Annotated in this window: 104 protein-coding genes, 1 tRNA gene, 1 other RNA gene and 2 pseudogenes (2 of these 108 cut by a window edge); 47 read left to right on the forward strand and 61 right to left on the reverse strand. The window is 66.7% G+C overall.

The features are described from left to right. The 3 genes in view from ACEN9G_RS02875 to ACEN9G_RS02885 are tightly spaced (at most 10 nt apart) and all read right to left on the reverse strand, a layout consistent with a single transcriptional unit that may run on beyond the window. Positions 1-57, reverse strand: partial view of a DUF4865 family protein gene (locus tag ACEN9G_RS02875; protein WP_413338604.1) — the 5' portion only. The gene continues 480 nt to the left of window position 1, outside the view; only the first 57 of its 537 coding nucleotides appear in the window; the start codon lies at positions 55-57; its stop codon lies beyond the left edge, outside the window. Beyond that, positions 54-449: a tautomerase family protein gene (locus ACEN9G_RS02880; RefSeq protein ID WP_413338606.1), complete on the reverse strand. Its 396-nt coding sequence runs from the start codon at positions 447-449 to the stop codon at positions 54-56. The genes ACEN9G_RS02875 and ACEN9G_RS02880 overlap by 4 nt, the downstream gene beginning before the upstream one ends. Positions 450-459: 10 nt before the next feature. Continuing rightward, on the reverse strand, positions 460-771 hold the full coding sequence (locus ACEN9G_RS02885) for a carboxymuconolactone decarboxylase family protein (RefSeq protein WP_413338608.1): 312 nt from the start codon (positions 769-771) through the stop codon (positions 460-462). Between the two features lie 102 nt (positions 772-873). Here ACEN9G_RS02885 and ACEN9G_RS02890 point away from each other — a divergent pair, with 102 nt between their 5' ends. Together ACEN9G_RS02890 and ACEN9G_RS02895 are read left to right on the forward strand one after the other, a co-directional pair. Next, a complete protein-coding gene (locus ACEN9G_RS02890; RefSeq protein ID WP_413338610.1) occupies positions 874-1,731 on the forward strand; it encodes a LysR substrate-binding domain-containing protein in 858 nt (285 codons plus the stop codon). 156 nt (positions 1,732-1,887) lie between these two features. Beyond that, positions 1,888-2,781 (forward strand): 2OG-Fe(II) oxygenase, encoded by an 894-nt coding sequence (locus ACEN9G_RS02895; protein WP_413338612.1) that lies wholly within the window; start codon positions 1,888-1,890, stop codon positions 2,779-2,781. 11 nt (positions 2,782-2,792) lie between these two features. Here ACEN9G_RS02895 and ACEN9G_RS02900 read toward each other — a convergent pair whose 3' ends face one another. The 4 genes from ACEN9G_RS02900 to ACEN9G_RS02915 all read right to left on the reverse strand — a co-directional run bounded on the left by ACEN9G_RS02900 (position 2,793) and on the right by ACEN9G_RS02915 (position 9,176). Further along, a complete protein-coding gene (locus ACEN9G_RS02900) occupies positions 2,793-4,856 on the reverse strand; it encodes a hybrid sensor histidine kinase/response regulator (protein ID WP_495605522.1) in 2,064 nt (687 codons plus the stop codon). Between the two features lie 147 nt (positions 4,857-5,003). After that, a complete protein-coding gene (locus ACEN9G_RS02905) occupies positions 5,004-6,722 on the reverse strand; it encodes a hybrid sensor histidine kinase/response regulator (RefSeq protein ID WP_413338616.1) in 1,719 nt (572 codons plus the stop codon). A gap of 7 nt (positions 6,723-6,729) precedes the next feature. Continuing rightward, positions 6,730-7,902: an FIST signal transduction protein gene (locus ACEN9G_RS02910; protein WP_413338618.1), complete on the reverse strand. Its 1,173-nt coding sequence runs from the start codon at positions 7,900-7,902 to the stop codon at positions 6,730-6,732. A 152-nt stretch (positions 7,903-8,054) separates the two neighbouring features. Next, positions 8,055-9,176: a type IV pilus twitching motility protein PilT gene (locus tag ACEN9G_RS02915; protein WP_413338620.1), complete on the reverse strand. Its 1,122-nt coding sequence runs from the start codon at positions 9,174-9,176 to the stop codon at positions 8,055-8,057. A gap of 195 nt (positions 9,177-9,371) precedes the next feature. Between ACEN9G_RS02915 and ACEN9G_RS02920 the strand changes: the two genes are divergently transcribed. Both ACEN9G_RS02920 and ACEN9G_RS02925 read left to right on the forward strand, forming a co-directional pair. Further along, positions 9,372-11,969: a glycoside hydrolase family 3 protein gene (locus ACEN9G_RS02920; protein WP_413338622.1), complete on the forward strand. Its 2,598-nt coding sequence runs from the start codon at positions 9,372-9,374 to the stop codon at positions 11,967-11,969. A 230-nt stretch (positions 11,970-12,199) separates the two neighbouring features. Beyond that, a complete protein-coding gene (locus tag ACEN9G_RS02925) occupies positions 12,200-12,970 on the forward strand; it encodes a head GIN domain-containing protein (protein WP_413338624.1) in 771 nt (256 codons plus the stop codon). Here ACEN9G_RS02925 and ACEN9G_RS02930 read toward each other — a convergent pair whose 3' ends face one another. The 6 genes from ACEN9G_RS02930 to purU all read right to left on the reverse strand — a co-directional run bounded on the left by ACEN9G_RS02930 (position 12,971) and on the right by purU (position 18,065). Continuing rightward, positions 12,971-15,241 (reverse strand): TonB-dependent receptor, encoded by a 2,271-nt coding sequence (locus ACEN9G_RS02930; RefSeq protein WP_413338626.1) that lies wholly within the window; start codon positions 15,239-15,241, stop codon positions 12,971-12,973. Between the two features lie 7 nt (positions 15,242-15,248). Then, on the reverse strand, positions 15,249-15,689 hold the full coding sequence (locus ACEN9G_RS02935) for a YcnI family copper-binding membrane protein (RefSeq protein WP_413338628.1): 441 nt from the start codon (positions 15,687-15,689) through the stop codon (positions 15,249-15,251). Positions 15,690-15,699: 10 nt separating this feature from the next. Next, complete coding sequence (locus tag ACEN9G_RS02940; RefSeq protein ID WP_413338630.1) at positions 15,700-16,143, reverse strand: copper chaperone PCu(A)C; 444 nt, start codon at positions 16,141-16,143, stop codon at positions 15,700-15,702. 37 nt (positions 16,144-16,180) lie between these two features. Next, positions 16,181-16,567 (reverse strand): DUF2946 domain-containing protein, encoded by a 387-nt coding sequence (locus ACEN9G_RS02945; protein ID WP_483127666.1) that lies wholly within the window; start codon positions 16,565-16,567, stop codon positions 16,181-16,183. A 67-nt stretch (positions 16,568-16,634) separates the two neighbouring features. After that, entirely contained in the window at positions 16,635-17,177 is a 543-nt protein-coding gene (locus ACEN9G_RS02950) for a YaeQ family protein (protein WP_371766214.1), read from the reverse strand. Positions 17,178-17,198: 21 nt separating this feature from the next. Beyond that, complete coding sequence (gene purU / locus ACEN9G_RS02955; protein ID WP_056127582.1) at positions 17,199-18,065, reverse strand: formyltetrahydrofolate deformylase; 867 nt, start codon at positions 18,063-18,065, stop codon at positions 17,199-17,201. Positions 18,066-18,190: 125 nt separating this feature from the next. Between purU and ACEN9G_RS02960 the strand changes: the two genes are divergently transcribed. From ACEN9G_RS02960 to ACEN9G_RS02990, 7 genes are all read left to right on the forward strand, one after another. Beyond that, entirely contained in the window at positions 18,191-19,216 is a 1,026-nt protein-coding gene (locus tag ACEN9G_RS02960) for an NADP-dependent oxidoreductase (protein ID WP_413343738.1), read from the forward strand. Between the two features lie 100 nt (positions 19,217-19,316). After that, a complete protein-coding gene (locus ACEN9G_RS02965) occupies positions 19,317-19,679 on the forward strand; it encodes a KGG domain-containing protein (protein ID WP_056127576.1) in 363 nt (120 codons plus the stop codon). A gap of 124 nt (positions 19,680-19,803) precedes the next feature. After that, positions 19,804-20,322, forward strand: a complete 519-nt coding sequence (locus ACEN9G_RS02970) for a M48 metallopeptidase family protein (RefSeq protein ID WP_413343735.1) — start codon at positions 19,804-19,806, stop codon at positions 20,320-20,322. A 234-nt stretch (positions 20,323-20,556) separates the two neighbouring features. Next, positions 20,557-21,795 carry a porin gene (locus ACEN9G_RS02975; protein ID WP_483127667.1) on the forward strand — a complete coding sequence of 413 codons (1,239 nt, stop codon included), beginning with the start codon at positions 20,557-20,559 and terminating at the stop codon, positions 21,793-21,795. A 1-nt stretch (position 21,796) separates the two neighbouring features. Next, positions 21,797-22,237 (forward strand): type 2 periplasmic-binding domain-containing protein, encoded by a 441-nt coding sequence (locus ACEN9G_RS02980; RefSeq protein ID WP_413343305.1) that lies wholly within the window; start codon positions 21,797-21,799, stop codon positions 22,235-22,237. Beyond that, positions 22,237-24,981, forward strand: a complete 2,745-nt coding sequence (locus ACEN9G_RS02985; protein ID WP_413343303.1) for a bifunctional diguanylate cyclase/phosphodiesterase — start codon at positions 22,237-22,239, stop codon at positions 24,979-24,981. The genes ACEN9G_RS02980 and ACEN9G_RS02985 overlap by 1 nt, the downstream gene beginning before the upstream one ends. Before the next feature lie 2 nt (positions 24,982-24,983). Then, positions 24,984-26,078, forward strand: a complete 1,095-nt coding sequence (locus tag ACEN9G_RS02990) for a GGDEF domain-containing protein (protein WP_413343307.1) — start codon at positions 24,984-24,986, stop codon at positions 26,076-26,078. Between the two features lie 5 nt (positions 26,079-26,083). Here ACEN9G_RS02990 and ACEN9G_RS02995 read toward each other — a convergent pair whose 3' ends face one another. Genes ACEN9G_RS02995 through ACEN9G_RS03005 form a run of 3 tightly spaced genes read right to left on the reverse strand, consistent with a single transcriptional unit; the run spans position 26,084 to position 32,234 of the window. Continuing rightward, positions 26,084-27,685 carry a glycoside hydrolase family 43 protein gene (locus ACEN9G_RS02995; RefSeq protein ID WP_483127668.1) on the reverse strand — a complete coding sequence of 534 codons (1,602 nt, stop codon included), beginning with the start codon at positions 27,683-27,685 and terminating at the stop codon, positions 26,084-26,086. Continuing rightward, positions 27,682-29,160: a glycoside hydrolase family 28 protein gene (locus ACEN9G_RS03000; RefSeq protein ID WP_483127669.1), complete on the reverse strand. Its 1,479-nt coding sequence runs from the start codon at positions 29,158-29,160 to the stop codon at positions 27,682-27,684. The genes ACEN9G_RS02995 and ACEN9G_RS03000 overlap by 4 nt, the downstream gene beginning before the upstream one ends. A gap of 14 nt (positions 29,161-29,174) precedes the next feature. Next, positions 29,175-32,234, reverse strand: coding sequence for a TonB-dependent receptor domain-containing protein (locus ACEN9G_RS03005; protein ID WP_413343994.1), 3,060 nt, complete (start codon positions 32,232-32,234; stop codon positions 29,175-29,177). Positions 32,235-32,405: 171 nt separating this feature from the next. Between ACEN9G_RS03005 and ACEN9G_RS03010 the strand changes: the two genes are divergently transcribed. Then, a complete protein-coding gene (locus ACEN9G_RS03010) occupies positions 32,406-34,520 on the forward strand; it encodes a hypothetical protein (protein WP_483127670.1) in 2,115 nt (704 codons plus the stop codon). Here the strand turns inward: ACEN9G_RS03010 and ACEN9G_RS03015 are convergent. From ACEN9G_RS03015 to ACEN9G_RS03045, 7 genes are all read right to left on the reverse strand, one after another. Further along, positions 34,517-35,371, reverse strand: coding sequence for a DeoR/GlpR family DNA-binding transcription regulator (locus ACEN9G_RS03015; RefSeq protein WP_056127552.1), 855 nt, complete (start codon positions 35,369-35,371; stop codon positions 34,517-34,519). The two genes, ACEN9G_RS03010 and ACEN9G_RS03015, sit on opposite strands and share 4 nt — an antisense overlap. 251 nt (positions 35,372-35,622) lie before the next feature. Beyond that, positions 35,623-36,162, reverse strand: coding sequence for an LOG family protein (locus tag ACEN9G_RS03020; RefSeq protein ID WP_413343227.1), 540 nt, complete (start codon positions 36,160-36,162; stop codon positions 35,623-35,625). After that, complete coding sequence (locus ACEN9G_RS03025; RefSeq protein ID WP_413343225.1) at positions 36,159-36,836, reverse strand: TetR/AcrR family transcriptional regulator; 678 nt, start codon at positions 36,834-36,836, stop codon at positions 36,159-36,161. Before ACEN9G_RS03025 ends, ACEN9G_RS03020 begins: the two co-directional genes overlap by 4 nt. Before the next feature lie 50 nt (positions 36,837-36,886). Further along, entirely contained in the window at positions 36,887-37,810 is a 924-nt protein-coding gene (locus tag ACEN9G_RS03030) for a lipase family alpha/beta hydrolase (protein ID WP_413343223.1), read from the reverse strand. A gap of 3 nt (positions 37,811-37,813) precedes the next feature. Then, on the reverse strand, positions 37,814-39,445 hold the full coding sequence (locus ACEN9G_RS03035) for a GMC family oxidoreductase (RefSeq protein WP_483127671.1): 1,632 nt from the start codon (positions 39,443-39,445) through the stop codon (positions 37,814-37,816). Then, a complete protein-coding gene (locus ACEN9G_RS03040) occupies positions 39,442-39,963 on the reverse strand; it encodes a twin-arginine translocation signal domain-containing protein (RefSeq protein WP_413387554.1) in 522 nt (173 codons plus the stop codon). Before ACEN9G_RS03040 ends, ACEN9G_RS03035 begins: the two co-directional genes overlap by 4 nt. Positions 39,964-40,041: 78 nt before the next feature. Next, the gene (locus tag ACEN9G_RS03045) at positions 40,042-40,806 is read right to left on the reverse strand and encodes an RNA methyltransferase (protein WP_413345180.1); all 765 of its coding nucleotides are present in this window, start codon (positions 40,804-40,806) and stop codon (positions 40,042-40,044) included. Between the two features lie 170 nt (positions 40,807-40,976). On the opposite strand from ACEN9G_RS03045, the gene ACEN9G_RS03050 reads away from it, so the two are divergent. The 8 genes from ACEN9G_RS03050 (at position 40,977) to ACEN9G_RS03085 (ending at position 48,443) form a co-directional block, all read left to right on the forward strand. Next, complete coding sequence (locus ACEN9G_RS03050; RefSeq protein WP_413345182.1) at positions 40,977-41,756, forward strand: inositol monophosphatase family protein; 780 nt, start codon at positions 40,977-40,979, stop codon at positions 41,754-41,756. A gap of 354 nt (positions 41,757-42,110) precedes the next feature. Beyond that, the gene (locus tag ACEN9G_RS03055; RefSeq protein WP_483127672.1) at positions 42,111-43,544 is read left to right on the forward strand and encodes a DEAD/DEAH box helicase; all 1,434 of its coding nucleotides are present in this window, start codon (positions 42,111-42,113) and stop codon (positions 43,542-43,544) included. A 333-nt stretch (positions 43,545-43,877) separates the two neighbouring features. Further along, positions 43,878-44,312, forward strand: coding sequence for a MarR family winged helix-turn-helix transcriptional regulator (locus ACEN9G_RS03060; RefSeq protein WP_413343188.1), 435 nt, complete (start codon positions 43,878-43,880; stop codon positions 44,310-44,312). Between the two features lie 75 nt (positions 44,313-44,387). Further along, on the forward strand, positions 44,388-45,665 hold the full coding sequence (locus ACEN9G_RS03065) for an MFS transporter (protein WP_413343186.1): 1,278 nt from the start codon (positions 44,388-44,390) through the stop codon (positions 45,663-45,665). Positions 45,666-45,700: 35 nt separating this feature from the next. After that, positions 45,701-46,477: a 2-oxo-tetronate isomerase gene (gene otnI, locus ACEN9G_RS03070; protein ID WP_413343184.1), complete on the forward strand. Its 777-nt coding sequence runs from the start codon at positions 45,701-45,703 to the stop codon at positions 46,475-46,477. Positions 46,478-46,556: 79 nt separating this feature from the next. Then, positions 46,557-47,408 carry a hypothetical protein gene (locus tag ACEN9G_RS03075; protein WP_413343182.1) on the forward strand — a complete coding sequence of 284 codons (852 nt, stop codon included), beginning with the start codon at positions 46,557-46,559 and terminating at the stop codon, positions 47,406-47,408. A gap of 17 nt (positions 47,409-47,425) precedes the next feature. Then, on the forward strand, positions 47,426-47,935 hold the full coding sequence (locus ACEN9G_RS03080; protein WP_413343180.1) for a hypothetical protein: 510 nt from the start codon (positions 47,426-47,428) through the stop codon (positions 47,933-47,935). A 151-nt stretch (positions 47,936-48,086) separates the two neighbouring features. Further along, a complete protein-coding gene (locus tag ACEN9G_RS03085; RefSeq protein WP_413343177.1) occupies positions 48,087-48,443 on the forward strand; it encodes a TraR/DksA family transcriptional regulator in 357 nt (118 codons plus the stop codon). A 1-nt stretch (position 48,444) separates the two neighbouring features. Here the strand turns inward: ACEN9G_RS03085 and phbB are convergent, their stop codons facing one another. The 5 genes from phbB to ACEN9G_RS03110 form a co-directional block, all read right to left on the reverse strand. Continuing rightward, entirely contained in the window at positions 48,445-49,191 is a 747-nt protein-coding gene (gene phbB, locus ACEN9G_RS03090; RefSeq protein ID WP_371762986.1) for an acetoacetyl-CoA reductase, read from the reverse strand. A gap of 118 nt (positions 49,192-49,309) precedes the next feature. Next, positions 49,310-49,864, reverse strand: coding sequence for a hypothetical protein (locus ACEN9G_RS03095; RefSeq protein ID WP_483127673.1), 555 nt, complete (start codon positions 49,862-49,864; stop codon positions 49,310-49,312). Positions 49,865-49,948: 84 nt separating this feature from the next. Continuing rightward, positions 49,949-50,815, reverse strand: coding sequence for a M90 family metallopeptidase (locus ACEN9G_RS03100; RefSeq protein ID WP_413344633.1), 867 nt, complete (start codon positions 50,813-50,815; stop codon positions 49,949-49,951). 21 nt (positions 50,816-50,836) lie between these two features. Further along, entirely contained in the window at positions 50,837-51,595 is a 759-nt protein-coding gene (locus tag ACEN9G_RS03105; RefSeq protein ID WP_413344631.1) for a glutathione peroxidase, read from the reverse strand. Positions 51,596-51,762: 167 nt separating this feature from the next. Then, positions 51,763-52,377 carry a winged helix-turn-helix domain-containing protein gene (locus ACEN9G_RS03110; protein WP_198119214.1) on the reverse strand — a complete coding sequence of 205 codons (615 nt, stop codon included), beginning with the start codon at positions 52,375-52,377 and terminating at the stop codon, positions 51,763-51,765. 549 nt (positions 52,378-52,926) lie between these two features. Here ACEN9G_RS03110 and ACEN9G_RS03115 point away from each other — a divergent pair. Continuing rightward, the gene (locus ACEN9G_RS03115; RefSeq protein ID WP_483127674.1) at positions 52,927-53,976 is read left to right on the forward strand and encodes an OmpA family protein; all 1,050 of its coding nucleotides are present in this window, start codon (positions 52,927-52,929) and stop codon (positions 53,974-53,976) included. A gap of 91 nt (positions 53,977-54,067) precedes the next feature. Beyond that, a complete protein-coding gene (locus tag ACEN9G_RS03120) occupies positions 54,068-54,988 on the forward strand; it encodes a YihY/virulence factor BrkB family protein (RefSeq protein ID WP_413344241.1) in 921 nt (306 codons plus the stop codon). A 37-nt stretch (positions 54,989-55,025) separates the two neighbouring features. Here the strand turns inward: ACEN9G_RS03120 and ACEN9G_RS03125 are convergent, their stop codons facing one another. The 3 genes from ACEN9G_RS03125 to ACEN9G_RS03135 form a co-directional block, all read right to left on the reverse strand. Then, positions 55,026-56,303, reverse strand: coding sequence for an AI-2E family transporter (locus ACEN9G_RS03125; protein ID WP_413344243.1), 1,278 nt, complete (start codon positions 56,301-56,303; stop codon positions 55,026-55,028). A 128-nt stretch (positions 56,304-56,431) separates the two neighbouring features. Beyond that, positions 56,432-56,746: a BON domain-containing protein gene (locus tag ACEN9G_RS03130; RefSeq protein WP_056127494.1), complete on the reverse strand. Its 315-nt coding sequence runs from the start codon at positions 56,744-56,746 to the stop codon at positions 56,432-56,434. Positions 56,747-56,813: 67 nt separating this feature from the next. Beyond that, positions 56,814-57,362, reverse strand: coding sequence for a hypothetical protein (locus tag ACEN9G_RS03135; protein ID WP_413344246.1), 549 nt, complete (start codon positions 57,360-57,362; stop codon positions 56,814-56,816). Between the two features lie 205 nt (positions 57,363-57,567). On the opposite strand from ACEN9G_RS03135, the gene ACEN9G_RS03140 reads away from it, so the two are divergent. After that, positions 57,568-58,044, forward strand: a complete 477-nt coding sequence (locus ACEN9G_RS03140; RefSeq protein WP_483127675.1) for an outer membrane lipoprotein — start codon at positions 57,568-57,570, stop codon at positions 58,042-58,044. A 164-nt stretch (positions 58,045-58,208) separates the two neighbouring features. Here the strand turns inward: ACEN9G_RS03140 and ACEN9G_RS03145 are convergent, their stop codons facing one another. From ACEN9G_RS03145 to ACEN9G_RS03170, 6 genes are read right to left on the reverse strand one after another with little or no spacing between them, the layout of a single operon-like run. Then, the gene (locus tag ACEN9G_RS03145) at positions 58,209-58,574 is read right to left on the reverse strand and encodes a hypothetical protein (RefSeq protein WP_413345249.1); all 366 of its coding nucleotides are present in this window, start codon (positions 58,572-58,574) and stop codon (positions 58,209-58,211) included. Between the two features lie 15 nt (positions 58,575-58,589). Beyond that, positions 58,590-58,976: a phage holin family protein gene (locus tag ACEN9G_RS03150; RefSeq protein WP_056127481.1), complete on the reverse strand. Its 387-nt coding sequence runs from the start codon at positions 58,974-58,976 to the stop codon at positions 58,590-58,592. Between the two features lie 18 nt (positions 58,977-58,994). Next, a complete protein-coding gene (locus ACEN9G_RS03155) occupies positions 58,995-59,333 on the reverse strand; it encodes an ElaB/YgaM/YqjD family protein (RefSeq protein ID WP_413345247.1) in 339 nt (112 codons plus the stop codon). Between the two features lie 37 nt (positions 59,334-59,370). Next, positions 59,371-59,907: a ferritin-like domain-containing protein gene (locus ACEN9G_RS03160; protein WP_413345245.1), complete on the reverse strand. Its 537-nt coding sequence runs from the start codon at positions 59,905-59,907 to the stop codon at positions 59,371-59,373. Between the two features lie 31 nt (positions 59,908-59,938). Continuing rightward, a complete protein-coding gene (locus ACEN9G_RS03165; protein WP_483127676.1) occupies positions 59,939-60,862 on the reverse strand; it encodes an OmpA family protein in 924 nt (307 codons plus the stop codon). A gap of 34 nt (positions 60,863-60,896) precedes the next feature. Beyond that, a complete protein-coding gene (locus tag ACEN9G_RS03170; protein WP_413344991.1) occupies positions 60,897-61,292 on the reverse strand; it encodes a DUF4398 domain-containing protein in 396 nt (131 codons plus the stop codon). A 186-nt stretch (positions 61,293-61,478) separates the two neighbouring features. On the opposite strand from ACEN9G_RS03170, the gene ACEN9G_RS03175 reads away from it, so the two are divergent. From ACEN9G_RS03175 to ACEN9G_RS03185, 3 genes are all read left to right on the forward strand, one after another. Further along, positions 61,479-63,539, forward strand: coding sequence for an AsmA family protein (locus ACEN9G_RS03175; protein WP_483127677.1), 2,061 nt, complete (start codon positions 61,479-61,481; stop codon positions 63,537-63,539). 176 nt (positions 63,540-63,715) lie between these two features. Continuing rightward, entirely contained in the window at positions 63,716-63,997 is a 282-nt protein-coding gene (locus ACEN9G_RS03180) for a BON domain-containing protein (protein ID WP_413345746.1), read from the forward strand. Positions 63,998-64,025: 28 nt separating this feature from the next. After that, entirely contained in the window at positions 64,026-64,247 is a 222-nt protein-coding gene (locus ACEN9G_RS03185) for a YMGG-like glycine zipper-containing protein (protein WP_036237051.1), read from the forward strand. A 63-nt stretch (positions 64,248-64,310) separates the two neighbouring features. Here the strand turns inward: ACEN9G_RS03185 and ACEN9G_RS03190 are convergent, their stop codons facing one another. Next, a complete protein-coding gene (locus ACEN9G_RS03190; protein WP_413345744.1) occupies positions 64,311-65,042 on the reverse strand; it encodes a Crp/Fnr family transcriptional regulator in 732 nt (243 codons plus the stop codon). Between the two features lie 225 nt (positions 65,043-65,267). Between ACEN9G_RS03190 and ACEN9G_RS03195 the strand changes: the two genes are divergently transcribed. From ACEN9G_RS03195 to ACEN9G_RS03220, 6 genes are all read left to right on the forward strand, one after another. After that, positions 65,268-66,101 (forward strand): glycine zipper 2TM domain-containing protein, encoded by an 834-nt coding sequence (locus ACEN9G_RS03195; protein WP_483127678.1) that lies wholly within the window; start codon positions 65,268-65,270, stop codon positions 66,099-66,101. Between the two features lie 216 nt (positions 66,102-66,317). Then, entirely contained in the window at positions 66,318-66,548 is a 231-nt protein-coding gene (locus ACEN9G_RS03200) for a hypothetical protein (RefSeq protein WP_413341589.1), read from the forward strand. 87 nt (positions 66,549-66,635) lie between these two features. Next, the gene (locus ACEN9G_RS03205) at positions 66,636-66,782 is read left to right on the forward strand and encodes a lmo0937 family membrane protein (protein ID WP_105378160.1); all 147 of its coding nucleotides are present in this window, start codon (positions 66,636-66,638) and stop codon (positions 66,780-66,782) included. Between the two features lie 131 nt (positions 66,783-66,913). After that, positions 66,914-67,585 carry a YiaD family glycine zipper/OmpA-like lipoprotein gene (locus ACEN9G_RS03210; RefSeq protein WP_483127679.1) on the forward strand — a complete coding sequence of 224 codons (672 nt, stop codon included), beginning with the start codon at positions 66,914-66,916 and terminating at the stop codon, positions 67,583-67,585. A gap of 72 nt (positions 67,586-67,657) precedes the next feature. Next, on the forward strand, positions 67,658-68,254 hold the full coding sequence (locus tag ACEN9G_RS03215; protein ID WP_413341585.1) for an NUDIX domain-containing protein: 597 nt from the start codon (positions 67,658-67,660) through the stop codon (positions 68,252-68,254). 32 nt (positions 68,255-68,286) lie between these two features. Beyond that, a complete protein-coding gene (locus tag ACEN9G_RS03220) occupies positions 68,287-68,847 on the forward strand; it encodes a DUF3617 domain-containing protein (protein WP_413341584.1) in 561 nt (186 codons plus the stop codon). 330 nt (positions 68,848-69,177) lie between these two features. On the opposite strand, the gene ACEN9G_RS03225 is transcribed toward ACEN9G_RS03220, so the two are convergent. Continuing rightward, positions 69,178-70,014, reverse strand: coding sequence for a branched-chain amino acid aminotransferase (locus ACEN9G_RS03225; protein WP_413341582.1), 837 nt, complete (start codon positions 70,012-70,014; stop codon positions 69,178-69,180). Between the two features lie 124 nt (positions 70,015-70,138). Here ACEN9G_RS03225 and ACEN9G_RS03230 point away from each other — a divergent pair, with 124 nt between their 5' ends. Together ACEN9G_RS03230 and cls are read left to right on the forward strand one after the other, a co-directional pair. Then, entirely contained in the window at positions 70,139-72,259 is a 2,121-nt protein-coding gene (locus ACEN9G_RS03230) for a site-specific recombinase (protein ID WP_413341580.1), read from the forward strand. After that, positions 72,256-73,659, forward strand: a complete 1,404-nt coding sequence (gene cls, locus ACEN9G_RS03235) for a cardiolipin synthase (protein ID WP_413341578.1) — start codon at positions 72,256-72,258, stop codon at positions 73,657-73,659. Before ACEN9G_RS03230 ends, cls begins: the two co-directional genes overlap by 4 nt. A 102-nt stretch (positions 73,660-73,761) precedes the next feature. Here the strand turns inward: cls and ACEN9G_RS03240 are convergent, their stop codons facing one another. From ACEN9G_RS03240 to ACEN9G_RS03250, 3 genes are read right to left on the reverse strand one after another with little or no spacing between them, the layout of a single operon-like run. Beyond that, positions 73,762-74,598, reverse strand: a complete 837-nt coding sequence (locus tag ACEN9G_RS03240; RefSeq protein ID WP_413341576.1) for a metallophosphoesterase family protein — start codon at positions 74,596-74,598, stop codon at positions 73,762-73,764. A gap of 16 nt (positions 74,599-74,614) precedes the next feature. After that, positions 74,615-75,529, reverse strand: coding sequence for a diacylglycerol/lipid kinase family protein (locus tag ACEN9G_RS03245; protein WP_483127680.1), 915 nt, complete (start codon positions 75,527-75,529; stop codon positions 74,615-74,617). Then, on the reverse strand, positions 75,526-76,290 hold the full coding sequence (locus ACEN9G_RS03250) for a phosphatase PAP2 family protein (RefSeq protein WP_413340167.1): 765 nt from the start codon (positions 76,288-76,290) through the stop codon (positions 75,526-75,528). Before ACEN9G_RS03250 ends, ACEN9G_RS03245 begins: the two co-directional genes overlap by 4 nt. Before the next feature lie 164 nt (positions 76,291-76,454). On the opposite strand from ACEN9G_RS03250, the gene ACEN9G_RS03255 reads away from it, so the two are divergent. From ACEN9G_RS03255 to ACEN9G_RS03265, 3 genes and pseudogenes are all read left to right on the forward strand, one after another. Then, positions 76,455-76,667, forward strand: coding sequence for a hypothetical protein (locus tag ACEN9G_RS03255; protein WP_160408475.1), 213 nt, complete (start codon positions 76,455-76,457; stop codon positions 76,665-76,667). A 111-nt stretch (positions 76,668-76,778) separates the two neighbouring features. Continuing rightward, the gene (locus tag ACEN9G_RS03260; RefSeq protein WP_413340165.1) at positions 76,779-77,831 is read left to right on the forward strand and encodes an RNA-guided endonuclease InsQ/TnpB family protein; all 1,053 of its coding nucleotides are present in this window, start codon (positions 76,779-76,781) and stop codon (positions 77,829-77,831) included. A gap of 150 nt (positions 77,832-77,981) precedes the next feature. Then, positions 77,982-78,270 (forward strand): annotated as a pseudogene (locus tag ACEN9G_RS03265) (sulfate transporter subunit); the annotation flags it as partial. 123 nt (positions 78,271-78,393) lie between these two features. Here the strand turns inward: ACEN9G_RS03265 and ACEN9G_RS03270 are convergent. Both ACEN9G_RS03270 and ACEN9G_RS03275 read right to left on the reverse strand, forming a co-directional pair. Further along, positions 78,394-79,521, reverse strand: coding sequence for an oxidoreductase (locus ACEN9G_RS03270; protein WP_413340163.1), 1,128 nt, complete (start codon positions 79,519-79,521; stop codon positions 78,394-78,396). Then, a complete protein-coding gene (locus ACEN9G_RS03275; RefSeq protein WP_413340161.1) occupies positions 79,511-79,915 on the reverse strand; it encodes a RidA family protein in 405 nt (134 codons plus the stop codon). The genes ACEN9G_RS03270 and ACEN9G_RS03275 overlap by 11 nt, the downstream gene beginning before the upstream one ends. Positions 79,916-80,024: 109 nt before the next feature. Here ACEN9G_RS03275 and ACEN9G_RS03280 point away from each other — a divergent pair, with 109 nt between their 5' ends. The 3 genes from ACEN9G_RS03280 to ACEN9G_RS03290 all read left to right on the forward strand — a co-directional run bounded on the left by ACEN9G_RS03280 (position 80,025) and on the right by ACEN9G_RS03290 (position 83,199). Further along, positions 80,025-80,948: a LysR substrate-binding domain-containing protein gene (locus ACEN9G_RS03280; RefSeq protein WP_413340159.1), complete on the forward strand. Its 924-nt coding sequence runs from the start codon at positions 80,025-80,027 to the stop codon at positions 80,946-80,948. Positions 80,949-81,096: 148 nt separating this feature from the next. Then, the gene (locus ACEN9G_RS03285; protein ID WP_413340157.1) at positions 81,097-82,155 is read left to right on the forward strand and encodes an SDR family oxidoreductase; all 1,059 of its coding nucleotides are present in this window, start codon (positions 81,097-81,099) and stop codon (positions 82,153-82,155) included. Positions 82,156-82,164: 9 nt separating this feature from the next. Beyond that, a complete protein-coding gene (locus tag ACEN9G_RS03290; protein WP_413340156.1) occupies positions 82,165-83,199 on the forward strand; it encodes an SDR family oxidoreductase in 1,035 nt (344 codons plus the stop codon). Between the two features lie 82 nt (positions 83,200-83,281). Here ACEN9G_RS03290 and ACEN9G_RS03295 read toward each other — a convergent pair whose 3' ends face one another. Continuing rightward, on the reverse strand, positions 83,282-83,719 hold the full coding sequence (locus ACEN9G_RS03295; RefSeq protein ID WP_413340154.1) for a hypothetical protein: 438 nt from the start codon (positions 83,717-83,719) through the stop codon (positions 83,282-83,284). A gap of 90 nt (positions 83,720-83,809) precedes the next feature. Further along, complete coding sequence (locus ACEN9G_RS03300; protein ID WP_413340152.1) at positions 83,810-84,817, reverse strand: porin; 1,008 nt, start codon at positions 84,815-84,817, stop codon at positions 83,810-83,812. A 289-nt stretch (positions 84,818-85,106) separates the two neighbouring features. On the opposite strand from ACEN9G_RS03300, the gene ACEN9G_RS03305 reads away from it, so the two are divergent. Continuing rightward, positions 85,107-86,336, forward strand: a complete 1,230-nt coding sequence (locus tag ACEN9G_RS03305) for an alpha-amylase family glycosyl hydrolase (protein WP_413340150.1) — start codon at positions 85,107-85,109, stop codon at positions 86,334-86,336. Between the two features lie 8 nt (positions 86,337-86,344). Here the strand turns inward: ACEN9G_RS03305 and ACEN9G_RS03310 are convergent, their stop codons facing one another. Next, positions 86,345-87,076, reverse strand: a complete 732-nt coding sequence (locus ACEN9G_RS03310; RefSeq protein ID WP_371762958.1) for a helix-turn-helix domain-containing protein — start codon at positions 87,074-87,076, stop codon at positions 86,345-86,347. A gap of 131 nt (positions 87,077-87,207) precedes the next feature. Here ACEN9G_RS03310 and ACEN9G_RS03315 point away from each other — a divergent pair, with 131 nt between their 5' ends. Continuing rightward, positions 87,208-88,557, forward strand: a complete 1,350-nt coding sequence (locus ACEN9G_RS03315; RefSeq protein WP_483127681.1) for an amidase — start codon at positions 87,208-87,210, stop codon at positions 88,555-88,557. 504 nt (positions 88,558-89,061) lie between these two features. On the opposite strand, the gene ACEN9G_RS03320 is transcribed toward ACEN9G_RS03315, so the two are convergent. From ACEN9G_RS03320 to ACEN9G_RS03340, 5 genes are all read right to left on the reverse strand, one after another. Further along, a tRNA-Ser gene (locus ACEN9G_RS03320) sits at positions 89,062-89,151 on the reverse strand. 24 nt (positions 89,152-89,175) lie between these two features. Then, on the reverse strand, positions 89,176-91,251 hold the full coding sequence (locus ACEN9G_RS03325) for a putative bifunctional diguanylate cyclase/phosphodiesterase (RefSeq protein WP_413344099.1): 2,076 nt from the start codon (positions 91,249-91,251) through the stop codon (positions 89,176-89,178). Between the two features lies 1 nt (position 91,252). Next, the gene (locus tag ACEN9G_RS03330) at positions 91,253-92,413 is read right to left on the reverse strand and encodes an EAL and HDOD domain-containing protein (protein ID WP_483127682.1); all 1,161 of its coding nucleotides are present in this window, start codon (positions 92,411-92,413) and stop codon (positions 91,253-91,255) included. Between the two features lie 99 nt (positions 92,414-92,512). Next, positions 92,513-93,151, reverse strand: coding sequence for a response regulator (locus tag ACEN9G_RS03335; RefSeq protein WP_413343755.1), 639 nt, complete (start codon positions 93,149-93,151; stop codon positions 92,513-92,515). Continuing rightward, positions 93,152-94,510, reverse strand: a complete 1,359-nt coding sequence (locus ACEN9G_RS03340) for a cache domain-containing protein (RefSeq protein WP_413343757.1) — start codon at positions 94,508-94,510, stop codon at positions 93,152-93,154. Between the two features lie 212 nt (positions 94,511-94,722). Here ACEN9G_RS03340 and ACEN9G_RS03345 point away from each other — a divergent pair, with 212 nt between their 5' ends. The 5 genes from ACEN9G_RS03345 (at position 94,723) to ACEN9G_RS03365 (ending at position 102,193) form a co-directional block, all read left to right on the forward strand. Continuing rightward, positions 94,723-96,798, forward strand: coding sequence for a carbon starvation CstA family protein (locus ACEN9G_RS03345; RefSeq protein ID WP_413343759.1), 2,076 nt, complete (start codon positions 94,723-94,725; stop codon positions 96,796-96,798). Continuing rightward, positions 96,798-96,995: a YbdD/YjiX family protein gene (locus tag ACEN9G_RS03350; RefSeq protein ID WP_413343761.1), complete on the forward strand. Its 198-nt coding sequence runs from the start codon at positions 96,798-96,800 to the stop codon at positions 96,993-96,995. The genes ACEN9G_RS03345 and ACEN9G_RS03350 overlap by 1 nt, the downstream gene beginning before the upstream one ends. Before the next feature lie 221 nt (positions 96,996-97,216). Beyond that, on the forward strand, positions 97,217-99,400 hold the full coding sequence (locus tag ACEN9G_RS03355) for an ATP-binding protein (protein WP_495605523.1): 2,184 nt from the start codon (positions 97,217-97,219) through the stop codon (positions 99,398-99,400). Beyond that, positions 99,307-100,053 (forward strand): response regulator, encoded by a 747-nt coding sequence (locus ACEN9G_RS03360; RefSeq protein ID WP_495605524.1) that lies wholly within the window; start codon positions 99,307-99,309, stop codon positions 100,051-100,053. Before ACEN9G_RS03355 ends, ACEN9G_RS03360 begins: the two co-directional genes overlap by 94 nt. Before the next feature lies 1 nt (position 100,054). Then, positions 100,055-102,193 carry a putative bifunctional diguanylate cyclase/phosphodiesterase gene (locus tag ACEN9G_RS03365; protein WP_413344871.1) on the forward strand — a complete coding sequence of 713 codons (2,139 nt, stop codon included), beginning with the start codon at positions 100,055-100,057 and terminating at the stop codon, positions 102,191-102,193. A 4-nt stretch (positions 102,194-102,197) separates the two neighbouring features. Here ACEN9G_RS03365 and ACEN9G_RS03370 read toward each other — a convergent pair whose 3' ends face one another. The 9 genes and pseudogenes from ACEN9G_RS03370 to ubiD all read right to left on the reverse strand — a co-directional run. Further along, positions 102,198-104,603, reverse strand: coding sequence for a penicillin acylase family protein (locus tag ACEN9G_RS03370; RefSeq protein ID WP_483127684.1), 2,406 nt, complete (start codon positions 104,601-104,603; stop codon positions 102,198-102,200). Positions 104,604-104,956: 353 nt separating this feature from the next. Continuing rightward, a complete protein-coding gene (locus ACEN9G_RS03375; RefSeq protein ID WP_483127685.1) occupies positions 104,957-106,237 on the reverse strand; it encodes a DUF2334 domain-containing protein in 1,281 nt (426 codons plus the stop codon). Next, the gene (locus ACEN9G_RS03380; RefSeq protein WP_413344736.1) at positions 106,224-107,387 is read right to left on the reverse strand and encodes a glycosyltransferase family 4 protein; all 1,164 of its coding nucleotides are present in this window, start codon (positions 107,385-107,387) and stop codon (positions 106,224-106,226) included. Before ACEN9G_RS03380 ends, ACEN9G_RS03375 begins: the two co-directional genes overlap by 14 nt. A 184-nt stretch (positions 107,388-107,571) precedes the next feature. Then, on the reverse strand, positions 107,572-108,162 hold the full coding sequence (gene recR / locus ACEN9G_RS03385) for a recombination mediator RecR (RefSeq protein WP_413344738.1): 591 nt from the start codon (positions 108,160-108,162) through the stop codon (positions 107,572-107,574). 43 nt (positions 108,163-108,205) lie between these two features. Continuing rightward, positions 108,206-108,496, reverse strand: coding sequence for a YciI family protein (locus ACEN9G_RS03390; RefSeq protein WP_413344739.1), 291 nt, complete (start codon positions 108,494-108,496; stop codon positions 108,206-108,208). Continuing rightward, positions 108,496-108,822, reverse strand: a complete 327-nt coding sequence (locus tag ACEN9G_RS03395; RefSeq protein WP_413344741.1) for a YbaB/EbfC family nucleoid-associated protein — start codon at positions 108,820-108,822, stop codon at positions 108,496-108,498. Before ACEN9G_RS03395 ends, ACEN9G_RS03390 begins: the two co-directional genes overlap by 1 nt. 72 nt (positions 108,823-108,894) lie before the next feature. Continuing rightward, positions 108,895-111,058, reverse strand: a pseudogene (locus tag ACEN9G_RS03400) (DNA polymerase III subunit gamma/tau). Between the two features lie 226 nt (positions 111,059-111,284). Continuing rightward, positions 111,285-111,383: signal recognition particle sRNA small type (gene ffs, locus ACEN9G_RS03405), an RNA gene on the reverse strand. Between the two features lie 93 nt (positions 111,384-111,476). Further along, a protein-coding gene (gene ubiD, locus ACEN9G_RS03410; protein ID WP_413339125.1) for a 4-hydroxy-3-polyprenylbenzoate decarboxylase crosses the window boundary here: on the reverse strand, positions 111,477-112,356 show its 3' portion. It continues 620 nt past the right edge of the window; 880 of the gene's 1,500 nt are visible here — the last part of the coding sequence; its start codon lies off the right edge, out of view; the stop codon is at positions 111,477-111,479.

The raw sequence follows: 112,356 nt of genomic DNA on the forward strand, positions 1-112,356 counted from the left end.
GATGATCGCCATGTCGTAGTCGGCCGGCAGCGCAAAGCGGTACTGCATGGCGATCATGGTTTCTGCTCCGCCAGCGGCGCCGCGATGCCGTTGCTGAACGACCAGTCGGCGTAGTCCGTCGTCTGGACGATGACCATCAGGTCCTCCGGCTGCAGCCCGGGAGATTCGGCCAGCAGGTCGGCAAGGCGCTTGTAAAACGCCTGCTTGGTCTCCGCGTCGCGCGGCTTGCCGCCGGTAACGCAGACGAGGATGAAATCGTCGCTGCGCGGGCCGCCGAGGTAATCGCGGTCGAAAACCAGTTCCTCGGGGTCGTGCTGGTGGATGGCCTGGAAGCGGTCCGCGACGGGGATGCGGAAGGCGTCGACCAGGGCCCGGTGCACGGCGTCGGACACGGCACGCAGGTACTCGCGCGGCTTGCCGCGGCGCAGGGAGATGCGGACGAATGGCATGGCGGTCTCCTCACTTCGGATCGCCGAGCAGGCGCGCGGCGGTGGCGGCCGCGGGCCAGCCGGCGTAGAAGGCCAGGTGCGTCACGACTTCTTCCAGCTCCTGCCGGGTGACGCCGTTGTCGAGCGCGGTCTGCAGGTGGAACGGCAGCTGGCCGTCGCGGCACAGCGCGACCAGGCAGGCGACCGTCACGAGACTGCGGTCCCGTTTGCTCAGTGCGTCCCGCTCCCACACTTCGCCGAACAGCACGCGGTCCGAAAGATCGGCCAGCGGCGGCACATTGCCGAGGGCACGCTGGCCCTGGCCTTTCAACGTGGTCGTCATCGTCTTGGCTCCTTGAATGGTTGACACGGCCATCGTAACGCCGTCAAACTATTCTGAAAATCGAATATATTTGAATCAACCATTCAATGAAACGGGACAATCATGCGGCGAACGAATTTCGACATGGACGCGCTGCGCAGCTTTTGCGAAGGCGTCGACCTCGGCAGTTTCGCGAAGGCGGCCGACAGGCTCGGACGGTCGACGTCGGCCATCAGCATGCAGATGAAGAAGCTGGAAGGACAGGCCGGCACGGACCTGCTGCGCAAATCCGGGCGCGGCCTGGAGCTGACCCCGGCCGGCGAAACGCTGCTCGGTTACGCGCGCCGCATCCTCGACCTGAACGACGAGGCACGCACGGCACTGGCCGGCCTGGAGCTCGCAGGCACCGTCAGGCTGGGCCTGCAGGAAGATTTCGGAGAACGCCTGCTGCCCAACGTGCTCGGCCGCTTCATGCGCAGCCATCCGGACTTGCAGATCGAAGCCGTCATCGCCCGCAACAGCGAACTCGTCGCGCAACTGCAGGCCGGGAAGATCGATCTCGCCCTCGCGTGGCACACGGGCCTCGACTTGCCGTACGCGGACTTGCTGGGCGAGTATCCGATGCGCTGGGTGGGCGCCGCCGCGCACGAGCCCGTCGTCGAACCGGTGCGGCTCGTCGTGCTGCAGGCGCCCTGCCTCATGCGCAAGGCGGCGACGGACGCGCTCGACCGGGCCGGCATCCCCTGGCGCGTCGTCTACACGAGCCCCAGCCTGGCGGGGATCTGGGCCGCTGTCGCAGCCGGACTCGGCGTGACGGTGCGGACCAGCCTGGGGTTGCCCGGAGACGTACGCGTGCTCGATGGCTTGCCGGCGCTGCCCGGCATCCGGCTCGCGCTGTACAGCGGCGCGGCGACGCCGTCGCCAGCCTGCGCGCGCATGGGCGCGCTCATCAAGGAACACATCGTGAACGCGCCGTATTAATTGCGATCTGTTGTTTCTCGTCCATAACTGATGTTATCTGATTGACACCGTGCTAGCATGCCAAAGCCGAGCTTAACCGCCGGTCGATTCACATTTCTACCAAAAAGTTAAATTCCAAAACTAAATCGTTAAATCAATATCCTGAAGAGGTCAGTGATGAATCGAGCCGTAGAACCCGATACAACTTACCCGAGCGCCACGCTGCCGATCAGTACAGATGGGAAACTCTCCCTGGACCCGAAGAAAGCCCGGGAATTCGGGGAGGAACTGTCCGGCGTATATTGCTTCGCCGAACCCTTTCCGCACATCGTCATCGACGATTTTCTCCCGCGAGCCCTGATCGAAGAGATCTACGAGAAGTTCCCCAGAGAGAAGCTCGCAGACGATAAATATTACGAGAACAACTACGCGGGTCTGCACAAGCGTCAGGTATTGCCGGAAAGCTGTGAAGAACGCTTGCGCAACGTTTTTCATTTCTTTAATTCCGCGCCTGTCCTGCAGTTCCTGGAAGGCCTGACGACGATCGAGTCGCTGGTCGGCGATCCTTATTACTATGGCGGCGGATTCCACGAGATCTTCCGCAGTGGGAAACTCGGCATTCATGCGGATTTCCGGGTGCACTCGCAATTGCACCTGAATCGGCGCATCAACATGCTCATTTACCTGAACAAGGACTGGGACCCCGCATACGGCGGCAACCTGGAGCTCTGGGACAGGCAGATGACGGCGAACGTCGAAACCGTCGCGCCGCTGTTCAATCGTTGCGTAATTTTCAATACCGACGCGGATTCATACCACGGCCACCCGGACCCGCTGAATACGCCGGCCGGCATCACGCGCAAATCGATCGCCCTGTACTACTACACGGCGTCGAAAAAGGTCTATGAAGACACGCCGGCACACTCGACCATGTACGTCGCCCGTCCGAACGACGCCGGTTCGGACAAGCGGCAGGCCATCCGGCTGAGAATCGAAAACTACAAGAAGGACTGGCTGCCCCCGGTCGCGCTCAGGGCGCTCGCCAGGATCAAGCGCAAGAAGAAAGCCTGAGCCAGCGGCTGCTACGGCAGCCGCCACGACCGAAGTGTCGAGAGAACAGTCAACAGCTCGGCCGGTTCGACGGGTTTGGCGACGTGCATTTGAAAACCGCTCGTCAGCGCCCGCATGCGATCCTGGACGCGCGCGTAGGCGGTCAACGCCACGGCCGGTACGCCGGGCAGGTTGCGCTCCTTCTCGCGCCGCCTTACCTCCGCGATGAACGCATGGCCATCCATGCCGGGCATGCCGATATCGCTCACGATCAGGTCCGGGCGCATGCCCTCCCAGAGAATCAATGCCTCTTCCGCGTTCGATGCGGTCTCGACCACGGCATGCGCGCTCGACAGGACGGATGCGAGCATGTTGCGCGCATCGTGATCGTCCTCGACGAGGAGCACGACCACGCCCGATAGCCCGAACTCATCCGTATTCAATGGCACCCGGTCGGATTGGACCGAGAGCTCTTGTTCGGTGGCCGCCGAGCGCGTGGCCAGGGGTGCGATGGGCAGGCTCACGGTGAACGACGCCCCCTTGCCGAGGCCATCGCTATGGGCGCTTACCTGTCCCCCGTGCAGTTCGACCAGTTTCTTGACGATGGCCAGTCCGAGGCCCAGGCCGCCATGCTTGCGGCTCGACGACGAGTCCACCTGCGTGAAGCTGTCGAATACGCGCGGCAGGTATTCCGCCGGGATGCCTGCGCCGTTATCCGTCACGACGATGTGTACACTGGACTCGTGACGTTGCAGGGCGAGGTGCACGCGACCGTGCTTGGGCGTGAACTTGATCGCGTTGGAGACCAGGTTCCAGACGATCTGCTGCAGCCGCTCGGGATCGCCCGAGATCGGACCGGCCAGCGGATCGATCACCAACTGCAATGCCACCGACTTGGCCATCGCCGCCGGGCGCAGCGCTTCGATCGCCGCCTCCACGGAGGCCTGCGGCGAAAACAGCCGGACATTCAGGCGCAGCTTGCCGCTCACGATACGCGAGATGTCCAGCAAGTCCTCGACAATCTGGGCTTGCGCACGGGCATTACGTTCGATCGTCTCGATCGCACGCTGGGTCATCGCACTGTCGAGGCGGCCCGACGTCAGCATTTGCGACCACCCGAGAATGGAGGTGAGCGGCGTGCGCAATTCGTGCGATACCGTCGCGAGAAACTGGTCCTTTGCTTCATTGGCGCGCGAGGCCGCTTCGTAGAGGCCCTGCTTCTCCTGGGCTTCCTGCTGCGCCCGACGCTGGGCGAACACGGCCTCCTGGTAGAGCGACGCCTTGTTCAAGCCGATGGCCGCCTGGGCGGCGAGTGTTTCCACGATCCGCTCATGCTCTTCCTTGAAGACGCACGTCTCCCCATGCCCGAAGAACAGCCCGCCGATCACGACGCCGGTGCCGAGCTTGACGGGAACGGCCAGGTAGGAACGTACCGGAAGGTGCCCCGGCGGCATGCCATGATGGGGCGACATTTTGCCGTAACGGGGATCGAGGCGGATGTCGTCGCTGCGGATCGTACCTTCGCCGCGAAACGTCGGGCCGAAGACTGGGGTATTGCGGGGCAACGGGAATCTGGAGAAGCGTTCCTTGGGTACCCCGGAGATGGTGTACAGGGTGTAGGACTCCCCCTCTTCGTTCCGTACGTTGTAGAAGAACGCGCCGAACTGCGCACCGGTCAGCCTGGTCGCGGTATCGGTCACCGCCTGCACGATTTTCTCGTGGTCGAGTTCTTGCAGGATCAGCAGGCCGATCTGGTACAGCGCCTCGCGCTCGTTCTCCTGTTTGCGCGCGGCGCTGGCATCCTGGACTTCGATGACGGTACCCACCACCTCGCCCTCCCGCCGGATCGGGCTGGCGGTGAATTTTACGGCGTAATGATGCCCGTCCTTGTGAACGAAGGTTTCTTCGCCCTGCTCCTGCATATTTGCGGGCGCGGCGCGATCGATCGGGCACGCTTCCAGCGGATAAGGTGTTCCATCGGGTTTCGTGTGATGGACAAAGTCATGCAGAGGTGCCCCCTGGACCTCGGCAAGCGTATATCCCGTCAATCGTTCGGCCGCCGGATTCATGTAGACGCAATGCTGGCGGTTGTCCATGACGAACAGTGCAACCGTCGCGTTGTTACACAGATCTTCCAAGTCCACTAAGCGCTGGCTTTCCACTGGCTGCCGTACCCAAAAAAAATAATGCCGGGATTTTACTTGGCGTACAGATCCATTGGCGCGCGCGTCGGTACGCAGCCATTATTGCAACTTGAGGAGGCCTCGAGGACGGTCTCCGGCGCGTCCCGGCGCGCTGTCCGCCCCGTTCGCGAGCAGGCGCAACAACGCCGTGATATCGACTGGTTTGGTGAGGTGATGGTCGAAGCCCGCAGCGATCGAACGTTCGCGATCCGCCGCCTGGCCGTAGCCTGTCAACGCGATCAACGTGGCCTGTGCGGTCTGCGGCAATGCGCGAAACCGTTGCGCCAGCTGGTAGCCGTCGATATCGGGCAAGCCGATATCCAGCAGGAGCACGTCCGGTGCAGCCGCTTCCACCAGCGCCAGCCCGCGGCGTCCCTCGTAGGCGACATGCACCTGATGCCCGATCGAACCCAGGTACAAGGACAGCATGTCGGCCGCGTCGGCATTGTCGTCGACAATCAGGATGTTCAGCGGTCGGCCCGGCGCCGTATCGCCGTGCCGCGGCATGTCCGGGACGGATGTCGCCTGCGCCCGCGGCAGCCAAACGGTAAATTCGCTGCCGGCGCCTGGCCCTCTGCTCGTCGCGCCGATGCATCCCCCGTGCTGCTCGACCAGGCTTTTCACGAGTGCCAGCCCAATCCCCAATCCGCCCTGGGCGCGATCGAATGAACGTTCGCCCTGGACGAACAGATCGAAGACATGAGGCAGCAGCGCGGCATCGATACCGATGCCGTTATCCCGCACGACCAGTTGCACCGTGCCCGCATCCGCACTCAGTTCAAGCTCGATGCGGCCCCCCTGCGGTGTGTACCTGGCGGCGTTGTTGAGCAAATTCGTGACGATCTGCACCAGCCGGGTGCCGTCGCCGTGCACGTACGCGGCTGGCGTCGGCACCGACAGTGCCAGATGGTGACGGCGCGCGTCGATGAGAGGCCGCGCCTGTTCGACCGCATCGCGCACGATGGTCACGATGTCGTGCAGTCCCTCCGTCAGCACCACGAGGCCGCGCGTGACGCGCGAGACATCGAGCAGGTCGTCGAGCAGTTTGGTCATGTGCCCGATCTGGCGGTCGATGATCTCGCAGGTCTGCTTCACCCGATCGGGCGTGGCGTGCCCGAGCCTCAGGATCCTGGCCGCCATGCCGATCGGCGCGAGCGGATTGCGCAGCTCGTGCGCCAGCATCGCCAGGAACTCGTCCTTGCGGCGGTCCGCATCGCGCAGCTTTGTCTCCGCCTCGCGCCGGAACACCAGTTCGTCTTCGATGCGCTGGTAGGCCGACTGCAGTTCGCGCCGGCTGACGTCGAGGGCCGTATTGAGTTCGTTGGCACGGCGGTGGCTTTCACGTGCGGCGGCGGCGAGCCCCACGGCGGCGATTTCAGCCCGTTCGCCAGCCAGCTTCGCACCCAGCAGGGGCAGCAGGGCGACAATGGCAGCACGGGTCGGCGCGGCAGGCTCCGCCCCAAGGAACACGACGATGACGTTGCCGTCCGAATCGCACTGCCCCCATGCCGGCGCGTCCGTATCGGATCCGGCCCACGGCAGGGCCGCCTCCGCGCTGCCCATGTCCGCGCAACGGCGCAGGAACGCCTGCCAGCGTCCACCGGCACGCAACGTCTGGGGCAATCCGGGCGCAGGCAGGAATATCCCGACTTCCGCGTCCCTTCCAAACAGTAGAACCTGTGCGACGCCGGCATAACGTGCAAGGTTGGTCGTCCCGACAAGTCTCGTCCCGGCGTTCTGCAGCTCGATAAAGATGGACACCAGCTCGAACGGGATCATCGCATGCTCAGCGCGGGATCGCACATACGACGGCAGTACAGTTGTGGAATCCGCTAAATTGTCCGGTGCTCCGGGCGATCTGGCCATACGTGTTACAACCGGCGAAATTTTCCGACCCGAGCGCCTCGCCCACGGCTTTCAGTTCGTCGTCGAATCCACGCCCGAGGCGCAGCCGGGTGGCGGCGCAATCGAACAGCAGCGAACCGGCGTGTTCTCCCCCATCCAGACCCGCCAGCGCCGCCTGGGCCGCCTCGCGCGCGGCTTCGCAAGCAGAGGCGGCGTCCGCGACCATGATGTGCACGGTGGCCCCGACCGGCACCTCGGCGGCACAGGAAATCGAGCCGTCGTCATCGAGCGCAAGCGGTACGCGCAGCTTGTAGCCGTCGCCGGTGTCGATGCCGATCACGTTATGAAGGAAGAACGGGAGCGGATCGGCACGGTTGAACGTCTGGCCCGTGGCCTGGGCATGCTCTTCGAACGCTTCCACCGCAGACGTGGCGTTCAGGCTGACCAGCCGGGTGCCTTGCGCTTCGGTGACACGCAGCGGGGGGCTGCCCGGTCGCCAGCCATGACGAACGCCGAGACCGATGGGCTTCTTCGAAAGCATTTCAAGTACGACGATCGCATCGGTATGGGCTTCCGTCCCGATGAAAACATGCGTCTGCCTGAACCTGGCATCATCGGCCGCCCCGCCGCCGAACAGCTGGTAGGTGCCGCCGGTACGCAGCATCATCTCGTGGATGATCTCGTCGACATAGCCTGCCAGCGCATCGGTCAACACGAGCGCGCTGCGATACGGGAAATCGGGATGGTCGCTGCCGGTAAACACGGGCATGACCTGTTCGAGGGCGCCGCTGAAGTCTTGACGGAGTCCCGTGCCCAGTCCGGCTCGAAACAGGATCTCGTCCGTGCGGATGGCCATCACGGACACGGAACCTTCCCCCGTGGCGCAGCCGGAAAACTCGCCCGCCGACGAGCAGCCGACAAGCACGTGCGGCCGGCAGGCAGCCTCGAGTGCGGCCAGCAGCGGATGGTAATCGATTTCGGGAGATGCGAAGACGATCAGCACGTCGGGGCGGCCGCCGTCCAGTTTTTCAAGGAGAGAATCGGCCAGCACGCGGCTTGCCGTTTCCGGCGAGCATAGGAGAGTATGGCTGACCGCCACTTTGGTATATGCCATGGGTGATCGATACAGTGGGTAAACGCTGAGGAATGACTGGAGAGTTACCGAACAGCTCAACAGACTTTGGCTGTCTGCATACAATAGTGTAATCAGGAAAACCGTGCAAAGTTTGTCCGTGCGGCAACAATTCCAGCCGGCTCAGCGCCCCGTCACACCATCTCGGCAAACCCGATCCGGTCCGTGGTCGCCGCCCGCGCCTCGTCCACGCCGACCACGTGCGCGGCCAGCAGCGCTTCCAGCACGCTGTTCATCGTGTGGCACCCCGGCCCGCGCCCCGCGTTCATGTGCGCGCGGATGGCGCCCAGGTCGCCCTCTTCGATCATTGCCGCGACGGCCGGATTGATGGTCAGGCATTCCGTGGCCAGGTGGTAGCGGTTGCCCTGCTTCGACGGCAGCAGCGCCTGGCACAGCACGCCGCGCAGCGCGTGCGCGAGGGCCTGGCTTTGCGCTTCGGAATTGCCCAGCAGGCGCAGCATCTTCTGCAGGCCCAGTTCCGTCGAGCGCGCATGCAAGGTCGCCAGCACGAGCGGGCCGGATTCGGCCAGCGCCAGCGCTTCCTGCGCGGTCTGCGCATCGCGGATCTCGCCGATGACGATCACGTCCGGACGCTCGCGCAGCGCGTCCAGCGCACCGAGGTAATAGCTTTCGACGTCGCCATCGACGCCCACCTCGCGCTGCGTGATGATGCATTTGCGCTGCGGGATCAGCGTCTCGACCGGATCCTCGATGGTGATGATGTGGCCCGAGCGCTGCCTGTTGATCTCGTCGAGGATGGAAGCGATCGTCGTCGACTTGCCCTGGCACGTGTCGCCGATGATCAGCACGAGACCACTGGTCAGGCGCGCGAATTCGCGCTCGTCCGCGTGCAGGCCGAGCGTGTCCAGCGCCAGCGGCTCCTTCGGGAAGCGGCGGATCACGCAGCCCAGGCGCTTCTTGCCCTGGAAGCTGAAGCAGTTGGCGCGGATGCGGGCCGTGTGCAGGTCGATCGAGCGGTCGAAGGCACGGTCGGCGATGCGCTCGGCCCAGTTCGGCTCGATGACGTCGAAGAACTCTTCCAGCTCTTCCTTCGTGATGGGCGAGTCCGTCACCGCGACGAGGCCCTTCGGCTGCCGGAGCATCAACGGACTGTTCTGGTGGATGATGATGTCGGAAAACACCAGCTTCGAATTCAGCAGGTGCAATATCTGCTCGACCAAGGTGCCGAACACCGGATGGTCTTCGTTTTCGATATACGACAGGGTGGGAATCTGCGAGGACTGGTGGTATTCCATCATGTGTCGAATGGCAAACGGGCCCGGATGAGCGATCCATTCATTATAAAACCGGCATCCTGTCAAAATTCCAACTGGAAAGATATTTTTTCTGACACCAAGCTTCGACCGTGCCTTGGCCGCCACATCGTTTCGACTGTTAGCGCACGACATTTTCGTGTTAGCATCTTCGAAAACTTATAACAGGAGACTACGATGACTCGCCATCTTCCCTTCGCACTCGCACCAGTCGCATTGGCTGCCCTGCTCGCCACGGCACCCGCGGTGGCCCAGCAGGATCCGGCAGCCCGCGCGGCCAGCCTCGTCGCCCAGATGACGCTGGAGGAAAAAGCGGCGCAGCTGGGCAACGACGCCCCCGCGATCCCGCGTTTGAAAATCCCGAAATACAACTGGTGGAACGAAGGCCTGCACGGCGTCGCGCGCGCCGGCTACGCGACCGTGTTCCCGCAGGCCGTCGGCATGGCCGCGACCTGGGACGAGCCGCTGATGCACGACGTGGGCGACGTCATCGCGACGGAATTCCGCGCGAAGTACCTCGCCACGCGCGCCCCCGACGGCGGTACGGACTGGTACCGCGGCCTGACCGTGTGGTCGCCCAACATCAACATCTTCCGCGACCCGCGCTGGGGCCGCGGCCAGGAAACCTATGGCGAAGACCCGTACCTGACGTCGCGCATCGCCATCAACTTCATCCACGGCCTTCAGGGCGACGACGCGCAATCGTTCAAGACGATCGCCACCGCCAAGCACTTCGCCGTGCACAGCGGGCCGGAATCGAACCGCCACCGCGAAGACGTCCACCCGTCGCCGCACGACCTCGAGGACACGTATTTGCCGGCGTTCCGCGCCACCGTCACGGAAGGTAAAGTGGCCTCCGTCATGTGCGCGTACAACGCCGTCAACGGCATCCCTGCGTGCGCCAGCGACGACCTGATGGAGCAGCACCTGCGCCGCGCCTGGGGCTTCAAGGGCTTCGTCGTGTCGGACTGCGGCGCGGCCGCCAACATCTACCGCGACGACAGCCTGCACTACACGAAGACGCCCGAGCAGGCCGTGGCCGCCGCGTTCAGCGCGGGCATGGACCTGATCTGCGGCGACTACCGCAACAAGATGACGACGGAGGCCGGCCCCATCGTCAACGCCGTGCGCCAGGGCGAATTGAAGGAGGCCGTCGTCGACCGCGCGCTCGTGCGCCTGTTCGAATACCGGATCCGCCTGGGCTTGCTCGATGCGAACCCGCCGCAGGCGTACGCCGGCATCAAGCCGACCGACAACGACACCCCGGCCCACCGCGCCGTCGCGCTGAAGACGGCGCAAGAGGCGATGGTGCTGCTGAAGAACGACGGCCTGCTGCCGTTGAAAAAGACGCCGAAGACGATCGCCGTCATCGGCCCGAACGCGGACAGCGAGGATGCGCTGGTCGGCAACTACAACGGCCAGCCGTCGCATCCGGTGACGGTGCTGGCCGGCATCCGCGCCCGCTTCCCCGATGCGAAGGTGGTGTATGCGCCGGGCACGGGCCTCGTCGGACCGGCCGAACCGCCCGTGCCCGACGCGAACCTGTGCGTCGACGCCGCGTGCCGCACGCCGGGCCTGAAGGCCGAGCATTTCGAGGGCCCGGACCTGGCGGGCACCGCGCGGGGTGCCGTCGAAAAGAATGCCCGCGCCGCGTGGCAGGAAGGCGGCCACAATGCGTCCGCGCGCTGGACCGGCTACCTGAAGGCGCCGCGCACGGGCGATTACAGCCTGCGCTACCTGAGCAATGCCGGCTACCGCATCTGGGTCGACGGCAAGCAGATCGTGGATGCGTGGGACGTGACGGATTCGCCGTCGATCGAAGCGGGCAAGGCGAAGCTGCAGGCGGGTAAAACCTATCCGATCCGGATCGAGGCCGTGCAGCGCGGTGCGCGCGGCGACCAGAAACTGGTGTGGAGCACGCCCATCGACGGCGGCAAGGAAGCCGTCGACCTGGCCCGCCGCGCCGACCTCGTCGTGTTCGTGGCCGGCCTGTCCGCCAACCTGGAAGGCGAGGAACTGAAGCTGCAGGTGCCCGGTTTCGCGGGCGGCGACCGCACGAGCCTCGACCTGCCGGCGCCGCAGGAACGCCTGCTGGAAAAGGTCGTCGGCACCGGCAAGCCGACGGTGCTCGTGCTGATGAGCGGCAGCGCGCTGTCCGTCAACTGGGCCGACAAGCACGTGCCGGCGATCGTCCAGGCCTGGTATCCGGGCGGCGAAGGCGGCCATGCCGTGGCCGGCCTGATCGCGGGCGACTACAGCCCGGCGGGCCGCCTGCCCGTCACGTTCTACCGCGGCGTGGACGGCCTGCCGGCCTTCACCGACTACCGCATGGACGGCCGCACCTACCGCTATTTCAAGGGCGACGTGCTGTACCCGTTCGGCCACGGCCTGTCGTACACGACGTTCCGCTACGGGACGCCGGCGCTGTCGGCGCCGTCCGTCGCGGCGGGCAGCCCCGTCAACGTGGACGTCGAGGTGGCCAACACGGGCAAGCGTGACGGCGACGAAGTCGTCCAGCTGTACGTGGCCAAGCCGGGCGATGCCGCCAATCCGACCCTCGCGGGCTTCCGCCGCATCCACCTGAAGGCCGGGGAACGCCAGCGCGTCTCGCTGGCGCTGGATGCGCGCGCCCTGTCGCAGGTCGACGCGGGCGGCGCGCGCAAGGTCGTGCCGGGGGCGTACACCGTGTACCTGGGCGGCGGGCAGCCGGGGCATGCGCAGACGGTCAAGGCGGCGCTGACGGTGACGGGGGCGGCGTCCGAATTGCCGAAATAACTCTCAGCGCCGTTCCCGCGAAGGAGGGAACCCAAGTGCTGCATGCGTTTCGATAGCTCGTGCAAAATTGGGTCCCCGCCTCCGCGGGGACGACGTATTTATTGCGCGTTTCACCCCGCCTGCGTGCATTCCGGTCCGGTTTTCATGCGTTTTGTCGCAAACCGGTACCCCGCCCGCCGGCTCCCGCATACGATGTGCACATCGACACCATGCACATCAGGGAGACCACCATGACCCACCATACAACCCGCCGTTTCCTCCTCGCCGCCTGCGCCCTTGCCTGCATCGCCCTCGCGCCGCAGGCCGAAGCGGGCGATTGGCCCTGGAGCAGGAGCGAACAGGTGCAGGGCAGCGGCCGCGTGCAAAGCCAGGCACGCGAAGTCGCCCACTTCAGCGGTCTCGCGATGTCCCTGCCGGGCAACGTCGAGATCAGGAGCGGCAGCGGCCGCGAAGGCGTGACCGTCGAGGCGGACGACAACCTGCTGCCGCTGATCGAAACCGTCGTCGAAGACGGCACCCTGAAGATCCGCGCCAAGCGCAACACGAACCTGCGCACCCGCAACCTGAAAGTCGTCGTGCAGGCGCGCGACATCGACCGCCTCGCGCTGGGCGGCTCCGGCAATATCGATGCGGACGTCGTACGCGGCAGCCGCGTGCGCTTCGACGTGGGCGGCTCCGGTTCCATCAAGGTCCGCAAGCTGGAAGGCGAATCCGTCAACGTCGCCCTGGGCGGCAGCGGTAACCTGCAGGCGCTGGACGGCACGGCGCGCAGCACGTCGATCTCGATCGGCGGTTCGGGCACCGTCGACATGGGCCATGTGCGCACCGAGAACGCCAGCGTCACCGTGGCCGGCTCCGGCGACGCGACCTTGTGGGTGCGCGACAGCCTGAGCCTGACCGTGGCCGGTTCCGGCGACGTCAATTACTACGGCGATCCGCAGGTCACCCGCTCGGTGGTCGGCTCGGGCAACGTGAAGCGCCTGGGCGCCTCTCCCCGTTGATCACAGATCCCACCGCACCTCGGCCACGACGGTCCGCTGCGTGTACGGGTGAAACGCCCAGTAGGTACGGTCGTTGAGGTTGTCCACCCCGACCGCCGCGCTCCAGTGGCGGTCGAACCGGTAGCGTACCCGCGCATCGAACACGAGATAGTCCGACACCCCCATGTACGCATCGCCGTTCGGGTCGCTGTTGTCCAGCGTCCCGTACTGGCGGCCGCTGTAGCGACCTCCCAAGGTCGCGGTCCAGTGGTCGTTCGCCTTCCACGTCGCCAGCATCGTCGCGCGCCAGCGCGGCACGCGGGGCTGCCACTTGCCCACGCTTCCCGGGAAGCCCGCGTTCTCCGTGATGATGGAGTCGGCAAACGTGAGGCTCCCCGTCAGGTCGATCCCTTTTACCCCGACGTCGTCCGCCTGCGCCGATACCTCCAGGCCGTTCGTCCGGATGCGGCCCACGTTCTGCACCGTATTCACGGTCGTGCCGGCAGACACGAGCAGCGGCTGCGAATACAGTGCGTCGCGCGTGGTTTCGCGGAACAGCGTGACGCGCAGCGAACCCTTGTCGTTCAGCGTCTCGGCCGACAGCTCGCTCGTCCACGACTTCTCGGCCTTGAGGTTCGGATTGCTGTTGACGATGGCATTGTCGACGATGGAACCCTGGAACAGCTCGGCCGCCGTCGGGTTGCGTACGGCGCGGCCCGTCGAGGCCTTCAAGGTCCAGTCGGGACTGGCGCGCCATGACAGCGCGGCCTTCGGCGACCATGCCGTCTCGCTGCGCGACGGAAAGCCCAGCGGCGGCGCCAGCACGGCGTTCGACAACTCGCCGCCGTACGCGCGCCACCGTTCGAAGCGGGCACCGACCGTCGCACGCCATGCGTCGCCGATGCGCCAGTTGTCCTGCACATACAGGCTTTCCAGCCACGTGTTCCCGTTGAAGACGGAGACCTGGCGGCCGTCGCCCGCGTGCAGCCAGTCGCCCGCGCTGCCGAACACGCGCGTGCGCAGTTTCGCGTGGTCCGACTGCAGGCCGAATTCGACCGTGTGGTCCTCCGGCCGCCAGATGCCTTTCAGCGCCAGCGTGTTCCAGCCGCTGCCGTGCATGTCCGTGACCTGGCCCGCGCCGTTCGTGTCGGCGTCCGGCACGAGCACGGTCGGCGTGCGCACGAGGTCGCGCGCATAGTCGTACACGCTGGCGGCGATCTCCCAGTCGAACGTGTCGCGGCTGTGCTTCTTCAGCGACAGCCCGTGCATCGCGTGTTCCAGCGTGCCGCGGCTGGGTGCGAAATCGGAGGCGCGGATGTCGTACGCGCGGCCGTCGATGTTCACCCGCGTCGCCGTGGTGACGGGGTTGCCGGCCGCGTCGCGCAGATACGAATCGGCCACGCGTTTCGCCTCGTTGCGCCACCAGCCGAACGTGTAGCTGGCGCGCAGCTGCGGCGTGATGTCCCACGCGAGCTTGAATTTCGCGTGGTCCTGCACGGTGTGCGTCTGGCTCGTCGCGCCGATCAGCCACCAGTCCCTGTTCGACGGATTGCGCCCGGCGACGGCGCCCGTCACCGGGATGCCGCCACCGCCCGGCACGCCGGCCGACAGCAGTTTATTGGCGAACCCGATGGGCTGCGCATCGCTGTCCAGGCGCGACACGTCGATCCAGTACGACCACGCGCCGCTGCGGTCGCCCAGCGATGCGCTGCCCTGCCAGCCGTCGTAGCGGTCATCCGTGCGGTACAGCTTGAACCCCTGCGAATGGCCGGACAGCTTGACGTGGGCTTCGCGCTTCGTCGGCATGCGGGTCTGGAAGTCGACGACGGCACCTACCGAATTGCCCGGGTACGCGGCCGCGAACGGGCCATAGAGCACGTCGACGCGCTCGATCTCTTCCGGCGTGACGAGGCCCCAGCGCGGCGTGTACGTGGCGCCGTTGCCGAGCAGGTTGGACAGCAGGATGCCGTCCGCGTACACGAGCGAGCGCGCGCTGTTGCCCGTGCCTGACGCGCGGCTCGCGAGCACGGCGTGGTCGTAGTCGCCCGTGTAGCGCTTGCGCACGTTCAGGCTGGGCAGGTATTTCAGCGCGTCTTCGCTGTCGACCGCGTTGATCCGGTCCTCGACCTGGGCACCCGTGATGCCTTCGATCGTCGTCGGGATCTGCGCGGGCAGCGACGTCGGGCGGCCCCCGGTGATGACCACGGTTTCCAGGTGCGTGTCGTCCGCATGGACGTGCGCAGTCAAGCACGCCAGCGCGGCGAGCGCGAGGCGATGATGTTGGAGTCGCATGGGCACCTCAGTGATGGTGCATCGGCATCGCGGCGGGTAGCACTTCCAGCACCGGCGCGGGCGTCTTCGATTCGGGGGCGACGTCGGCCCAGTCCATGCGGCCCTTCTCGCATTGCTGGCCGACCTTGAACACCAGGCGGCCCGGCGCCTCGGGGAGCCTGGCCTGCAGCGTGAACTCGTCGTAGTACGCGTCCGGCAGCGGGCCGCCGCGCCAGTTGATCTCGCGCGGGGCCAGCGTGATGGTCCAGCCCGGCTTGGGCATCGGCTTCGCGGTGACGCCTTCCGGCAGCTGCACCGTGATGCCGGTCGTGGCGCTGCCGGCGCAGCCGTGGCCGACCTTGAACACGAGGGTTTGATGGGCGCCGGCCGGGGCGGTGGCCGGGGCGACGGTGATATGGGCGTGCGCCAGCGGCGCCGCGAGCAAGGCAGCGATCCAGAGAGCTTTCATGTGGCCTCCGTCAGTGAGCAGCGGTGTAAGTCAGCGGTTTGACCGGCACCTGCACGGTGACGTTCTCGCGCTTCTTGTCGGAACCGACGAAGGTCAAGGTCAGCGGCACCTGCTGGCCTTCCTTGAGCTGCTGCTTCAGGTCGAACAGCATGACGTGGTAGCCGCCGGACGACAGGTTGACGGGCTGGTTGGCCGGCAGGTCGATGCCGTCGACCTTTTGCATGCGCATCGTCTGGCCTTCCATGGCCATCTGGTGGACTTCGGCGCGGCCCGCGACGGGGCTTTGCACGTCGACGAGGCGCGTGGCCTTGGGCGAACGCAGCTGCATGAAGGCCCCGGCCGTCTTCTGGGCCGGCACGGTGGCCCGGATCCACGGGTCGCCGACGGTCACCTGGGCGAACGCGGCGGTCGTAACGAGGCTGGCCGCGGCCAGCACGATAAATTTGTTGTACATGACTTTACCTGACAAGAATGAATAAGCGGAATGAAGGTCAGGCAAAGACAGGCGGGCCGCGTGGCACGGCCGCCAGCCAGACGGCCAGCGGACGGGGGGCGTGATGGAACAGGAAGGGACGGGCTTCCGCGCCGTCCATGAGCGCGAGCGGCGCGTGCACGGGGGGCGGCAGGCCGTGGCTGCCCGCGTGGGCGAGGCAGTAGCCGCAATCGTCGAGGACGCGCATGCCGGCATGCTCGTCCTGCACGAGCAGCGCGGCGGCGGCGGCGAACGCGGCGCCGCCGTCGACGCTGCAGACGTCCAGCGGAATCGTCGGGCGGCTGGCGGCCAGCGCATGCGAAACCGTCGGCGCGAGCGCGTTCAGCAGCACGGCGAACAGTGCCAGCCACACGAAACGCAGGCGTCTTGTCGAACGAATCAGCATGATCCGATTATAGCCGCGTATGCACGGTGTGGCGCACGCGGCCCCTGTGACATTTTGTCCAGTGCGATCAGCGCTCGGCCATCAGGACTTCGCGCTCGACCTGCACGGTGCGCTCGCCGTCCGTCAGCCACACCTGGCCGTCCTGGATCGTGCATTGCAGCTGCATCGAACGCTGGGCCATCTGCTCCAGCTGAGCGCTCGTTTCCGCCGGAATGTTGATGATGGAAATTTTCTTGGTACGTTCGAGCTTGCTGGCCAGGCCCTTGAACCAGATATTGCTGGTGGCGCTGTAGCAGTACACGACCACGTGTTCGGCACGGCCGGCCGCCTTCATGAGTCGGCGTTCGTCGGGCTGGCCGACCTCGATCCAGAGGTCGATCGCACCGGTGAGGTCCTTGAGCCACAGGGCGGGCTCCTCGACGTCGAACAGGTCCTTGCCGTACGCGAGCGCCGGGTCGGCGTGCAAGGCGAAGGCGAGCAGGCGGATCATCACGCGCTCGTCGGTTTCCGAAGGATGCCGCGCGATCGTGAGCGCGTGCTCCTGGTAATAGTTGCGGTCCATGTCCGCAATGTTCAGGTCTGCCTTGTAAATCGTTGCTTTCAGGGCCATTCAGGTGCCTATTTCTATGGTTCAGCTGAACACGACAGTCTTGTCGCCATTCAGCAGGATACGGTGTTCCACGAACCACTTGACCGCACGGGCCAGCACGACGCTCTCGACGTCGCGGCCGATGGCCGTCAACTGCTCCACGCTCATGGCGTGGTCGACGCGCTCGACGTCCTGCTCGATGATCGGGCCTTCGTCCAGGTCGCCCGTGACGAAGTGGGCCGTCGCACCGATCAGCTTGACGCCGCGGCGATGCGCCTGCGCATACGGACGCGCGCCCTTGAAGCTGGGCAGGAACGAGTGGTGGATATTGATCGCCCTGCCCTTCAAGGCATCGCACAGCCCCGGCGACAGGATCTGCATGTAGCGCGCCAGCACGACCAGGTCGATGCGGTGGGTATCCAGCAAGTCGATGATGCGCGCCTCCTGGGCGAGCTTGGCCGATTCGCTGGCACCCGCCTCGAGCGGCAAGTGGTGGAACGGGATATTGTAACTGGCCGCGAGCTGGTAGAAGTCCATGTGGTTCGACACGATGGCAGGAATCTCCACCGGCAGCAGGCCGCTGCGGTAGCGGAACAGCAGGTCGTTGAGGCAATGGCCGATCTTCGACACCATGATCAGCACGCGCGGCTTGGCGCCGGCGTCGTGCAATGCGCCGTCCGCGCCCAGGTCCCCGCACAGCGAGCCGAAACCGGCGCGCAGCAATTCGTCCGAGATGGCGTCGTCTTCCAGCGCGAAGTGGATGCGCATGAAGAACAGCTTCGATTCCGGATCGCCGAACTGGGCCGAGTCGATGATGTTGCAGCCGTGTTCGGCCAGAAAACCCGAGACGCGCAGCACGATGCCGCGGTGGTCCAGGCAGGACAAGGTCAGGATATATTCTGGATACATTGCTAAAAACTTCAGAATGGTTGAGGTTGACTGAGCCCGACCATTGTCGCATAACCGGGGTCAGAGCCCGATTTAAAGAAATTGCCCAAAACCGGGCTCTGACCCCGGTTCAACAGGAGACGCAAATGACAACGAATCGGCAATTCCGCCTCGCCGCCCGTCCCGTCGGCATGCCCAGGCCCACCGACTGGCAACAAACCGAGGAACCCCTCGCCCCGCTGCAGGACGGCGAGGTGCGCGTGAAAGTGCTGTACCTGTCGCTCGATCCGGCCATGCGCGGCTGGATGAACGAAGGCAAGTCGTACATCCGTCCCGTCGCGATCGGCGAAGTGATGCGCGCGGGCGGGATCGGCGTCGTCGAGGCGTCGAACTCGCCGCATGTGGCCGTCGGCGACACCCTGACCGGCAGCTTCGGCGTGCAGCAGTACTGGACGGGCCCCGTCGACGCGAAGGCGGCCGCGGCCATGAAGATCGATCCCGCCCTCGCCCCGCTGCCGGCCTGGCTGAACGTGCTGGGCATGCCCGGCATGACCGCCTACTTCGGCCTCACGGACATCGGCCAGCCGAAGGCGGGAGAAACCGTCGTCGTGTCGGCGGCGGCGGGCGCCGTCGGTGCGACCGTCGGCCAGGTGGCGAAGCAGCTGGGTTGCCGCGTCGTCGGCATCGCCGGGGGGCCGGACAAATGCCGCTACGTCGTCGAGGAACTCGGGTTCGACGCGTGCATCGACTACAAGGCGGGGCCGGTACCGGCGGGGCTCAGGGAACATTGCCCGCAGGGCGTGGACGTCTATTTCGACAACGTGGGCGGCGACATCCTCGACGCCGTGCTGGCCCGCATCAACCTGAAGGCGCGCATCGTGATCTGCGGCGCGATCTCCCAGTACAACAACACGACGCCGGTGCGCGGCCCGGCCAATTACCTGTCGCTGCTCGTGAACCGGGCGCGCATGGAAGGCATGGTGGTATTCGACTATGCGGCGCGCTATCCGGAAGCCGTACAACGGCTCGGCGCGTGGCTGCGGGCAGGGGCGATCAAGAGCCGCGAGCACGTGGTCGAAGGCCTCGATCACTTCCCGGACGCCCTCACGATGCTGTTCGAAGGGAAGAACTTCGGGAAGCTGGTGCTGAAGGTCACAGACGACGCACATTGAACCAACCGCACGCCGCCGGAACCATTTGATCCCCTGCCTCTCTAACCGCACGAGCGCATCCATGAACGCTCGTTGATAGTTCAGGCACAAGGAGATCGATATGGCGACAAGCAAGGAAGGCGGCCACAAGAGCGCGGCCGACGCCGGCGGCAACGAGCAGAAAAGCCAGCCGGCCAAGCGCGGTTTCGCTGCGATGGACCAGAACCAGCAGCGTCAAATCGCCAGCAAGGGCGGCCAGGCCGCCCACCAGAAGGGGACGGCGCACGAATTCGATTCGGAAGAAGCGCGCCGGGCGGGCCAGAAAGGCGGGGAAGTGGTCAGCCGCAACCGCGCCCACATGGCCGACATCGGCCGCAAGGGCGGGGAAAGCCGGCAATCGGCCAACCGCGCCGCCGCCGCCGCGAAATCGGGCAACCAGGCGGGCACTCAGGCGGGCAACCGCCAGGGCAGCAAGGAGTCTTGAACTTTGGGGCGGTTCCCCTCACCACAGCGCGCAAGCGCCGACCGCGCCGCCGTGCCGGGCGCGGTTGCTCATCGCATTGCCGGGAGATGCGCCTGGAACATGGACGTGCTACAGTTCCACGCTTATGTCCACCGCTTCCCACCTCAAATACCTGGCCGCGTATCCCGCGCACATCCTGTCCCAGGTCGAGCGCCTGATCGCCGACAACCGCCTGGCCGACCACCTGCGCCAGCGCTATCCCGACGCGCACGACGTCCGCACCGACAAGGCCTTGTACGGCTACGTGCAGGATATGAAAGATGAATACCTGCGCAACGCCGAGCCCGTTTCGAAAGTGGCGTACGACAGCAAGATCGGCATCGTCCAGCAGGCCCTCGGCCTGCACACCGCGATCTCGCGCGTGCAGGGCGGCCGTTTGAAAGCCAAGCACGAGATCCGCATCGGCACCGTGTTCCGCGACGCGCCGCCAGCCTTCCTGCGCATGATTGCCGTGCACGAACTGGCGCACCTGAAGGAAAAGGACCACGACAAGGCCTTTTATAAACTGTGCTGCTGGATGGAGCCCGACTACCACCAGTTCGAATTCGACGTGCGCCTCTATCTCACCCAGCTGGAGCTGGGCGGCGAACGGTTGTGGGCGTGATCGCTCCCGAGCGGTCCACGGAAATTGCAATATGCACCATGGATGGCCGAAATGACCATCATCCCTCGTTGCTGTAGCACAACAAGTTATTGAACATCAGCCGCCGCGGGCCAAAAGCTGTCGACTTCCGCATGCGCACCGATTACAGTCGAGATCCGCGCTTCCTGCGCCCAGTGCCTGCCATCCGCGCAGGCTGAATGAACTCCGGCCGGTCGGCCGATCCCGACGAGACCCATGCAGCGACAACGCCTCGCCCAATTCCTGTTTCTTTCGCTGTCCGGACTTGCCGTCGCCAGCGCCGCCCGCGCCCAGGACAAGCCGGACTGGCGCATTTCCGGCTTCGGCACGCTGGGCGTCGTGCACACCGGCGAACGCGAGGCCGATTACACGTCGTCCGTCTTCAAGGCCAACGGTGCCGGCGCCACGCGCCGCTGGAGCACCGACGTCGACAGCCGCCTCGGCGTGCAACTCGACGCCACGCTCGCGCGCCACTGGTCGGCCGTGCTGCAGGTGGTCAGCGAACAAGGCCTCGACAACACTTACCGGCCGCGCGTCGAATGGGCCAACATCAAGTACCAGGCGACGCCCGAACTGGCGCTGCGCATCGGCCGCATCGCGCTCCCCGTCTTCCTGACGGCCGACTACCGCAAGGTCGGCTATGCGTATCCGTGGGTGCGCCCGCCCGTCGAAGGCTATAACGTGTTGCCCGTGACGAGCAGCGACGGCATCGACGCTACCCTGCGCTGGAGCGTGGGGCGGGTCCGCAATGCATCGCAGGTGTTCTACGGCCACAATTCCGTTTCGCTGATCGAACCGCTGCACGTGTACGGTCGCCGCAGCATCGGCATCTCGAACACGAGCGACTGGGGCGCGCTCAGCGTGCGCGCCAACGTGGCCAGCGCCGAGATCTCCAGCGACATCGGCGCCGAATTGTTCCGCGCGTTCGACGCCTTCGGCCCAATCGGCCAGGACCTGACCCGGCGCTACGCGCTGGACCACAAGCGCATGATGCTCGCGAATATCGGCGTGAACTACGACCCGGGCGCGTGGTTCGTGATGGCCGAAGCGGGCCGCACGGTCAGCCCTTCCTTCCTGGGCTCGACGCGCAGCGCCTACGTCAGCGCGGGCTGGCGCTGGCGGGCGTTCACGCCGTACGCGACGTATGCGCGCGTGCGCGCCACCAACGCGACGACGGATTCCGGCCTGCCGGTCGCCGCCCTGCCCCCGGCGCTGGCGCCGACGGCGGCCGCGCTGAACGCCGGCCTGAACACCCTGCTGTGGACGATCCCGCAACAGACGTCGCAGGCGGCGGGCGTGCGCTGGGACCTGCGCACGAACATGGCCCTCAAGCTGCAATACGACCGCGTGACGCCGCAGGAAGGCTCGCGCGGCACGTTCATCAACCCGACGATGCGCTTCGTGCCAGGCCACCCGGTCCACGTGGCCAGCGTCGCACTCGACTTCGTGTACTAGCATGGCGACGCTCAAGTATTCCCGCCTGCTGGGCACGTCCCTGCTGTTCGGCATCCTGGCCGGCGCGCCGGCGACGGCGGCCGATCTCGTCGTGATCGTCTCCGCGCGCAATCCCGTCGCCACCTTGCGCGCCGACCAGGTGGCCGCGATCTTCCTCGGCCAATCCGTGCGCTTCCCGGACGGCACGGAAGCGGTGCCGTTCGACCTGCGCCTCGGCGCGCCGACGCGCGACGAATTCTATGCGCGCGTGACGAACAAGACGCCCGCGCTGCTGAAGGCGCACTGGTCGAAGATTGTCTTCACGGGCCGCGGCCAGCCGCCCTCGGAGCTGGCGGACAGCGCGGCCGTGCGGCGCAAGGTGGCCGGCGATCCGGAAGCGATCGGCTACATCGAACGCAGCGCGCTCGACGCGAGCGTGCACCCGGTCCTCATGGTGCAGTGATGACGCCGTCCGCCGACTCCGACCGCCGCCGTCCCCGTTGGCTCGCGCGCGCCCTCGAGACGCACATCGCGCTGCCGCTGTTCGCCCTGCTGCCGCTGGTGGCCATCTGGGCCGCCTGTTTCCACTTCGTCGAAACGGAGCGGCGCGCGGCCGTCGACGCGGCGCGCGATGCCGTGCGCGAGCAGCTCGAGACGTACGAGGCGCAGGTCGCGCGCAACCTGAACGCCATCGACCAGACGCTGAAGGTGATCAAGTATTCGGTCGAACTGAACGGCCCCCACGCCGCGCTGCCCACGCTGCGCGCCGAGGAACTGCTGCCGCCCGGCCTCGTGTTCCAGGTCAGCGTGGCGGACCGCGACGGCACCATCGTCGACAGCAATCCCTCCATGCCGGCGCATGATGTGTCGCGCGCGCCGTATTTCACCGTGCACGCGAACGGCGGCGGCCACGGGGTATTCGTCAGCCAGACCGTCGGCGACACCGCCCGGTCCGAGCCGCACCTGCACTTCACGCGCCGCATCGAGGACGGCCACGGGCGCTTCGCCGGCGTCGCCATCGTCGAAGTCGATCCGGCGTATTTCACCAGCTCGTACGAACGCTCGCGCGGGGGCGAACTGGGCCTGCTGGCGCTCGTCGGCAGCGACGGCGTCGCGCGCGCCGTGCGCATCGGCGACAAGGTGTCGTGGGGCCAGCCGATCGCGCTCGACGGCATCGGGGAGGAAGCGGTCGCCCCGCATCCGACGGCACCGGACGGCATCGAGCGCTATGCGGGCGCGCGCCGCCTGTCGGGCTTCCCGCTCACGGCCGTCGTGGGCCTGGCCGACAGCGAACAGATGGCGCAGTACGAGCAGCACTACGGCACCTACCTCGTCGGCGCGACGGCCGCGAGTTCGCTGCTCGTCGCCGTCGTCGCGATGATCAGCGCGTGGTCGTGGCAGGTGGCGAAGGCGCGCCGGCGCGAGCGCCAGGCGCAGCAGACTTATGCGGCCGCGTCGGAAGCGAGCCCGGACGCGTTCTTCGTGCTGCGCAGCGTGACGGACATGAACGGCACCATCGTCGACTTCCTCGTCGAGGACTCCAACAGCCGCTCCGAACTCTTCACCGGCATCGCCAGCGAGGCGCTGCGCGGCCAGCTGCTGGATGATGCGCTGCCGTTTTACCGCACGAACGGCATGTGGGAACACCTCGTGCAGGTGGTGCTCGAACAGCGCGTCATCGAGGCCGAGTGGCAGGCGACCGCTGGTCCGACGGCCGGGCGCTGGCTGCAGCGCCAGATCGTGCCCGTCGAAGGCGGCGCCGTCGCGATGGTGCGCGACATCACGGAGCGCAAGCTGGCCGAGGAACGCATCCGCCACATGGCCCACCACGACGAGCTGACCGGCCTCCCGAACCGCAGCCTGATCCGCGACCGCCTGGACCAGGCCGTGCGCAACGCCCAGCGCAACGGCGGCCATCTCGCCCTCGCCTTCGTCGACCTGGACGGTTTCAAGCTCGTCAACGACGGCCTCGGTCACAATGCCGGCGACGAATTGCTGAAGGTCGTGGGCGGCCGCATGCAGGCCTGCCTGCGCCGCACGGACACCCTCGGCCGCCTGGGCGGCGACGAGTTCGTGATCCTGTTGCCGGAGGCCGGCGAAAGTCCGCTCGCGCTCACGCCCGTTCTGGAAAAGATCCGGCAAGCCGTGACCGAACCCGTGCAGATCGGCGACCAGGCGGTGCGCGTGAGCTGCAGCATGGGGGTCGTCGTGTACCCGCGCGACGGCGAGGATCCGAAGACCCTCATGATGAACGCCGACGCCGCGATGTACCGCGCCAAGGACCTGGGCAGCAACAACTTCCAGTTCTACACGCGCGAGATGAATGCCAGCGTCGAGGCAAAGCTCGTGATGCTGGAAGACATGCGCAGGGCGCTGGACGCCACGCTGGCGGACGACACGCACGACGCCACCGATGGCCAGGCGCCCGCGTTGCAAGCCCCCGCGGGGCGCTTCCACCTGCTGTACCAGCCGAAGGTCGACCTGCGCACGGGCCGTTTGTTCGGCGTGGAAGCGCTGATCCGCTGGCGCCATCCGGAACACGGCATCGTGCCGCCGATGCGCTTCATCGGGCTCGCGGAGGAGTCGGGCCTGATCGTCGGCCTGGGCGAATGGGTCGTGCGCACCGCATGCCGCCAGGCCCAGTTGTGGCGCGCGGCGGGGCTGGATCCGCTGACGGTGTCGGTGAACGTGTCGGCCCGCCAGTTCGAGGAAAAGCGCCTCGTCGAACGCATCGCCGGCGCCCTGCGCGACACCGGCCTGCCGCCCTGCGCGCTGGACCTGGAAGTGACGGAAAGCCTGCTGATGCGCGACCTGAACCAGGCCATCGAACGCATGCGCGAACTGAAGGAGATGGGCGTCACGCTGTCGATCGACGATTTCGGCACCGGCTATTCGAGCCTGTCCGCGTTGAAATCGTTCCCGATCTCGACGCTCAAGATCGACAAGTCATTCGTGCGCGACCTGGCCTCCAACTCGGACGACCAGGCGATCGCCCTGGCCGTGATCTCGCTGGGCCACCGCCTGCACCTGCGCGTGATCGCCGAGGGCGTGGAGACGGTCGAACAGCGCGACTTCCTGGTGGCGAACGACTGCGACGAGATGCAGGGCTATCTGTTCAGCCCTCCGGTGCCGGCCGAGCGCATCACGGAGATGCTGCAGGCCCAGCAACGCCAGCCGCGCGACGTCACGCAATTGGCGAGGGCGTGAGCATGATCACCCGCCACCAGACCGCGCGCATGCTGTTCGGCGCGGACCGCAAGCTGCACCGCATGCTGCAATACTGGGCCGGCACGGCCATCATGTACACGATCGTCATCGGCATGTTGTTCGGCCCCGCGGCGCTCGCGGGACAGCCGCAGGCCCGTGCCATCTGCCTCTACGTCACCGCGGGCGTGGCCGTGTTCTACCCGCTGGTGCGCATCGGCGCCCGCATCGGGCTCGCGCCGACCATCCTGGCGGGCCTGCAGGGCATCTTCAGCATCAGCTGCCACGTCTGGGGCTATTCGATCGCCGGGCCGCTGCGCGGCGCGACCCTGGTGGGGTTGCCGGTCATCGTCGTGTTCTGCGTCTTCGCCCTGCGTCCGCGCCAGACCCTGATGCTGACCGCCTTCAACCTGTCCGTCATGGGCGCCACGATGTGGTGGCACGCAGCGCATGATCCGCTGCATTTTCCGCCTGAGGCCGAGGCCGTGAACTTCGTGTTCGTGACGGTCGCCTCGCTTGCGGTCACCCTGCTGACCGGCGAAATGAGCAAGCTGCGCGCACGCCTGAAGACCCAGAAGGACGAGCTGCTGACGGCGCTCGACACGATCCGCACGCTGGCCACCATCGACGAGCTGACCAAGCTGGCCAACCGCCGCCACATGAACGAGCTGCTGGCGCAGGAAGAGCGCCGGCGCGACGCCGCGCGCGGGCCGACCTGCATCGCCGTGCTCGACATCGACTTCTTCAAGCGGATCAACGACAGCTTCGGCCATGCGGCGGGCGACACCGTGCTGCGCGACTTCGCGCAGGCCACGCGCGCCGAACTGCGCGAAGGCGACGCGCTGGCGCGCTGGGGCGGCGAGGAATTCCTGCTGATGCTGCCGAACACGACGCCCGCCAACGCACGCGCCGTGCTGGAGCGCATGCGCGCGCGCGTGGCCGCACTGAAGCCCTGCGATAGCGCCGCAGGGCACGTCAGCTTCTCGGCCGGCCTGAGCATCTGGCATCCCGACGAGCCCATCGTCGAGACCGTGAACCGCGCCGACAAGGCCCTGTACGCGGCCAAGGTGGCGGGACGCAACCGGGTGATCGAGGCCTGACGCCGTCAGCGTCCGGACCGGGTCACGCGGAACCAGTCGACGTCGACGTAATCGCGCACGATCGGCCGCGGGCCGCCGCCCTCGCGCGGCGCGTCGGTGTCGCCCTTGATCCACGTGAACACGGCGGGCCGGCTGCCTTTCCACCACGAGAACGGCGCGAGCTTCACCGGCATACCGGCCGCGTGGAATTCGTCGGAGTCGTCGCGCGCATACGAGAAGCGTACGGTCTGGTCTTCCGCCACGGCCGCGCGCAGGACGATGGCCTTGCCGTCGACCTTGCCCACCCGGGTCTCCACGCCGCCGTTCGCCACCGTCACATAATCCTTGCCCTCCTCGTGCACGACGCCCACCCAGGGCACGCCCACGCCGAACAGCACGAGACCCGCGCGCTGGCGCTCGCCCAGCCCCTTCAGTTCCAGCCGCGTCGTGATCTCGGACGCGGGGCCCTGCAGGATCTGCGTGAGGACGTTGCGCGCGCCGACGAGGTACTTCGCCTCGTTGGCCTGCAGGCGCAGATAGCCGGGCCGCTGCGTGAGGCTCCAGTGCGCATCGTCCGGATTGTGGTTCCACGACCATTGCAGGCCCAGCGCCGGCGCGGCGAATTCGTCCGAGTCCTGCAGCCGGTCCGCGGGCGTGCTGCGGCCCGTGTCCGGGACCGGTCCCTCGAGCACGGGCAGGCCGGCTTGTCCCATCTCCGGCCAGTCGTCCTTCCACACGACCGGCTGCAGGTGCGCGACGCGCCCGAACGCGCCCGTGCTGTTGAAGTGGATGAACCAGCCCTGCCCCGACGGCGTCTCGACCCAGCCGCCCTGGTGCGGCCCCTCGATGCCGTTCCCCGGCACCAGCACCTTGCGCGCCTCGTACGGCCCGTCGATGCGGCGCGCGCGCAGCACGGCCTGCGGTCCGTGCCCCACGCCGCCGATGGGCGCGAAGATGTAGTAATAGCCGTTGCGCTTGTAGACCTTGGGGCCTTCCAGCGTGGGCAGGTTGACCTTGTCCTCGACGATCGTCCTGCCTGCGTCGAGCACGCGGGTACCGTCCGCGCTCATCGCATGCAGGATCAACGGCCCGGCGCCGACCTTCGAGTGGACGAGGTAGGCCTTGCCGTCGTCGTCCCAGAACGGGCACGGGTCTTCGTAGCCGGGACCGGCGATGACGGCGACGGGCGCGCTCCACGGCCCGGCCGGGTCATTCGCCGTGCTCATGAAGATGCCCTCGTCCGGCGTCGCCCAGTACACGTAGAATTTGCCGGCGTGCTCGCGCAGCGACGGCGCCCACACGCCGCGGGCGTAGCGCTGGCCCGTGACGGGTTTCGACGTGGCGTCCGTCAGCGTGTACGGCGGGACCATGTCATAGGCCGGGTCGAACGGGAGCCGCGGCAGCACGTGGCCGGCGATGGTCCAGTGCACGAGATCCTTCGAGCGCAGCACGGGCAGGCCCGGCGAAAAGTGGAAGCTCGACGCGACGAGCCAGTAATCGTCGCCGGACCGGATCACGTCCGGATCGGAGTAGTCGGCGTACAGGATCGGGTTGCGGTAGGTGCGCACGGGTTCCGCCGCGTGCGCGGTGCCCAGCAGGACGGCCAGCAGGAAGACGAGTCGTTTCATGGTGTACAGGGAGAGTCGGCGTCGGGGCCCGCCAGCAGCATCGGGCGCGGGTCGGGGTCGGTGGTGGTGAAGCGCACGCGCTGCAAGGTCAGGCGGCGCACGTGGCGGGTCCACAGGCCGTAGGCGGGCATCACGGTCGAGAACATGTGCGGATCGGGATACGCCGCGGGTGCTTCCGGGATGTCCTGCTGCCGCACGGCGGGTTCGGTCGTCGCGGTCATGGGCAGGTCGACGTCGCGCAGCAGCACGTCCTCGATCGCGTGGCCCGGCACGCCCGTGAAGAACGAGCCGCGCCTGCCGTTGTCGCTGCCCGTGATGCGGTCGAACACGATGCGGCGCAGGCGGCCCGGCTGCGGGCGCGCCTGCTCCGGCCGCACGCGCCCGCGGTCGCCCAGGCGCAGGAACAGCGGGCTCTCGGCGCGCACGATGTGCGCATCGTGCACGAGCACCCGTTCGACCGTAGCGCCGTCGACGGATTCCCACGAGATGCCGCCGTCGGCCTTGCGGCGCTTCATGGCCCGCATGTCGGCCGCCGGCCCGCCCACCTCCACGTGGCGCACGAGCACGTTGCGGAAATCGCCCTGCGAATCCGTGCCGAACTTCAGCGCATTGCACGTGCTGTACAGGCGGCAGTGCTCGACGAGCACCTGGTCGATCGGCCGCTGGCTAGCACCCTTGAAGCACAGGGCATCGTCCTCGGCGCTGATGAAGCAGTTGCGCACGATGACGCGGCGGCAGCCGTCGATGTCGATGCCGTCGTTGTTGTGGTTCGCCTGGTTCTCGACGTGGATGCCGTCCACGATCAGGTCCTCGCAGTTCAGGTAGTTCTGCATCCAGCACGGCGAATCCTTCAACCGGACATCCGCGATGACGACCCGGCTGCAATCGAGCATGCGGATGAGGAACGGCCGGCCCGGCGTGGCGCCGGTCGTTTCCTCGCCCGGGAAGTTGGCCGGCGTGCCGCGCCCGTCGATGAGCCCTTTGCCGCGGACGCCGACGCGCGTGCAGCGCTCGGCGAAGATCAGCGACTGGTTCATCCCCATATTGCTGTCCTGGACCGTGGGCCGGCGCGCGCGCCGCTCCGGATAGTCCTTCAGGTCCGTGCTGGCCAGCAGGCGCGCACCTTCGGCCACTTCCAGCATCACGCCGGAGCGCAGGTCGATGGTGCCGCTGACGTAGTCGCCCTGCGCCAACCGGACCACGCCGCCGCCGGCCGCCGCGCAGGCGTCGACCGCGCGCCGGATCGCGGCCGTCGCGGGTTCTCCGGGCCGCAGTCCGTAAGCCTCGGGCACGAACACCTTGTCCGGCACGGGCCACGGGTGCAGCGTGCGCGTCAGCTCGTCCGCCATCGCATCCAGGTCGCGCCGCAGCGCGTCCGCCCAGCCGGGCGTCGCGCACGCCGCGCCCCGCGCGACGGCGGGCAGCAGCCACGGCGCCAGCAGCGCCGCCTGCAGCAGGGTACGTCGTTCCATCATCGTGCGGGCCTCCTTCACAGCTTCACGTTCAGGGTCACGAACAGCTGGCGTCCGAGCGTGTCGTACGTGGCCGGGATCGTGTTATTCGCCGGCAGCTGCGCGGAACCGAGGATCGGCGGATCCTTGTCCAGCACATTGCGCACGCCGCCGGTCAGGTTGACCATGCGGCTGAATTCCCAGCCGGCGGTCAAATCCAGCCAAGTATAGGACTTGATCTTCGGATTCGTCAGCGATTCCAGCGCGGGCGGGTTCGCGGCCAGCGCGTACGAGTCCACCGTCACCGGGCCGGTATAGCGTGCGCGGGCCGAGAGCAGCAGCGGTCCCCGCTTCATGCTGACGCGCGTCGTACCCTTCCAGCGCGGCACCGGCTGGCCGCACGTGGCGCCCCACGTGCCCACGCAGCGGTTCTTCAGCTCGGGCAGGTCCTGGATCGGCGTGAACGTCAGCTCGTTCACGTACGTCCAGTTGGAATCGAGCGTCCACTGGATGCCGTCCCTCGTAAAATTGTAGTGGCCGGCGAGGTCCACGCCGCGCGTCGCGATGCCGCCGATGTTGGCGTTCGTCGTCATCACATAGGTCGGCGCCGCGATCTGGCCCGTGATCGGGTCCCGGTTGATCGCGCGGCAGTACACACTGGCCGCGTTGCGGATCGTGTTGTAGCACAGGTCCAGCACGGACTGGATGCCGCCGCCGCCCAGCGTCGAGATGGCGTCGTCGACGGTGATGCGGTACCAGTCCACGCTCAGCTGCAGGCCTTTCACCGATGGCGGCATGAACACGGCGCCGACGGTGACGGTGTGCGACTTCTCGGCCGACAGGTCCGGGTTGCCGCCGACGACCTGCGTGATGAACGGCGACGGTTGCACGGCCGGGTCGAACACGAGGTTGGCGGGCACGCCCGTCGCTTCGCACAGCACGCGCACGGCCTGGGTCTGCTGCGCCAGCGGGGCGCGGCTCGAGCACGGGTCCGTGGCCATCGGGCCGTTCGTGCCCTGCCCGCCGAACAATTCGCCCACGTTCGGCGCGCGGATCGATTTCTGCTTCTGCGCGCGGAACGTCAGTGCGCGCGTGGGCGCCCATTCCGAGCCGATGGAACTGGTCCAGACCTTGCCGACCGACGCGACGTCGTAATCGGACCGGCGGAACGCGCCCGATACCGACAGGCTTTTCGCGAACGGCTTGTCCGCCAGCAGCGGCACGCGCACCTCGCCGTACAGCTCCTTCACCGTGGTCGAACCCTTCGTCGCACGGGCCGCGTTCCAGCCGGAGACGTCGCCCGACGACAGGAACACGTCCGGGCTGTAGGCGCTGTACGCGTAGCGGCGCTCGAAGCCGGTCGAGAAGTCGATGGCGCCGGCCGGCACGTCCATCAGCGAGCCCGCCACGTTACCGGCGAGGACGTTCTGCTCCGCCGTGATCTTCGATTTCGACGCCACCGAGATCGCATTGGCCGACGCTTCCGTCAGGTTCTGGCCGAACGGGTTCAGCACGGGCGCCGCGCCGTTCTGCGCCAGGATCGCGTTCTGGAAGCGGCTCAGCGAGATGGAGCCCGCCTGGTCCTGCGTCTCCGTCGTGCGCGCCTTCGTGTAGTACACGTCGTACTTCAGGTCGCGCAGCCAGCGGTCCGACACGTCCGGCAGGCTGCCGCGCAGGCCCAGCGCGATGCGGTAGACCTGGTGGTCCGTGTCCGCCACGCGTCCGCCCAGGTCGGAGAAGCGGCGGTTGTAGTTCAACACGGCGAGGCCGTCGCCCGGCGTCGTGGTCAGGCTCGACGTGCCGTTCGTGACGCGCGTCGTGCCCGTCTCGCGCAGGTCGAGCTGGCGCAGCACCTCCTGCATCTGCGGACTCAGATACGGGTTGTTGGTATTGAAGAGGAAGTTGCCGCTGGCGCTCGTCGGGCCGATCTGCACGCTCGCGGAATTACTGCTGAAGTGCGCCTCCATGTAGCCCGTGGCGCGCTCGCTGAAATCGTAGTGGGCGAACGCATTGCTCATCCAGCGCTTCTGCGGCGTGACCATGTACGACAGCGGGCCGAGGTCGTACGCGTCGCCCGGCGCCGCGTATGGCCGGACACTCCTGCCGGCCGGGTCGAAGATGGCGCCGAGGGTCGACATGTTCTGCAGCCCGGCCCCGATGAGCGCCGCGTTCAGGGCCGGATTCGACGCGGCGGAACCGACGACGGGCAGGTTGCCGATGCGTCCCGTCGGCACGTTCGACGAGCCGCTGAAGATCAGGCCCGGACGCCCGCCCGCCGACACACAGGTCTGCCCCGCCGGCACCGCGAGCGGCGTGCCGGGACGCGTGGACGACCAGGACGCCGCCGTCACGCAGCCATCGCCCAGCGACGGCAGCGCCCAGCCGCCACGCTCGCCGCGGGTAAAACCGTCGCGGTCCATGTAGTTGACGGAGACGACGACATTGCCCTTGCCGCCGCCGAAATTGCCGCCCACGGTCAGGTCGAGCGAATCGTTCGGCGTGCGCGTGAGCTGGTCGATACTCCGCTGCGCGTTGATCTCCACGCCTTCGAAGTTATCGCGCAGGATGAAGTTGACGACGCCGGAGATGGCGTCCGAGCCGTACACGGCGGACGAACCGCCCGTCACCGTCTCCACGCGTTTCACGAGCGCCGCGGGGATCGTGTTGACGTCGGTGGTGAAGTCCGGACCCGTGATGGCGAAGCGGCGGCCGTTCACGAGCACCAGGTTGCGGGTCGGTCCCAGGTTGCGCAGGTTCAGCGTGGACGTGCCGGACGGCTGGCCCGGCTGCACCGTGTTCGCCGTCGGGCTGCTGAGCTGGTTCGCGGTGAACTGCGGCGTATCCGACAGCATCACCTCGAGGTTCTGCGTGCCGGTCAATTTCAGTTCCTGCGCGTCGACCGTCGTCACGGGCGTCGGGGCGAGGAAGCCGCGGCTGACCAGGCGGGAGCCGGTCACGACGACTTTGTTCTCCTCGGGTTTCGATACGTCGGCTTCCTGCGCGTTCGCGTGGCAACCGAGATTTGCCGCGATCAGTAACGCGGACATCGTTGTGGTGTGGTGGGCGCGGGCCCGCTTGTGCTTGCGTCTCGTCTTCATGCCGTTTTTCCTTATGGATTATCGATGGGCGTAAAGATGGTAGACAGCCGCCGCGAACAGGGTCAATCGGCGACCGCTCAGTGGACTGACCGAAAGGAAATCTGGTCAAAAACGTGATCGCAATTGCGAAAACCGGCGGTTATCATCGGCTGTCGCATCCCTGGAGACGCCATGCCCGCCTTTGCCTTCGCCGCCCTGCTCCTGCTCGTGACGGTCCTGCCCGCGCACGCGGCCGACCGCATCGACCGCCAGGCCCTCGTCACGCGTCATTCACCGCACCTGGCGGCGCCCGACCCGTGGGCGCCGCTCAGCGTCGGCAATGGCCGCTTCTGTTTCACCGCCGACGTGACGGGCCTGCAGACCTTCGCCGACCATTACCGCGCCAATGGCATCGGCCTCGAAACGCAGGCACGGTGGGCGTGGCACGAAGATCCGAATCCGCACGGGTACCAGCTCGCCGATGCGAACAAGGCTTACACGGCGCACGGCAAGACCGTGGACTATCCGACGCGGATGGACGTGCCGGCCGCCGCCTGGCTTCGCGAGAATCCGCACCCGCAGCCGCTCGCACAACTCGCCATCGCCTACACGCACCGCGACGGCAAACCGCTCGCGCTGGCGGACGTGGGCGCGATCGACCAGCGCCTCGACCTGTGGCGCGGCGTGCTCACGAGCGCGTACACCATCGACGGCGAACGGGTCGTCGTGACGACGGCCGTCGACCCGGACCGCGACACGCTCGCCGTGCGCATCGAATCGACGCTGCTCGCGCGCGGCCTGGCCGTACGGCTCGCGCTCCCGCGCGGCTACGTCGGCGGCATCAAGCAGAATCCGCCGCTGGACTGGTCGCAGCCGGCGTCGCACACGACGACGATCGTGACGCGCACGGCCGACACCCTCGTGCTCGCGCATGCGCGCGACGGCTATCGCTACGGCGCGGCGCTGCGCGCCTCAACGCCCTTGACCATCGCGACACCGGCGCCGCACACGTTCGAGCTGCGGCCGAAGTCCGGGCGGGTGCTCGCCTTCACGCTCGCGTATGCGCCGGATAAGCCGGCGCCGGATACCGGTGACGTCTTCGCGCGCAGCGCCGCGCACTGGCCGGCGTTCTGGCGCAGCGGCGGCGCCGTCGATTTCAGCGGCAGCACGGACCCGCGCGCGGCCGAGCTGGAACGGCGCGTCGTGCTGTCGCAATACCTGACGGCGATCCAGGCGGGCGGCGATGTTCCGCCGCAGGAAAGCGGGCTGACGACGTCCACCTGGTACGGCAAGCACCACACGGAGATGATCTGGTGGCACACGGCGCACTTCGCGCTGTGGGGCCGTCCGGCGTACCTGCAGCGGGCGCTGGACTGGTTCCGCGCCACGCTGCCCGCCGCGCGCGCCGTCGCGGCCTCGCGCGGGCTGCAGGGTGCGCGCTGGCCCAAGATGACGAGTCCGCAGGGGCGCGAAAGCCCTGGCGGCAATCCGCTGATCGTGTGGAACCAGCCGCATCCGATCCACCTCGCCGAACTGCTGTACCGCGACGATCCCTCGCCCGCGACACTCCAGCGTTACCGCGACCTCGTGTTCGCGACGGCCGATGCGATGGCGTCGATGCTCGCGTGGGACGACGGGAACAAGCGCTGGGTCCTGGGCCCGCCGCTGTGGATCGCGCAGGAGATCCACGATCCGGCCGCCAGCATGAATCCGGCGTACGAACTGTCGTACTGGTCGACGGCGCTGGAGATCGCGCAGGCCTGGCGCACGCGCCTCGGCCTGCCGCGCAGCAGCGACTGGGACGAGAAGCGCCGGCACCTGTCCGCCCTCCCGGTCAAGGACGGCAAATACGTCGCGCTCGAATCGATCCCGGACACGTGGGACGACGTCGCCAGCCGCCAGGACCACCCGTCGTTCCTGATGGCGCTGGGCCAGCTGCCGGGCGCGGGCGTCGACCGCGCCGTCATGGACCGCACCCTGGACGCCGTGCTCGCCCAATGGGACTGGAAGGCGAAGATCTGGGGCTGGGACTATCCGATGATCGCGATGACGGCGGCGCGCCTGGGCCGTCCGGAGACGGCCGTCGACGTCCTGATGAAGACGGGCGTGCCGAACAACGGCTACACGGCGGCCGGGCACAATCCGAACACGGACTTGCCCGTCTACCTGCCCGGCAACGGCGCGCTGCTGGCCGCCGTCGCGATGATGGCGGGCGGCTGGGATGGCGCGCCGGCCGGGGCGGCGCCCGGGTTTCCACACGATGGGACCTGGGTCGTGCGGGCGGAAGGGTTGAAGCCGCTGCCCTAGGCCAGCATCGCGCACATGGTCCCGTGCAGCCCTAACTGCGCCCCATCCAACGCAATGCAATCCTGCGCCGGCGGCGTCTCCGGCTCGACAACGATCACCTTCACGCCCGCCTGCTCCAGCCATTGCACGGACAGGTCGGCGACGCCGCTGTCCGTGATCACCGTGTGCACCTGCTTCAGGTTGCACAGGATCAGGCCCGCGCGGCGCGCGAACTTGGAGCTGTCCACCAGCACGACGAGCTTTTCGGCCTGGCCGATCAGGCGCCGTTCGGCGCGGATCAGCAGCGGGTCGGTCTCGACGAGGCCCAGCATCGACAGCCCGGACACGCTCATGAACATCTTCGACGCGTACTGGTCGCCCGTCGCATCGTTGTCGAACGGGGACAGGATCACGTTCTCGTCGCGGTAGACGGTCCCGCCCGGGATCAGCACTTCGTTCTGGCTCGTCGCAAGCAGCCGGTCGGCCATCAGGAACGAGTTGGTCATGATCTTGAGGCTGCGGTCGGCCAGGAAGTCGGCCATCATGAACGTCGTCGTGCCGCCGTTGATGATGATCGTTTCGCCATCCTCGCACAGCGCGGCGGCGTGGCGGGCGATGGCGTACTTGCGCGCGGCGTTGGCGCGCAGGTTGTCGGCGAAGGTGTCGTTGGCGAGGCCGCCGAGGCGCTTCTTCCGCGGGGTCGTCTCGGCCCCGCCGCGCGTGCGGTGGATGAGGTTGCGGGCGGCGAGCCAGCTGATGTCGCGGCGGATCGTGGACGGCGACGCGTCCAGCGATTCGACCAGCTCGTGCACGGTGGCCGCCTTGCGCTCGTCGAGCAGCTTGAGCAGGCGGTTGCGACGCTTGTTGATCATGGTGTCTCCTTCTCGATATCGAAATCGATCCGGCGTGCGGCGGCCCCGTTTTAGTGGTGGATGGGGATCGACGCGTATCGCGTTCATCGTGCACATGCCGAATCGCCTTGTGCTACCGAATTATGATAGCGCACAACAATGATGTTAGGGATACGCGATCGATATCATTTCAAGGCACGGGGAGACACCAGGATTCGCTCGTGTAACGATCAGGAAGCGCTCAATGTTTCCGCAAACATCGAGCGATTGGATCAGGCTTGACGCAGGCGACGGATCAGCGTGTCGGGGTCGGCGTCGCGCACCAGCAACTCCGCGTGCGCGGGCCGCACGAAGCCGGTGCCGACGAGGTGGTCGATGAAGGACGCGAGGCCGTCGTAGAAGCCGTCCACGTTGAGGAGGCCGATGGGCTTGGCGTGGATGCCCAGCTGGGCCCACGTGACCATCTCGAACAGTTCTTCCAGCGTGCCCATCCCGCCCGGCATGGCGATGAAGCCTTCGGCCAGGTCGGACATCATCGCCTTCCGTTCGTGCATGTCCTTCACGACGAACAGCCGCGTGAGGCCGGCGTGGCCCACTTCGCGCTCGACGAGGTGCTTCGGGATCACGCCCGTCGCGTCGCCGCCGAGGCGCAGTACTTCGTCGGCGATCACGCCCATCAGGCCCACCTTGCCGCCGCCGTAGACGAGGCCGATGTTGTGCTCGACGAGGGCGCGCGCCAGGCCGCGGGCGGCGTCGGCATAGACAGGATCGGCGCCCAGCGAGGCGCCGCAGTAGACGGCGATGGATTTCATGGCGCTTCCGGTGGCAGTTTGGCGAGGAAGTCGTCGGACAGGCGCTGGAACAGCGCGAGCGTGTCGCCGCGCAGGTAAGGCCCCAGCATCGACAGCACCTGGTAGCAGCCGCGCGCGAGCGCATCCGCGATGGCCTGCTGCTCGCTGTACTTGCGCGGATTGCGCACGTATTCGTACGACAGCCAGTACGTGGCGACGACGACCATGTTCGTGGCCATGGCGCCGATCTGCGCGTCGCCCGCTTCGAGCGAGCCTTCGCTGCGCAGGTCTTCGCACAGCTGGCGCGCGACCTTGATCTTGTGGGCGAGGATCGCCTTGAAGTGCAGTTCCAGCTTGCGGTTGCGCGACAGGAGGTCGTTCAGGTCGCGGTAGAAGAACCGGTACTTCCAGATCAACTCGAACATGAGGTGCAGGTACAGCCACACGTCTTCCATGTTCGAGCGGCGGCCGGCCGGGACGGTCAGCATGCGCTCGATCTCCGCCTCGAACTGGACGAAGATCGAATTCACGATGTCGTCCTTGTTGCGGAAGTGGTAGTACAGGTTCCCCGGCGAGATGTTCATCTCGTCGGCGATCACGGTCGTGGTGATGTTCGGTTCGCCGAATTCGTTGAACAGCCGCAGCGACAGCTCGAGGATGCGTTCGCGGGTTCGGCGCGGGGCTTTCTGTTGCATGGAAACAAGTATGGGTGGACTCACGTGCAAGGATATCATCGACCGGACCCTCAGGCCATGGCCGGCTGCAGTTCTGTCAGAACGCGCAACACCTCGGCCAGCACGCCGGGGTTGCTGCCCAGCGCCACGTGCCCCACGCCGCCGAATGCGACGTTGCGCGCGCCCGGCAGGATGCTCGAATCCTGCGGCGCGATGATGTTGTCGTGGTGGGTATAGATGGAGACGATGCGTGCACGGACGTCCGGGGTCTCGCCCGCTGCGAGGTCGCGCAGCCACGCGCTGTCGCGGCGCATCTGCGCGGCGTTCTCGCCCAGGCCGAGGTTCGCCAGCACCGTGCCGTGGTGCGGCGTGCCGAGCGTGATCAACTTCGCCACGTTGGCACTCCCGTACGAGCGCATCCACGCCCGCGCGGCCAGCCCGCCCATGCTGTGGGCGACGATGGCGATGCGCGCGGCGCCCGTTGCGGCGCACAACTCCCGCACGCGCGCCTCGATCAGCGGCGCGTAATCGTCGATGCGTCCCGCGACCGGCTCCAGGTCGATGGTGGCGTGGCTGATGCGCTCGCGGTCCAGCAACGGTTCCAGGTGCGCCCAGAAGCCGCTGTTGCAGCCGTAGCCGTGCACGAGCAGCACCGGCACGCGGCCACTCTCTCGATGGAGGGACATGCGCGCGCAGCCGCGCGGCACGTGCCAGGACGTGACCAGCATGCTGGCCCGGAATTCCTCGGCCAGCATGCGCAGGCGTGCCGCGGGTCCGAGACGGAACTCGGGCGGCGTGTGGCTCGCCGCGCGCGCCGCCATGACAAAATTGTTCATGTTGATCAGGAGACGCACCAGCACGACGGCGCCGCCGCCCGCCAGCAGCGCGCCCCACACCGGCACGCCCCGGTGCTGCAGCGCCCACGCGATCAGCAGCGCCGCGGCCAGCTGCACGAGCAGGACGAGGCGCAGCAGGGTGCGGGCGCTGGCCGGCATGTCTTACGCCTGCGGCCGCGCGGCCGGCCGGCCCGTGAGGGAGTGCGCCAGGTCGCTGGCGAGGCGTGCCGTGATGCCGTAGATCGACAGCTGCGGATTGGCGCCGATCGACGTCGGGAACAGCGAGCCGTCGTGCACGGACACGTTGGCCAGGCCGCGGTAACGGCCATCCGGCCCCGTCACCCCGCGATGTTGGTCTCCGTCCGCCATCGCGCAGCCGCCCATCACGTGCGCCGACACGACACGCGTGAGGTGGCGCTCGAACGGCAGCGCGGCGATGCCTGCCTTCGCCTCGGCCCAGCTGGCGTAGCGCGGCGCCCGTTCGTGCGCGACCTGCACGCCGCTGGCACCGGCCGCGAACTGGATCTCGGCCATCGTCAGCAGGGCGCGCCGGGCGCCGTCCCACAGCGGATCGTTCAGCGGGTAGTCGAGGACAGGCGAGCCGTCCCCGTTCAGGCCCACGGTGCCGCCCTGCGACTCGGCATGAAAACCGTCGCGCAGCAGCGCCAGCATCCCCTGCAGGTGCGGGAAGTGGCGCATCATCTCCGCGTGCTCGCGGCCGAAGCCCTGCATCGTCGTCGCCAGCAGCACGGGGTGCAGCGGCGGCGCTTCCAGCTTGAAGCCGAGCGGGCCGTCGATCGCCTGCGTGTGCAGGAAGTGGTCCGAATAGACCGTCTGCGGCGCGCCCGCGTAGCCGTCGACGCGCTGCGGGAACAGCGCCGCCGACACGAGCGTCGGATGCAGGAACGTGCGCTTGCCCAGCTTCCCGCTGGGGTCGGGCGCCTTCGACCGGAGCAGCAGCGCCGGCGTGTTGATGGCGCCGCCCGCGAGCACGTAGTGGCGGGCGCGCAGGCGCAGGCGGCGTCCGGTGGCGTGCAGGCCGCCCGCGTCGAGCAGCGTGCAATCGAGGCCGTCGGCCTGGTCGCCTGTGCATGCCAGGCGTTCGGCGCGGGCGCGCGTGACGAGGGTTGCGCCGTGGTCCAGCGCGGACGGGATCGTCGTCACGAGCATCGACTGCTTCGCGTTCGTCGGACAGCCCATGCCGCAATAGCCGAGGTTCCAGCAGCCGTTGACGTTGCGGCGGATGAGGCCCGTCGGGATGCCGAGCTGTTCCGCGCCGCGCCGCAGCAGGTCGTTGTTCTCGTTCGGCGCGCCGGGCCAGTCGGCCACGTGCAGCCGCGCTTCCATCAGCGCGAACCACGGCGCCAGCTCGGCCTCGCCATACGTCGACAGGCCGAAGCGCTGCTGCCAGAACGCGAGCGTCGTGGGCGGCGTGCGGAAGCTCGACGTCCAGTTCACCGTCGTCGACCCGCCCACCGTGCGGCCCTGCAGGATGTTGATGCCCTTGTCGCGCGTCTTGCGGGCGGCCGATTCCTGGTACAGCGCCGGGTAGGCGTCCGCCTCGCGCATCCTGAAGTCGCGCGAGGACTTCAGTGCGCCCTCCTCCACGACGATCACGGACAGGCCGGACAGCGCGAGGATCTCCGCCGTCACGCCGCCGCCCGCGCCGCTGCCGACGATGACGACGTCGGCGCTGAGATCGCGGTCCTTGTCTTCGCGCGCGCCGTCGATGACCTTCCAGCCGCGCGCGAGGCCGGCCACGATCGGATCGGGAATCACGTTCTGGCTGCTCATGCCAGTTCCTTCAGCGGGCCGGGATAGCCGATGGCGTCCCAGTGCGCCGGCTCGCTGTACCAGGCGCCCAGCACGAGGTCGTGCAGCGCCGCGTACGCCGTGCGCAGCAGCGACAGGCGGTGCACGCGCCAGTCCTGCAGGAACGCGGCGACGTCCGCCTCGTTCGCGGCGGCCCAGCCGTCCGGGATGCCCGTCAGCAGGCGCCGCGCCGGACCGAGCGCGAGGAGGCCGAACAGGTCCTGCACTTCCTGCTGGGCCGGCAGCGGCAGGCCGAGGATGGTCTGGTGCACGCGCGCCGTCGTCGCGGCGATGGCGCGGGCCCGGTCGGCGGGCGCATCCGGCAAGGCGCCGGACAGGATCGCGGCGACGATGGCGTCGAGCGCGGCGCGCGCCTCCCCGTCGAGCACGAAGCCGCGCGGGGGCGCCGGATGCGTGTGCCGGTACCAGCCGCCGCCCGCGGCCAGGACCGCGGCGGACAGCAGGCCGGCTTTCAGGAAGGTTCTGCGGGTTGTCTCCATGCCTACCCTTTGTATGTGTTTTTCAAAGTGTAAGCGAAAGAACAGGTCAGGCGACCAACTCGGACTAGAGCAAGCCGTCTAGGAATCCCGCCCCGTGGATTTCATCATCTGGCGGGCAATGCCGCGCAGGATGTTGACTTCTTCCGTCTCCAGCTGCGTGCGCGCGAACAGGCGCTTCAGCCGCGGCATCAGCTTTTTCGGATTGCTCGCGTTGAGGAAGCCGATCGCGACCAATGCCTCTTCCAGGTGGGCGTACATGCCCTCGATCTGCGCGACGCTCGCCGCCTCGCCGTGGAAGCCGATGCCTTCCTGCGTCCGGTTCTCCCCTTGCGCGGCCAGCCGGCATTCGTAGGCCAGCACCTGCGCGGCCTGGGACAGGTTCAGCGACGAATACTCGGGATTGGCCGGGATGTTGATCAGGACGTTGCACTGCTCGACGATCTGGTTCGGCAGGCCGAAGCGCTCGTTGCCGAGGATGAGCGCTGGATGCAGGTCTTCCGTCCCTGCCGCGTGCGCAGAAAATTCGCGCGGCGTCCATACAGGGGGCGAGAACTCGCGCAGGCGGGCCGACACGGCCGCCGCGAAATTGCAGCCGTCCAGCGCCTCGCCGATGGAATCCACGATCCGTGCGCCCTGGAGCACGTCGATGGCGCCGCTGGCGAAGGCGACGGCCTCCGGATCGTGCAGCGGGTCGTTGCAGCGCGGCGCGACGAGCACGAGGTCGGAAAATCCCATCGTCTTCATGGCGCGCGCCACCGAGCCGACGTTGCCGGCGCGGCTCGTTTCCACCAGGACGAAGCGTAGACGAGTGAAAAGAGAAGAGACAGTTTCGGTCGGGTTCATTTAAAATAACGCCATCGCGCGGTGACGAGCGTTGAAATGCGGGCAAGAAGTTCGCGATTTTAACGGCTTCGGCACCGCTTTGCTCTTTAATTATTTCTCGTTCAGATCGTTCACGGCGCCCTTGCGCGGTGGGCGTCAGCATTTTTTTACGGAAGCCCTCTATGCATCCCATGCTCAACACGGCCATCAAGGCCGCCCGCCGCGCCGCGACCGTCATCAACCGCGCATCGTTCGACCTCGACCGCATCACCGTCAGCGAAAAAAGCCACAACAACTTCGTGACCGACATCGACCAGGCGTCGGAACAGGCGATCGTCGAAACCTTGCTGAAAGCCTACCCCGACCACGCCATCCTCGGCGAAGAGTCGGGCCCCACCGCGAACCTGAACGACGACAGCGAATACGTCTGGATCATCGATCCGATCGACGGCACCACCAACTTCCTCCACGGCTACCCGAACTACTGCATCTCGATCGCGCTGCAACAGCGCGGCGTGATCACGCAGGCCGTCATCTACGACCCGGTCCGCAACGACCTGTTCACCGCCACCAAGGGCGCCGGCGCCTACCTGAACGACAAGCGTATCCGCGTGCGCAATGCGGACCGCATCAACAAGGCCCTGATCGGCTCCGGCCACGGCGCCGAGCCGCGCGACCTGGCCGAATACCTGCGCATGTACGAAGTCGTCGCCCCGCGCTGCCACGGCCTGCGCTCGAGCGGTTCGGCCGCGCTGGAACTGGCCAACGTGGCCGCCGGCCGCGTCGACGGCTACTTCGAAAAGAACCTGAAAATCTGGGACATCGCCGCCGGTTCGCTGCTCGTGACCGAAGCGGGCGGCATCGTCGGCGAGTTCAACGGCGAGTCCGAATACCTCAACAAGGGTGACATCATCGCCGCCGGCCCGAAGGTCTTCGCCGGCATGGTCGCGCTGCTGAAGCCCTTCGCCTGAGCGGCCTCCCGCCGTTTCGCGTAAAATACGCCCTGTGTAAGTCCGGGGAATGCCGCGGGCCTTGCTGGCCGCGCGGCTTTCCCGCGTCAGGCGGCGTTGTCGGCCTGTCAAGATTGCCTCCGGTACCCACGAGGTGCCGCGCCCCCGCTTCCACCGGTCCTGTCATAAACGACACAGGCCGCGCTAAAATTTCCATAGCGAAACATATTTAACTATAATGTCGCGTGACCGTTGACGTTTGTGTCTACGTTTGCGTCTCGGCGTACCGGCTCCAGTACCGGGCGCCCTGTTGTGTAATCCGATCGGCTGGACTGGCGCTCCCAGGAGCGACGGGCCGATCCCTACCAGATAACTATGTCATTCAATACTCTCGGTCTGTCCGACGCCATCGTGCGCGCCGTCACTGAAGCGGGCTATACCGCCCCGACTCCGATCCAGGCCAAGGCGATTCCCGCCGTGATGAAAGGCGGCGACCTGCTGGCAGGCGCCCAGACGGGCACCGGCAAGACCGCCGGCTTCACGCTGCCCGTGCTGCACCGCCTGTCGACCGACAAATTCGGCGCCGCGCTGACCAGCAAGACGTCCAAGCGCCCGATCCGCGCCCTCGTGCTCGCCCCGACCCGCGAACTCGCGGCCCAGGTCGAGGAAAACGTGCGCATGTACGCCAAGCACACCAACCTGAACTCCGCCGTGATCTTCGGCGGCGTCGGCATCCACCCGCAGATCAAGCTGCTCGCGAACGGCGTCGACATCCTCGTCGCCACGCCGGGCCGCCTGCTCGACCACGTCGCCCAGGGCACGATCAAGCTCGACAAGATCGAGATCCTGATCCTGGACGAGGCCGACCGCATGCTGGACATGGGCTTCATCCACGACATCCGCAAAGTGCTGGCCGTGCTGCCGCCGAAGCGCCAGAACCTGCTGTTCTCGGCCACGTTCTCGGACGAGATCAAGGCCCTGGCCGACCGCCTGCTGGACAACCCGGCCATGATCGAAGTCGCGCCGCGCAATTCGACCGTCGAAGTCATCGCCCAGAAGATCCACCCGGTCGACCGCGACAAGAAGCACCCGATGCTGGCCCACCTGATCAAGACGCACGGCTGGAAACAGGTGCTCGTGTTCACCCGCACCAAGCATGGCGCAAACAAGCTCGTCGAGCAGCTGGGCAAGGACGGCATTGGCGCGATGGCGATCCACGGCAACAAGAGCCAGTCGGCACGCACCAAGGCGCTGGCCGAGTTCAAGGACGGCAGCCTGACGGCGCTCGTCGCCACCGACATCGCGGCGCGCGGCATCGACATCGACCAGCTGCCGCACGTGGTGAACTACGACCTGCCGAACGTTCCGGAAGACTACGTGCACCGCATCGGCCGCACGGGCCGCGCCGGCGCCACCGGCGAGGCCGTGTCGCTCGTCTGCGTCGACGAGCACCAGATGCTGAAGGACATCGAAAAGCTGATCAAGCAGACGCTGCCCCGCCAGGTCATCGCGGGCTTCGAGCCGGATCCGACGGCGAAGCCGCAACCGATCCAGCTGCGCAGCGGCGTGGCGGGCCATCCGAACCGCGGCCGCCCGGGCGGCAACCGTGGCGCCGGCAATAGCGCGGGCGGTGCGCGCGCACAGGGCGCGGGCCAACGCAATGGCGGCAACGGCGGCAATGGTGGAAACAGCGGCGGCGGCGCACGCACCGGCCAGCCGGGCAACCGCAACGGCGGCAACGGCGGCGGTCGCGGCCAGGGCCGCGGCCCGCGTCCGGCATCCGCAGCCCGTTCGGGCGGCGAGCGCTGATACGTAATTCTGCGACATCACAAAAAAGACCGGGACCTGCTCCCGGTCTTTTTTTACCCATAACAAAGGCTCAAATTCGGGGTCAGAGCACTTTTTCGATCAATGTCCGGTAAGCCAAGATTTCGTACGGTTTGCCCATTGCGCCCATGAGTAAATCGGCGTCAGCCGGCAGAACTTGCTTCGAAGATCATCCACCAAAATGAGCTCTGACCCCGAAGTTACAAAAAAATTGGACCTGACCCCGAATTTATTTGCGCACTCAAGTACTTGCCAATGGTCGACATTCTCCATATACTTGACGAATCAAGTAACCATTAAGTACCAGGAGTCATCATGTCCGACAGTCTCACCACTGAATTCTGCCTGCGCCTCGCGCGGGCCTGGGCGACGCTCGTCCGCCGGCTCGACAGCGCCCTCGGCGGCCATCACGGCATCAGCTTTGCCGATTACCAGTTGCTATTGCACCTGCAGCGCGCACCGGGCGGGCGTTTGCGCCGTGTCGACCTGGCCGATCGGTTGGGACTGACTGCGTCCGGCGTCACCCGCTCGCTGCTGCCGCTGGAAAAGATCGGTCTCGTCACGCGCCAGAGCGATCCGCGCGACGCCCGCGTCGGCTACGCCCTGATCACGCCGACGGGCGACGAACTCGTGACGAACGCGACGACCGTCGTCGACAACATCAGCCGCGCCATGCTGGGCGCACCGTCCGGCGACCAGTTGCGCGCGACGTCCGACCTGCTCGCGCAGATCGCCGGCATCCAGCGCTGATCCACCTTCGCACCACCAACACGATGGCGTGCCGGCCAGGCCCGCGCACGCCCGCACGACGACAAGGAGACGAGCATGCAAGACGCACAGAACCCGCGCACCGCCCTGCTGCGCGACCGGAATTTCACGTGGCTGATGAGCGGCGGCGTCATCTCCACCCTCGGCGACCAGTTCACCCAGATCGCCCTGCCCTGGCTCGTGCTCAAGCTGACCGGCGATGCCGTTGCGCTGGGCATGGCCGTCGCGCTGATGGGCATCCCGCGTGCGATCCTGATCCTGTTCGGCGGCGCGCTCGTCGACCGCCACTCGCCCAAGCGCATCCTGATGCTCACCAAGCACGTCAACACGGTGCTGCTGGCCGTCCTCGCGGTCCTCGTCTACACCGGCCAGGCGCACCTGCCCGTCGTGCTCGCGCTGGCGCTGGGCCTGTCGCTCGCATCGGCGTTCAGCATTCCGGCCGGCACGTCGATGCTGCCGCATGCCGTCGCCCCGCAGCACCTGCAGGCCGCGAACGGCATGATGATGGGGCTGCGCCAGATCACGATGCTGGCCGGGCCGCTGCTGGCGGGCCTGTTGTTCGCGCTGGCCGGCGACGGCACCGACGGTCCGCAACACATGCGCGGCCTGGCGCTCGCGTTCGGCTTCGACTGCATCAGCTTCGCCCTGTCCGCCTGGACGCTCGCCAAGGTCCAGCCGCGCCCGTTCGCGCCGGCGGCCAGGCAGCCGGTATTCAAGTCGGTGGCAGACGGTCTCGCGGCCGTCTGGCGCGACACCATGATGCGCACGTGCTTCATCTACTGGGGCCTGTGCGCCTGCGTGATCGGCGGCGTGATGCAGGTCGCGCTGCCGCTGCTCGCGAGCAGCCGCCTGCACGGTGCTTCCGCGCTGGGCCTGCTGATGGGTGCGCATGGCGCCGGCGCGCTGCTGGGCATGGCGGCGAGTGGCATCGCCGGGAAACGGCGTGCGGGCAACCTCGGCATGACCCTGCTGCTGATCGACGGCATCGCCGGCGTCCTGCTGATGCCGTTGGGCCTGGTCACCGCCAGCTGGCAGGGCATGCTGATCAACGTCGCCATCGGCGTGCTGGGCGGGTTCGTGCAGGTCGCCGTGTTCACGTGGATCCAGCAGCGCGTGCCGCGCGAACTGCTGGGCCGGACGATGAGCCTGTTCATGTTCATCTTCATGGGCCTGGCGCCGCTGGCGGCCGTCGTGGCCGGCTGGCTCGCCAGCCGCGTCACCCTGGCGACCCTGTTCGGCGGCTCCGGCCTGTTCCTTGTGGGCGCCGCGCTGCTGGCCTGGCTGTTCACGCCGATGCGCGCGCTGCGCGCTGCGCCGGCCGGCACGATGGTTTAGGATAGCGGGTTGTTTCACCGCCAAGAGGAATTCGCATGCCCCGCTTCGCCGCCAACCTGAGCCTGATGTTCAACGAGCTCGGCTTCCTGGAACGCTTTGCCGCCGCCCGTACGGCCGGTTTCGACGGCGTCGAGTTCCTGTTTCCTTACGCCTTCGAGGCGGAGCAGATCGCCGGCCGCCTGCAACGCTACCAGCTGGAACTGGCGCTGCATAATTTTCCGGCCGGCGACTGGGCGGCGGGCGAACGGGGCATGGCGTGCGATCCGCGCCGCGTGGGCGAATTCCAGGACACCGTCGAGCTGGCGCTGGAATACGCGCTCGACCTGGGCGTGAAGCGCCTGCACTGCCTGGCGGGCAAGCTGCCGCCGAACGTCGCCCCCGAGCGCGCGCACGCGACGTTCATCGACAACCTGCGCTTCGCCGCCGCCGCGCTGGCCCCGCACGGCATCGACCTGCTGATCGAGCCGATCAACGACCGCGACCTCCCCGGCTATTTCCTCACGAAGAGTGCGCAAGCCGCCGCCATCATCGCGGAAGCCGCCGCGCCGAACCTGTTCCTGCAATACGACATCTATCACATGCAGCGCATGGAGGGCGACCTCGCCAACACGCTGCGCGAACGTATGCCGCTGATCCGCCACATCCAGCTGGCCGACGTGCCGGGCCGCCATGAGCCGGGCACCGGCGAGATCAATTTCCCCTTCCTGTTCCGCACGCTCGACGCGCTGGGCTACGACGGCTGGGTCGGCTGCGAATACATCCCGCTGGGCGACACCGTGGCCGGCCTGGGGTGGCGCACGGCCTTGACTTGAGCATTGGCAATGACAGCATCCGCCAGTTTGAAAGAATGAGGGCTTTTCGGGCCGGCCTTTTGCCGTCCAGAAAGGACCCATGGACCTGCGACGCTGTTTTACCCTGATCGTCCTCGCCGCCACCCTGGTGCTCGGCGGCTGCGCCAGTACCGGCCCCGTGAGCCTGGCGGAGGTGCGGCAATTTGCCGACGCGTCGGCCAAACTGGGCGGCTACGGCGAACTGTCGCGCCGCTATCGCGACACCTACGAGCGCGAACAACCGTACCTCTCTCCCGCCGCCGACCGCATCGCGAAGGAAAACGATGCGCGCCGGCGTGCCGTGTACGACGACTTCGTCAGTATCCAGAAGACCGTCGTGCTGTACATGCAGACGTTGAGCGTGCTGGCGGGCGACGCGCGCTACGACTTGTCCGACCGCATCGACGACCTCGGCAATGGTCTCAAGGCGAACGCGGAATCCGGCTTGCAACAGCGCCAGATCGCCGCGTACACGGGCCTGACGCGGCTGCTGACGCGGGTCATTGCATCCGGCTACCAGAACCGCAGCGTCGAGACAATGGTGCGCGACGGCGACGCCGACGTGCAGGTCTTGCTGGAAGCCATGATCGAGCTGACCCGCCTGTACGCGAAGACCAACGACAACGAGAAGAAGACCGTGCTCGGCATCTTCGACGTCGAAATCCCCTTCTCCACCAAGACGTCCGACCGCATGCTCGTGACCCTGGCCAAGGTCCATTATCTCAACAAGTCGACCGAGTACAAACTGGTCGACAAACGCTACGACCTGGCCCTCCAGGGGTTGACGAAGGTCGCGCTGGGCCACCAGAAACTGCGCGAAAACCTGAATAACCTGCACGGCGACGACGTGCGCAAGTTGCTGGCCGTCTATGCGCGCGACCTGACGAAACTGCGCGACGCCCTGTCCGATTGAGCGCACGAGGAGAAATCATGGCAAACGACGAGAAACCGAAACAGGCTGCCCCCGCCGCGCCGCCGCCCAGCCCGGCCAAGGCGTTGTCGACCGCGCACCAGGTCGAGGAACTGGCCGACAAGCTGTCGGAGTGCGCGGACAGCATCCACCAGCGCGTCATGCGCGATATCCGCCGCCACCAGGGCCAGGAGGTGCCGGAACCGGAGCAGATGGCCGCGCGCGCCCTGTTGAACGCCGAGATGGAATTGCGCCAGCGCGCCAACCGGCTGTATACGGAGGCGGCCGCATGCATCGTGTCGTCGCTGGGCCAACCGCAAGCGCACCTGATCCAGCTGACGGTGGACGCCGCCGACAAGATCAAGCGCATCACCCGCATCGGCGACGGCATCACGCTCGTCGCGCGCCTGCTGGGGTTGGCCGCGGCCGCCAGCACGGGCCAGGTCGTGCCCATCCTCGCGGCCCTCGACGGGCTCAAGACCCAGCTCGACATCGTCGCCATCGACAACGCGCCCGCCGCACCCGCCTGAATACCAGCGGCGGTATGCACGCCCCTCGTTCCGCGCTACACTGAAATCGCCGCCGCGCGGTTTCCAACGACACGAACGAGGGGACATCCATGAAAGCCAATCCGCACGCCGCTTCCGGCGCCTGTCGTCACGTGTTCGCTGTCGTGTGACCATGGAACCCCTCACACCCGAGCAGCTGGCGCTGCTCAAGACCATGCTGGAGCAGCGTCTTGCCGCGCTGTCCCGTGTCGAGGAACCGCGCCCGGACGCGGGAGAATTGCCTGTGGAAGAAGTGGAGACGTCGCCGCTGGACCGCGCCACCGTCCGCCTGCTGAACGATCTGTCGCGCGAAGCGGCCGGCCATCACTCGGCCGAGATGCGCCAGCTGCGCCAGGCGCTCGCCCGGATCGAGGACGGCAGCTACGGCTATTGCGAGGAATGCGGCCAGCCGATCGGCGCATCGCGCCTGCTGGCCCGGCCGGAGGCGCGCCTGTGCATCGACTGCCAGACGCGGGCCGAGCGGCGCTAGTTCAATACATGTGTTGCCCGCCATTGATGGCCAGGTTGGCGCCCGTCATGAAACCGGCGTCTTCCGACACGAGATAGGCGACGAGGCCGGCGATCTCGTCCGGCTCGCCCAGCCGCCCCATCGGGATCTGCGGCAGGATCTTGCCATTCATCACCTCGGCCGGTACGGCCTCGACCATCTTCGTGCGCAGATAGCCGGGCGACACCGTGTTGACGGTCACGCCATGGCGCGCCATCTCCAGCGCCAGTGCCTTCGTGAAGCCGTGCATGCCGGCCTTGGCGGCCGAGTAATTGGCCTGACCGAAGGCACCCTGCTGGCCGTTGACGGACGAGATATTGACGATGCGGCCAAATTGCTGCGCCATCATCGGTTCGATCGCCTGCTTGCTCATGTTGAACACGCTGTCGAGGTCGGCACGCAGGACGTCCTGCCAATCTTCCAGGGTCATCTTGCGCAGGCTACGGTCGCGCGTGATGCCGGCATTGTTCACCAGCACGTCCAGCCGGCCCATTTCGGCCAGCAGTTTCTGCATCATCCATTCGCAGTCACCGTAGTCGGTGACGTCGACGCGATACGTCGTGAATCGGTACCCTTCGTCTCTCTGGGCGGCCAGCCACGCGTCAGGCGTGGCATTGCCGGGCGAATAGGTTGCCGCCACGCGGAACCCCTCCGCCTGCAGGCGCCGGCAGATCGCCGTGCCCAGTCCCCCCATCCCTCCAGTCACCAAGGCTACTTTGTTGTCGTGCATGGTTTCGTCGTCCTTCATCAACCTGCCGCGCCGGGTGCGCAGCACGAAACATCGAGTCTAGGGCGATGGACAAAGACGTCGTTGACGAAACGCAAATAGACGCCGGGGGGGCGCGGACTCAGTGAATCATGTCGGGCGGCGACGCCGGATCGAAATCGGCCCAGTCGCCATCGACGATATTGCCTTTGGCGCGCTCGATGTGGTGGGCGCCCAGGCCGCGCAGCAGGTCGACGGCGCGCGCCTCGAGGCCGGGATCGTCGAAGGCGACCGCGATGAGCATGCCGGCCGGACGGTTTTCCATCGGCGCGCGGCCGCCCTCCTCGCGTTCGCCGGGATCCTTCATCTTCGTAAAGCTGAACAGCGAGCCGACGTGGGCGCCCAGCAGGCCGCCGACCACGGGGCCCAGCGGTCCGGTCACGGGCGCCGTCGCGGCGCCGGCCACGATACCGACCGCCGCACCGGCACCGGCGCCCTGGGCCACGCCTTCCGGCGATTCCTTGGCGCCCGGCGAGTGGATGTTGTCGCCGCCAATCGGCGTCAGGTCGTGCTGGCCCGGCTGGCTCAGGTAGAAACCGCTGATGCGTTCGCTCGGGAACCCGGCGTCGATCAGGGCATGGCGCGCCCGCTCGACGTCATCCTGCAGCTGGAAGTGCCCTGCAATGATCGTGGACATGGATGACCTCCTGCATATAAAGGTGTGGCCATGATGCCTCCCGCTGGGCTCGGTCTCTGTACGCGAGCGCACGCAGCGTAGCCGCTAGCGCCACTGTCCGTAGACCATGCCGTAGTGCTCCGGTTCCGGCGCCGGCGTGGGAAACCAGTCGCGCGGGTCCACGCGGTAATACGCCTGGAACTCCGCATACAGATCCGGATGGCGCGCGGCCAGCTCGTGCGGCTGCTCGAAGAAACTCTCCGTCGCCACGGCGAAGAACTCGGCCGGATTCGTGGCGCCGTACGGATCGAGTACGTCGCGCTGGCCCCAGTAGGCATCGCGCCGCAGCAGCGCGAAATCGCGCGACAGCGTTTCCGACCAGCTCCGGTAGCGCTCCGGGCTGCCGAGGAAGGGCGCGCCGTTGTTGCTGCCCGATTCGCTGTCGAGCTGGTGCGCGAACTCGTGCAGCACGACGTTGTGCGTGCCTTCGGCCGCCAGGCCGGCGCGGCGCACGTGTTCCCAGGACAGCACGACGCGCCCGTCACCCCACGATTCGCCCAGCAGGTCCTGGCGCGTTTCCGTGACGACGCCGGCCGCGTCGTGCTCGCGCCGCGGCACGAGGAACGCGCCCGGGTAGACCAGCACGGCGTGGAGGCCCGGATACACGCGGCTGGGCCGGTTCAGCAGCAGCAGGCATGCCTGCGCGGCGATCGTCACGCGCATCTCTTCCGTCACCTCGAGTCCGGCGCAGCCGACGAACGTCTTCTGGTGCAGGAACTGCTTGACGAGGCGCTGCAACTGCGCGCGCAGGTCGGGCGGCATGCCCCGGTACTGGTCGACGTTGCGCTCGATGATGCCGAGCTGGGCCGCGGTGAGCGGACGCGCCAGCACGCGGCGCAGGCGCCAGCGCGGCAGCAGCCACGCGAACAGCACGCCGAGCGCGAGTACGGCGCAGACGATAGCGGCTTCCATCGTGTTCTCCCGATACCGGCGTTACCGGGCCTCTTGCTTGCGCGGTGCGAAATATGCGGCGACGGCCTCCGCATCGCCGATCAGCTTGCCGCCGATGAAGACCTGCGGCCACGTGGTGGCACCGGAGACGGCGCGCAGCACGCTGGTGGTGATCTTCGCATCCTGCGGGATGTCCGTAAAGACGATGCCGTTCGCTTTCAGCACGGCCTTGGCGCGCGCGCAGAACGGGCAGCCCGGCTTGGAGAACATCACGACGGGCTCGCGCGGCGTGGCGTCCGGGTTGAGGTAGCGCAGCATGGTATCGGCGTCCGACACTTCGAACGGATCGCCTTCCTTGTCCGGCTCGATGAACACCTTGGCGATGATGCCGTCCTTGACGAGCATCGAATAGCGCCACGACCGCTTGCCGAAGCCGAGGTCGCGCTTGTCGACGAGCAGTCCCATGCCTTCCGTGAAGTCGCCGTTGCCGTCGGGGATCATGGTGATGTTGCCCGCCTCCTGGCCGGCCTGCCAGGACTGCATCACGAAGGCATCGTTGACGGCGATGCAGACGATCTCATCGACGCCGTTCCCGCGGAAGGCGGGTGCCAGCTCGTTGTAGCGCGGCAGGTGTGCCGAGGAACAGGTCGGCGTGAAGGCGCCGGGCAAGGCGAACACGACGACGGTCTTGCCCTTGAACAGTTCATCGGTCGTGAGGTCGCGCCACTGGTCGTCGGGGCGCGCCTTGAACGTCACCTGGGGAACGGGTTGGCCTTCCAGGGATTCGGCACTCGGCAGCATGGAGTCTCCTTGATGGGTAAGCGGTCGGGGTGCCGCACCCGGCATATGAGCACGCTTGTCGCCTTTTCAATTGGAATCCTGCAAAAAAACAGCGCCACCCGGCCTCTCGGCGGGGTGGCGCAGCTGATAGCGGCCGCGTCGTGCGACCGCTATCAACGCCAGCGCGCTCAGACGCGCTCTTTGGCGACCTGGCTCGGAGGCGGGCCGAACAGTGCGGCGACGAGCGGGTCGCGGGTCACCGGGCTGCGGTTGACGCGGATCGCGTAATGGGTGTCGTCGGCCAGGATGTGGAAGTGGCGGCCGGTGCCGGCCATGCTCTGCTCGCGCAGGCCTGGACGCTCCTTGCGCGGGGCGGCGCCTTCGCGCTTGGGCTGGCAGATCGCGCCCAGGAAGGCCTTGACGCGCTCCGGATCCGGCGAAATACGGTACACGGCCTTGCCAAGGTAGGTGGCGGTACCTTCGATGTAGCGGGCCAGTTCGATGACGCCGGCTTCGCGCAGGTCGCGGATGTATTTGCGGGCGCCCGACGGCGAGAATTTGAGGAACCAGGCGATTTCGTCGGCGAGCATCTCGTGGGTCTGCAGCTCGCCGATCAGCTTCTGCATGTTTTCGATACGGCGCTGGGTAGCCGACGTCGACCGCACCCGCTCGATCGGCGCGAGCGAAATCGGAGCGCGCTCGGTCGGCTGCGGTGGGACGCGTTCGATCAGTGCAGAGTTACTGGAAGTGTGCACCGCGTTGAGTTCGCCTTGTACCGCATTATGGTGAGTCGCTGCATGCATATTGGTTTACTCCGTGAAAAGGACGATGTTCTGTGTATGGCCCGGACCGCCGTATTCGTGTATGACCACCTGACAACACGCCGGTTCCGCTTAACTGGATACAAGATTGCCTGCCTCATCACCCCCGGTCTGTGCGCCATCCAACATTTCTAAAAATTTCTGAAAAGTTATTCATCCCTAAAAGCAAGAGAAACTCGATTGCGTATTGACGCTCGACAAATTGGTGGGGCTCAACGGGAACCGGCTGCACGGCTTGCAATCGAAGCGGTATCGACCTGACCGCGTGACATGACAATTCCGTAATAAAAGGAGACGTGCATGCACGAAGGGCGACGTTATAAGAAGTAAGCGACGGTTAACCCGCAGTTCGTAACATCCTGAAACAAACCGCAATCATGGCATAAATGGCTACGTTGTAAAATCGCCACAACAACCGGCTGTTAGGTGCGCCAGCGCACTGACCCGAAAAATGGCCGACTTGTAAGCTTGACATCAACATCACTGCAAGCCATGCGATGTCAGTACCTTTACAACTTATGGGAGTTACCTGTGAATAATACGAAGAAGATCGCCCTGGCCGCCGCCATTCTGTGCTCCGCCGGAACGGCCCTGGCTCAGGACACCACCGAGGTCATCAATCCGTCGTGGTACATCGCCCCGACGATCGTCGGCATCAAGCCCGACCATGATTTCCTGACCTCGAAGAAGGACTGGGGCGGCGGGTTGAAGTTCGGTAAGGCCGTGCATCCGCTGTGGGATATCCAGATTGGCGCCACCCAGGCACGCGTCGACGACAACGGTTACAACTACCGCCAGACCCTCGTCGGCGTCGACGCCCTGCTGATGCTGTCGCGTAAGACCTTCCGTCCGTACCTGCTGATCGGTGTCGGCGGCGAACGCGACCACGAGAGCAATCCGATCCGTAACGTGTCCGGCTGGTCGCCGTATTACCAGGCCGGCGTCGGCTTCCAGGTCAGCATGAACGAGCAGTGGTCCCTGCAGGCCGACGTGCGCGACGTGCGCGCCCACCTGCGCGACGACGACAAGTTCGGCTTCTCGCGCGCCAACACCAAGTACGCGACGTTCAGCCTGAACTACGCCTTCAACCCGCCGCCGCGCCCGGCACCGGCCCCGGCGCCGGCACCTGCCCCGGCTCCGGTCGTCGAGGCGCCGGCCCCGGCACCGGCCGCGCCGCCGCCGCCGCCGCCGGCCCGCTTCGAGAAGGTGACCCTGTCGGCCAGCGAACTGTTCGCCTTCGACAGCGCCACCCTCTCGTCGCCGCAGCCGAAGCTGGACGACATCGCCGCCGCGCTGCAGGCCGACCCGTCGATCACCGACGTGGACATCACCGGCTATACCGACCGCCTGGGCTCGACCAAGTACAACCAGAAGCTGTCGGAGCGCCGCGCCAACGCCGTGCGCGAGTACCTGATCGCCAAAGGCGTCGATTCCAACCGTCTGAAGGCCTACGGCAAGGGCGAGCAGAATCCGGTCGTGACCGACTGCCACCAGAAGAAACGTTCGGAGCTGATCGCCTGCCTGGCACCGAACCGCCGCGTGGAAGTGGAGCCGATCACCATCGAGCGCCGCGTACAGTAACGCCTCAACGCGGGGCTTCGTCCCCGCCTACCGCTGGGCGTAGGCCCCGGAACGCGCCTTCGGGCGCGTTCGTCTTTTTGGAGGTTACCTGATGGCAGTACAAAACTGGATCCCCTTCTCGCGCCAGGTCGTCCATGTGATGCGCTGCGCCGTGACCGAATGGCTGGACCACCGCGCATCGAGCAAAGGCGCCGCCCTCGCGTTCTACACGCTGTTCTCGCTGGCTCCCATTCTCGTGCTCGTTATCGCGATAGCCGGCTTTTTCTACGGCACCGACGCCGCGCAAGGCCAGCTGCTGGACGAGCTGCGCGGCCTCGTCGGCACCCAGGGCGCGGAAACCATCCAGGCGATCCTGGCCGGTGCCCGCAACAAGGAAAGCGGCAAGCTGGCGACGATCATCGCGACGGTCCTGCTGCTGGTCGGTGCGACGAGTGCGTTCGCGGAACTCAAGGACAGCCTGGACGAAATTTGGGACGTCCCGCCGCCGAAGGACGCCACCTGGTGGGACACCGTCCGCACCCGCCTGCTGTCATTCGGCCTGATCCTGACCCTGGGCCTGCTGCTGATGTTCACGCTGGTCGTGTCCGCCGCATTGTCCGTATTGGAAAAATACCTGGGCGGCATGTGGCACTCCGCGACGATCATCCTGGGCTGGGTGGCCTGGGCCGTCAGCTTCCTCGTCATCGCCGTGATGTTCGGCGCGATCTACAAGCTGCTGCCGCGCGTAAAACTGTCGTGGCACGACGTGACCATCGGCGCCCTCGGCACCGCGATCATGTTCACCGTGGGGAAGTTCGCGATCGGCCTGTACATCGGCAACAGCGGCACGACGAACAGCTTCGGCGCCGCCGGTTCGCTGATCGCGCTGCTGCTATGGGTGTATTACTCGGCGCAGATTTTTTTCCTGGGCGCGGAATTCGCCCGCCAGTACGCGCTGCAGATGGGCAGCCTGAAGGACAAGCACGTCCCAGGTGCGCCGCCGCCGGAAGCGCGCCCGTCGCCCGTGCACTGAACCACGGCGGCGCCGTTGCCCCGGCGGGACGGCGCCGTCATTCGCCAAGCAGTTCGGCGATGACTTCCATCCCTTCCACGCGTTCCGCCACGACCTTGATCACGACGACGACGGGCACGCCGAGCAGCAATCCCCACATGCCCCACAGCCAGCCCCAGAACAGCAGGCTGACGAACACGGCCGCCGGGTTCATCTTGGCGATCTTGCCCGTCATCCAGGTCGTGACCACCATGCCGACGAGCGTCGCGATCCCCAGCGACGCACCCGCCACGAGGATCACCATCTGCAGCGATTCGAACTGCAGGAAGGCGACGAGGCCCGTGGCCGACGTGATCAACAGCGGGCCGAAGTAAGGCATGATGTGGGCGACGCCGGCGAAGATCGCCCACGCGCCCGCATTTTCCAGGCCGATGAACCGCAGCGCCACCCACATCAGCAGCGCCAGCAGCACGTTCGTGACGAGCAGCATGAACATATAGTTCTGGATGGACGTGTTGATGTCCTCGAGGATGTGCACCGTCACTTTTTTCTGCGTCAGCGACGGCCCTGTCAGCTTGACGAGCTTGCGCTTGAACGTGTCCCCGGCCAGCAGCAGGAAGAACACGAGGAACACGACCATCGTGGCTTGCGAGATGAAACTGGCCAGGCCGACGGAACCGGCCAGCAACCAGTCCATGATGCGGAAATTGCTGCCGCCGGGCGTCTGGGCGACGGCCGGTGCCGCGGCACGCCGCGGCGGTGCCGTCCGCTTCGCACTGCCCGCGTTGGCGGCGGCCTGTTCGAGTTCGGCCGCGGCGGCCTGGACCTGCTGGATCGTCGACGGCCCGTCCGACCCATCCGTCAGGATGCGCGTGACCTTGTGCGTCAGGGTCGGGAGTTCGTCGACGATGTTGAGGAACTCGCCCTGCACCCGGTGCATGGTGAGCGCCATGCCGACGAGGATCAGGCCCGTGACGAGCGTCGCGCCGATGGCGCGCCGGATGTGCCAGCGCTCGAGCCAGCGCACGACGGGACTCAGCGTGTAGGCGATAAAAATGCCGAGCAAGAGCGGCACGAAGAAATTCTTGGCCCACTGCAGGCCGAAGACGAACGCGACGGTGGCGATCACGCCGAGCGTGAGACCGCGCGCGTTGACGTGGACGGGCAGGCGCAGGCTGCCGTGGGCAGCGCCGAGCTCTTCGCCCGTCGGTGCCCCATCGGTGTTGACGAGGCCGGCTTCACGTGCCACCTGTTCGACATCCGCGGGCGCCGCGGCAACCGGCGTGACTGGGTTGGATGCCTCGGATGTTGCGGAGCCGGATTGGGCGAGCTGCATGGTACCTGCCTGAAAAAAAACAGCCGGTCCCGGGCACCCGCCGGCAGTCTCCTGCCAGGGCGGATGCCGCGTGGCGCGGCAATCGACACGACTGTCGGGCCGGCCCGCGCACGAGCCGCCCGGTCAGCTTATTTTACGCGGATGTCGTTCTTGACCGACGACACACCTTTCACGCCACGTGCGACGTCGGCGGCCTTCTGCGCATCCTGCGGCTGGGCCACGAAGCCCGACAGCTGCACGTCGCCCTTGTAGGTCTCGACATTGATCTCGGTGGCCTTCAGGGTCGGCTCGTTGAAGATCGCAGCCTTCACTTTTGCGGTGATGGCGGCGTCGTCGATGTACTCGCCGGTGCTTTCCTTGGTCGGGCTCGACGAGCAGCCGACGACGGTGAAGGCGACAGCGGCGGTGAAGATGGCGGTGGCGATGCGTTTGGTTGCGTTCATGGTGAACTCCTTGTTAGTGGTGGTACTTGGTTGTGCTCTTCATGAGCGGGGTGCGGTTATGCGCTGGCTATTTTCCGAACTCGGCCTTCGCAGCCGAGACGCATTGATCCTTGGCGGCGCCGGCGAACGCGTCGCATTTCTCCATGGCGACACGGTACGCGGCGGACAGCTTGTCCTCGCGCGCTTCATTGCGCGCTTCGATCGTTTTCTGGTCGGCCTTCGCGTCGGCCTGCGCGGCGACGAGACGGGCCTTGGCCTGTTCCTGGCACACGTCCTTGTCGTTGCCCGTCAGGCCGGCGCAGCGTGCCTTGTCGAGGTCATAGTTGGCGGAGGCAATGCGCATCCGTGCCCGCGTATAGGCCTTCAGCGTGTCCTCATACTTGGCGCGCGCTTCTTCCTCCATGCGCACGCGCGCGGCCTTCGCTTCCAGCACGCAGACGTCCTTCGGATTGCCGGTGATGGCATCGCAGCGGGCGCGTGCGTTCTTGTACTCGGCCGCCGCCGTGTCGCGTGCCTGCTGGTAAGCCAGCTTCGCTTCCGGCGTCGCCGCGCGGACATGGCCTGCAGCCCACATCAGGGCAGCGGCCAATAACAGGATCATGTGTGGTGTGCGCATTCTTGTTCTCCTTTTGACACTCTTTTTTTCAATCGATGTTGACGTTTTACTCTGCCGTAAGGACGATTTCTGTTCGCTGCCGAACACACGAAAAAAGATGATGAAAAAGCATCGGATGAGCACCCGCAGGTGAGTGCGTCATCGCACAGACCCCATACACATGACTGCGTAATCTGGTCCTACATCTTTGCCAGGAGAACAAGTCATGAAAGCTACTCGTACCCTTGCCGCCCTCGTCGCGGCCAGTGCGCTCCTCGGTGGCTGCGCCAGCCAGTCGTCCCAGCCCAGCTACGCCAACAACGGCTACAACAATGGCTACACCAACGGCTACGACAACACGGCTTCGACGGGCTACGGCACGATCGAATCGATCCAGGTCACCAGCGGTGAAGGCCGCACGAGCGGTGCCGGTGCGATCGTCGGCGGCCTCGTCGGTGCGCTGGCCGGCAACCAGGTCGGCAGCGGCGGCGGCCGCACCGCGGCAACCGTCGCCGGCGGCGTGGCGGGCGCGGCGATCGGAAACCGTGTGGAAGCGAACCGCGAGGGCGCAGGACAACAGCAGTACGCAGTCAATATCCGTCTAGACAATGGCGAATACCGCACCATCGTCCAGGACAATGTGTACGACCTGCGCGTGGGCAACCGCGTGCGCATCGTCGACGGCCGCGCCTATCGCTATTGAGCGGCGCGCCCCGTGCACACTTGAAGCCGGCTCTGCCGGCTTTTTTCATGGCTGGGTGCGGCGGGGCCATAAAAAGACGGCGTCCAATCGAAGATTGCGACGCCGCTCAAGCCCCACCATATTCGTGAAGGCGCGATCCGGTGGCGAATCGCGCCGCGTTGTCCTTAGTATGCCACTTGCTGCGCGCGTTTGCGCTGCAAGTACCAACCGAGCGCGCCCAGGACGGCGGCCACGCCCAGTGCCGGCTTGCCGAGATTGCGCTTGCGGATGAAGCCCAGCACGGTCAGCGCATACGGGGCCAGGACCGAGATGCTCGTGCCGGTCGGCTTGAGCAGTGCGTCGGCGCGGGTACGCAGCACCCAGGTCGCGTGGTCGAGCACCGAATGAAAGATGACTTCGGGGCGCGCCTCGTGCTTGATCTGGGCGCGCGCGTGGGCGACGCCGCTGCGGTAGAACTCGCCGTCGCGCAACAGGGCCCGCTTGCGCTCTTCAAGGGAGCCATGCGTGTGATGGCCGATCGTTTTTTCCATAGCTCGTTCCTCCGGTTACAACAGCATGTCGCGGTCGTTGCGCAATTCCTTCATGGTCTCGGGGAACGCCAGCTTGCCCTGCTTGAGCAGCGAGAGTCCCTTCATCACGAGGATCAGGGTGATCACGGCGAACACGACGAACATGACGAGCAGGATCTTCCAGCCCATTTCTTCCCAGGCCAGCGCCACGATCGTCGCGGTGCCGTAGGCCAGCGCGAACCACGTGGCCAGGGCGGCCATCGCGAAGATGACCACGAGTTCGATCACGTGATTGCGTACTTCCGACAGCTCGAGCGCGGCAAGTTCCACGCGCGACACCACGAGCCCGAACAGGTTCTTGGCCAGGCCCGTGATCCCACCCATGAGGCCGGGGCTATGCACGACGGTTTCATTGTTATCCATGGCTGCCCCCGACCCGAATTATTTGCGGCCCAGAATGACACCCAGCAGCAGGCCGACGCCGGCCGCCACGGCCACGGTGCGCCATGGGTTGTCCTTCACGTAGACATCGGTTGCGCGCGCCAGTTCCTTGCTCTTGACGAGGGCTTGATCCTGGTACTTGCCGGCCTTGCCCAGCGCCTGGTCGAGCAGTTCCATGCCGCGCTCGCGCAGTTCATCGGCCTTGTTGCCGGTGAGGGAAGCGGCGGCGCTCAGCAGCGACTGTGCGTCCTTGACGAGCGCTTTCATGTCGCCGGAAGCATTGTTCGCTGCGCCGTTCAGTTGGGAGGCGTTGGCATTGGCGCGGATGGACTCTAACATGATGTACTCCTTGTTGTAGGTAGTGGTGGGTAAGGGTTCAGGCCAGCAGGTCACGCATGTCGTCGGCGTGCTCTTCCTCGGTGGCCAGGATCTCGGTCAGCATGATCGTGGTGGTCGGATCCTTGTCGCCGATGGCCTGGATCATCTGGCGGTAGGATTCGATCGCCACGCGCTCGGCGATCAGGTCGGCGCGGATCATGGCTTGCACGTCTTCCGAATCGTCGTACTCCGCATGGCTGCGCTGGGTCAGCGTGGCCGGGTTGAAGTTCGGCGAACCGTTCAGCTGGACGATGCGCTCGGCGATGCGGTCGGCGTGGTCCTGCTCCTGCTGCGCATGCTCGAGGAACTCGGCCTTGATGTGGCCCGTGTTCGGACCGCTGACCGTGTAGTAGTGGCGCTTGTAGCGCAGCACGCACAGCAGTTCCGTCGCCAGTGCGGCGTTGAGCATGCCGATGACGGCTTCGCGGTCGGCCGCGTAGCCCTCGGTGACGGCGCCGTCTTCGAGATTCGCGGCCGCGCGGCGGATTTCCGCGATGTCGAAGCCGTGCGCCAGGTTGGATGCGTTCTGTTCCATGAATCTTCCTCTTTCAGTGGGGTCTTGAATATCAGCGCTGTGCCGCTCGCGGCGGGATGGGTGCGCCGGCGTTCGACAGCACGATTTCCACGCGGCGGTTCAGCTGGCGGTTCGCGGCCGTGTCGTTCGACGCGACCGGGAATGCCTCGCCATAGCCGCGCATGCCGATGCGTTCGCGCGGCACGCCGAGGCCGACGAGGGCCTGGGCCACGGACGCCGCGCGGCGCTCGGACAGGTCCTTGTTGTGGGCCGCGGTGCCCGTGCTGTCGGTAAATCCTTCGACCATGACCGTGCGGTCGGGGTTCTGCGTCATGATCTCGGCCAGTTTTTTCACGGTTGCCATGCCGTTCGCGTTCAGTTCCGCGCGGTCGGTGGCGAACAGGACGTCGCCGATGGTGACGACCATGCCGCGCTCCGTCTTCTGCGCATGCAGTTCGACGAGCAGGGCTTCCAGGCGCGCTGCGCGGTCGGCCTGCTGGGCGGCCTGCTGCTGGGCGGCGGCGGCCTGGGCCTGCGCATCCTGGGCCTGAGCCTGGGCCGCGGCGGCCTGGGCCTGGGCGGCAGCCGCGTCGCGCTTGGCACGGTCGGCCTCGGCGGTGCGGGCTTCCAGCTGGACGCGGTCGCGTTCGCGGGCCGCATTCGCGACCTCCGCCTCGGCGGACTTCGTCTTCGCCACTTCCTGGGCGGTGGCGATCTTCTGCTTGGCGATGTAGGCCAGGCGGTCGATCGTGTCCAGGCTCTCGCGCTGGGCGGCGGCCTGGTTGGCGCGGTCGAGTGCTTCGCCGGCCTGCTTGAATTCCATTTGCGCGTACGTCGCGACCTGCGGATTGTTGTTCGCCGCGACGAAGTCGGCGCGCGCCTCGTCCAGCGTGGGTGTGGTGGTCGGGACGGTGCTGCAGCCGGCCAGGGCGATCGTGCCGGCAACGACGAGGGCCTTCAGGAAATTCATTTTCATGATGCTTCCTTTCTGCGGTTCTTGTTATTGGGCTTTATTGCTGCTGGTCGGAATTGGCGCGGTCGACTTCCTGGCGCAGCACGCGCAGGTCCTCGTTGAGCGCGTCGGCGGCGGCCGTGGCCTTGGCCGAATTGGCCTTGCTCTGCGCCAGCTTGGCGTCGGCCTGGGCCTGGATCGCGAGTTCGCGGGCCGTCTTGTAATCCTTGGCGGCGAGGGCCTGGTTGGCGCGCATCATCTTGTCGCGCGCAGCCGAGATCTCCGTCGGCGCCAGCTCGGGCGCGCCCGCCGACACGGCGTTTTCGACGGCATTGTGCGAAACCGCGACGGCAGCCGTGGCCGGGGTCTTTTCCGGGCTGGCGCAGGCAGCCAGCGAAAGCACCACGGCGGCTGCGCCGACCCGCGTCAGCAGGTTCTTCGATTTCGTATTCATCTTGCGACTCCTGTTTTTAGATTGTGTTGGTAACGTTATAACCCTCGCGCCGGACGAGATCGGTTCGCTGGCGCACATAGACACGGCCTCGGGCTCCCTGCGGCCGGGCTACGGTGCGGCACCGCACATTGACACAAGGACCTTTACGTTAATCTGCGATCAACCCATCCCACCAGAAGGAAGGCCATGACAACCCAGCCCACCCAACAGCCCAGGCAGGGCGCGCGCATGTCGCGTCCGGTGAAGATCACGCTCGGCATCGTCGGCGTGCTGGTGGCGATTCCCGTCATCGCCATCATCATCGTACTCACGTTCGACTGGAACCGCGCCAAACCCTGGCTCAACGACAAGGTCAGCGACGCGATCGACCGTCCGTTCGCCATTCGCGGCAATCTCGCCGTGCATTGGGAGCAGCCGTCGAAAAGCATACCGAAAGCGCAGCGCACGTGGCGCGACTACATCCCGTGGCCGCATTTGTACGCGGACGACGTCCACGTGGGCAACCCGGAAGGCCTGCCCCAGCGCGACATGGCCAGCGTGCGCCAGTTCTCGTTCTCGCTCGATCCGTTCGCGCTGCTGGGCCACCGCATCCACGTGCCCGTGCTGCGCTTCGACGGCCCGCAGGCCGAGCTGCTGCGCGTGGACGCCACGCACTACAATTGGGTCTACAAGCGCGAGGAAAAGAAATCGAAGTGGACGCTCGACCTCGAACGGGTCGTTCTGAACAAGGGCACGGTGCACGTGATCGACGCCGTGACCAAGGCCGACGTCACGGCCGACATCGACACGATCGCGAACGACCCGACCTATGGCATCGCCTTCAAGCTGCGCGGCGAGTACAACGGCGCGCCCGTGGGCGGCGGCGGCAAGACGGGTTCCGTGCTGTCGCTGCGCGACCAGGACGAGCCGTTCCCCGTCCAGGCCGACGTGCACTCGGCCAATACGCGCGTCGCCGTCGACGGGACGGTCACCCGCCCCGCCCACCTCGCGGGCATCGATGTGAAACTGAAACTGGCGGCGCCGTCGATGGCGCGGCTGTATCCGTTCACGGGCGTGCTGCTGCCCGAGACGCCCGCGTTCTCGACCGACGGCCACCTGACGGGCGAACTGGGCGAGAACAAGAGCCGCTGGGTGTACGACAAGTTCAAGGGCAAGGTGGGCCAGTCCGATATCGCGGGCCGCCTCGAATTCGCGACGGGCAAGCCGCGCAACAAGCTCACCGGCAACGTCGTATCGCACCAACTGCGCTTTGCCGACCTCGGCCCGCTGATCGGCGCCGATTCCAACGCCAGCAAGCGCGCGCGGGGCGTCGAGGCCGTGCAGCCGGAAAACAAGGCCCTCCCCGTCGAGAAATTCCATACGGAGCGCTGGAAGGTGCTGGACGCCGACGTCCGCTTCACGGCCGACCGCATCGTCAAGGACAAGGACCTGCCCATCAGCAAGCTGCAAAGCCATGTCGTGATGAACAATGGCGTGCTCACGCTGGAGCCGCTCAATTTCGTGATGGCCGGCGGCAACGTCAACTCGAACATCAAGCTCGACGGCAGCAACGCCAACAGCCCGATCAAGGCGACCGCCGACGTCAAGGCGCGCGACATCCACATCAAGGAATTGTTCCCGCAAATCGAAAAGATGCAGGCGACCGTGGGCTCGATCTATGGCGAGGCGAAGCTCTCGGCAACGGGCGATTCCGTCGGCGCGATGCTGGCCGGTGCGAATGGCGAAGTGAAAGGTCTCGTCAGCCAGGGCGTCGTCAGCAAGCTGCTGCTCGAGGAGGCCGGCCTGAACGTCGGCAACATCATCATCACGAAACTGTTCGGCGACAAGGAGGTCAAGCTGAACTGCCTCGCCGCCGACCTCGGCGTGAAGGATGGCGTGGCGCAGACCCGTACCTTCGTGCTCGACACGGAGGAAGCCATCGTCGACATCAATGGCTGGGTGAACATGTCGACCGAACAGATGGACCTGCGCATCAAGCCGGAGACCAAGGGGCTGCGCCTGTTCACGTTGCGCACGCCGTTCTACGTGCGCGGCACGTTCAAGAATCCGGACCTGTCGCTCGACAAGAAAGTGCTCGCGCTGAAAGGCGGCGCGGCGGCCGCGCTGGCCGTCGTCGCGGCACCGGCCGCCGCCCTGCTCCCGCTGATCAACACGGGGCCGGGCAAGGACAGCCCGTGCAATGCGCTGCTGGCCAGGGCGGGCGCGAAACCTGTTGCGCCGCCGCCCGGGAAAAGCGCCAAACGTTGAGCCCGGCATGTCACAGTGTTATTTGTCGTACAGACCGCTATGCCAATGACATTTATGCTGGAGTCATGGTAAGGCCGGCGCCGTTCCCGAACAGCAGGCCGGCATCGCGAGGAAGCGCAGAAGGCATGAAACGGTTCAGTACAGGCAGGACCCCGGCAGCACTAGCGACATCGGCATTGCTGGCGGCTCTGGCCCTGTGCGGGATCACGGGATGCGCGACGAACAGCCCGACGGCTGTCGTAGGGCAAACCGATGACGCCGGCATCACGGCCGGCGTGAAGGCCGCCCTCCTCGGCGATGCCAGCCTGAAGGCAAACGAGATCGACGTCGACACGGACCTGGGGGTCGTCAAGCTGAGCGGATTCGTGAGCTCCGCGGACGACGTGGCGGCGGCCGCCGCGGCCGCGCGCACCGTGAGGGGCGTCAGATCGGTCAGGAATGAGCTGCGCCTGAAGTGAGTATGTAACCCACCTTAAGGAGATCAACATGAAGACCATCAAGCACATCATCGCGACCGCAACGCTGGCAACCGTGGCCCTGGGCCTGACCGGCTGCGCCGGCATGTCGAAGCAGGACCGTAACACCGCCATCGGCGCCGGCGCCGGCGCAGTCGTCGGCGGCGCACTGACGGGCGGCAGCGCCGTCGGTACCGTCGGTGGCGCAGCCGTCGGCGGCGTGATCGGCAACCAGGTGAAGACCACGCACTGATCGCGGCTGCACCAAAAGACAATGCCCCGCTTGCCGGGGCATTGTCTTTTGGGTCGACGACGGTCAGGCCAGCACGGGCGCGCCGACACCGGCACCCGCTTCGCGCACGATCTCGTAGCAGGTGCAGGCAGCGGCGGCGAGACGTTCCGGATCGAGGATCTCGATATTGCCGCGGCTGTAGTTGATGAGCCCCTGCTGCTGCAACGCGCTGGCGGCCTTGGTGACGCCCACGCGGCGCACGCCCAGCGCATGGGCGAGGAATTCGTGGGTCAGGTGGAATTTGTCGGACTGCAGGCGATCGCGCGTGACGAGCAGCGAGCGTGCGAGCCGCGCCTCCAGCACGTGGTAGCGGCTGCACACCGCGATCTGGATGGCCTGGGCCAGCAGCGCATCCGTGTAGCGGTACAGCACGCGCTGCAGGGCCGGGTTGCGGGCAAATTCGATGCGCAGGCGGTCGGCGTCGATGCGGCTGGCGTTGCCGGCACGCTGCACGACGGCGCGCACCTGCGTCGTCTCGTGGCCGAGCGCGACGGTGGCGCCCAGCATGCCTTCGCGGCCCACGAGGCCCACCTCGAGCGTCATGCGGCCTTCGGCCACGGCCATCAGCGAGATCAGGCAGTCGTGCGGAAAATAGATGTGACGGATGATGTCGCCCGGCTCGCACAACACGGCGCCGACGTCCACCTTGACCTGGTCGAGCGCCGGCAGCATCCGTGCCATCTCCTGCGGCGGGAGCGCAGCCAGCAGCAGGTTGGCATTGTGCTCGGCGATCACAGGTGGAGCGGCTGAATTCATCGGACCCTCGCGGTTGGACTTCATCGGTTCACACGTTTGGGAGATTGGCTATTTACACTGCCCGGAAACATTTACTGACAACTTTCAGTCAGCGTACCGGCCGCGCCAGGGCAAGTATGTACGGTGACGCACGGAACGGGGTGTTGTTGCCAGGGACAATGGAAACGTACCGGACTCGAGGCTCGCGACACGCCCTCGTCCCCACCGACACCGGAAAGGAAAGCCATGGACACGCACCCCACCCCGCCCGCCCGGGCGAAGCAACACCCGCTGCTGATCGCCGCCGCGATCGCGGTCATCCTGTTCTGCGCCATCGGTACGGCGGCCATCATGGGCTGGCTACCGTCGTCGACCGGCCACAACCGCGGCCAGTTGAGCGACGCCGACCGCGCGGCCCTGTCGGCCGGCCTGCAACAGCCGGGCCAGCCGGGCTACGTGGCCCCGCCCACGGCGCCCGCCGCGCCGCTGGCGGGCCAGCCGCAAACCACCTATCCGGTGCGGACGCCGGTGCAGCCCACCTACCCCGCCCCGGCCGGCGCGCAATCCTATGCCGCACCGACCACCGCATATGGCGACGGCGGCAGCCAGGGATCGACGAGTGCCGGCGCCGACTACGCGCCCGCCCCGCCCCCGGCCCCGCAATACGCGCCGGTCGAGCGCGCCCCGGCGCCGAAGGTCACGCATAAATCGACGAAGCTGGCATCCAACGACACCGGCAGCAACTGGTGCAACAACTGCGGCAACATCGAGTCGATCCGCCAGATCAAGACGCGCGCCCAGGGCAGCGGCGTGGGAGCGGCCGGCGGCGCCATCCTCGGCGGCCTGCTGGGCAACCAGGTCGGCAGCGGTCACGGCCGGCAACTGGCGACGGTCGCCGGCGCGGTCGGCGGTGCCGTCGTGGGCAACCAGGTGGAAGGCAACATGAAGGCCGACATCAGCTACGAGATCCGCGTCCGCCTCGACGACGGCACGCTGCGCACGTTCCACCAGCACAGCGCCCCGCCGTGGCGCACGGGCGACCGCGTGCGCATCGTGAAAGGATCGCTGCGTTCGGCGTGAGGGAACCCGCATCAACCGGTCAACCGGGGCTTCGGCCCCGGTTTTGTTTTGTCCAGCCGCGTGCTATGTTGGAGACGGGTGCGCGGCGTTTGCACCTTGCACGATCGCTCACTAAGTTTTCTTTTTCGCAATGTGCGTTGGCGCACGGATGAGTTTGCCTCCGCACAGCAGTATCGGCTTCGTACGGCAGAGCTCACTCAAGCGAAAGGACGCGACATGAACCGTCTGGCATGGATCGGCATCATTCTCTGGGGACTTCTTTTGACGGGCTTCGGCCTGGCAAGCGCTGAGCCGACACCGCAGGCGACGGCGGCCGAGCTGGCGGCGCAGGACGTCTTTTTCCTGATCACGGGCGGCCTCGTGACCTGCCTGATCGGCTTTCTCGGCCTGATGGGCTTCATGGGCTGGATTCCCGGCTTGCACAAGGAACAAAAAAGCGCGACGTAATGTACGGCATCGTACGGAATACAAAGCTTGTTAGTTCGATACTGGAATCACGGCACAGCAACGCCGGTCAACCATGAGGACACTATCATGCTCTACACAATTGCCGTCATTCTCATCATTCTGTGGCTGCTCGGTCTGGTAACTTCCTATACCGTCGGCGGTTTCATCCACATCCTGCTGGTCGTCGCCGTCATCATGATCCTGGTGCGCCTGATCAGTGGCCGAGGCATATAGCAGTATCATAGCGGCACGCGGCGTCGTGCCGGACCGCAGTGACCTGCGGACCTGACCGATCCGTTTCGCGGTCGCGCCCACTGCTGCGGGTGCGACTACGAAACGGATATTTTTTTTTGAAGGAGACCACCATGAAAACAACCCTGATCCGTTCCACCCTGTGCGCCACCGCCTTCGCCGTGGCCGCCACCGGCTGCGCCGACATGAGCCAGACCCAGCGCGGTACTGCGACCGGCGCCGGCGTCGGTGCCGGCCTCGGCGCGATTCTCGGCGCCACGACGGGCGGCGGCGGTTCCGGCCGCGCCACCCGCGGCGCGGTGCTGGGCGCGGCGGCGGGCGCCGTCGTCGGCAACGTCTGGTCGCGCCACATGGAACAGCAGCGCCAGCAGATGGAACAGGCCACGCGCGGCACCGGCGTGCAGGTATCGCAGACCTCGGACAACCGCCTGAAACTCGAGATCCCGAGCGACGTCTCGTTCGACACGAACCGCTCCGACATCAAGCCGAACTTCCGCCCGATCCTCGACCGCTTCGCCCAGACGCTGAACGAAAATCCCGCCACCAACGTCACCATCATCGGCCACACCGACAACACGGGCAGCGACCAGATCAACCAGCCGCTCTCGCTGGACCGCGCCGCCCACACGCGCGACTACCTGACGGCGCGCGGCATCAATCCGGCCCGCATCACCGTCGAAGGCCGCGCCTCCCGCGAACCGATCGCCAACAACGACGATCCGGCCGGCCGCGCGCGCAACCGCCGCGTCGAGATCTACGTCAGCGAACCGGCCCGCCAGGGTTGACCGCACGGGCGCGCGCGCCCGTCCATGACGCGCACGGTGTATCCTCGGGCAAGGCCAACCACAGGAGATGCCATGTCCCGCGACACCGTGCGCATCGTCCGCGAGGAGATCCTCTCGGACCATTATCTGCCTCTCAAGAACGTCACCTATGCCCAGCGTCGCCAGGACGGCGAACTGCAGGTCCAGTCGCGCGAAATCTACGACTGCGCGGACGGCGCCGCCGTGCTGCTGTACAACCGCGCCCACCGGTCGGTGGTGCTGACGCGCCAGTTCCGCCTTGGCGCCCGCCTGGCCGGCCACGATGGCTACCTGCTCGAAGCGGCGGCCGGCATGCTGGACGGCGCCGACCCGGCCGAACGCGCCATCGCCGAAGCGCGCGAGGAAACCGGCTACGACATCGACCACGTGCAGTCCGCGCTGCAGCTGTACGTCAGCCCGGGATCGACGACGGAACGCATCCACCTGTTCGTCGCAGAGTATGATCGCGCGCGGCGCTGCGACGCGGGCGGCGGCAATCCCGGGGAAGGCGAAGACATCGAGGTCGTGGAACTGGATTTCGACGACGCCCTCGCGCTGGTCGAGACGGGCGACATCGTCGATGCCAAGACCGTCCTGCTCCTCATGTACCTGGAGCGCAAGGTGCTGGGACGGCATGGCGAGGCGTCGTGACGCCGCCCAATATTTAAAAGGAAGAAATAACGATGAACAAATCCATTGCATCCGTCCTCGTGCTGTCGTGTGCCTGCGCCGCGCTCCCGGCTGGCGCCCAGACGCTGAAACCCGGCCTGTGGTCGCTGTCGAACACGATGACGTCGAGCGACCCGCAAATATCGCAGGCGATGTCGGCCATGCAGCAGCACATGGCCAACATGTCGCCCGAGCAGCGCCAGCAGATGCAGAAGATGATGCAGCAGAATGGCGTGCAGCTCGACGTCGGCGCCAACGGCGCCCTGCAGACCAAGATGTGCATGACGCGCGAGATGGCCGAGCGCAAGGAATTCCCGGTCCAGCAGGGCGATTGCAGGCAGTCGTTCACACAGCAATCGGCGACCCGCGGCCACATTACGTTCACCTGCACGAAACCGAAGGTGAGCGGCGAAGGGGACCTGGTCGCCGACAACGACACGAGTTACCGGGCGCGCATGAAGATCCGGAGCGAAGAACAGGGGCGCAACCAGACCGTGGACATGGATGTCAGCGGCAAGTGGCTGTCGGCCGACTGCGGCACCATCCGTGCGATCCCCATCCCCCGCGCAAAGTAGTAGCGATTGACCCCAACGGGATTTCCGGGCCAGGCCGCGCGCCTGGCTTTTTTTCGTCAAACTATTTCTCCAATTCGGGGTCAGAGCCCATTCGTTTGCAAATTCGGGGTCAGAGCACATTCTGGATCAATGTTCCAGCGCAGAGCTGGCCTCGGCGGCCATCGACGCGCCACCATCGGTATCCGCAAGACTGTCTCTGCGAGCGTACGTGCGGGTCATCCGCTCGCGTGTGAAACTCACTCTACGGACATTGCCCCAAAATGTGCTCTGACCCCGAATTTCGTGAAAAATGTGCTCTGACCCCGAATTTTCTGACCTCGAATTTTTGTGTCAGGTAGTCTCGGTAAACGCGAGGTAGAGGTCGCGCGCCTGTTTCGCAATTGGGCCAGCCGGCAGTTCGCGCGATTCGTAGCGCGTGCACGGCGCAACCTTGCCGTAGTTGCCGGTGTTGAAGATTTCGCGCGCCGTGTCCAACTCTTCCGGCCTGACGGTGCGCTCGACGACCTTCACGCCGGCCTCGCCCAGCAGCGCGATCACGCGGGCACGCGTGATGCCGGCGAGGAACGTGCCGTTCAGCGCGGGCGTGACGACCTCGCCGTCGGCCGTGACGAGGAACAGGTTCGACGTCGCGAACTCGGCCACGTTGCCCGCCGAGTCCAGCAGGACGGCGTTGTCGAAGCCGCGTGACTTTGCCTCGCGCAGCGCGCGCGCCGTGTTGGCGTACAGCGCGGACGCCTTGGCATCCGTCGGGGCCATCGTCGGCTCCGGACGGCGCAGCGCCGACAAACAGGCCGAGAAGCCGGAGAACGGCGGCAACGGCGCGTCGAACAGCGTCAGCGCGAAGGCGGCCGCTTCCGGCGTCGGGATCAGGAAGCCTTCGGAGGCGAACACGAGCGGACGGATGTACAGCTCCGCGTCGGCCGGAAAGCGCGCGACGCCTTCGCGCACGAGCGCTTCCATCTCGTCCACGTTCAGCGGGCACTGCAGGCCCAACTTGTCCGCGGATGCGATCACGCGCTCCAGGTGCGGACGCAGGTCCGGCAGATGGCCGCGCAACGCCCGCGCGCCGTCGAAGACGGACGAACCCAGCCAGACGCTGTGGTCCATGGCACCGAACAACGGCGTATTCCCTTCGGCCCATTGGCCGTTATAGTAAGTCAGATACATGCTGCTCCCCAGTGATGACGTCAGGCATCAAGTGTAACGCAGGCCTGCCTGCTCGGTTCGTCACCGTACAGTGGCCGCCGCGTATCCGCGCGTACACTGACCTTTCCTAGCTGCGAAGATTCCCATGCTCTCGATTCTCGAACATCTCGACCCGGACAGCGACCGCATCGACCTGCTGGTCGACCTGGTCGACCGGTTGCGCCCACGCCGCGCAAGCGACCACGACTACGCGCGCGCCCAGGTGCGCACCTTGACCCAGCTGCTGAAGGGTCATCCCGGCCAGGCCTGGACGCTGCGCCGCTACCTGACCCGGCTGCTCGAAACGCGCCGCCACACGAGCCTGTATTCCGACGTCGGCATCCTGTCGAACGATGGCTTCTTCACGGAACTGAAAAAACGCATCGCCTACCGCATCCTGCCGCCCGCGCTGGACGATTTATACCTGTCCGACACGCTCGACCGCGTGCTGTGCCGCGAAGACGATTACCAGTGGATCCGCGCCGTACCGAACGCCGACTGGCTCGAGCTGTTCGACGTGGTCGCGAACGCCGCGCCGCCGGACGGCGCGGAGCACGAATCCGCCGAGTCCTCGCGCGCGCGCAGGATCGTGCTGGCGGGCCTGCTGGACGCCATCCGCACCCTGTCGTGCCGCGTCTGCGCGCTGGGCCTGGAGCCGCGCCTGATCCACGCGCACATGGAAATCGAGGAAGTGGACTCGCCCTTCCTCATGCAGAACATCGAGGCGAACAAATACCTCGACGACTACGGCCGCCTGATGTGCGGCGAGGTCGACACGATGGAAGACGCGCGCCACCTGCTCGTCATGCTCGACCAGTGCGAAGCGGTCGTGCTGAAGATCCGCAGCAAGGCCCTCGCCTCCGGCACGAGCGTCGCGCTGACCTATCTGCTCGTCGCCCTGACGCAGAGTATCGACCGCCTGAGAAAGCTGCTGTTCCTCGTCGACACGAGCGGAGAACTGCCGTCCGCGCCCACCGTGGACGTGGAAACGCTCGCGAACGAGGCGACGCCGCCCACCGAGCCGCCGACGAGCCTGCGCCGCGCAGCCGCCGTCGACCTCGCCCAGGAACTCGCGGAAGCGCACAACACGAAGTACCAGGTGCGCGGCCTGCTGCGCGACAACATCGACCTGCTGGCGCGCAACGTGACGGAAAACGCGAGCCGCACGGGCGAGCACTACATCGCCGAGCGGCGCGCGGACCTGCGCGGCATGTTCGCGTCGTCGGCCGGGGCCGGCATCATCATCGGCTTCATGGCGCTCATCAAGATCCTGATCTCGTACCAGCACCGCGCCCCGCTGATCGAAGCCCTGCTCTACAGCCTCAATTACGCGGCCGGCTTCATGCTCGTGCACGTGCTGCATTTCACCATCGCGACCAAGCAGCCGGCGATGACGGCCGCGCGCATCGCCGCCGCCCTGCACGATACGGCGCAGCGGGGCTCGAGCCGGCGCCAGGTCGACGTCGACAGCATGGCGGCCCTCGTGAATAAAGTGTTCCGGACGCAGATCGTCGCCGTGCTGGGCAACCTCGCGACCGTGATCCCGGTCGCGTGGGCCATCGCCCTCGCCTGGTACTGGATCTTCGGCACGCACCTGGTGAACCCGGTCAAGGCGGAGCACCTGATCGCGGACAGTCACCCATGGCATTCGCTCGCGCTGCTGCATGCCGCGATCGCGGGCGTGTGGCTGTTCGTGTCGGGGCTCGTGTCCGGCTACTACGACAACAAGGCCATGTACACGCGCATGGGCCAGCGCGTGCAGCAACTGCGCTGGCTGCGCCGCCTGCTCGGCGAGGAACGGCGTGCCCGCTTCGCCCGCTACGTCGAGGACAACCTGGGCGGCCTGATGGGCAACTTCGTGTTCGGCATGCTGATGGGGATCACGGGCACCGTCGGCTACCTCCTCGGCCTGCCGCTGGACGTACGCCACGTGACCTTTTCATCCGCCAATCTCGCCATCGGCTTCGTCGGGCTCGGCCAGCAGGTCGATCCGGAAACGATCGCCATCACGTTCGTCGGCATCGCCCTCATCGGCATGGTCAACCTGCTGGTGAGCTTCGGCCTCGCGCTGTGGGTGGCGCTGCGGGCGCGCAAGGTGCGCTTCCGCAACGGATTCCGCCTGCTGCGCGCACTGGGCCGCCGCCTGCGGGCAGCGCCGCTCGACTTTTTCATCGGACCGCGCGACCTCGACGAGGCCGTGGTTGCCAACCCGAGAGGTTTCAAATGAGACTCCGACAGCGCTTTGCACGTTACTGTTCCCCGTTCGCCTGGCTGCTGACCCTGTGCCTCAGTTGCGGCGTCGTCGCGTGCAAGTCGCTGCCGGATGTCGAACCCGAAGCGCCCGCGAAGGCCGTGCCCACGATCGCGACGACCAAGGGCGCCCTGGCGCCGAAGCAGGCGTCCGCCCTCGTGGCGCGGCGCTGGGCCAATGCGAGCGGCAACCTGAAGGCGCTGGCGGCGCTGGAAGAACAGGCGACGGGCGTCCCCCTCATCGCGGGCAACAAGGTCATGCTGCTGTTCGACGGCCCCGCGACGATGCGCGAAATGATGGCCGCCGCGCGCGCCGCCACCAGTTCCATCAATCTCGAAACCTATATCTTCGACCAGGACCAGGTCGGGATCGAATTCGCCGACGTGCTGATCGAGAAGCAGCGCCAGGGCGTGGCCGTGAACGTGATGGTCGACGCCGTCGGCGCCCTCGCGACGCCGGCCGCCTTTTTCGACCGCATGCGCCAGGCCGGCATCCGCGTGCTGGTCTTCAATCCGGTGAATCCCGCCAAGGCGCGCGGCAAGTGGGAGCTGAACAACCGCAACCACCGCAAGCTGATGGTCGTCGACGGCAAGGTCGCGTTTACGGGCGGCATCAACATCAGCAGCACGTATGCGAACAGCTCGCTGTTCCGCTCGCGCCAGAAGCCGAACCAGGTCGACGGCGACAAGGTCGGCTGGCGCGACACGCACGTCAAGATCGAAGGCCCGGCCGTCGCGCCGCTGCAGTGGTCGTTCGTGAACCTGTGGGTGCAGCAGGAAGGCGGCGAGCTGCCGCAGGCCGAATATTTCCCGACGCTGGCGCCCGTCGGCGACAAGATCGTCCGCGTGCTCGCGTCCGACCCGGCTCACGAATCCGACATCTACAAGGCGCTCGTCGTCGCGATCAGCGAGGCGAAGAAATCGATCCACGTCACGTCGGCCTATTTCGTGCCGGACCAGCAGATCGTCGACGCGCTCATCGCCGCGGCGAAACGCGGCGTGGACGTGCGGCTCGTGCTGCCGGGCGTCTCGGACCACAGCCTGATCCGCTACGCCGGCCAGGGCTTCTACGACCAGTTGCTGGCCGGCGGTGTGCGTATCTTCGAGCTGCAGATCGCGGTGCTGCACGCCAAGACGGCCGTGATCGACGGCGGCTGGTCGACGATCGGCTCCGCCAACATCGACCGGCGCAGCTTCATCCACAACTACGAACTGAACGTGGTTGTCATCGATCCGGCGTTCGGCGCGGCGATGGAAAGCGCGTTCAACGAGGATTTGAGGGACTCGAAGGAAGTCACGCTGGAAAGGTGGCGGCACCGGCCGTGGTCCGACCGGATCAAGGAATGGATGGCGCGGCTCGGAGAATATTGGATCTGACCCGTCGCCCCCGCGAAGGCGGGGGTCCAATTTTGCATGAGCCGTCGATACGCGTACTTGGGTCCCCGCCTGCGCGGGGACGACGTTGCCATGCGCCTGCGGCTAAATTCCGGCCGCCATCATCCCATCCGGCACTTCCGTCCAGACGTTCCCGCTGCGCATGAACTTCTCCGTGTTCAGCACCTGGAACTGGTTGTGCACGCTGTCCCAGCCGTAGCGGTCGACTTCGATACGCTGGGGCTCGATACGGAGCACGTTGAACGAATTCACTTCACCCCGCCCGCGCGTGGAGGTCGCCGTGCCGGCCTGCACGACGAGCGCGGCGTATTCGCTGATCTTGTAGCGGGCCTGCGTGTTGCCCGCATGGCTCATGTGCAGGTGGCCCGCCATCAACAGGTCGATGCCCAGTTCCGCGAACACGTCCATCGCCATTTGTGCGCGGTCGACGAGGTCATCCTCTTCGGCGCCCTTTGGCAGGTCGAACGGATGGTGCGTGACGACGACGCGCGTAACCTCCTTCGGCAGTCCCGACAGGGTCGCGCGGATCTTGTCCACCTGTTCCTTGTTGACGCGGCCGTCCTTGAACGTGAGCGAACGCGCCGTGTTCACGCCCAGCACCGCGATCTCGTCGTCGATATAGACGGGGTCGAGGTCGTCGGTGATGTAGCGCTTGTAGCGGTCGAGCGGCAGCAGGAACCGGCGGAACACGTTGTACAGCGAAATGTCGTGGTTGCCCGGCACGATGATCTGCGGGCCCGGCAACGTATCGAGCCAGGCCTTCGCTTCCTCGAACTGCTCGCTCCTGGCGCGCTGCGTCAGGTCGCCGGACACGACGACGACGTTCGGCGCCAGCTTGTGGACCAGTTCGCGCAGCGGGTCGAGCAGCATGGCGTCGACGCGGCCGAAGTGCAGGTCGGACAGGTGGACGAGTGTGCGCATGGGGTTCCCCTTTCCGTTATGGTTGATTGACGCCATTCTCTCCCGGAGGCACCAGCACCGTCAGTGCGCCAGGCCGCATCCGGTAGCGTAACGGCGGGTGCATTTCCGTCACTTCGCCATCGGTCGCCACGAGCAGACGGTGGCGGTGCGTGTCGATGTCGAACTCGGGCGCCGTCAGCACGTCGAAGTCGCGCTCCTGGCCGAGGCGCCCGAGCAGCGCATCGAACGCGAAGCGCAGCAGGCCCAGGCGCGTAGGATGCTGCGCCACGTACAGGCTCAGCACGCCCTCGTCGAGGCGCGCCCGCTCGCCGATCGCCAGGCCCTGCATCGTGTAGGCGTTGTTGCCGATGAAGACGAACGGCGTGCGCCGCGCGAGCCGCTCGCCGTTGACGGTCAGGCGCATCGACAGGAACGGATAGCGGCGCAGCGCCGCGAGCGCGGCCCAGGCGGCGGCCGGCCACTTGCCGCGGCCGAGGCGGCGCTGCTGTTTTTCGCGGTCGCGCACGATGTCCGGGTACAGGCCGAGGCTGGAATTGTTCAGGAAGATGCGGCCGTTCACCTCGCCCACGTCGACCTGCACGGGCCGCCCCGTCGCGAGGTTGCGCACGGCCGCGCCGAGGTCGAGCGGAATGCCGAGGTCCTTGGCGAAGTGGTTGAGCGTGCCCAGCGGCAGCACGCCGAACGGCACGCCGGAATCGACCATCACGGAGGCCACGGCATTGATGGTGCCGTCGCCCCCACCGGCCGCGACCAGGCGCGCGCCCTGCTCCAACGCGCGCCGTGCCGCACCGATCATCTGGTCGCCGCCGTCTGCTCGCACGAGCTCGGCGTCCAGCCCCGCGTCGGTTAGTTGCGTTCTCAGCGCATCGCACGCGGCCTCGTCGTGGCCGGTGCCGGCGCCCGCGTTGACGATCACGGTCACGGGATTCATTGCAGGTCCTCCGCCGCAGCGGCGCGATGCGCGCGCTCGCTCCACGACGTTTGCCCCCGCGCCAGCCGGCGCCGGTGCAGGGTCGACACGGCCGTGATGCAGATCGCGAGCCAGGCCGCCCCCTCTGCCGCCGCGGCCAGCACGTCGGACAGGTAGTGCACGCCCAGGTACATGCGCGACAGCGCGACGAGCATCACCATCACGACGGCGCCGAGCATGACCAGCGCGCGCGCGCGCCACGTCCGCACCCGCCGCACGAGGTAGCACGCGAGCAGGCCGTAGAACACGGTGGCAGCCGCCGTGTGGCCGCTGGGGAAGCTGTACGTCATCAGGCTCAGCAGCGGATCGTCGAAGCTGGGGCGGGTGCGCCGGAACACGTGCTTCAGCGCGACGTTCAGCAGCATGCCGCCCGGCACGGCGACGAGGCAGACGATCAGCCAGTAATGCGCATGGCGGCGCCAGAACCACAGCGCCAGCAGCACGGCCATGATGCTCGATCCGGCGATGCCGTTCCAGTGCGTGACGACCAGCATGGCGCGCGTGAAGCCTTGTGTGGCGCGCTCGTGGAACCAGTGCGCGAGCTGGACATCGACGAGCGTGATGGTGTCGCCGGTGACGACGTCCTCGGCGATCTCGCCGAAGATCCAGGCCGCCAGCACCAGCAGCGCGAGGCCGGCGGTGAGGTGCAGGCCCATCTGCCCTTCGGGCGACAGGCGGGCGGCGATGAAGCGGCGCAGGCGTGATGGAGCGGTGTTCAGCATACCGCTCCAGATGGGGCGAATTGGCGAAAAAGCCACACAAAAATGCAACAACTGTTTTTTTGTACAGTACCTGTAGATTTATACAGTAGTTGTGCTATTCTGTGCCTACTCGAGCAAGACAACTTGCCAACGCTAACGCAACCTAACTCGATAAAGGGATCGTCATGTCGACTCTGAACAGCTCCTTCGGCCTTGAATATGCTCCGACGCCTTTCCTCGTGCGCCTTGGTCGCCGCGAGATCCTGGTAACGCGCGACTTCCGCAAGCGCTTCTACCCGGTCAACCCGATCATCGAGTGCGATACCGGCGTCGAGCCGGGCCACGTGGAAGTGCTGCTGCTGCGCCGTTGGCTGCTCATCCTGTCCAAAGCGCATTAAGTTCATCAGGTTCTCCGAGGAAACCCCGTCTTTCAGGGCGGGGAAGAAAGAAGACGATTGCGCGTCAATCGATGCCTTTCGGTTGCTAAAAACGCTGCATATAATCGGAGCATGATTCTGGTTTATCGTTACCGGGTGAAATCCCTGAACGGGCTGCTTGACAGGCAGTCGCGTGCGTGTAACGTCGTCTGGAATTACTGCAACGATCGGCAAAAGGATGCGCTGCGTTTCGGCCGCCCCTGGCTTTCGGGCTTTGACCTGAACAAGCTGACGACCGGCAGCAGCAAGGAACTGGGCCTGCATTCCGGGACCGTGAATGCGGTCTGCGAACAGTATGCAAGATCGCGTTCGCAAAAGAAGCGACCTTATCTTCGCTATCGCGGCAAGCGTTCCTTGGGCTGGGTGCCGATCAAGGGACGGGAACTGAAGCGGGAAGGTGATGCGTTTCGCTTCGCAGGCAATACTTTTCGCGTCTTTAACAGCCGGCCGCTGCCCGAAGGGAAGATCAAGGACGGCACCAACTTTTCGCGTGACACGCGAGGGAACTGGTACCTGAATATCGTGATCGATGTGGTCACGCCCGATATCCATGCCCGCCAACCGTTGCGCGGTGTCGGTATCGACCTTGGACTGAAAGACTTCGCGACGCTTTCCACCGGCGAAAAGATTGAAGCGCAGCGTATCTATCGTGGTGCCGAGCAAGCGCTCGCGCTGGCGCAGCGCGCCCACAAGAAGCGGCGCGTCAGGGCGATCCACGCAAAGATAGCGAACCGTCGCAACGACTTTCTGCACAAGCTCTCGGACCGCATTGTCCGGCAATTCGACTATATCGCGGTCGGCAATGTGGCGGCCGCCAGACTTGCCAGGACCAGCATGGCCAAGTCTGTACTTGATGCTGGCTGGTCGCGCTTCCGACATCAACTGGCGTCCAAGGCTGTTAAGCATGGCGCGTGGTTCGAGGAAGTCGACGAAAGCTTTACTTCCCAAGTCTGTTCGAATTGTGGCGCCATGCCCGATTCGCGGCCGAAAGGTATCGCAGACCTTGGAATAAGAGAGTGGCAGTGTAATGTTTGCGGTTGTGCACATGATCGCGATATCAATGCTGCGATAAACATTCTCCGTCGCGGACGTGCGACGCTGGCTGCAGGAATCCCCGTCCTTTAAGGTGGGGAGGACGTCAAAAGCTTCATCGTTTTCTTTCGCTGGGCAGGCACCTACCTTACGGCGCTGCTTATAGACACTCAACCGAAAGAAAACGATGTGCAATAAAAAGTCGCCTCCGCGTTCGCCACTGTTTTCGCCGTTGCGTTCTTCGTGGCCGCTGCGCTAGGCTCGTCCGCCGCAAGGGCGACGAACATCACCCTGCAGAACGTGTCCTACGACCCGACGCGCGAGTTGTACCAGGACCGTAATGCCGCGTTCGCGCGGCAGTACCAGGTCAAGACGGGCGACGACGTGACGGTCAGGCAGTCGCATGGCGCCTCCGGCAAGCAAGCGCATTCCGTGATCGGCAGACTGCAGGCCGACCTCGTCACGCTGGGCCCTCGCGTACGACATCGATGCTATCAGCGAACGCGGCCTTATCGCGCACAACTGGCAACAGGGCCGAGCAGTACACGGTGCAATTCCCGGCGATCAAGCTATGCACGATCGGCGAACTCGCCGTCGGCTGAACGAAAGCGCACAAGACCCATGTCGCGGACGGCGGCCTGTTCGACCAGATCTATTAGCCGGGCCGCAGGTACTCCGCCTGCGTACGCCACCGGACCGCGTTCGCGAGATCCGCGAGCGGCGACAGGATGGCCGGATCGAATGATGCGAGCGTGGCGCCGTCCCTGACGCGCCGCGGCCAGTCCGCCTGGGCCAGCGCGCCGCGGCCGAGCGACACGACGTCCGCCTCGCCCCGCTCGACCATGCCCATGGCCTGCGCCGGATCTTGCAGCGAACCGTTGGCGATGACCGGCTTGCCGCCGTGGCGCTTCGCCAGTGCGGCCAGGCTCGGCCCTGTCTCGAAGGCGGGCTTCCATGCTTCGTACTCGGTCACGTGCACGTAGTCGACGTCCAGTCCGCCAACCGTACGGAAGATCGCGGCGGCCTCTTCCTCTCCTCCCCAGCGATGCGTGAAATCGTTGACCTTCGCCTGCGACAGGCGCACGCCGACGACGTAGTTCGTCCCCACCGCGGCCCGCACCGCGTCGACGACTTCCACGAGCAAACGCAACCTACCGTCGAGGCCGCCGCCGTAGCGGTCGTCACGCAGATTGATGCCTTCCGACAGGAACTGGTCCAGCAAATAACCGTTCGCGCCATGGATCTCGACGCCATCGAACCCCGCTTCACGAGCTCGGAGGGCTGCCCGCGCGAAGCCGGCCACGGCCGTGTCGATATCCTCCGGTGTCATCGCGGCAGGCACGGCGTACTCACCCGTCCCGCGATAGAACGTCATCTGCTTGCCCTTCGGCTGCACGGCCGACGGACCGATGGTGCCCGTCCGGTACGGGTTCCCCTGCGACAGTGCGCCCGCATGCATCAATTGCGCGATCACACGGCGGCCGTGTGATTGCACGCCTGCGACGATGGGTCGCCACGCATCGCGCTGCGCCGCGTTCGCGAGCCCCGGCTGGTGCAGATAACCCTGAGAGTACGCCTCATCCGTGTACAGGCCTTCCGTGATGACGAGGCCGAAGCCGCCGTCCGCGAACTGCGCGTAATAGCCGGCCATGCACGTCGTCGGCACGCCATCGGCGCCCGCACTCACGCGCGTCATCGGCGCGACGGCCAGACGGTTGGGCAACGCCAGCGAACCCAGGGCCAGCGGTTCGAAGAGAATGGCAACGTGACCGTTATCGCGCATCGCCGCCGCCCTCCCTGCGTACGGCCGCGATCGCCTCGATCTCGATCATCGCCCGCGGATCGTAGAGCGCCTTGATCTCGGCAATCGTATCGGCGGGATACGGCGCCGAGAAAAATTTCCTGCGCAGCGCCACGACGTCCTGGAAATGGCCTATGTCGGTCACGAAGATCGTCACCTTGATGACGTCGCGCAGGCTGGATCCGCCTGCTTCCAGCGCGCGCCGCAGGTTGGCAAAAGCCTGCTCGCCCTGGGCGAGGAAGCCGCCGGCGACGATGCGTCCGTCGTCGCCGGCACCGGCCTGGCCGGAGATGAACAGCAAATCGCCGAACCGGATGCCCTGCGACAGCAGATAGGGTTCATACGGATCCGGCTGCGTGATGATACGTTCGAGCATGTCTGCCTCCTGAATTCGAAAAGAAGAACGGGATGAGATCAACTCACCCATGTATGGAATAATCGCCCCCAGCAGCCCTTACGACAAACGATGGTTTTTCACGCATCAGATGACTTCAAATCACCCATTCGGCGAACGGACGACACGCCGGCTGCCACCGCTCTCCTCCCTGCGCGCGTTCGAGGCGGCGGCGCGGCACGGCAGCTTCAAGCGAGCTGCCGATGAGCTCGCCGTGACACCGACGGCGATCAGCCACCGCATCCGCGTCCTCGAAGACTTTACGGGCCTGAGACTGTTCGTACGCCAGGTCAGGCAAGTGACACTGACCGACGCAGGCGCCCAGCTGTACCCCGTGCTGCGGCAAGGTTTCGACGCCATCGAAGCCGTGCTGGCGCGTCTCACGCAGCCGAACCGGAGAGACAGGGTCACGGTGTCGGCGACGCACGCGTTCACCGCGAAGTGGCTCGTACCGCGGGTCGCCCGCTTTCACGCATTGCATTCGGACATCGACCTGCAGCTGCACGCATCCGACGCGACGGTCGACTTCCAGACGCACGGCATCGACATCGCCGTGCGCTACGGCAGCGGCGCGTATCCCGGCCTGACGACCGAGGTCATGTTCGCCGACACGTACGCGCCGGTCGTCAACCCGATGCTGGGCGTCCGCTCGATCGAGGATCTGCAATCCGTGCCGCTCATCCACTTCGACTGGCAAAAAGCGTCCCCGGCCAATCCCACATGGGAAACATGGTTCGCGCGCACGGGTCTCGCATGGCAACCTGCGCGCGGACAACTCCGGTATTCGGACGAAGGCCATGCGATCCAGGCCGCCGTCGCAGGCCAGGGCGTCGCCTTGCTGAGTCTTGCCCTGGTGGCCGAAGAGATCGCGGCGGGCTATCTCGTGCAACCGTTCGGACCGGCCATCCCCGGGTACACATACCACTTGGCAATGCGCGCCGACCCGCCGCCGGGCCCCGCGGCGCTGGCCGTCGCCCACTGGCTGCGCCGCGAGGCGGAGGCTTGCAAACCCTGAACAAGGCGCAATCTTGTAACAAATGACTTGAAATCCGCTGTGCGGCTACGATTGTCGTGTTCAGCAACGAACTCGTAATCACGGAGCCGCACGGATCGCTTGACGCGCACTGCGGCGGCTTTTCTCCAACCTGAGCGAAGGAGCATTCATGTCAGTGCAATTACGCAAGATTAACGAGCAGGTGATGGTCATCACCGGCGCCACGAGCGGCATCGGTCTCACGACGGCCCGTATGGCCGCCGAGCAATGTGCCAAACTGGTACTCGCAGCCCGCAGCGCCGACGCGCTCGACCAGCTGGCGAGCGAACTGCGCCGCACCGGTACGCAAGTCGCGACGGTCGTGGCCGACGTCGGCAACCCAGCCGACGTGGAACGCATCGGCCAGGCCGCGATGGAGCGCTTCGGCCGCATCGACACCTGGGTCAACAACGCCGGCATCTCGATCTTCGGCCGCAACGAAGACGTCTCGCTGGAAGACATGCAGCGGCTGTTCGACACGAATTACTGGGGCGTCGTCCACGGCTCGCTGGAAGCCGTCAAGCACATGAAGACGCGCGGCGGCGGCGCCATCATTAACCTGGGCAGCGAACTGTCCGACGTCTCGATCCCGCTGCAGGGCATCTACGCCGCGTCGAAGCACGCGGTGAAGGCGTTCACGGATTCGCTGCGCGTCGAACTCGACAAGGACAAGGCGCCGATCGCCGTCACGCTCATCAAGCCGGCCGCCGTCGACACGATGTTCGTCGCGCACGCGAAGAACTACATGGATAAGGAACCGACCCTGCCGCCGCCCATCTACGCGCCGGAACTGGTCGCGAAATCGATCCTGTACGCGGCCCAGCATCCGAAGCGCGACGTGTTCGTCGGCGGCGCGGCCAAGGCCTTCTCCGTCGGCAACTTCGCAATGCCCTCGGTGCTCGACCGCATGATGCGCGCGACGATGTTCAAGCAGCAGCAGACCGACATCCCGAGCGCTCCGAACCGCCGCGACGCCCTGCACGCGCCGAACCCGCAGCACGAACTGCGCGAACGCCAGGGCCTCTCGGAACACGTGGTCGAGACGTGTCCGTACACCGCGCTGTCGCTGCGCAAGGGCAAGGTGGTCGGTGTGCTGCTGGGCGCCGGCGCGCTGTTCGCCGCATGGAAGCTGGCGGGCCGTCCGGCCAGCCGCACATGGTCATCGAATCGTCTGCGCCAGGCGCTGTGAGGAGGCAACATGTCGATCAAACTCAAAAAACTGAATGAACAAGTCATGGTGATCACGGGCGCGACGAGCGGCATCGGCCTGGCCACTGCCCGCCTGGTGGCGGAAGGCGGCGCCCATCTCGTGCTGGCCGCGCGCGACGGCGACGCCCTCGACACCCTCGCCCACGAAATGCGCCAGCGCGGCGTGGAAGTGGCGACCGTCACGGCGGACGTCGGCAACCCGGCGGACGTCGCCCGTATCAGCCAGGTGGCGATGGAGCGCTTCGGGCGCGTCGACACGTGGGTCAACAACGCGGGCATCAGCGTCTACGGCCGGAACGAGGACGTCGCGCTGGAAGACATGCGCAAGGTCATGCAAACGAATTTCTGGGGCGTCGTGCACGGCTCGCTGGAAGCCGTCAAGCTCATGAAGGGCCGCGGCGGCGGCGCCCTCATCAACCTGGGCAGCGAAGTGTCGGACCGCTCGGTGCCGCTGCAGGGCACCTATTCGGCGTCCAAACACGCGATCAAGGGTTTCACGGAATCGCTGCGCATGGAGCTGGACAAGGAAGACGCCGGCATCTCGCTCACGGTGATCAAGCCGGCCGCGATCGCGACGCCATTCCCGAACCACGCCAAGAGCTACATGGAACACGAGCCCGACCTGCCGCCGCCGAACTACGCGCCGGAACTGGTGGCGCAGGCCATCGTGCACGCGGCCCAGGTGCCCGAGCGCGACCTGTACGTGGGCGGCCACTCGAAGCTGACGTCGGTGGCGGGCTACCTGATGCCGCGCGCGCTGGACCGCTTCATGAGCCGCACGATGTTCGGCCAGCAGCAATCCGAGCGCCCGAACTCGAGCGCGCGCCGCGACAGCCTGTACGCGCCGGTCGCCGAGCAGGAGCTCCGCCAGCGCAACAATGGCGAGCGTCGGGTCGTCGAGCGGAGTCCGTACACGTCGTTCGAGATGCGGTCGGCATCCACGAAGACCGTGCTGCTCGGCGGAGCGCTGCTGGCGGCGTGGGGACTTGCACGCTTAGGGCGGGCCCCCCGTGCCCGCGCGTAACGCCAACACAACGCCCACCCAACATGAAAACGGGCTGGATGGTCGATGTCATCCAGCCCGCCATCTTTCCGAACGCCGCAGTTTATTTACCCGGCGCCGGCCCCTTCGGCGGCTCGCTGCCGAGGAAGTCGACATCCTCGTCCGTCAGCGGCAGGTTCGGAATCGATTCGATGTGGTCGGTGTCGATGTCGGCACCGTCCCGCGCCAGGATGTCGCGGCCCGCGGCCGCCCGTTCTCCCGTGCCGCCGAAGTCGCTGTCGCTTTCGAAGTTCGGGTCGCCAACGTCGGCGCCCGCGCTGTCGTGCGCGTAGCTCGCTTCGTTGTCTGACGTCGTGCCGGTGTCCAGGTCGATCTTCTGGTCATCGTCCAGGTTCGCGGCAAAGCCGGGGCCGCCGACGACGTCGCTGCCCGTGTCCGAAATATCGCTCGGGCCGAGCGAATCGACGCCGTGGCCCTTGCCCAGGCTGCGGTCGGGTGCTTCCGGAAAGTTATCCGGATCAAGTGTGCTCGTGCCAGTCATGTTGCCTCCAAAATAATGCAAAAATCATGAGGACAGGCTACCTGCTTTTGTCGCGCGACGGCGCAACGCAGGGCAGCCTCGGTGGGAAGGCTAGAACGCGTGGCGCATGCCGACGTTCACGGCCGAGCTGCCGCTCGGGCGGGCGGCGCCGCCGATCAGGATGCCGGTGCCGTTCGTGTTGACGGTGCGCGAGAACGCGGCGTAGAAGTCGGTGCTGCGCGACACGACGTAGCTGGCGCCGATCGCGAACTGGTTCGCGTCGCGGTTGGCCAGGTCGCGGTCGTTCTTGTGGATGAACGAGGCGAGGAAGGTCGTCGAGCGCGTGATGGGAACGGCCACGCCGACGAGGGTGTCGCGGCTGTCGGTCGACGACGTGCTCGCCACGCCCGCGCCGTACGGATTGTCGGGGTTGTACAGCGGCGAGCTGCCCCAGCCGCGGTTGGCGGAATACGCGGCATAGGCCGTGCCCCAGCGCATGCGCAGGTTGGCCGCGATCAGGGAATTCTTGGCATCCATATTGCTGCCGGCCAAATCGTACAAGTGGACCTGGGCGACGTGCCGGTTCTGGTGCGCCGCCCGCAGCGACACCGGGCCGTAGTCGAAGCCGATCGTCATGCCCCAGGCGCGGTCGGCCATGGGATCGCCGCCGAGCGTGTCGATGGTGTACGACGCGCCCGTGCTCAGGTGCTTGAACTGGGTGTTGTAGTAGCGCACGCCGCTGTCGACGGGCATGCCGCTTTGCGTGACGAGATTGCTGGCCTTGCCGGCCGTGCCGGCGTGGAAGGGGTCGCCGACGTCCGGGCGCGCGAGGTATTCGAAGTTGTACTGGTGACCCAGCGTGAAACCGCCGGTGCCGGGATGGACGCCGATGTCGTCGAGACGGCCGTACGTGCGGCGCGGCATCGCGTTCCAGACGGCGGTGCCATTGCTCCTGCTCGGCTGTCCCGTGAAGACGGCGATATCGTGGCCGCCCGGCGTTTCGCCGACGTAGTCCAGTCCCGAGCGCTTGCCGGTGCCGGCAGCGCTTCCCGAATCCTGTGCACATGCGAGCGACGCACATCCGCCCAGCAATACGCACGCAACGAAACCCTTGTTCATGGCGTGTCCCTCTCTACGCCTTAACATTAGCTGTTACACTGCGGTCCTATCTGTCCAATATCGCACAAATCGACTCTCATCTTGTCCCGCGTTGTTGTCAGCATATTCTGACATCTGCATGTCGGCAAGATGACAGCCCGGGAATTCCGCTTTAGAATCGCATCGGCAGGTTTTGTAACTAAACTACAGGAAAATTAGAACGATGAGACAGATACGCCGTACCCTGACTACACTTTTCTTGGCGTTATGCGCGGCCCTGCCCGCGGTCGCCGCGACAGACGCAGCGCCGATGCCGCACGTGAGCTGGTCGCGCAACGCCAATATCTACGAAGTGAACATCCGGCAATACACTCCCGAGGGAACGTTCAAGGCATTTACGCAACACCTGCCCCGTCTGAAAAAGATGGGCGTGGACATCCTGTGGCTGATGCCGATCCAGCCGATCGGCGAAAAGAACCGCAAGGGCACGCTGGGCAGCTATTACGCCGTGCGCGACTACACGGCCGTGAACCCGGAATTCGGCACGCTCGACGACCTCAAGGCACTCGTGAAGCAGGCGCACGGGCTGGGCATGCACGTGATCATCGACTGGGTGGCAAACCACACCGCATTCGACAACCCGTGGACGCAGGAACACAGCGACTGGTATCTGAAGAATGAAAAGGGCGAGATCTATCCCGTCACCTACACGGACGGCGCCGAGCCCGAGTACTGGACCGACGTGACGGGTCTCGACTGGACCAAGCCCGGCCTGTGGAAAGGCATGACGGACGCGATGTTGTACTGGGTGCGCGAAGCGGACATCGACGGCTTCCGCTGCGACGTCGCCGGCAAGGTGCCGACGCCGTTCTGGAACCAGGCGCGCGCCGAACTCGACCGCGTCAAACCCGTGTTCATGCTGGCCGAGGCCGACAAGCCCGACCTGCACGAGCACGCCTTCGACATGACCTACGGCTGGGACACGAAAGACCTGTTCAAAGCCATTGCGAAAGGCAAGGCGGACGCGCGCACGCTGGCAAACTTCCTCGAGCACCCGCCGAAAGCGTTCCCGCCGGGCGCGTATCGGATGCGCTTCACGAGCAACCACGACGAGAATTCCTGGGCCGGCAGCGACGTCGAGCTGTACGGCCCGGCCTTCAAGGCGATGGCCGTGCTGGCCGCCACGTTGCCCGGCATGCCGCTGATCTATGGTGGCCAGGAAGCCGGCCTCGACAAACGCATCGCGTTCTTCGAAAAGGATCCGATCCAGTGGAAAGACTACGGCTACGCGCCCTTCTACACGAAGCTGCTCGCGCTCAAGCACGCCAATCCGGCGCTGTGGAACGGCCAGTACGGCGGTCCCGTGCAGGTGCTGCAGACGGGTAACGACAAGGTGTTCGCGTTCCGCCGCGCGTTGAAGGGCAACAGCGTGCAGGTGACAGTCAACGTGTCGAACGAGGTGCAGCGTTTCAGCGTGCCGGGGGGCAAGCAGCAGACGCTGGCGGCGTGGGATTACCGCATCGACGCGCGCGGCAAGTAATCAGCGACTCAGCGGCGCAGCGCGGTGAAGCCGGCCGGCTCCCACTCGCGCAGCGCCAGCAACAGCCCGCTGCCCCGCCGCTTGGGCAGCGGCGACGCGAGGCTTTCCTCGTGCAGTTCGGCGAAGCGCGCACGTAGCCGGCGCAGTTCCACCTGCATGGACGCAAGCGCGCTCTCCGTCAGCATCCCGTGCGTGAAGGCGAGCGTCTCGTCGGACCGGTCGAAGCGGCCGTCGAGGAAATCGGCCAGGCCCTGCGTGCGGAAGTACTGGCGGATGGGGCCGTCGGGCAGCCAGTCGAAATCGCGCGCGACGTTCAGGCGGATGCGGTTGCCGGGCATCAGCGCGATCAGGTGCAGGCGGTCGAGGTGCAGCAGTTTTTGCAGGCACTCGGCTTCCGTGAGGCGGTAGACGGCGAGGATGTCCGCCAGCGTCCAGTGATTCAGCGCGCACGCGGCCACGAGCAGCAGCTTCGTATCGGACACGAGCTCCTTTTCCTGTTCGGCACTCAAGGTGTGCAGGCGGGTGCCGGAGAGCGCGGCCTCCTGCGCGAGCTCGGCCAGTGTAAAACCCAGCATGTTGCTGATCTCGACGAGGCGGTCGACACCGAGCGTGTCCGACGTCAGCAGCCGCTTGACGCTCGCCTCCGACAGGCCCAGCGCCCCGGCCACGTCGCGATACGTCTTGCCTTGCAGCTTAAGTTGGCGCTTGATCGTGCTGATGATTTGCGTGACTTCGGACATGGTCGCGGATTCCGATACGAAGGTCTAGAGGATGGCCTCGGATTCCTGCGATCGTAGCACGCCCGGCCTTGCGGCAACAATTCCTTCATGACAAGATGGCCGGCTGGCCAGCACGACATGAAAGAGACACGATGAATCACGCCGACTACCTGGCCCACGACGCCACCGCTCTCGCCGCCCGCGTGGCCGCCGGCGACGTCACGCCCGCCGCACTACTCGACCTCGCCCTCGCGCAACACGCACGCGTGCACGGCCGCGTGAATGCCGTCGTGCGGCTGATGGAGCGCGAGGCGCGGGCCCGGGTCGCGGGACCGTTGACCGGCCCGCTGGCGGGCGTCCCCTTCCTCATCAAGGACGGCGTGCAGGACTATGCGGGCATCCCGACGACCTACGGCAGCCGCAGCATGACGAACAACGTGCCGACGCGCCACGCCCACGTCGTGCAACGCTATCTCGACGCGGGCCTCGTCATCTTCGGCAAGACGAACTTGCCCAAATTCGCGACGCGCGGCGTCACCGATCCGGTGCTGTACGGCCGCACGAACAACCCGTGGGATTTGTCGCGCACGCCGGGCGGATCGAGCGGCGGCGCGGCGGCGGCGGTCGCCGCCGGCATCGTGCCGATGGCGGCCGGCAACGACGGCGGCGGCTCACTCCGGATCCCGGCCGCGTGCTGCGGGCTGTTCACGCTGCGGCCGTCGCGCGGGCGGGTGTCGTCCGGGCCGGGCATCGGCGAAGTCTGGTTCGGCGCGTCGAGCGAAGGCGTGATTTCGCGCAGCGTGCGCGATTCGGCGCTCGCGCTGGACGTGCTGCAGGGTGCGGAACCGGGCGATCCGTTCGTCATTGCGCCGCCGGCCGCGCCCTACGTCGCGCTGATGCGGCGCGATCCGGGCCGGCTGCGCATCGGGTATTCGACGGTGTCGCCGATCGGGACGGATGTGCATCCGGAGGCCGTGCTTGCTGTGTCGCGGACGGCCGAGTTATTGGCTCATTTGGGCCACGACGTCGAGGAAGCGGCGCCTGCTATCGATGGCGCCGCCCTCGCAAAAAGTTATTTGCACGTGTACTTCGGGCAGATCCCGGCGGCCGTACGGCGTGCGCAGGCGCTGGGGGCGCGGCGCGATGAGGTGGAACTGATGAACCGGATTCTCGTTACGCTGGGCGACAGCGTGCCGCAGTGCGTGCTGGGGTTCCTGCACGGGACGGGCATCCTCGGCGTGTTGGCGCGTCTTGGGTTGCTTGACAAGACGGTCGACAAGATTGCGACCGGCAATCTGCGTTATGTGCCGTTCACGCAGCTGTCGAATCTGACCGGGGCGCCGTCGATGAGCGTGCCGCTCCACTGGACGGCGGAGGGGTTGCCCCTGGGGGTCCAGTTCATGGGGCCGTTCGGGAGCGAGGACAGGTTGTTGCAGGTGGCGCGGCAGTTGGAAGAGGTGCAGCCGTGGTTCGATCGGATGCCGGGGATGGCACGCGGCTGACATGCTGTCAGAGGGCCTGTGCACTTGTGGAGGGTGTTACATTTGAACCGTAGGTGATTAGCGTTAGCGGTCCCAGAATGGCCAGACAAAATTCAAAGGGCCGATTATGAAAAGAAGAACGGACCGACTTACGGCCATCCTCATCGATGCGATTCAAACAAACCGCCCTTTCCATAGCACCCAAGCAGTTGCCCGGGCGTTCGCTGAAAACCTTATTCCACTTGAAGTCGCATTGCGCGTGCTGACCCGACCGTGGGACCGGCGCCTGATGCCTCATTCCGAACCCCGCGTGGAGGATACGGCTGGGGCAGCTGTTGTCTGCTGATCAGCTTATATGCATGCGCCTGCGGCGCGCAGTCCGCTGCGCGGACAGCAAATGGACGATTCGGGAGGGATGGCCCTGCAGGGCCATGCCCTTCGAATATCACACGCGAGGCGCGCAGGCGCCTCGCTCGCTTCCGCCAGGAAACAAAAAACCGCCTTCGGGCGGTTTCTTTTGTTTCCTGGCGGAAGCGGTGAGATTCGAACTCACGAACGGGTTCCCCCGTCGGCAGTTTTCAAGACTGCTGCCTTCAACCACTCGGCCACGCTTCCTGAGGAACCGGCATTATACATAAATCATTGCCCCACGGGCAGCAAACGGACGGCCGACGGTGCCGCCTCCCCCATGCCCATCAGCAGCCAGTTCTCCCGCAAGCTTTTCTCGAACTCATACGCCGGCAGCGGCTTCCCATACAGGTAGCCCTGCACCTCGTCGCATCCGGCCTGGCGCAGGAATTCCAGCTGCTCCAGCGTCTCCACGCCTTCCGCGATCACGCGGTGCCCCAGCTTGCGCCCCATGCCGATGATGGTGCTCGCGATCGCGCAATCGCTCGGGTCCAGCGGGATGCCCGTCGTGAACGAGCGGTCGATCTTCAAGGTGTCGATCGGGAAGCGCTTCAGGTACGACAGGCTCGAATAGCCCGTGCCGAAATCGTCCAGCGACAGCGCCACGCCCAGCGCGCTGATGCGGTCCATGATGGCGATCACGTGCTCGATGTCGTGCATCAGCGTGCTTTCCGTGATCTCCAGTTCCAGCCAGTGCGGATCCAGGCGGTAGCGGCGCAGTGTCTCCGCGACGCGGCCCGGCAGCGACGGCGTGAACTCGCGTGCGGACACGTTCACCGCCAGGCGGAACGGCGGCAGGCCCGCGCGTTGCCAGATCGCGGCCTGGGCGCAGGCCTGTTCCAGCACCCACTCGCCCACCTGCACGATCAGGCCCGTGCTTTCGGCCAGCGGGATGAATTCGATCGGCGGGACCATGCCGCGCACCGGATGCCTCCAGCGCACGAGGGCTTCGGCGCCCACCACGCGGCTCGAGCCGATTTCGAATTTCGGCTGGTAGTGCAGGATCAGTTCGCCGTTGCCGAGAGCGTGGCGCAGGCCCGATTCGATCAGCATGCGCTGCTGCATGCCTTCGTTCATGTCGAGGCGGTAGAAGGCGACGCTGCGGTCCGGGTTTTCCGCGTGTTCCTTGGCGCGCTCCATCGCGATGTCGGCCATGCGCAGCAGCGTTTCCGCATCCTGGCCGTCCTGCGGGTAGACGGAAATGCCGATGCTCGCGCCCACGCGCAGGTCGTGGCCCTGCACGAGGAACGGCGCTTCCAGCGCGGTCTGCAGCTTCTGCGCAACCGTCGTGGCCTCGAAGTGCTGGCGGATGTCGAACAGGCCGACGGCAAATTCGTCGCCGGACAGGTGCGCCACGACGTCCTCGTCGCGCAGCGCGTTGCGCAGGCGTTCGGCGACCAGGCGCAGCAGGTCGTCGCCGACCCGGCGGCCCAACGTGCCGTTGATCAGCTTAAAACGGTTCAGGTCCAGGTACAGCACGCAGGCCGTCGATTCGTTGCGCTGGGCGACCATCAGGGCCTGGTCGACGAGGCGGCCGAACAGCGTACGGTTCGGCAGGCCGGTCAGCTCCTGGTAGTAGGCCAGGTGGTGCAGGCGTTCCTCGGCCAGCTTGCGTTCCGTGATGTCGGTGAGATACGCGATCAGGCCGGTCGGGCGGTCTTCCAGGTCGCACAGCGGCGACAGCGACAGGCTGGCCCAGAAGATCTCGCCCGATTTCTTCCGGCGCCGCACTTCCATCATGCGGCCGCCCTGCTCCGCGAAGGCGTCCTGGAAGTCCTGGTCCTCGTCCGCGTACAGGAACAGGATGTTGCGGCCGACGGCTTCCAGCGCCGTGTAGCCGAACAGGCGCTCGGCGCCCTTGTTCCAGCTGGTGATGTAGCCCATGCGGTCCAGCGTCAGCACGGATTCATGGATCTGGTCGAGGATCTGCGACTGGTGCGCCAGCTGCGCTTCGACCTGGGCATAGGCGTGCGTCGTGCGCTGGGCCAGCGAATGCACCTGCATCAGCGTGCCGGTGAGGCCGGCCAGCGCTTCCAGCTGGCGCAGGTCGTCCACGCTGTAGGCGCGGCCGGCGACTTCGTAGCGGCCGAAGCACACGCCGTCGGCGCGCACTTCCTGCAGCAGCGCCCCCTCCACCATGTGCGGATGCAGGACGCCTTCCGGGATGTATGCGCAGTGCGGGCTCGCGAGCAGCGCGCCGGCGATGCGTCCCAGCTCGGCCCACAGGTCGTCCCCACGGAGTTTCAACACGGCGTCGCAGACGGCAGCGCTGCCGCCCGCGAAATCGATCGGCGCAGCGGCTGGCATCCTAGACATTGCGGGCTACCTGGATGGCCCAGTGATAGGCGTGCAACTGGCTCTGCCACCAGTCCGGCCCGTCGACGCCCGCTGCCTCCAGCGTCTCCGGATCCGGCCGCCCCGCTTCGGCGAGCCGCAACCGTTGGCCCAGTTGCCCTTCACGCCGCAGCAGGGCCGCTTCGACGTGCCCGGGCAGGTTCAGGTCCTGCACGATCTCCGCCATCGGAATCTGGAACAGGCGATCCAGCAGCGAGAACACGCCGGCCATGAAGGCGAGGTCCTGCTCGTCGCGGTCGCCGCCGTCGCGCTTGCACAGCGACTCCAGCGCGGCGCCGCGCAATGCGGCCACCGGCAACATCAGGTTCGGCGGGCTGTCCGGATGCTGGCGCGCGTACAGCAGCAGTTGCAGCCAGCGTTGCAGCTGGCGCCGGCCCAGGCGGCTGATCGCCTGGCCAAAGCTCGTGATCTGGGTACCGACCGAGAACGCGGCGGAGTTCACCAGTTTCAAAAGGTGATAAGACAGCGCCGGATCCGCTTTCAGCTGCGCTTCCAGTTCGCGCGAGTCGGCGTCGCGCGCCAGCAGCGCGAGCATCGTCAGCATGCGCCGGCGCGACGTGCCGTCGTCGCCTTCGGCCACGCTGCCTTCCAGCGCGTAGTCGCCGCTGAACCAGGAAAAGCCCGCGTTCTCGCAGGCGCGATACGCGTCCGCGTCGTCGACGTTGTAGGCGAGGTGCGGTCCGAACAACGTCGGCAGCGCGCCGGCGCGCGGCAGCGCCGTGCGGCCATCGCGCGCCACGGTGCGCAGCGCGATCGGTGCGGCGACGCCTTCGGGCAGCGCGCCGTCGATCAGCACGCGGTAGCCGGCCATCTGCAGTTCCGCCAGGCGGCGCGCCGTGCCGTCCGTCGCCAGCGCGTCCGCGCGCACGGCCAGCAGCACGCGGTTGGCCGGCAGCACGTTCAGGACGGGCGGCGTCAGGACAGCCGCATCGTCCAGCAGCACGATGCAGTCGAGGGGGGCGATGGCGGCCAGCAGGTCCGGCGTGCCGAACAGGCCCTGCAACGCGGGATCGTCGAGTCCTGCTCCCGGCGTGCCAAGCAACAGAGCGACCCACTCGTTCTGCGCGTTGGCGACGGAGCGTACTTCAACCACCGGGAACGGGGCGCTGGACATTAGCGGATATGCATTGATAGTAACCAGCTAATGGTAGAGCACGGCTTATTGGAAAGCAACTGTTTCTGTTTCCTCTAGGACACGGTTTTACAGATATATTTACGCACCCGCGCCGCCGACGCGGCCATGCTGCAGGGCGAACTTGATCAGCTCCGCCTGCCCTTCGATGCCGAGCTTGCGCTTGATGTTCAGGCGATGCGTCTCGACGGTGCGCACGGACAGGTCGAGCGCCTTCGCGATCTGCTTGTTCGACTCGCCGTTGGCGATGTGGCGCAGCACTTCCTGTTCGCGCGAGGTCAGCTGGTTGTCCTGCGCGGCCGGGCGCGCGAGCTGGCGCGCGACGGCGGCGCTGTAGTAGATGCCGCCGGCCACGACGGTGTCGATGGCGAGGACGATGTCCTTGCCCGGCGCATCCTTCAGCACGTAGCCGCGCGCCCCCGCCTGCATCGCCTGCGTGACGTATTCCAGCTTGTCGTGCATGGACAGGATCAGCACCGCGATGTCCGGATAGTTCGCGTACAGGCGCGCGGTGGCTTCGATGCCGCTGCCGTCGCGCATGGTGATATCCATCAGCACGAGGTCGATGCGTGTGCTCCCCGCGAGCGCCAGCGCATCAAAGCCGGAATCCGCTTCCGCCACGACGCGGAAGTGAGGTACCGCTTCCAGCCGCGCGCGCAGGCCGTCGCGCACGAGGGGGTGGTCGTCGACCAGCATGATGTGGACGGTCTTCTCGGTCATTCAGGTCTCCAGTTCGACGCTCGCGCACACGGTGGTGCCGGCCGCGGACGATGCGATGTCGAGGTGGCCGCCGATCGCGTCCAGCCGCTCCATCATGTTGCGCAGGCCGATGCCGCGTTGCGGGTGCGTGGCCACGCCCTCGGCGTCGAAGCCGGCGCCGTCGTCCGCGATGGTCAAAAGCACGCGGCCGCCGCCGGCATGCAGCGCCAGGTCGATGTGGCGCGCGCCCGCGTGCCGCTCGATGTTCGTCAGCGCTTCCTGGGCAATGCGGAACAACACCGTGCCGACGGTCTGCGGCAGGTGCTCGGCGTCGCCCGTCACGTCGAACGTCACGGGCATGCCGCTGTGCTGCGAGAATTCCTCGGCCAGGTGGTCGAGCGCCGCCGCGAGTCCGAGGTCGTCCAGCAGCGTCGGCCGCAGGTCGTGCGAAATGCGCCGCACTTCACCCAGCACCTTGTTGAGTTCTTCCGCCGTGCGCTCGAAGCTGGCGTGGGCCTGGCGCTGCTGGTCCGGCGTGCCCTTCATGCGGATGATGCCGGCCTCGATCTGCAGCTTGATCGACACGAGCCACTGGCTGATACCGTCGTGCAGGTCGCGCGACAGGCGCGCCCGTTCCTGCTCCTGCGAATCGACGACGCGCTGCGCCAGCGCCTTCAGCTTGGTGTCGGCCACGCGCGACTCGCTGATGTTCAACGCGAGGCCGGCGCCGCCGATGACGAGCGTGGCGAGGATGGCGAGGCCGGCGATCCACCACATCGTCGTCTCGATGTTGCGCGACTGCTGGGCGTCGACCTGGTCGAGCGCGGCCTGCACGTCGTCGAGATACAGGCCGCTGCCCATGATCCAGCCCCATTGCGGCACCGGCACGACGTAGCCGAGCTTGGGCGCGGACTTGTTCGTGGACGGCTTGACCCAGTTGTAGCGCACGAGTCCCCCGCCCTGCTTCGCGACGGCGACGATGTTCTGGATGGTCGGCGCGCCGAACTGGTCGTGCAGGTTCCACAGGTCGCGTCCGACCAGCTCCGGCTGGCGCGGATGCATCAGGTTGCGGCCGTCCATGTCGTAGACGAAGAAATAGCCGTCGTCGCCGAAGCTCAGGGATTGCAGGATGCGCTTGGCCTCGGCCAGCGTGGCCGGGTCGTTGCGCCCGGACGCGGTCAGGTGGGCGATCGAGTGCGACGCGAGATCCACGTAATGCCGCAGTTCCGCCTGCTTGCTGGCCAGGTAGGCCCGCTGGATGGTGGCGTGCTGCTCGTGCGCGAGCGCGATCGCCTGCTGCCGGACGAACAGGGCGATCGCGCACAGCGCCACGATCAGCGGGGCGATCGCGAGAAAGATGACCTTCTGCCGTAATTGCATGCCGTGCGCGTCGAAATAGTCGTAACATGAAATTGTACGACCGATCAGCTGTTGCTGCTTGCAAAGCTTGCCTACGTAGGACTACGTAGAGCGCTGCGTAATCATGCGCTTGTACCGAGCCGACCCGTGCAAGATACTGACAGGCACGCTGCTGTTCGTGTAAGCCGGCATCGACCGGTCGGGCAGCGCATCCAAAATCGGAGGAGTCAATAATGAAACGTCTAACAAGCCGGCTCGGATGGGCTGCGCTTTCGCTCGTGGGCGCCGTCTCGCTCGCCTACGTCGCCCTCAAGCGCGGCGAATCCATCAACGCGGTCTGGGTCGTCATGGCCGCCGTCTGCGTCTACCTGATCGCGTACCGCTTCTACAGCCTGTTCATCGCCGACAAGGTGATGGGCCTCGACCCGCGCCGGCAAACCCCGGCGTACAAGTACAACGACGGCCTCGACTTCGTGCCGACGAACCGCTACGTGCTGTTCGGCCACCACTTCGCCGCGATCGCCGGCGCCGGTCCGCTCGTCGGCCCCGTGCTCGCCGCGCAGATGGGCTACCTGCCCGGCATGCTGTGGATCCTGGCCGGCGTCGTGTTCGCGGGCGCCGTGCAGGACTTCATGGTGCTGTTCATCTCGATGCGCCGCGACGGCCGCTCGCTCGGCGACCTGATCAAGTCGGAAATGGGCGAGATCCCCGGCGTGATCGCCCTGTTCGGCACCTTCATGATCATGGTGATCATCCTGGCCGTGCTGGCGCTGATCGTCGTGAAGGCCCTGGCCGGTTCGCCCTGGGGTTCGTTCACCGTGATGGCGACGATCCCGATCGCGCTGTTCATGGGCATCTATTCGCGCTACATCCGCGTGGGCCGCATCGGCGAGGTGTCGCTGATCGGCTTCGTGCTGCTGATCGGCGCCATCGTCGGCGGCCAGTACGTGCACGATTCCGCCACCTGGGGTCCGATGTTCACGTTCAACGGCACCCAGCTGACCTGGATGCTGATCGGCTACGGTTTCGTCGCCTCCGTGATCCCCGTCTGGCTGCTGCTGGCGCCGCGCGACTACCTGTCGACCTTCCTCAAGATCGGCACCATCGTCGGCCTCGCGCTGGGCATCGTGTTCGTCGCCCCGATGATGCAGATGCCGTCGATCACCCGCTTCATCGACGGCACCGGTCCGGCCTGGTCCGGCTCGCTGTTCCCGTTCCTGTTCATCACCATCGCATGCGGCGCCGTGTCCGGCTTCCACGCGCTGATCTCGTCGGGCACCACGCCGAAGATGATCGAGAACGAGCAGCATGCCCGCTTCATCGGCTACGGCGGCATGCTGATGGAATCGTTCGTCGCCATCATGGCCCTCGTCGCCGCGTCGACCATCGACCCGGGCGTCTACTTCGCGATGAACAGCCCGGCCGCCGTGATCGGCACCACCGCCCAGACGGCCGCCGCCGCGGTCTCGAACTGGGGCTTCGTGATCACGCCCGACCAGCTGACGCAGATCGCGAAGGACGTCGGCGAGCACACCATCATCTCGCGCGCCGGCGGCGCCCCGACGCTGGCCGTCGGCATGGCCCACATCCTGTCGAACGTCATCGGCGGCAAGGTCATGATGGCGTTCTGGTACCACTTCGCGATCCTGTTCGAAGCGCTGTTCATCCTGACCGCCGTCGACGCGGGCACGCGCGCCGGCCGCTTCATGCTGCAAGACCTGCTGGGCGCCTTCGTCCCGTCGTTCAAGCGCACGGAGTCGCTGCCGGCGAACCTGATCGCCACCGGCCTGTGCGTCGCCGCGTGGGGCTACTTCCTGTACCAGGGCGTCGTCGATCCGCTGGGCGGCATCAACACGCTGTGGCCGCTGTTCGGCATCGCCAACCAGATGCTGGCCGGTATCGCCCTCACCTTGGGCACCGTCGTGCTGTTCAAGATGAAGCGCGGCCAGTACGCGTGGGTCTCGATCGTGCCGACCATCTGGCTGCTGATCTGCACGCTGTCGGCCGGCTGGCTGAAGATCTTCGACCCGAACGTCAAGGTCGGCTTCATGGCCCACGCCCACAAGTTCCAGGCCGCGCTCGACCAGGGCCAGGTGCTGGCGCCGGCCAAGTCGCTCGACCAGATGAGCCGCATCATCTTCAACGACTACGTCGATGCCACGCTGTGCGGCTTCTTCATGGTCGTCGTGATCGCGGTGCTGCTGTACGGCATCCGCACGGCGCTGGCGGCGCGCAAGAACGCCAAACCGAGCGCCCAGGAGACGCCTTTCGTCGCGGCGCCCGCCGCCTCGATGGCCGAGGTGCAGTGATGCTTGGCGCGCTCGCACAGGCTGGCCGCTATCTCGGGCAAAGCATGCGCCTGATGGTCGGCCTGCCGGAATACGACACCTATGTGGCGCACATGGAGAAGAACCATCCGGATCAGCCGGTCATGAGCTACGAGGAATTCTTCCGCGAGCGCCAGGAAGCGCGGTACGGTAGCGGCAAGCGCGGGGGTTGTTGCTGAGTTAGCACTTTTACCGTAACGCAATATATCGTCGCCCCCGCTTCGCCGGGGGCGATGTTTTATCGGCCCTCCCCTTCCCCGCGCCCCCCCGCTTTGCGCCAGCACAAACGGCGCCCCATATCCCTCACCTATAGTCAGTTCCTGCAAGAATTTGCTTTCTTGCATGGTGAACCTGTGCGACAGGTTCGTTCGCAGCGCCGACCGCCGGATCCGCCCAACCCATGCAGACTCTCGAGCGCTCAAGCCTCAACCGAAAACTGACGTCGATGTGCCTGCAGGCCGCCGCCAGCGCGCTGCTCGTCGTGTACGTCGCCTTTGCCCTGGCGACGGTGACCGGCGAGCGCCGCGAGGAACGGCAGGAACTGGAGGCGCTGGCCGCCGTGCTCGCGCAGGGCGGCCTCGATGCCGTGCAGTTCAACGACCGCCGCCTCGCCACGCAGCTGCTGGCCGCGCTGGAAGCGCGCCGCGGTCTCGCCTCGGCCGTCCTGTACGACCGCAAAGGGCAACCGTTCGCCACCTGGCGTGCAACCGGCCAGGATGCCGCGGACAAGGTCGAGGCGCTCGGCGGGCTCGATCCCGACACCGTCGCCGCGGCCGCCGATGCCGGCAGCCGCCCCTGGCTGCCCGTGCTGCGCGTCTACCGCGTGCTCGGCGCGCCGGCCGCCGCCGACGGCCGCGCGCTGCCGCCCGTGGGCGCCGTCATGATCGAAAGCGACCTCGTGCCCCTGTGGCTGGACATCGCGCGCGCACTGGGCGTGATGGCCGCCGCGCTGGCCGCCGCGCTGCTGACGGCGTTCGTGCTGGTGCGGCGGCTGCGGCGCAGCATCAGCGACCCGATCGGCAAGTTGATCAACGCGGCGCAAAAAGTCTCCGCCAGCCAGAACTACACGCTGCGCATCGCCCACAACCGCAACGACGAGCTGGGCGTGCTGATCGACAGCTTCAACAACATGCTCGCGCAGATCGAAGGCCGCGGCGCCGCGCTCACGCACCACCGCGACGAACTGGAACGCCAGGTCGGCGTGCGCACCGAGCAGCTGGAAAAGGCGAAGAACGCGGCCGAGGCGGCGAGCCGCGCGAAAAGCGCCTTCCTCGCCACGATGAGCCACGAGATCCGCACCCCGATGAACGGCGTGCTGGGGATGACGGAAATGCTGCTGGGGACGGAGCTCACCGAAACACAGCGCAACTACACACGGCTGGTGAAGCAGTCGGGCGAGCACCTGCTGGTGATCATCAACGACATCCTCGACTTTTCCAAGATCGAGGCGGGCAAGCTCACCGTCGAGTACATCAATTTCAACCTGTGGGACCTGCTGGACGACATCCATACCGTCTACACGCCGCAGGCCGAGGCGAAGAACATCCCGCTCCATTTCGACATCGCCAACGACATCCCCGTCGCCATCTGCGGCGACCCGAACCGGCTGCGCCAGATCATGGCCAACCTGCTCGGCAACGCGGTCAAGTTCACGGACCAGGGCCGCATCCTCGCCAGGGTGCGCATCGCGAGCGAGGACAACCAGGCCGTGATGCTGCGCTTCGAAGTGCACGACACGGGCATCGGCATCTCGCGGGAAGCCCGCAGCCGCATCTTCGAGGCGTTCTCGCAGGCCGACGATTCCACGACGCGCAAATACGGCGGCACGGGCCTGGGCCTGGCGATCTCGAAACAGCTCGTCGAACTGATGGGCGGTTCCATCGGGGTCGAGAACGCCCTCACGCAAGGATCCGTGTTCTGGTTCACGGTCGCCTTCGACAAGCGCCGCGTCGATCCGGATGCGCCGGGCGACCACCAGCACACGATCGACGGCCTGCGCGTACTCCTCGTCGACGAGAGCGAAACGAGCCGCATCGGCCTCGAACGCCACCTGGCCACGTGGCGCGTCGAATGCGACGCGGCGGAGAGCGCGGACGAAGCACTGGAGCGGCTGGACGAGGCGGCGCGCGCGGGCCGGCCGTACGACGCCGCGATCCTCGACATGGAGCTCGCGCACACGAGCGGCCTGCTGCTGGCCGCGCAGATCAAGCTTGATGCGGCCGCGCGCGCCACGCGGCTCGTGCTGCTCAGCCCCGAACGGCTGGCCGCCGATCCGGTGCAGCGGCGCGAGGCCGGCGTCGCCTACCAGCTCATCAAACCCGCGCGCGCGGCCGACCTGTTCGCGTGCACGGCGACGCCGCCGCGCGGCCGGTGGCGCCGGCGCCGCGATTCATGCCGCCGCGCCGGCTGCAACTGGACGCCCACCGCCCACGCACGCGGCGCGTGCTGCTGGCCGAGGACAATCCCGTCAACATCGAGGTGGCCCGGGCGATGCTGGAAAGCCTCGACCTGCAAGTGGACTGCGCGCGCAACGGCGAAGATGCATTGCAGGCCGTGCGCACGAATTCCTACGACGCCGTGCTGATGGATTGCCAGATGCCCGTGATGGACGGTTTCGCCGCGACGGCCGCGATGCGGCGCGAAGAGCGCGAAGCGGGCCGCGGCCGCGTGCTGCCGATCATCGCGATCACGGCGAACGCGCTGCAGGGCGACCGCGAGGCCTGCCTCGCCGCCGGCATGGACGATTACCTGTCGAAGCCGTTCAGCCAGCAGGAAATCGCGGCCGTGATCGGGCGCTGGATGGCGCTGCCGCTCGCGGCCACCGTGCACCACGACGACGAGCCGCCGCGGCTGCCGCCCGCATCCGTCGAAGTGATCCAGCGCGACGTCATCAACCGCGTGGCGCTGGACAAGATCCGTGCCCTGTCGCGCGACCGCGGCGACGCGCTCGTGCAGAAGGTGATCGCCGCCTACGTCGACGACACGCCGCAGCAGCTGCGCACCCTGCGCTCCGCCATCGACGGCCTCGACACGGGCAACGTACGCCGCATCGCGCACACCCTGAAATCGGCCAGCGCCAACGTCGGCGCCGAGGCCCTCGCCGCCCTGTGCAAGGAACTCGAGCACCTGGGCCGCGCCGACACCACCGAAGGCGCGGACGCGATCCTGACCGACATGGAACATGAGTTCCAGGCCGTCCGGCATTCGCTCACCGCCATCCTCGAAAAGGAAACCTGACATGCCAGCCCAAACTGCCACCGTCCTGGTCGCGGACGACGATCCGGTGATGCGCCTCCTGATGCTCGAGATGCTGGAAGGCGTCGGGTTGGAAGGCATCGAGGCCGCGGACGGCCAGGAAGCCGTGGCCCTCGCGCACGCGCGCACGCCCGACCTGATCCTGCTGGACGTCGAGATGCCGAAGATGGACGGCTTTGCCGCATGCCGCGCGATCCGCGACCTGCCGAACGGCGCAATGGTCCCGATCGTGATGGTGACCGGCGGCGACGACCTGGAAGCCGTCACCAATGCGTACGAGGCCGGCGCCACCGACTTCGTCTCGAAGCCGATCAACTGGCCCATCCTCGGCCACCGCGTGCTGTACGTGCTGCGTGCAAGCGATGCCATCGTCCGCCTGCGCATCGCCGACGCCCAGAACCGCGCGGTGCTGGCCGCCATTCCCGACACCTTCTTCCGCATGTCGCGCGACGGCTTCTATCTCGATTACGAGCCGGGCCGCGACGGGCCGGGCCGCGGCGTGCGCGACGCCGGCGCGGACGAACAGATCGTCGGCCGCCACGTGACGGACGTCCTGCCGCGCGACATCGCCGAGCGCCTGTTCGAGCAGGTGGGCATGGCCCTGCACGTGCAGCAGGTGCGCTCGGTCGAATACGAGTTGATCCGCTTCGGCGAGGCCCAGCACTTCGAGGCGCGCCTCGTCGCCACCGGTCCGAACGAAGTGCTGGGCCTCGTGCGCGACATCAGCGAGCGAAAGCGCGCGGAAGAGCAGATCCGGCGCCTCGCGTATTGCGACAGCCTCACCGGCATCCCGAACCGCCAGGCCTTCCTGGAAATGCTGGAACGCGAGCTGCAGCGCTCCAAGATCGGCAACAAGAAATTCGCCGTGCTGTTCATGGACCTGGACGCGTTCAAGCGCATCAACGACACGCTGGGCCACGACGTGGGCGACCAGTTGCTGAAGCAGGTGTCGGACCGCCTGCGCGAGACGATCCGCCCGAACGACCTGCTGTCGCGCGGCGACCTGGTCCCGCGCGCGGACACTCCCAACAGCGCGGGCACGAACCTCGCGCGCCTGGGTGGCGACGAATTCACGATCCTGATCCCCGACCTCGAACGGGTCGAGCACGCCCTCAACGTGGCGCACCGCGTGAAGGATGCCATGCGCCGCCCCTTCGTCATCGAGGGCAACGAGATCTTCGTGACGGCCAGTATCGGCATTTCGCTGTTCCCGGAAGACGGCGACGACTGCACGTCGCTGCTGAAGTACGCGGACACCGCGATGTACCACGCGAAGAACTGCGGCAAGAACAACGCCAAGCTGTACTCGTCGTCGCTGACGATGCAGATCATGAGCCACGTGAAGCTGGAAGTCGGCCTGCGCCGCGCGCTCCAGAACGACGAGTTGTACCTGCTCTATCAACCGCAGCTCGACGTGCGCTCGAACGAGATCGTCGGCGTGGAAGCCCTCGTGCGCTGGCGCCATGCGGAACGGGGCGTCGTCTCGCCCAACGAGTTCATCCCGCTGGCCGAAGAGACGGGCCTGATCGTGCCGATCGGCGAATGGGTGCTGCGTACCGCGTGCAGCCAGGCGCGCCACTGGCAGAAACTGGGGCGCCGACCCGTGCGCATCGCCGTGAACCTGTCGGCCAAGCAGTTCAAGGACGAGAACCTGTCGCAGATCGTGCTCTCGGCCTTGCACGACACGGGCCTCGACCCGCGCCTGCTCGAACTCGAGCTGACGGAAGGCACGCTGATGGACGATGCGAAGGCCACGCTGGCCACCCTGGAGCAACTGCGCGGCATCGGCGTGTACCTGTCGATCGACGACTTCGGCACCGGCTATTCATCGATGAACTACCTGAAGCGCTTCGACGTGCGCGCGCTGAAGATCGACCGCAGCTTCATCAGCGGCCTGCCGCAGGATTCCGAGAATGCCGCGATCACGCGCGCCATCATCGCGATGGCGCACGGTCTCAAGATGATCGTCGTGGCGGAAGGCGTCGAGACGGGAGAACAGCTCGTGCTGCTGGAAGAATACGGCTGCGATCTCGTGCAGGGCTTCTACCTCGGACGGCCGGCGCCGCCGGAAGCGGTGACCGGCATGCTGCAGAAGTTGTGGGTGCCGATGGCGGCGCGCTGACCGTTTACTGTTGCGTGAACGTGAGCGTGTGCACCACCGCCCCCGGCAGCAGCGGGGTCGGCTTCCCGCGCACCCAATCCTCGTGCCCTTTCAAAAAATACGGCGACAGCGGATGCCCGCTCTGCCCGCCGGGCATGTCGAACAGCCCCTCTTCCTCGCGCCCCGGCGCCACCGTCAGGCGCTCCGACTGCCCGAACTTCGGCCCCGCCACGCGCGGCATGTTGGCATCGCCCGGCAACTGGTCCGGCGGGACGCTGAGCCAACGGCGCAGCGCCGGCAGCGCGATCGTGAACGGATGCGCGATCGTCGCCGTGTTGCGCCGGCCCCAGGTGGCCTGCGCGAGCGGCGTGCCGTCTTCCCTGATCTCGGCGATGGCGCGGTCGATGGCCGCCAGCTGCAGGTCTTGCCAGCTCGCGTAACCGGCCGGCAGCCACGCGGCCGGACGTTCGTCCAGCAGGCGCGCCACGACGTCCGGCCAGCGCGACGTCGCGACCACGATGCTGGCCTTCGGATCGAGTTTCGCCAGCTCCGCATCGACGCCGGCGAACAACAGCTCGTGCAGCGACCACATGAACTGGCGCGCGAGGCGATAGCCGACGGACGTCGTGCTCGCGCGGCCGTCCCAGCTCGTCTCCAGCAGGCGGCGGAACTCGGCGCGCTGCGGATGCCGGTCCAGCGCGTGGGCATCCAGCGCGGCCAGGGCGCGCTCGCGCCAGCCGGCGATGAACGGTGCGCGGTCGTCGAGGGACGCCTGGAACGCGGCCGGCACGTCCGTCCTGTCGCCCAGTTGGCGCACGTTGCCGCTCAACTGGTGCACGCGCGCGCCCAGGTCGAAGCCGCCGTCGCCGACGATGCCGGCGCCCTCGCCCGCGAGCTGGCGGCTGTTCGCCGTCACCAGCTGGCCGCCGGGCGGATTGACGACGCGCGGATGCTGCGCCGGCGCGAGCAGGCCGCTCCACGTGGGCACGACACCGTCGGCCGCGAGCGGGAACGACACCCTGGGGCCGCCCTGCGCGCGCTGCGGCAGCGCGCCGCCGATGGTCCACGCGATGCCGCCGCGGTCGTCGCCGAGGACGACGTTCTGCGCCGGGATGCCGTCGCCGGCGGCCGCGGCGAGCGCCTCGTCGAGGTTCGTCGACGCTTCCAGCTTCAGGTGGTTCAGGTTCAGCGCGCCGGGATCGTGCGCGACCCAGTGCACCGCGTACTGGACGCCGTCGACGGTGCGCACCGGACCGAGGCTCGTCTCGACCACGGTCATCGTCTGCGCCGGTTCGCCCTTCACGAGCAGCGTTTCCGTGTGCGCGACGGGCGTTTCCCAGCCGTTCGTCGTGCGCACCTGGCCGGGATGGTCGGCATCAACGCCGAGGCGAACGAGGTCGAGCGTGTCCGCATAGCTGTTGGTAAAGGCCCAGGCGACATGGCCATTGCTGCCGACGATGACGGCCGGCGGCGTCCCCGGCAGGCTCACGCCGACGACGCGGCGCGGCTGTCCCTGCGCGTCCGGAAAGCGCAGCGCGACGCGGTACCACGTGTTCGGCAGCTGCAGGCCCAGGTGCATGTCGTCGGAGACGATGGCGGCGCCGTTGGCCGTGCGCGTCCCGGCGATGACGTAATTATTGCTGCCCACGGAGTCCGTGAACGCGATCCGCGCCACCTGGCGCGCAGGGACGCCCTCCCTGCGGCCCCACCAGGCCGGCGCCGTGGCCGGAATCGGGGCCGGCGCCAGCGCGACGGCGTCCGCATCCATCGGCGTATCCCAGCGGGTCGCCTCGGGCAGCAGGAAGGCCAGTTGGGCCGGATCGAGGTGCGCGGCGAGCCAGCCCCGCGCCAGTTCGCGCGGTTCCTGGTTCCCCTGCAAATCGAAGTACATGGCCCACACGGCCAGCAGCGAATCGGCGGGAGTCCACGGACGCGGCGTCGCGCGGCTCAGCAGGTATTCGAACGGGCGCGCGCGCAGGCCGTTCAGGCCGTCGTTGACGCCGGCGGCGTAGCGGTCCAGGAACGCGCGCTCGGCCGGCGCCATGCGCTGCACGGCCTGTTCGGCGCGGGCGCGAAAACGGTGCAGGCGGTGCGCACGGTCGAGCGGCAGCGCCTTGGCGCCGAACAGCTCGGCGAGTTCGCCGGCGGCACTGCGGCGCAGCAGGTCCATCTGGAAGAAGCGCTCCTGGCCGTGCACGAACCCGGTGGCGTACGCGACGTCGAGCCGGTTCGCCCCGCTGATGGTCGGCACGCCGTTCGCATCGCGCTCCACGGTGACGGGCGCCGACAGCAGCGGCGAGCGATGCTGGCCGTCGAGCTCGGGCAGGCTCGCGCGCAAGGCCATCCAGGCGCCGCCCGCGACGAGCGCCGGCAGCACCACGACCCCGACCGCAACCCGCCGCCCCCATTTGCCCCATCCACGTTGTCGCATGCGCTCATCCCTTTGGAGAAAGCGGCATCTTGCCAGAAATTGCACGTGCGGGCGAGTACGCGACAACCGTTACCCGCGATGGTTCCCCGTGCGCGATTGAGCTGGCTCTCTCGTAGGCTTTTACTGTCTTCTAAGCTGTGGAAAGGCGCGCAAGACGCGCGCGTTGGTTGGAGGAAGCACCATGATTCGGGTGCTGGGTATTGGGTTGGTGCTCACGCTCGCCGCGTGCACGACACCGCAGGAGCGCGCGGCCCAGGCGCAAGCCGATGTCGAGCGGATGATGGCGGTCTACGGCCCGGCCTGTGTCCGGCTGGGCTATGCGGCCCAGACGGATGCGTGGCGCAGTTGCGTGATCAGCCTGGGGGCGAAGTACGATCTGCAGCACTATGGACCGCCTGCGGGCTACTACGGCTGGGGTCCGGGTTACTGGCGGGGTGGCTGGTGGGATCCGTATTGGTAACGCGCGGGGTGAGGCGCGGGGTGAAGCGCTGAACGACGCGGCGCGCAAACTCGGCTTTCGTCACCGCTTCACGACCTTCCAGCAGGCGCTCCAGCGACCGCTGGATGTGGCGGACCAGTTCCGGATAGCGCGCATCCGGCGGATGCAGGCTGAAACGCACGAGCGGCGAGCGCGCCAGCATGGCTGCCGTGGCGTCCGCGACGCGCGGCGACAGGATGCGCCCACCGCGGTTGCGTGCCGCGTACACGAGCGACGGCGACAGGATCGCGTGCGTACCGTGGCGGTTGTTTTGCGTGAATGGCGTAGACGTCGCGGGAGAGATGTCCGGGTTCGGTTTGTCTTCCAGCCGATCTTGCGGTTGATCTTGCGGCTGATTTTGCGGCCGATCTTGCGGCCAATCTTGCGGCAGCGCCGGATCGGCGCGGCCGGGCACATCGTGACGCCGATCGGGGCCGGTCGCGCCCGTCCAGTTGCGCGCATCGAACTGCCTGTTGCCCGGGCCGCGGGCAGACTGGTTGCCTTTGCCGGCCTGGACAGTCCCGCTGCCATACTGGACGCTCGCGGCGCCGTATTGCACATTCTCGCCGCGGTGAGCTGGCCGATCACCGGTGTCATGCAAAACCTGCTGACGCTGCGGCCGCGCGGCGGGGCGGCGCTCGCGGGCCGGCAGGCAATGAAAATGGCTGAACGTGGTCGTGTACGTGAACGGCGCGTCGCGCAGCGCCCGCCAGGCGCCCTCGCCCAGCAGCCAGGCCGGGGGCACGAAGCCGGTGGGCGTCCAGCCGCGCGCCGCGAACCAGTCGAGGCCCAGCTCCAGGCGCCGCCGCGCTTCCGCCTCCATGAGCGCCGCGAATTCTCCCTCGCGCCGCGTGTACACGTTACGCAGGAAGCGCGCGCGCAGGCCGCCGGTGGCCGCCTCCGTGTCGAGATGGCTGTAGCCGTGCAGCGCCAGCTCGTCGCCGCGCTCCAGCGCCACGTTCAGGCAGGCTTCCATCGCGAGGGACTGCTCGGGGCGGAAGTGGTAATGCGGGACGACGAGCCACGTCAGCGGGATGTCCGCCACGGCGCGCACGGCTTCCACGAGACGCAGGCAATCGCTCCACGTGGCCGGCGCCACGTCGTGGATCGAGACGCACAGCATGTGCTCGTCAGGAGACCAGTCAGTCTGTGACACGGATGCGCTCCCGTTCATGGATCAGGTCGATGGCGATGTCGGCGGCCGCGTGCGGATACCCGTGCAGCAGGCCTTCGTAGCGGCCGATCACCTGCGGCAGGATCTCGTTCCAGTCGTAGCGTTCGACGGCCCTGCGCCGTGCGGCCTGCCCCATGCGGACGAGGTCGCGCTGGTAGATGGCCTCGATCGCGCCGGCCAGGCTGTCGACGCGGTTCGGCTCGGCCAGGATGCCCGTCTCCGTGTCGACCAGCTCGGCCACGCCGCCCTTGTTCGTGGCGACGACGGGCAGGCCGCACGCCATCGCTTCCAGCACGATCAGGCCGAACGTCTCGCAATCGCCCGGGTGGACGAGCACGTCGCAGCTGGCCAGCAGGCGGGCGAGCTGGCGCTGGTCGCGCCGGAACGGGATGTGCGTGACGCGGTCGCAATACGGCAGCACGCCGCCGCCGCCCACGAGGATCAGGTGGTACGGGTCGCCCAGCTTGCGCACGGCTTCGATGAGGACGTGCAGCTTCTTTTCCGGCGTGAAGCGGCCCGCGTAGACGAGCAGGCGCGCGTCCGGCGTGAGGCCCAGGTGTTCGCGCAGGGTCTCGTCGCGGCGCTGCGGACGGAACACGCTGCTGTCGATGCCGAGCGGCTGGTGGACCGCGCCGGACACGCCGATCGCGTCCAGCTGCTGCACCATGACGCGGCTGGGTGCCAGCACGAGGTCGAACTGGCGGTACAGGTTGGCGAGGTAGCGGCAGGTGCCGCGCGCGATCCAGCGGCCGAAGCGCGGCTGCACGAGGCGCGGCAGGTCGGAGTGGTAGAAGGCGACGGCCGGGATGTCGTAGCGCCGGCGCATGCGCAGCGCGGCCCAGGCGCAGTGGCCGGCGTCGCCCGCTTCGACGACGTCGGGGTGGACCGATTCCAGCAGACGCACCGGGCCTTCGACGGACAGCGGCATGCGGAAGCCGTGGAAACCCGGCAGGCCGGCGGACGGTATCTTGACGAGCGCGGGCACCGTGTCGTCGCATGTCTCCACGTTGGAGCTCATGATCGTGTGCCGGACGCGGCTGCGCCGTGCCAGCCAGTGGGCCTTGGCATTCAGATAGGTGCTGACGCCGCCTCCTTCGGCCGCGTAGAACATCGTGATGTCGACGAGATGCATGCTTGGGGTCCGGTCAAAGTATCCCCACAATAGCAGCGTAGACGGTGCGCCGGGTTTGCGCACTGTCAAGCGAACACCGCCTGCTGCCGGGAGCCGTCCTGGCCGCGCAGGCACCGTCCGGCGCCGCTACGATGCCGTCACTGTTGCGCGACGGTGCGAGGGCTCCCCGTTGTGGGGAGGCCCATTATGCACTGCGCCTGTCGAGCATGGCGCGCGCGATGGTGCCCGCGTCCACGTACTCGAGCTCACCCCCGACGGGAACGCCGCGCGCAAGGCGGCTGACCGTGAGTCCGCGCGCCTTCAGCATTTCGCTGATGTAATGGGCGGTCGCTTCGCCCTCGTTCGTGAAATTGGTGGCGAGTACGACTTCCTTCACGTCGCCATCGGCCGCGCGACCGATCAGTTTTTCCAGGTGCAGGTCCTTGGGACCGATGCCGTCCAGCGGCGACAGCCGGCCCATCAGCACGAAGTACAAACCCTTGTATGTCAGGGTCTGCTCGATCATCATCTGGTCGGCCGGTGTTTCGACGATGCACAGGAGTGTCCGGTCGCGCTGCTCGTCGGCGCACAGGTCGCAGACCTCGGTCTCCGAGAACGTATTGCACAGCGCGCAGTGATGCACCGCGTCGACGGCCTGGTACAGCGCGCGCGACAGCATCGCGGCGCCTTCGCGATCGTGCTGCAGCAGGTGGAAGGCCATGCGCTGCGCCGACTTCGGCCCGACGCCCGGCAGGCGGCGCAGTGCCTCGGTGAGGAAGTCGAGCGATTTGGACATAATTGACTCCTGGACCCCGGGGACGCCGAGCCTCCGCCGGTGCTTACTGTGCGCGCCAGGCGGACAGCGCCTCGGCGGTCATGGTGGGAACGAATTCAGTGACCGCATAGGTCGCGAGGCCCGCCTGCGCGAACGGATCGTCGCGCAGCGCGGCGTCGAGCGTGGCGCGGTCGGCCGCATGGGCGACGAGGATGCCGCCGTCGCGCGGCTCCTTGCGGCCCGCCATCAGGAGCAGCCCGCGCGCGGTGTGCTCCTGCAGCCAGGCACGGTGCGCCGGCAGGCAAGCGTCGATGCGCTCGAGCGGCGCCGTATAAGTTAGGGTAACAATAAACATCAGAACGGCATCTTGAAGCCCGGCGGCAGCGGCAGGCCGGCGGTCAGGCCGCTCATCTTTTCCTGGGCGGTGGTTTCGGCCTTGCGCACGGCGTCGTTGAACGCGGCGGCGACCAGGTCTTCCAGCATGTCGCGGTCGTCGCCCAGCAGCGACGGGTCGATCGACACGCGCTTGACGTCGTTCTTGCACGTCATGACGACCTTCACGAGGCCGGCGCCCGACTGCCCTTCGACTTCGATCTGGGCCAGCTGCTCCTGCGCCTTCTTCATGTTGTCCTGCATGGCCTGCGCCTGCTTCATCAGGCCTGCGAGCTGGTTTTTCATCATGATGTGTTCTCCAAAAAAGTCGGATGGGTAAATCGTTTATACAGTTTATACCGGCGCGGGCACGGACCCGGCTCAGGACGCGATCGGCCGCACGGAACCGGGCACGACGAACGCGTCGAACGTGCTCACCATGTCCTGCACGAACGGATCGGCATCGACGGCCGCTTCCGCTTCGCGCTGCAGCCGCTCGCGCCGCGCCTTGGCTTCGGCGCTGGCCGTGTACCAGGTCGGCGCGATCTCGGTCTCGACGTTCACGCGCACGGTCGGGAAGCGTTCCTGCAGCGCCGCGCACAGTTTTTCGCTGTTGCCGCTGGCGCGCAGCGTGTCGACGGGGACGCGCAGGCGGAAAGTCGCGGCGGCACCATCCGCCACGCACTCGACCAGCTCGGTCTGGAAGGCGAGCTGCTGGGCCACGCCGCGCAGCGGCAGCGAGGCGGCCAGCGCGGGCCAGTTGCCGTCCCAGTCGATGGCCGGCACGGGCGTGATGACGTAGGCGTACGGCGGCGCGGACGGTGCCGCGACGCGGGCCGGGGTGGGCGGCGCCTGCACAGCCGGGGCGTCCATGGCCACGGCACTGTCGTCGGAAAACTCGGTGACCCAGGCCGGCGGTTCGTCGTCGGCGACGGCCTGCTCGTCGGCGTGCCCCTGGGCGGCCTGGCGCATCATCGCCGGCTGCGGCTGGGCGGCGGCCCGGGGCTGCGTGCGCGTGGCGGCAGCGGCGGCGCCGTTCGGCGCGCCCTCGGTCCCACGGTGCCGGCGCGGCCGCGCGCGCCGGCGCGCTCGGGGCGGTCGCCGCCGGCGCGGCAGGAGGTGCGGCAGCGGGCGCCGGATCCGCGGCCGGTGCCGGACGGCGTGGCACGCCACCCATGCGGGAACCGGCGCGCGCCGCTTCCAGCGCGGCATCGAGGGCTGCACGGGCCGACGTCATGGCGCGGCCGGCACCCTGTGCGGACGGCGCGGAAGCCGGTGCGGATGCTGGAGCCGCGGAAGCCGCCGGGCCGGCCGGACGCGCCGCGGCGGCCGGTGCAGCGGAGGCAGCGGCAGCCGCAGTTGCGGATGAACGCGCCGGTGCCGCCTGCGGCATCGTGCGCGCCAGCCCGGCCGGTGCCGGCGATGCGGCCTGCTCGGCCCCGCCCTGTCCGGGGCGGAACGCCAGCATGCGCAGCAGGGTCATCGTGAAGCCCGCGTACTCATCCGGCGCGAGGCCGATCTCGTTGCGACCGATCACGGCGATCTGGTAATACAGCTGCACTTCCTGCGGATCGAATTGCGTGGCGAGACGCTGGATGTCGGCCAGTTCCGGCAGGTCGTCCGGCAGCGCGGCCGGCACGGTCTGCGCCAGCGCGATCCGGTGCAGCAGGGTGCCCAGGTCCTGCAGCGCGCCGTTGTACGACAGGCTGCGGCTGGCCATCTCGTCGGCGACGGCCATCAGGTCGGCGCCATCCTGGTTCGCGAGCGCATCGAGCAGGCGGACCAGGTAGGACTGGTCGAGCGCGCCCAGCATGCCCTGCACGGCGTCGAGCGTGACGGCGCCGGCCGCATAGGCGATGGCCTGGTCGGTCAGCGACAGCGCGTCGCGCATCGACCCGTGCGCGCCCTGCGCGAGCAGGCGCAGCGCGGGCTGCTCGAACGTCACGCCTTCCTGGCCGAGGATGTTTTCCAGGTGACCCACGATGTGACCCGGCGGCATCTGCTTGAGGTTGAACTGCAGGCAGCGCGACAACACGGTCACGGGAATCTTTTGCGGGTCCGTCGTCGCGAGGATGAATTTCACGTGCTCGGGCGGTTCTTCCAGCGTCTTCAGCATCGCGTTGAAGGCGTGGTTCGTGAGCATGTGCACCTCGTCGATCATGTAGACCTTGAAGCGTGCATTGCTCGGCGCGTAGACCGCCTGCTCCAGCAGCTGGGCCATCTCGTCGACGCCGCGGTTCGACGCGGCGTCCATCTCGACGTAATCGACGAAGCGGCCGGCGTCGATCGCGCGGCACGGTTCGCACTGGCCGCACGGCTCGGCCGTGATCGACCCGTTGCCATCCGGCCCGACGCAGTTGAGCGACTTGGCCAGGATGCGCGACAGCGTGGTCTTGCCCACCCCGCGCGTGCCGGTGAACAGATAGGCGTGGTGCAGCCGTCCGGTACGCAAGGCATGGGTCAGCGCACGGACGACGTGCTCCTGGCCAACCAGCGTTTCAAAGTTCCGGGGACGGTATTTGCGGGCGAGGACTTGATAGGACATACCGGGATTTTACCGTAGACCGGGCGAGGCGCGGCAACATTAGACGCTCATCGGGAATTCCCCTGCACTGATATTTTTCTTTCAACAAGGCACTCTCGCCGCTCGATGCCGGCGGCGACAAGCGCCATGCCAGGCTCAAGCTCGACGAGGACATGCTGAGGGAAAATCCGCTGGTGGAGGTATCGATGCGCCCGCTGGAAGCGGAGATCGATGAATAAGGAAGGTAGTAGGCGAGCCTGATCTGCGGCACTTGCGGTGAACGGCTTTGGCTGCTTCGTTCCCGACCTGACCAGGTAAACCATGCCACAATGCGCAGGGGCCCGCCAGCTCGCATTATAACCGGTTACGGGCATACCGGCAAACCACCGCCGGGATGCTCCGCGCATACCTATATAGAGTGTCCCGCATCAAGCGGACGTCACAGCCCCAGCTGCTGCCAGATCCCGTCCACGCGCGCCTTGACTTCCGGCGTCATGACGATGGGTGTGCCCCACTCCCGGTTCGTTTCGCCCGGCCATTTATTAGTGGCATCGATACCCATCTTGCTGCCCAGGCCGCTGATCGGCGACGCGAAGTCGAGGTAGTCGATCGGCGTGTTGTCGACCAGGACCGTGTCGCGGGTCGGGTCCACGCGGGTCGTGATGGCCCAGATCACTTCCTTCCAGTCGCGCACGTCGACGTCTTCGTCCACGACGACGATGAACTTCGTATACATGAACTGGCGCAGGAAGCTCCACACGCCGAACATCACGCGCTTGGCGTGGCCGGCGTACTGCTTCTTCATCTGCACGACGGCCATGCGGTAGCTGCAGCCTTCCGGCGGCAGGTAGAAATCCGTGATCTCGGTGAACTGTTTTTGCAGCAGCGGCACGAACACTTCGTTCAGCGCCACGCCCAGCACGGCGGGCTCGTCGGGCGGTTTGCCCGTGTAGGTCGAGTGATAGATCGGGTCGCGGCGCATCGTGATGCGGTCGATCGTGAACACCGGGAACCAGTCCTGCTCGTTGTAATAGCCGGTGTGGTCGCCATACGGCCCTTCCAGGGCATGCTCGAAGCCGGACGGGTGGTTCTCGTCCGGATAGATATGACCTTCCAGCACGATCTCGGCCGACGCCGGCACGCGCAGCTCGCTGCCGATCGCCTTCGTCAGGACAGTGCGCTGGCCGCGCAGCAGGCCGGCGAACTGGTATTCGGACAGCGTGTCCGGCACGGGCGTCACCGCGCCCAGGATCGTGGCCGGGTCGGCGCCCAGCGCCACCGCCACCGGATACGGCTTGCCGGGGTTGGCGATGCAGTGT

It is taken from the genome of Massilia sp. Masssp94, from assembly GCF_059491305.1.

Coding starts and splice junctions, on each gene's coding strand:
- ACEN9G_RS02880 (WP_413338606.1), bottom strand. CDS start 449: ATGCCATTCGTCCGCATCTCCCTGCGCCGCGGCAAGCCGCGCGAGTAC.
- ACEN9G_RS02885 (WP_413338608.1), bottom strand. CDS start 771: ATGACGACCACGTTGAAAGGCCAGGGCCAGCGTGCCCTCGGCAATGTG.
- ACEN9G_RS02890 (WP_413338610.1), top strand. CDS start 874: ATGCGGCGAACGAATTTCGACATGGACGCGCTGCGCAGCTTTTGCGAA.
- ACEN9G_RS02895 (WP_413338612.1), top strand. CDS start 1,888: ATGAATCGAGCCGTAGAACCCGATACAACTTACCCGAGCGCCACGCTG.
- ACEN9G_RS02900 (WP_495605522.1), bottom strand. CDS start 4,856: ATGGACAACCGCCAGCATTGCGTCTACATGAATCCGGCGGCCGAACGA.
- ACEN9G_RS02905 (WP_413338616.1), bottom strand. CDS start 6,722: ATGATCCCGTTCGAGCTGGTGTCCATCTTTATCGAGCTGCAGAACGCC.
- ACEN9G_RS02910 (WP_413338618.1), bottom strand. CDS start 7,902: ATGGCATATACCAAAGTGGCGGTCAGCCATACTCTCCTATGCTCGCCG.
- ACEN9G_RS02915 (WP_413338620.1), bottom strand. CDS start 9,176: ATGGAATACCACCAGTCCTCGCAGATTCCCACCCTGTCGTATATCGAA.
- ACEN9G_RS02920 (WP_413338622.1), top strand. CDS start 9,372: ATGACTCGCCATCTTCCCTTCGCACTCGCACCAGTCGCATTGGCTGCC.
- ACEN9G_RS02925 (WP_413338624.1), top strand. CDS start 12,200: ATGACCCACCATACAACCCGCCGTTTCCTCCTCGCCGCCTGCGCCCTT.
- ACEN9G_RS02930 (WP_413338626.1), bottom strand. CDS start 15,241: ATGCGACTCCAACATCATCGCCTCGCGCTCGCCGCGCTGGCGTGCTTG.
- ACEN9G_RS02935 (WP_413338628.1), bottom strand. CDS start 15,689: ATGAAAGCTCTCTGGATCGCTGCCTTGCTCGCGGCGCCGCTGGCGCAC.
- ACEN9G_RS02940 (WP_413338630.1), bottom strand. CDS start 16,143: ATGTACAACAAATTTATCGTGCTGGCCGCGGCCAGCCTCGTTACGACC.
- ACEN9G_RS02945 (WP_483127666.1), bottom strand. CDS start 16,567: ATGCTGATTCGTTCGACAAGACGCCTGCGTTTCGTGTGGCTGGCACTG.
- ACEN9G_RS02950 (WP_371766214.1), bottom strand. CDS start 17,177: ATGGCCCTGAAAGCAACGATTTACAAGGCAGACCTGAACATTGCGGAC.
- purU (WP_056127582.1), bottom strand. CDS start 18,065: ATGTATCCAGAATATATCCTGACCTTGTCCTGCCTGGACCACCGCGGC.
- ACEN9G_RS02960 (WP_413343738.1), top strand. CDS start 18,191: ATGACAACGAATCGGCAATTCCGCCTCGCCGCCCGTCCCGTCGGCATG.
- ACEN9G_RS02965 (WP_056127576.1), top strand. CDS start 19,317: ATGGCGACAAGCAAGGAAGGCGGCCACAAGAGCGCGGCCGACGCCGGC.
- ACEN9G_RS02970 (WP_413343735.1), top strand. CDS start 19,804: ATGTCCACCGCTTCCCACCTCAAATACCTGGCCGCGTATCCCGCGCAC.
- ACEN9G_RS02975 (WP_483127667.1), top strand. CDS start 20,557: ATGCAGCGACAACGCCTCGCCCAATTCCTGTTTCTTTCGCTGTCCGGA.
- ACEN9G_RS02980 (WP_413343305.1), top strand. CDS start 21,797: ATGGCGACGCTCAAGTATTCCCGCCTGCTGGGCACGTCCCTGCTGTTC.
- ACEN9G_RS02985 (WP_413343303.1), top strand. CDS start 22,237: ATGACGCCGTCCGCCGACTCCGACCGCCGCCGTCCCCGTTGGCTCGCG.
- ACEN9G_RS02990 (WP_413343307.1), top strand. CDS start 24,984: ATGATCACCCGCCACCAGACCGCGCGCATGCTGTTCGGCGCGGACCGC.
- ACEN9G_RS02995 (WP_483127668.1), bottom strand. CDS start 27,685: ATGAAACGACTCGTCTTCCTGCTGGCCGTCCTGCTGGGCACCGCGCAC.
- ACEN9G_RS03000 (WP_483127669.1), bottom strand. CDS start 29,160: ATGATGGAACGACGTACCCTGCTGCAGGCGGCGCTGCTGGCGCCGTGG.
- ACEN9G_RS03005 (WP_413343994.1), bottom strand. CDS start 32,234: ATGAAGACGAGACGCAAGCACAAGCGGGCCCGCGCCCACCACACCACA.
- ACEN9G_RS03010 (WP_483127670.1), top strand. CDS start 32,406: ATGCCCGCCTTTGCCTTCGCCGCCCTGCTCCTGCTCGTGACGGTCCTG.
- ACEN9G_RS03015 (WP_056127552.1), bottom strand. CDS start 35,371: ATGATCAACAAGCGTCGCAACCGCCTGCTCAAGCTGCTCGACGAGCGC.
- ACEN9G_RS03020 (WP_413343227.1), bottom strand. CDS start 36,162: ATGAAATCCATCGCCGTCTACTGCGGCGCCTCGCTGGGCGCCGATCCT.
- ACEN9G_RS03025 (WP_413343225.1), bottom strand. CDS start 36,836: ATGCAACAGAAAGCCCCGCGCCGAACCCGCGAACGCATCCTCGAGCTG.
- ACEN9G_RS03030 (WP_413343223.1), bottom strand. CDS start 37,810: ATGCCGGCCAGCGCCCGCACCCTGCTGCGCCTCGTCCTGCTCGTGCAG.
- ACEN9G_RS03035 (WP_483127671.1), bottom strand. CDS start 39,445: ATGAGCAGCCAGAACGTGATTCCCGATCCGATCGTGGCCGGCCTCGCG.
- ACEN9G_RS03040 (WP_413387554.1), bottom strand. CDS start 39,963: ATGGAGACAACCCGCAGAACCTTCCTGAAAGCCGGCCTGCTGTCCGCC.
- ACEN9G_RS03045 (WP_413345180.1), bottom strand. CDS start 40,806: ATGAACCCGACCGAAACTGTCTCTTCTCTTTTCACTCGTCTACGCTTC.
- ACEN9G_RS03050 (WP_413345182.1), top strand. CDS start 40,977: ATGCTCAACACGGCCATCAAGGCCGCCCGCCGCGCCGCGACCGTCATC.
- ACEN9G_RS03055 (WP_483127672.1), top strand. CDS start 42,111: ATGTCATTCAATACTCTCGGTCTGTCCGACGCCATCGTGCGCGCCGTC.
- ACEN9G_RS03060 (WP_413343188.1), top strand. CDS start 43,878: ATGTCCGACAGTCTCACCACTGAATTCTGCCTGCGCCTCGCGCGGGCC.
- ACEN9G_RS03065 (WP_413343186.1), top strand. CDS start 44,388: ATGCAAGACGCACAGAACCCGCGCACCGCCCTGCTGCGCGACCGGAAT.
- otnI (WP_413343184.1), top strand. CDS start 45,701: ATGCCCCGCTTCGCCGCCAACCTGAGCCTGATGTTCAACGAGCTCGGC.
- ACEN9G_RS03075 (WP_413343182.1), top strand. CDS start 46,557: ATGGACCTGCGACGCTGTTTTACCCTGATCGTCCTCGCCGCCACCCTG.
- ACEN9G_RS03080 (WP_413343180.1), top strand. CDS start 47,426: ATGGCAAACGACGAGAAACCGAAACAGGCTGCCCCCGCCGCGCCGCCG.
- ACEN9G_RS03085 (WP_413343177.1), top strand. CDS start 48,087: ATGGAACCCCTCACACCCGAGCAGCTGGCGCTGCTCAAGACCATGCTG.
- phbB (WP_371762986.1), bottom strand. CDS start 49,191: ATGCACGACAACAAAGTAGCCTTGGTGACTGGAGGGATGGGGGGACTG.
- ACEN9G_RS03095 (WP_483127673.1), bottom strand. CDS start 49,864: ATGTCCACGATCATTGCAGGGCACTTCCAGCTGCAGGATGACGTCGAG.
- ACEN9G_RS03100 (WP_413344633.1), bottom strand. CDS start 50,815: ATGGAAGCCGCTATCGTCTGCGCCGTACTCGCGCTCGGCGTGCTGTTC.
- ACEN9G_RS03105 (WP_413344631.1), bottom strand. CDS start 51,595: ATGCTGCCGAGTGCCGAATCCCTGGAAGGCCAACCCGTTCCCCAGGTG.
- ACEN9G_RS03110 (WP_198119214.1), bottom strand. CDS start 52,377: ATGCATGCAGCGACTCACCATAATGCGGTACAAGGCGAACTCAACGCG.
- ACEN9G_RS03120 (WP_413344241.1), top strand. CDS start 54,068: ATGGCAGTACAAAACTGGATCCCCTTCTCGCGCCAGGTCGTCCATGTG.
- ACEN9G_RS03125 (WP_413344243.1), bottom strand. CDS start 56,303: ATGCAGCTCGCCCAATCCGGCTCCGCAACATCCGAGGCATCCAACCCA.
- ACEN9G_RS03130 (WP_056127494.1), bottom strand. CDS start 56,746: ATGAACGCAACCAAACGCATCGCCACCGCCATCTTCACCGCCGCTGTC.
- ACEN9G_RS03135 (WP_413344246.1), bottom strand. CDS start 57,362: ATGCGCACACCACACATGATCCTGTTATTGGCCGCTGCCCTGATGTGG.
- ACEN9G_RS03140 (WP_483127675.1), top strand. CDS start 57,568: ATGAAAGCTACTCGTACCCTTGCCGCCCTCGTCGCGGCCAGTGCGCTC.
- ACEN9G_RS03145 (WP_413345249.1), bottom strand. CDS start 58,574: ATGGAAAAAACGATCGGCCATCACACGCATGGCTCCCTTGAAGAGCGC.
- ACEN9G_RS03150 (WP_056127481.1), bottom strand. CDS start 58,976: ATGGATAACAATGAAACCGTCGTGCATAGCCCCGGCCTCATGGGTGGG.
- ACEN9G_RS03155 (WP_413345247.1), bottom strand. CDS start 59,333: ATGTTAGAGTCCATCCGCGCCAATGCCAACGCCTCCCAACTGAACGGC.
- ACEN9G_RS03160 (WP_413345245.1), bottom strand. CDS start 59,907: ATGGAACAGAACGCATCCAACCTGGCGCACGGCTTCGACATCGCGGAA.
- ACEN9G_RS03165 (WP_483127676.1), bottom strand. CDS start 60,862: ATGAAAATGAATTTCCTGAAGGCCCTCGTCGTTGCCGGCACGATCGCC.
- ACEN9G_RS03170 (WP_413344991.1), bottom strand. CDS start 61,292: ATGAATACGAAATCGAAGAACCTGCTGACGCGGGTCGGCGCAGCCGCC.
- ACEN9G_RS03175 (WP_483127677.1), top strand. CDS start 61,479: ATGACAACCCAGCCCACCCAACAGCCCAGGCAGGGCGCGCGCATGTCG.
- ACEN9G_RS03185 (WP_036237051.1), top strand. CDS start 64,026: ATGAAGACCATCAAGCACATCATCGCGACCGCAACGCTGGCAACCGTG.
- ACEN9G_RS03190 (WP_413345744.1), bottom strand. CDS start 65,042: ATGAATTCAGCCGCTCCACCTGTGATCGCCGAGCACAATGCCAACCTG.
- ACEN9G_RS03195 (WP_483127678.1), top strand. CDS start 65,268: ATGGACACGCACCCCACCCCGCCCGCCCGGGCGAAGCAACACCCGCTG.
- ACEN9G_RS03200 (WP_413341589.1), top strand. CDS start 66,318: ATGAACCGTCTGGCATGGATCGGCATCATTCTCTGGGGACTTCTTTTG.
- ACEN9G_RS03205 (WP_105378160.1), top strand. CDS start 66,636: ATGCTCTACACAATTGCCGTCATTCTCATCATTCTGTGGCTGCTCGGT.
- ACEN9G_RS03210 (WP_483127679.1), top strand. CDS start 66,914: ATGAAAACAACCCTGATCCGTTCCACCCTGTGCGCCACCGCCTTCGCC.
- ACEN9G_RS03215 (WP_413341585.1), top strand. CDS start 67,658: ATGTCCCGCGACACCGTGCGCATCGTCCGCGAGGAGATCCTCTCGGAC.
- ACEN9G_RS03220 (WP_413341584.1), top strand. CDS start 68,287: ATGAACAAATCCATTGCATCCGTCCTCGTGCTGTCGTGTGCCTGCGCC.
- ACEN9G_RS03225 (WP_413341582.1), bottom strand. CDS start 70,014: ATGTATCTGACTTACTATAACGGCCAATGGGCCGAAGGGAATACGCCG.
- ACEN9G_RS03230 (WP_413341580.1), top strand. CDS start 70,139: ATGCTCTCGATTCTCGAACATCTCGACCCGGACAGCGACCGCATCGAC.
- cls (WP_413341578.1), top strand. CDS start 72,256: ATGAGACTCCGACAGCGCTTTGCACGTTACTGTTCCCCGTTCGCCTGG.
- ACEN9G_RS03240 (WP_413341576.1), bottom strand. CDS start 74,598: ATGCGCACACTCGTCCACCTGTCCGACCTGCACTTCGGCCGCGTCGAC.
- ACEN9G_RS03245 (WP_483127680.1), bottom strand. CDS start 75,529: ATGAATCCCGTGACCGTGATCGTCAACGCGGGCGCCGGCACCGGCCAC.
- ACEN9G_RS03250 (WP_413340167.1), bottom strand. CDS start 76,290: ATGCTGAACACCGCTCCATCACGCCTGCGCCGCTTCATCGCCGCCCGC.
- ACEN9G_RS03255 (WP_160408475.1), top strand. CDS start 76,455: ATGTCGACTCTGAACAGCTCCTTCGGCCTTGAATATGCTCCGACGCCT.
- ACEN9G_RS03260 (WP_413340165.1), top strand. CDS start 76,779: ATGATTCTGGTTTATCGTTACCGGGTGAAATCCCTGAACGGGCTGCTT.
- ACEN9G_RS03270 (WP_413340163.1), bottom strand. CDS start 79,521: ATGCGCGATAACGGTCACGTTGCCATTCTCTTCGAACCGCTGGCCCTG.
- ACEN9G_RS03275 (WP_413340161.1), bottom strand. CDS start 79,915: ATGCTCGAACGTATCATCACGCAGCCGGATCCGTATGAACCCTATCTG.
- ACEN9G_RS03280 (WP_413340159.1), top strand. CDS start 80,025: ATGACTTCAAATCACCCATTCGGCGAACGGACGACACGCCGGCTGCCA.
- ACEN9G_RS03285 (WP_413340157.1), top strand. CDS start 81,097: ATGTCAGTGCAATTACGCAAGATTAACGAGCAGGTGATGGTCATCACC.
- ACEN9G_RS03290 (WP_413340156.1), top strand. CDS start 82,165: ATGTCGATCAAACTCAAAAAACTGAATGAACAAGTCATGGTGATCACG.
- ACEN9G_RS03295 (WP_413340154.1), bottom strand. CDS start 83,719: ATGACTGGCACGAGCACACTTGATCCGGATAACTTTCCGGAAGCACCC.
- ACEN9G_RS03300 (WP_413340152.1), bottom strand. CDS start 84,817: ATGAACAAGGGTTTCGTTGCGTGCGTATTGCTGGGCGGATGTGCGTCG.
- ACEN9G_RS03305 (WP_413340150.1), top strand. CDS start 85,107: ATGCCGCACGTGAGCTGGTCGCGCAACGCCAATATCTACGAAGTGAAC.
- ACEN9G_RS03310 (WP_371762958.1), bottom strand. CDS start 87,076: ATGTCCGAAGTCACGCAAATCATCAGCACGATCAAGCGCCAACTTAAG.
- ACEN9G_RS03315 (WP_483127681.1), top strand. CDS start 87,208: ATGAATCACGCCGACTACCTGGCCCACGACGCCACCGCTCTCGCCGCC.
- ACEN9G_RS03325 (WP_413344099.1), bottom strand. CDS start 91,251: ATGCCAGCCGCTGCGCCGATCGATTTCGCGGGCGGCAGCGCTGCCGTC.
- ACEN9G_RS03330 (WP_483127682.1), bottom strand. CDS start 92,413: ATGTCCAGCGCCCCGTTCCCGGTGGTTGAAGTACGCTCCGTCGCCAAC.
- ACEN9G_RS03335 (WP_413343755.1), bottom strand. CDS start 93,151: ATGACCGAGAAGACCGTCCACATCATGCTGGTCGACGACCACCCCCTC.
- ACEN9G_RS03340 (WP_413343757.1), bottom strand. CDS start 94,510: ATGCAATTACGGCAGAAGGTCATCTTTCTCGCGATCGCCCCGCTGATC.
- ACEN9G_RS03345 (WP_413343759.1), top strand. CDS start 94,723: ATGAAACGTCTAACAAGCCGGCTCGGATGGGCTGCGCTTTCGCTCGTG.
- ACEN9G_RS03350 (WP_413343761.1), top strand. CDS start 96,798: ATGCTTGGCGCGCTCGCACAGGCTGGCCGCTATCTCGGGCAAAGCATG.
- ACEN9G_RS03355 (WP_495605523.1), top strand. CDS start 97,217: ATGCAGACTCTCGAGCGCTCAAGCCTCAACCGAAAACTGACGTCGATG.
- ACEN9G_RS03360 (WP_495605524.1), top strand. CDS start 99,307: ATGCTGGAAAGCCTCGACCTGCAAGTGGACTGCGCGCGCAACGGCGAA.
- ACEN9G_RS03365 (WP_413344871.1), top strand. CDS start 100,055: ATGCCAGCCCAAACTGCCACCGTCCTGGTCGCGGACGACGATCCGGTG.
- ACEN9G_RS03370 (WP_483127684.1), bottom strand. CDS start 104,603: ATGCGACAACGTGGATGGGGCAAATGGGGGCGGCGGGTTGCGGTCGGG.
- ACEN9G_RS03380 (WP_413344736.1), bottom strand. CDS start 107,387: ATGCATCTCGTCGACATCACGATGTTCTACGCGGCCGAAGGAGGCGGC.
- recR (WP_413344738.1), bottom strand. CDS start 108,162: ATGTCCAAATCGCTCGACTTCCTCACCGAGGCACTGCGCCGCCTGCCG.
- ACEN9G_RS03390 (WP_413344739.1), bottom strand. CDS start 108,496: ATGTTTATTGTTACCCTAACTTATACGGCGCCGCTCGAGCGCATCGAC.
- ACEN9G_RS03395 (WP_413344741.1), bottom strand. CDS start 108,822: ATGATGAAAAACCAGCTCGCAGGCCTGATGAAGCAGGCGCAGGCCATG.